Source organism: Falsiroseomonas sp., from assembly GCF_041690465.1.
GTDB lineage: Bacteria > Pseudomonadota > Alphaproteobacteria > Acetobacterales > Acetobacteraceae > Falsiroseomonas.
On sequence record NZ_JAWLHG010000003.1, the window covers coordinates 166640 to 274769 of the forward strand.

Consider the following 108130-nt stretch of genomic DNA (forward strand, 5'->3'; position numbering starts at 1 on the left):
CCGATGCGGGCGCAGAGGTGGATCGAGGCCGGGTCGCCGCCATGCTCGCCGCAGATGCCGAGCTTGAGGTCGGGCTTCACCTTTCGCCCCTTCTCGGCCGCGATCTCGACCAAGGCGCCGACGCCATCCACGTCGATCGAGACGAAGGGATCGCGCGGCAGGATGCCCTTCTCGACATAGAGCGGCAGGAACTTCCCGGCGTCATCGCGCGACAGGCCGAACACCGTCTGCGTCAGGTCGTTGGTGCCGAAAGAGAAGAAATCCGCGCTCTCCGCAATCGCGTCGGCGGTGAGTGCGGCGCGCGGCAGCTCGATCATCGAGCCGACCAGGTATTCGATGTGATAGCCGCTCTCGGCGAAGACCTCCTGCGCCACCTTGTCCACCATGGCGCGGGTGATCTCGAGCTCGCGGCGGGTCATCACCAGCGGGATCATGATCTCCGGCACCGGCGCCTTGTGGGTTTGCTTGCCGATGGCGACAGCGGCCTCGAAGATCGCGCGGGCCTGCATCTCGTAGATCTCGGGATAGGTGATGCCGAGCCGGCAGCCGCGATGGCCGAGCATCGGGTTGGCCTCCGACAGCTCCGCGACGCGGCGCTTCATCGCCGCGACATCGGCGCCGAGATCGGCGGCGACCTCGTCGATCTCGTCCTCCTTGTGGGGCAGGAATTCGTGCAGCGGCGGATCGAGCAGGCGGATGGTGACCGGCAGGCCCGCCATGATGCCGAACAGGTCGAGGAAATCCTGGCGCTGGAAGGGCAGCAGCCGCGCCAGCGCGGTGCGGCGGCCGGCTTCCGTCTCGGCCATGATCATCTGCCGCACGGCGCCGATGCGCGCAGGGTCGAAGAACATGTGCTCGGTGCGGCAGAGGCCGATGCCCTCGGCGCCGAACTTCCTCGCCGTCTCCGCATCGAGCGGCGTCTCGGCATTGGTGCGCACGCGCAGCTTGCGCACGCCGTCGGCCCATTCCATCAGCGTCGCGAAATCGCCGGAGAGCTTCGGCTCGATCATCGCGACGGCGCCCATGAAGATCTCGCCGGTGGCGCCGTCCAAGGTGATGGTCTCGCCGGCCTGCACCCGCTTGCCGCCGACCGAGAGGGTCTGCTGCGCATAGTCAACGGTGATGGAGCCGGCGCCGGCCACGCAGGGCCGTCCCATGCCGCGCGCGACCACCGCGGCGTGGCTGGTCATGCCGCCGCGGGTGGTGAGGATGCCGCGGGCGGCGTGCATGCCGTGGATGTCCTCGGGGCTGGTCTCGATGCGCACCAGGATCACCGTCTCGCCCTTCGCCGCGCGCAGTTCGGCCTCATCCGCCGAGAAGACGACGGCGCCGCAGGCGGCGCCCGGCGAGGCCGGCAGGCCCTTGGCCAGCGGCTTGCGCGGCGCCTTCGGGTCCAGTGTGGGGTGCAGCAGCTGGTCGAGCGCCTTGGGATCCACGCGCTTGACCGCTTCCGTGCGGTCAATCAGCCCCTCGCGCGCCATGTCCACGGCGATCTTCAGGCTGGCGGCGGCGGTGCGCTTGCCGTTGCGCGTCTGCAGCATGTAGAGCTTGTTCTGCTGCACCGTGAATTCGATGTCCTGCATGTCGCGGTAGTGCTTCTCGAGCTTTGCGCGGACCTCGACCAGCTCGGCATAGGCGGCCGGCATGGCTTCCTCCATGCTGCGCTCGCCGGGCTTGGCGCGCTCCTTCGCCATGGGCTGCGGCGTGCGGATGCCGGCGACCACGTCCTCGCCCTGCGCGTTGATCAGGTATTCGCCGTAGAAGACGTTTTCGCCGGTGGACGGGTCGCGGGTGAAGCAGACGCCGGTGGCGCAGTCATTGCCCATGTTGCCGAACACCATCGCCTGCACGTTCACCGCCGTGCCCCATTCGGCCGGGATGTCGTGCAGCCGGCGATAGGTGTTGGCGCGCGGGTTCATCCAGCTGCCGAACACCGCGCCGATGGCGGCCCAGAGCTGGGCGTGCGGGTCCTGCGGGAAGGGCTGGCCGGTGACTTCCTGCACCATGTCCTTGTAGCCATCCACCACGCGGTGCCAGTCCTGCGCGGAGAGATCGGTGTCCTCCACCGCGCCCTTGTCGAGCTTCACATGCTCGATGATCTCCTCGAAGCGGTGGTGGTCCACGCCGAGTACGACCGAGCCGAACATCTGGATGAAGCGGCGATAGCTGTCCCAGGCGAAGCGCGCGTCGCCGGATCCGGAGGCGAGGCCGGCGACCGTGGAATCGTTCAGCCCGAGGTTCAGCACCGTGTCCATCATCCCCGGCATGGAGACGCGCGCGCCGGAGCGGACGGAAACCAGCAGCGGCTTGTGGGTGTCGCCGAAGGTGGCGCCGACCGCGGCCTCGATGCGGGAGAGCGCTTCGCTGACCTGGCCGCGCAGGTCGGCGGGGTAGGTGTGCTTGTGGGCGTAGTAGTAGGTGCAGACTTCGGTGGTGACGGTGAAGCCGGGCGGCACGGGCAGGCCGATGCTGGCCATCTCCGCCAGGTTTGCGCCCTTCCCGCCGAGCAGGTTGCGCATGTCCGCGCGGCCTTCGTTGTGGCCGGCGCCGAAGCTGTACACCCACTGCGTCATCAAGCGATCTCCTGGCGAACGTCTCCCTCCCCCGCTGGCGGGGGAGGGCCGGGGTGGGGGGTCTGAGCTACCCCTCGATCTTCGAAAAATCTGCCACCGCATCCATGGCGGTGCGCAGCCGGCTGAGCAAGCGTAGCCGGTTGCGGCGCAGTTCCGCATCCGGGTCGTTCACGGTCACGCGCTCGAAGAAGGCGTCCAAGGGCGCCCGAAGGGCGGCGAGCGCCGCCATGGCGCCGGCGAAGTCCTCGGCCGCGAGGGCGGCGGTGGCGGCGGGCTCCGCGGCGTCGAGCGCGGCGGCCAGCGCCTGTTCCTCGGGCGCGGCGAGCAGGGCGGGGTCCACAGGGCCGGCGTGCGGGCCGTCCTTCTTCTCCTCGATGCGCAGGATGTTCGCGGCGCGCTTGTAGGCGGCGAGCAGGTTGGCGCCGGTGTCGGATTCCACCAACGCCTTCAGCGCATCGGCACGGGCGAGCAGGCGCACGAGATCGTCCTCGGCGCCCGCGCCGAAGGCGGCGGCGACCACATCGTGCCGCGCGCCCTCGGCGCGGAGTTGGACGCGGAGGCGTTCGGCGAGGAAGTCCACCAGCCCGGCGGCGAAGGCGGCGACCATTGGCGGATGCGCACTGCCGGCCGGCGCGCGCCAGCTGGCGTTGAGCTTCTCTTGCGCCACCGCCATGCCGAATTCCGGCGACGGAGAAACGCCGACCGCCTGCGGGAAGCCGAAGAAGGCTTCGGCGAAGGCGTCCGCGAGGCGCAGTCGCAGCCCGTTCTCACGTATGATGCGGATCACGCCGAGGGCGGCGCGGCGCAGCGCAAAGGGATCGCCGCTGCCGGTCGGGCGTTCGTCGGCGGCGAAGAAGCCGGTCAGCGTGTCGAGCTTGTCCGCCAGTGCGACGGCGACCGCCACCGGCTCGGCCGGCACGGCATCGCCGGGGCCGAGCGGGCGGTATTGCGTGCCGATCGCCTCGGCAACGCGCGAATCCTCGTCGCCGGCCTTGGCGTAGTAGCGGCCCATCACGCCCTGCAATTCGGGGAACTCGCCCACCATGCCGGAGGCAAGGTCGGCCTTCGCCAGCCGCGCGGCGCGCGCCGCAAGGTCCGCATCCGCACCGATCAGTGGCGCCAGCCAGCGCGCCAGCCGTTCCAGCCGCGCCACCCGCTGCCCCTGCGTCCCAAGCTTCGCGTGGAACACCACCTCGTCGAGCTTCGGCAGGAAGTCTTCCAGCGCCTGCTTGCGGTCCTGGTCCCAGAAGAAGCGCGCATCGCTCAGCCGCGCGCGCAGCACGCGCTCATTGCCGACGACCAGCGCCTTGCCGCCGTCACTGGCAGCAATGTTCGCCACCACGCCGAACACAGGCGCCGCGGACCCATCCGGCTTCACCATCGCGAAGTAGCGCTGGTTCACGCGCATCGTCGTGCGCATCAGCTCCGGCGGCAAATCCATGAAAGCGTCGTCGATGCGGCCGAGCAGCGGCACCGGCCATTCCACCAGCCCCGCCACCTCCTCCAGCAGCCCGCGATCCGGCACCACCGCGACGCCTTCCGCTGCGGCGAGTGCGTTCAGCCCATCCTCGATGATCTTCATTCGCTCCGCAGCGTCGAGGATCACGCGGCGCCGGCGCAGCTCCGCCTCGTAGCTGGCGAAGGACGGCGCGGAGAAGGCACCCGGCGCCATCACGCGATGGCCCTCGCTGAGGTCGCCGCTGGCCAGGCCATGCGCATCGTCCTCGCCGTTGCGCAGATCGAAGCGCACCACCTCGCCATCGAGCTGGCAGAGGATGCGCTGCAGCGGCCGCACCCAGGTGAAACCGCCGCCCGTGCCCCAGCGCATGCTCTTCGGCCAGGAGAAGCCGCGGATCACCTTCGGCATCTCGCGCGCGATCAACTCCCGCGCCGTGACGCTCTCGCCCGGCTTGTCCAGCACCCAGAAGCCGCCGCGCTCCACCAGCGCCTCGCGCGCGGCGCCATGCTTCTTGAGGAAGCCCGCCAGCGCCTGCTCAGGCGCACCGACGCGCGGCCCACGTTCCTCCTTAGCCGCGGTCGTCACCTCCGCACGCAGCGTCGCGACCAGCGCGACGCGCCGTGGTCCGTGGAAGGATCGTGGCGCATCCTCGATCACCGGCGCCAGCGCGGTGGAGACAACCCGGGCAAGATCCTCCGCCCCGCGCGCCTGCATGCGCGCCGGGATCTCTTCCGAGAAGAGTTCGAGCAGGAGTTCGGGCATGCGCTACAGCGCCCTCTTCACGTCGGTCCGGGCGAAGTCGTCGCCCTTGAACAGCAATGGTTCATTCCGCTCGATCGCGAGCGCGTAGGTGAAGCAGTCGCCGAGGTTCAGCGCGGCGCGGTGACGCCCCTTGCCGAAGCGGCGCCAGCCTTCCCGGGCGATCCGCGCCGTCTCCGCCGTGACCGGACAGACCTCGGCCCCGACCCTGGCGAGCAGCGCGTCCATCACGTCCGCCGTCTCGGGCCCGGCGCGCCCCTCGATCATCATGGTCGCCTCCACCAGCGTCGCGGCGGAAATGCGGACCTTGGGCTCGTCCACGAGAAGGCCGAGGAAGCGGTCTTCCTCCTCCTCGGCGAAGAGGATCGCGGCGATGGCCGAGGTATCCACGATCACCGCGGAAGGCCGTCTTCGTCGTAGAGGTCGGAATGATCGCTGGTGCGCAGGTGCGGCGGCGTGGCGGCGCGCACGCGCGCGCCAAGCGCCTTCAGGGCCTCGATCTTCGCTTGCCGCTCCGCCTGCATCCGCGCCAGCTTCTCCTCCAGCGCCGTGATGACGACCTGCGTCTTGCTCTCGCCCGTCAGGGCGGCGAGGCGGGAGGCGAGTTCCTCGGCGCGGTCGCTCTTGATGTTCAGCTGGCCCATGGCGCCCTCCTGGTAGAAAGCGCGCCAGATATGGTAGAAGGTGGAACGGCCGGCAAGCTCACGCCACCCTCTCCCCCGCCAGCCAGGCCTCGCAGCAGCGCTTCGCCAGGTTGCGCACGCGGCCGATATAGGACTGCCGCTCCGCCACGCTGATCGCACCGCGGGCGTCGAGCAGGTTGAAGCGGTGGGACGCCTTGATGCACTGGTCATAGGCCGGCAGCGCGAGGCCGCGATCCACCAGGGCGTTGCACTCCTTCTCGGCGTCGGCGAAGTGCTGGAACAGCATCGCGGTGTCGGCGAACTCGAAGTTGTGCGCGCTGTATTCGATCTCGGCGCGCTTGAAGACATCGCCGTATTTCACGCCGCGCCCATTGAAATCCAGGTCGTACACGTTCTCGACGCCCTGGATGTACATCGCCAGGCGCTCGAGCCCATAGGTCAGCTCGCAGGACGGCATCTCGCAGGGGATGCCGCCGACCTGCTGGAAATAGGTGAACTGCGTCACCTCCATTCCGTCGCACCACACCTCCCAGCCCAGGCCCCAGGCGCCGAGCGTCGGGCTTTCCCAGTCATCCTCGACGAAGCGGATGTCGTGCAGCGCGGGGTCGATGCCGAGTGCGCGGTAGCTCTCGATCAGCAGGCGCTGCGGGTCCGGCGGAGAGGGCTTCAGGATCACCTGGTACTGGTAGTAGTGCTGCAGCCGGTTCGGGTTCTCGCCATACCGCCCATCGGCTGGCCGGCGGCTGGGCTGGACATAGGCCGCGCTCCACGGCTTCGGGCCGAGCGCGCGCAGGGTCGTCGCCGGGTGGAAGGTGCCCGCGCCCACCTCCATGTCGTAGGGCTGGAGGATCAGGCAGCCCTGCTCGCCCCAGAAGCGATGCAGGCGCAGGATCATCTCCTGGAAGGACGGTGGCGTTTCGGGCATCTCGCATCTTGCCGGGGCGTTCTGCGCCAGCGAGATAGACCAGCCGGCGCCCCCGGCCAACTCCGACCCGGTTGAGGAACCAGATGGCCAGCCAAGCCGACCCCCGCCTCGCCGCCGAATCCCTGGTCCGCGCCTATTATGACGCCTTCAATGCCGGCGACCGCGCCGCGATGTGCGCCCTGCTGGCCGAGGACGTGGCGCATGACGTGAACCAGGGCCAGCGCCGGATCGGCCTCACCGCCTTCCGCGCCTTCATGGCCGAGATGGACGCCGCCTATGAGGAGCGGCTGGAGGAGATGGTGGTGATGGCGGATGCCACCGGCCGCCGCGCCGCGGCCGAATTCGTGGTGGCCGGCCGCTACCTGCGCAGCGAGCCGGGCCTGCCGGAGGCCCGCGGCCAGCCCTATCGCCTGCCCGCCGGCGCCTTCCTGGAGGTGGCGAATGGCCGGATCAGGCGGGTGACCACCTACTACAACCTGTCGGAATGGATCCGGCAGGTTTCGGCATGACGGAGGGACCAATGGACCGCGCCACCTGGGAGGCCGCGCTGGTGGCGGACGGCTATCAGGAGACGCTGACCCGCCGGATGGAGGCGGGGCAGGTGGTGCCGGAGCACACCCACCCCTTCGACGCCCGCTTGCTGATCCTGGAGGGCGAGTTCATCCTGACCTGCCAGGGTGAGACGCGGCGCTACGGTCCCGGGGAGGCCTTTGAACTCGCCGCCGGTATCCCGCATGCGGAGGCCTTCGGGTCGGAGGAAGCCACCTACCTGGTCGGCCGCCGCGCGAAGGGCTGAGGCTACAGCCCCAGCCTTGCCCAGGCTGCGCGTTCCTCGGCCGCCGACAGCAGCGCCTCCGCCGACATCCCCGGCAGCAGCCGCACCGGCCAGGGCGGGCGGCGGCCGCCGATGGGCACCACGCGCACCTGCTCCCCGAACCGCGCCTTGATCTCGGCCGAGGCCTCGCCCAGCCGATCCGCCAGGCCGAGCTCCACCGCCTGCTTCCCGGTCCAGAACCGGCCGGTGAAGAGGTCCTCCTCCGGAGCCCGCAGCTTCCCGTCGCGCCGGGCGCGCACCCAGGCCTTGAAGGTTTCGTGCAACTCGGCCAGCAGGCCCTGCAGGCGTTCCAGATCCGCCGGTCGCTCCGGGCGGAAGGGGTCGAGGAAGCTCTTCTCGGTGCCGGCGGTGTAGAGACGCCGCTCCACACCCCAGCGGGACAGCACGTCTGAAAGGCCGAAGCCCGCGCTGATCACGCCGATCGAGCCGAGGATGGAAGCCGGGTCGGCAACGATCTCGTCCGCCGCGCAGGCCAGCCAGTAGCCGCCGGAGGCCGCGGCATCCTCGACGCAGGCGATCACCGGCACCTTCTTCTCGTCGGCCAGGCGCCGGATCCGCTGCGCCACCAGGCTGGACTGCACCGGAGAGCCGCCGGGCGAATTCACCACCAGCACCACGCCGGCCAGACGCTTCAGGCCGAAGGCGCGATCGATCAGCGGCGCCATGCTGGCGGCCGAGATGCCGGTGGGGCTGAAGCCGCCGGTCCGGGCGGCGATCAGCCCGGACAGGCGCAGCACCGCCACCAGTGGGCGGCGGTCGAGGAAGGGGAGGCGCATGAACCATAGATGCGCCGCCGCAGCTTCCCGGCAAGCCAGGGTTTGCGAAGGCGGGGCGGCACGCCATTCTCCGTGCCACACCGGAGTGCGAAGATGGACAAGGCGCATCGCGTGGTCATCGCCGGCGCCGGGCCCGCGGGCCTGGTCGCCGGCGCCTACTTGGCCGGGGAGGACATCCCCGTCACCATTGTCGAGCAGGCGCGCGACCTGCCGGACGATTTGCGCGCCTCCACCTTCCACCCGCCGACGCTCGACATGCTCGGCCGCTTCCCGGGCGTGGTGCGCCGGATGATTGAGCAGGGGCTGATTTGCCCGACCTGGCAGTTCCGCGATCGCAAGGAAGGCGTGATCGCCACCTTCGACCTCGGGCGGCTGAAGGACGACACCAGCCACCCCTACCGCCTGCAATGCGAGCAGTGGCGGCTGACCCGGATGCTGCGCGACATCCTGGCGGAGAACCCCGCCGTCACCTTCGTCTACGATGCCAGGGCGACCGAGGTGGCGCAGGACGCCGATGGCATTACGCTGACGATCGAGCGGCCGGACGGCAGCACCGAGACGCTGCGCGGCAGCTTCCTGATCGGCGCTGATGGCGCGCGCAGCGCGGTGCGGCGCTCGCTCGGCATCGCCTTCGAGGGCATGACGATCCCGGAAACCTACCTGGCGCTGTCCACCACCTTCCGCTTCGAGCGGGAGATGCCGGAGCTGGCGAACATCGCCTACATCTCCGACCCTGAGGAATGGTACGTGCTGCTGCAGACGGCCGGCCTCTGGCGCGTGCTGCTGCCGACCGCGCCGGAGGAGGCGGCCGACGAGGCGCGCATGCTCGCACCGGACCGCATAGAGGAGCGGATGCAGGGCGTCTGGCCGAACCCCGCGGGCTACGAGGTGCGCCACCGCACCGCCTATCGCGTGCATGAGCGCGTGGCGGAAGCCTACGCGGTCGGGCGCGTCTTCCTGGCCGGCGATGCAGCGCATATCAACAATCCGCTGGGTGGCATGGGCATGAATGGCGGCGTGCACGACGCCTTCAACCTGGCCGGCAAGCTGTCACGGGTGTGGAAGGGGGAGGCGGACCTCGCGCTGATGGGGCGCTACGACCGGCAGCGGCGGAAAGTGGCGCTGGACGTCGTGCAGCAACAGGCGCTGCGCAACCGGCAGATCCTGAACCAGCGCGACCCGGCGGCGCGCCGCGCCTACCATGACGAACTGCGCGCGACGGTCGCGGACCCCGAGAGGCACCGCGCCTATCTGCTGCGCACCTCGATGATCCAGTCGCTGCGCGACCTGGAGGAGGTGGCGTGATGCGTCCGGTCGCTCAGGGGATTTCCTGATTGCTCACTTCGGCGACGCTCGGGAAGACGTTCGCCTTGGCACGTTCGGCTTGGCTGCTGTTCCTGCTGCTGGCTACTGCAGTATTGGCGGCGGCTTTCCTGCTGCACCCTCCGACCGATTGGATGGTCTTCAATGTCGCACCGGCACTGGCCGGTACTGTCGCTACGGGCTTTGCGGCGGCCTACGCTCGCGACGCCGCGCTGCGCCTCGGGTGTGCGGCCTTCACGGCGCTCTGCTTGCTTTGGATGGGCACGGTTGTCTGGCCGGCCGCGCGCGACCTGGGATACGTGCCCCCCGCCATAGAGGTCGAGGCTGTCTGGGCTACAGGGTCAGCGCGCGGCAAAGGCTATGGCTGGCGAGGGAGAGAAGGCCTCACCGAGTATGTCTGCTCGATGACCATCTTCGGGCTGTCGCCGGACATGCCTGCGAAGTGGAGCGCCACTGGCGTTGACGCTTTTCGTCACGCGCCGGAGGCTCGACTTCCCCGCTGGTGGTCAGGAAGTGGGCCGTTCAGCTCCTGGGCTTCTCGGCCGAATGCAACTGAGGGGCTGCCTCCGCAGCTTCGCAGCGTGCACAGCCGTTCCGACAATGGGGAGTGTGGCGTTGGCGGCGAAGACTGGGTTCACGCGCTGAACCACGCGTGGCGGTCCGGAAACACCCTCATCGGCGTGTCCCCGGACGCCGTGATGCTGTTGGTCCTGGACCCAAGGACTCCCCATGCGGTGCTGATCAGGTACCGCGAGTATTGCGTTCTCGACACGACCCCATCTCGCCGCCATCCTAGCAACTGCTGAATGCCCGCGTGGCAGGCAGTACGCATACGGCTGTTCGGATGGCTTGACGCGCGCCAAAGCTTCGTGGCGTTTGCCCGAGGCAATTAAGCGTGCAGAGAGAGCGGTCAAGATCGATGAGCGGGCATCCCGAAGCCGACATCTACCACCGCCAGGGCATGGGCCAGCGCGCCGGCATGGGCGAGCGGCCGGCGCTGGTGATCGTGGATTTCGTGGTCGGCTTCGCCGATCCGGCGCATTTCGGCGGCGGCAACATCGCGCCGGCCATCGCGCAGACGGTGCGGCTGCTCGCCTTCGCCCGGCATCATCGATGGCCGGTGGCGCATACCCGCGTCGTCTATGCCGATGACGGCGCCGACGCCGGCGTCTTCACCCGCAAGGCGCCCTCGCTGCTCAAGCTGACGGAGGCGAACCCACTGTCGCAGATCGTGCCGGAGCTCGCGCCGGCGAAGGGCGAGTACATCGTGCGCAAGCAGGGCGCCTCGGGCTTCTTCGGCACCGCGCTCGCAGCCTGGCTGACGCAGCAGCGCGCCGACACGGTGGTGGTGGCGGGCTGCACCACCTCGGGCTGCGTGCGCGCGACCGTGGTGGATTCGATGCAGCACAATTTCCGCACCATCGTCGCCACCGATTGCGTCGGCGACCGCGCGCTCGGCCCGCACGAGGCGAATCTGTTCGACATGGGCCAGAAATACGCGGACCTGATGACGCGCACCGAGATCGAGGTGGCTGTTTCCGGCTGAGCAGGAGGAGCGCATGACGACGGGAACGGAGCGGGTGCGGGTGATCTCGCCGGGCCGGACCTATGTCGGCCGGCAGGGCTTCACCTACGGCGCGGGCGCCTCGGCCGAGACGGTCGGCGCGGAGCGCCTCTGCATGAACGTGCTGCCGATGCCGCCCGGCGCGCGCGCCAAGGTCCACTATCACCAGGGCATCGAGACCATCGCCTACCTGCTCGAGGGGAACTGCGCGGTGTACTACGGCGACGGGCTGGAGCACCGCGCGGAGGTCGCGCGGGGCGAGCAGATCTACCTGCCGGCCGACGTGCCGCATGCGCCCTGCAACGAGAGCGCCGCCCCCTGCACCTGGATCGTCGTGCACGCCTCCGGCAGCGACCAGGACGGGATCGTCCTGCTGCCGGAGCTCGATGCGGAGCTGGCCGCGCGGTTCGGCGCGCGCCCGGCCTGAGCAGCCGAGCCGCACCGCGATCGGCGCCTCCATGAGCGCCAATCACGGCCCGAACCACCGCGGCGCCAGCACCCAGATACCATCGAACTGGTCGAGCAGGTCGCGCGCCGGGTCCATGCCCTGGTGCGCGGCGGCCAACGTCTCCTCCGAGCCCAGCGCGTAGAAGCTGCCCGGCTCGAGGCGGCCGGCGGCGAGGTCGGCGGCGATGCGCGCGTTCAGCGCCGCAGCCTTCGCCGGGTCGAGGCGGGCGAGATAAACCGCATCCGTGGTCAGGCCTGATGTCGCGGCATAGACCGCGATCTCCTCCCAATGCGTCGCCTGCATGCCGGTGGGCGTGAGACGCACGCGCTCATAGCGCTGCGCCGCCTCGGCCCAGAACGGGTCCTGCAGGCGCAGCGGCGCGACGGCGGGGCCGGCGGGGAAGTAGCGCTCGAGCCGGGCGAAGCCGGGCTGCATGTCGGCGAACTGCACCAGGGCGAGCACTGCCAGCAGCAGCCCGGCGCGGCGCGGGCCGAAGCCGCGGAGCATCGCGACGATCGCGGCCAGCAGCAGCGCATAGGCGAAGGGCCAGAGGAAGCGCTCGCTCGCGCGCAGCGCATCCGCGTAGGCGAGCACCGCGTCCGGCAGCGCGAACAGCTCGATCACCGCGCCGCCGACCGAGACGCGATGGCTGATCGCCACCGCCAGCATGAGGGAGAGGCCGAGCAGCAGCGGCCAGCGCCTGTGCAGCCAGGGCCATGGCCGGCGCAGATACGCGATCCCGCCCAGCAGCAACGCCAGCAGCACGCCGAGCCCGGCATAGGAATGCCCGGATTCCATATGCCCCGGCCCCGGCAGGTCCGGCAGGAAGGCGCCCCAGGGCGGCGGATCGAAGGGCGCCAGCAGATCGAGCTGCATCGCGCCATAGCCGCCCCAGGTGCCGCCGAACCCGCCCGACAGCACGAAGAAGCCGGAGAGATAGAGGCCGAGCAGCCCGGCGGCGGGCGCAGCCACCGCTTCCATCGCCAGCAGCCGGCGCCCGCCGTCGCGGAGGCGCGCCAGCCAGTCGCAGGCCCAGAGCCCCGCGACCATCGGCAGCAGGTAGGAGTGGATCAGCGCAGCGCAGAGGATCAGCGCCGCCCATTGCGCGAGCCGCCGCCAGGGCGCCGCGCGCGTCAGGCAGAGATACAGCCCCGCCAGCAGCAGGAAATGCGCCCCCAGCGCGAAATGCCCGCCGAGCCGGTTCAGCATGGTGGGCGACAGCGCAAAGAGCGCCGCCGCGGCCAGCCGCGGCACTGGCTGCGTCGTGAAAAGCCCGACCAGCCGCCAGGCCATCCAGGCCTGCAGCGCACCGCAGGCGAAGAGCCACAGGCCCCAGTATTGCGGCACCTCGACCAGCGGGTGCAGCGCCTTGAACAGGAAGGCCAGCAGCGGGATCGAGTCGGAATAGAAGACCGAGGAGCCGATCTCCAGCCCCCAATCCGGGTTGAGCCCGGGCGGCCAGTTCCAGGGCGCCTGCTTGAAGAAGGTGTAGCCGAGCCAGTACTGCACCGGGTCCGGCCCGATCGTGCCGGTCAGCATCCAGGCGGTGTGCCAGGGCGGCAGGATGTGCAGGCCGAAGGTGAAGCCGATGACGGCGAGACCGAACACCACCGCCAGCAGCCCACCGGCGACATCCGCCCGCTCGGCCGTGGTGCTCGCGGCGCGCCGCACGGCCGCCGGGGCGGGGAACCAGTCCGCCGCTGCCCTCTGGCGCAGCAGCCCGAATGCCCGCATCGCGGCCCGACCCTCCGTCCTCTGCAATGGCAAAGAACGGCGGATACCTGGCGGACCGCTGCCACGGCCCGGTCAGGAGGGCGCCGGCTTCGCCTTCGGGCGGGAACAGGCCATGGCGGCGGGGCCGCGGGGAAATGACGTTGGGGTGTGCCGCCGAAACGGCGGAATTGCTCCCTGCTTCACACCACCTGGTTGAACAGCGCCGCCTCGCCGCGGCGCAGCCGGCCGAGATTCTCCTCCATCAGGTCGAGGACATTGTCCTCGTAGCGCCGTGTCTCGCCGCCCGTGTGCGGCGTGATCAGCACGTTCGGCATGGACCAGAGCGGGCTGTCGGCCGGCAGCGGCTCCTCCGCGGTCACGTCGAGCGCCGCCTCGCCGATCCGGCCGGATTGCAGGGCCGCGATCAGCGCCGCCTCGTCGCAGACCTTGCCGCGCGCGACGTTCACCAGCATCGCGCCGGGCTTCATGGCGGCGAAGGCGGCCGCGTCCATCATCCCGCGCGTCTCCTCGGTCAGCGCGCAGGTCAGCGCGACGATGTCGGCGCGTGCCAGCTGGGCGTGCAGCGCCTCCATGCCGTGGATCTCGTCGGCCCCCTCGGCGCCCCGCGCGGGATCGCGGCGCAGGCCGACGACATGCATGCCGAAGGCCTTGGCCAGTCGCGCCAGCCGCCCGCCGATCCGCCCGATGCCCACCACCACCAGCGTCTTGCCGCCGAGCTCGTCCTCGCGCCGCGTCAGGTCGCCGATCATGCCGCGCCAATGGCGCTTCGCCTGGTTGTCGCGGCCTTCCGGGATGCGGCGGGCGAGGGCGAGGATCAGCGCGATGGCGTGCTCGGAGACGGCGTTGGCGTTGGCGCCCTGCGCCGAGGCCAGGCGAATGCCGGCGGCGCGCAGCGCGGCCGGGTCGTACTGGTCCACGCCGGCGCTGATGGACTGGATGAACTTCAGCCGCCCCCCGGGCTTCGCCAGGTGGTTGCGCCAGAAGCCCGAGACCAGCAGCACATCGGCCTCGCCGATGCGGGCCTCCAGCTCCTCCAGGCTGCGCGCCTCGATCACCGGCAGGGTGCCGCCGCGCGCGGCGTAGCGCTCGGCGAAACGGTAGGCGACATGGGCGAAGAGCAGGGTGGGGCGCTCGGGCAGCATCGGGTTCTCCTGGCGTCGGGCGACCAAAGCGCCCTGCGGCGCTTGACGCAAGCTATCCCCGCGCGAGCAGCGTCCGCGCCAGCCGGTCGAACTCGGCGATGGAGAGCGTCTCCGCCCGGCGCGAGCCCTCGATGCCGGCGGCGGCCAGCAGACCCTCCGCATCGCCAAGCGACTTCAGCGCCCCGCGCAGCATCTTGCGTCGCTGGCCGAAGGCGGCCGCGGTCAGCCGCTCCATGGTGGCGAACAGCGCCGGGCCGGGGTCCTCGGGGTGCGGCACCAGGCCGACCACGGCGGACCACACCTTGGGCGGCGGGCTGAAGGCACCGGGCGGCAGGGTCAGCAACAGCGTGCCGCGGCAGCGCCACTGCGCCAGCACGCCGAGCCGGCCATACGCCTCGGTGTCCGGCGCGGCGGTGATCCGCTCGGCAACTTCCTGCTGGAACATCAGGGTCATCGATTCCAGCGCCGCTGCGCCGCGCAGCCATTTCACCAGCAGCGGCGTCGCCACGTTGTAGGGCAGGTTGGCGACGATCTTCCGCGGCGCCGGCAGCGCCGTCGCGGGGTCCACCGTCAGCGCGTCGGCCTCGACCACCTCCAGCCGGCCGGGATGCCGCGCGGCCAGCTCGGCGAGGGCGGCGACGGCGCGACGGTCGAGTTCCACCGCCAGGACCTTCGCCGCCTCGGTCGCCAGCAGCGCCCGCGTCAGCCCGCCCGGGCCGGGGCCGACTTCCAGCACATGGCGGTCCGCCATCGGTCCGGCGGCAGTCGCGATGCGGGCGCAGAGGGCGGGGTCGAGCAGGAAATGCTGGCCGAGCGACTTGCGCGCATCCAGGCCATGCCGCGCGACGGTGTCACGGAGGGAGGGAAGGTCGGCCGGCATGGGTCAGGGCGATCGCCACATCGCAGCGGGTTCCCCCGCCCCGGCCTTGCCCCGCAAAGGCGGGGGAGGGCTCAGGAGTTGTTCCGCATCTCGATCTGCGCCCGCCGGCGCAGCTCCCGCTGGGTCTGGCGGGAGACCAGTTCCGCGCGGTCGCGCACGATCGCGGCGCGGGCGATCTGCGGCGTGACCTCGGCCTGGTTCACCCGCTCGCGCGAGCAGACCATCACCACCGCGATGCCGTCCGGCGCGACGATCGGCTGGCTGGCGCGGCCGGGCTGCAGCCCGCCGATCAGCTGGCGCAGCGGCGGCGGGCTGAGCCCTTCAAGCCGCACCGGGCCGGGATCGGCCGGGCGGTCGCTGCCGCTGGTGCGGGCCGCCGCCTCGATCGCCTCGCAGCTGCGGGCGGAGGCGGAGAGTGCACGGGCGCGTTGCAGCTGCTGCACCTGCTGCGGCGTCGGCGCATCCGGGTTCAGCGTGGCGGTGAAGGGGAAGAAGGCCTGGCGAAGGGTCAGCATGGTGGCCTCGTCACGGCCGACCTCGCGCTTCTGGCGCAGTGTGACGATCTGGAAGCCGCCGGGCACGCGGATCGCGTTGCTGACGGCGCCAGGCGGCATCTGGGTGACGATGCGCCCGACCTCGGCGTCCAGCGCCTCCGGCCCGACCCAGCCGAGGTCGCCGCCCTGCAGCGCGGTCTGCGCCTGGCTGAACTGGCTGGCGATGATCGGGAAGGGCACGCCGCGGCGCAGCTGGGCGATGATGTCGTCCACGAAGCCGCGCACCTCTGGCTCCTCGGCCGGGTCGTCAACCGGGATGAAGATCTCCGAGACGAGATATTCCGGCTGGCCGGTGCGCGCCTGCTGGCTGGCGATGTATTCGGCCACCTCCGCCTCGCCCGGGTTCGCCTGCGGGCCGAGCAGCGCGCGGATCAGGCGGGCCCAGCCGATCTGGGCGCGGATCTGGTCGTAGAGGACCCGCGGCTCCACCCCGGCGCGGCGCAGCTGTGCGACCAGGCCGCCGGCCGGCAGGCCGTTGCGGCGTTCCAGCTCGGCAATCGCGCCGGCGACGTCCTGGTCGGTGACCGGGATCCGGCGGCGCTGCACCTCCTGCATGCGCAGCCGCTCATCCACCAACAGGCGGGTCACCTGCGGGGTGAGCCGGTTCAGCACCTCCGGCGAAACCGGCAGGCCGGCGTTGAGCGCGAAGAGCCGGCGCCGGCCTTCGATGTCGGCGCTGGTGACGATGTCGCCGTTCACCACCGCAACGATGCGGTTGACCTCCTGCGCCGCGGCCGGATGCGGCGCGGCGAGAGGGGTGGCGAGCAGGGCCGTGGCGAGCAGCAGGGCGCGGGCTTGGGGGCGCATGGACGACTCCTAGGCGGCCCGGGCGCGCGAGGGAAGGGGCCACTCGTCGGCGTGCGCGGGGTGCCGAGTGTTCTGGTGGTCCGGCGGCGGCCGGCCCCGCCGGCTGAGCGGCCGCCCGGCGCCCGAGGGCACCCAATCAAAGCGCGCGGATGCCGAAATCGCCGACCGTCTTCAGGGTGATGCGGAACAGCAGCGTGCTGCCGGTGGGGTCGTCGCGCAGCGTCTCCGAATCCTCGGTCCAGCGGCGAATGAAACGCGTCTCGAAGATCAGGCACTCATCCTCGTAGGTCAGCGCCAACTGGGCGGCCACCGGCTCCTCCAGCACACGGTCGTAGCGGCCGAAGGCGCCGAGCCGCCAATTGTCGTCCAGCCGCACGAAGCCGCCCATGCTGATCTCCTCGCGCTTGCGGAAGGCGCTGTTCGGTGCCGGGTCGGTGCCGAGATAGCCGGCGCTCAGGGAGAAGCGGCCGGCGAAGACGGTGCCCGTCGCCTCCCACAGCCGCGCATCCAGCCCGTCGCCGTCCAGCCGCGTGCGGCCGAGCAGCTCGAGCCAGGGCACCGGTGCGAAGCGCGCCCGCGCGACCCAGTCCGAGGCGCGATCCTCCAGGCCGGAGCCGGGCAGGAACAGCGCCTCGTCGCTGGCGCGGAAGCTGCGGCCGACGAGGCCCTCGACCTGGCCGCCATTGGGGAACAGCCAGGCGCCGCGCAGCGCGGCATCCACCCGGCTGCCGCCCTCCTGGCGGTCGCGGCCGGTGAAGCGGTTCAGCTCGAACAGGTTGGCGTCGGTGAATTCGAATTCCAGGCTGTCCTCCGGCGGGATGTGCAGCTGCCGCCCGGTATTCGGCCCGGTGACGAACTGCACCCGCGGCTCCAGCAACTGGCTGCCCCATTCTCCGGCGGAGCGCACCAGCGGCCAGCGCAGGTCGATCGCGGCGCGGAGGTTGGCATTGGTCCAGCCGCCACCCTCGTCACGCGGACCGAAGAACGGCCCCTGGTCGAGCTGGTCCACCCAGCCGGCGAGCAGGTCGGCCCGCCCGCGCAGCGTCCAGACCTCGCCGTAGCCGCCGACCCAGGGCAGCTCGTAGCCGAGCCGCGTGCCGACCCGTCGCGAATCGGTGCCGCTCTCGCGGACCAGCGAGTAGCCCTGGGCATCCAGGCTGAGGAAGCCGCCGAACGCATCCGCCGGGAACACCCATTCGGCATAGCCATAGGGCAGCACGAAGGGGATCTGCGAGGTGCCGACGCGCTGCAGCAGGCTCTGGTAGACGCGGCCATCGGCACGGGCATACCCCTCGGTGCCCCAGAATCCTTCCAGGTAGGCGGTGGAGGTCAGCACCTGCGGTGCGCCGTAGCGGTAGGCGCGGAGATAGTCGCGCGAGGAGGCGCGGTTCACCCCGAAGCCGGTGCGCCAGTTCTCGTCCAGCGCGAAGAGGCCCTGCGAGAAGATGCTCCAGCCGAGGCCGCCCTGGTCGGTGTCGTCGGTGCCGAGATGGCCGATCGTGCCCTCCAGCGCGATCGTCCCGCTGTTGAAGCGGCGCCGGTAGGCGGCACCGATGTTGCCGGCCTGGCGGGTGGCGAGCTGGGTGGTGATGGTGACGTCCGAACTCTCGTCGATCGCCCAGTAGTAGGGCTGCGACCAGAACGCGCCGAGCAGGCGCGTGGCGCCGAAGGTCGGCGAGAGGAAACCCGAGGCGCGCGGCGCCCCGGGCGCGGCGTGGCTCAGATAGGGCGTGTAGAAGACCGGCACGCCGAACACGTCGAGCGCGGCGCCGCGGTAGCGCACCCGCTGCTCGTCCGAATGCAGGCTGGCGATGCGGGCGCGGAGCTGCCAGAGCGGCGGCCGGTCGGGATCGGTCGGGCAGAGGTCGCAGGGCGAATAGACCACGCGGGCGAGGTCGGTGATCCGCCCGTCCGTGCGCCGCCCCCCGGCGGCGGCGACCCGCGCATTGGCCGCAAGCAGCCCGCGCAGGCCTTCGAGCACCGCGTCGCGCATCCCGCCCGAGAGTTCCGCGCGCTCGGCGAACAGAACCTGCCCGTCCGGCTCGATCAGCACGACGTTGCCGGTGGCGGTCGCGATCCCGGTGGTGCGGTTGTAGGTGAAGGTGTCGGCGCGCAGCACGCGATCGCCCTGCCAGGCCTCCACCCGGCCGCGCGCGGTGACGGTGTCGGTGGTTTCGTCGAACTCCACCTCCTCGGCGGTGAAGGTGACCGGCTCGTCGGAGGTGGTGCGCTCGCCGAGGCCGAACAGACCCGGCTGGGCCTGGGCGGCGGCGGGCGCGAGCAGCGCCAGGAGCCCGGTGAGCACCGTAGCGGGCAGGCATAGCCTGGGCACGTGGGTCCTGCCCATCACCTTGCCTCCCGCATCGGCTTTCTCTCCCCCATCAGCCGTCTTCCAGGTGCAGCAGCAGCGACAGCGCCAGCAGCAGCCCGGCCACGGTCGGCACCCAGGCAGCGAGGATCACCGGCAGCGATCCCGCCTCCCCGAACTCGGCACTGATGCGATCCACCACGAAGAGCGCGAATCCTGCCGCGACTCCGCCTGCGATCATCTGCGCCACGCCGCCCCTGCGGTTGTGCCGCATCGAGAAGCCGGCCGCCAGCAGCGCCATGGCCAGCGCCAGGATGGGCGTGGCCAGCAGGGAATGGAACTGGATGCGGTGCCGCACCGCGGAGAAGCCGGCCTGCTCCAGAACCTCGATGAAACCGGGCAGCGACCAGAAGCCGAGCGTCTCGGGCGAGGCGAAGCTGTCCTCGATGCGGCCGGGGGTCAGCTCGGTGGGCAGCTCGATGCGCTGCGGCCGGGTGGGCATGCGGTCGGCGCCGAAGCTCACCGCCTCCTCCAGCACCCAGGTGCCGGGGGTGAGCTGGGCGCGCGGCGCCTCGATCCGCGCCAGCGGGCTGTCGCCGGCCGACAGCCGCCAGACGGTCACGTCCTTCAGCTCGAACCGGGCGAAGCCGTCCCGGGGATCGGCCGGGCGCGCCGCGGTGGGCCGGCCGGCGACGATGGCGACGCCGTTCTCATCCAGCTCGCGGTCTGCCTGCCGCAGCCAGAGCCGCCCGCCGGCCAGCGAGGACATGCCGCCGCCGGTGCGCAGGAAACTCTGGTCCATCCGCTCCGCCCGCGCCAGCATCGCCGAGGAGAGCGGCGAAACGCCGGTCACCGCGATCGCGCCGAGCAGCAGCGCTACCAGCCCCGGCCCGGTGAGGAACCCCCAGGCGGAGACGCCGGCCGCACGCGCCACGATCAGCTCCGAGGAGCGGGTCAGCCGCCAGAAGGCGGTGATGCCGCCGAGCAGGATGGCGAAGGGCAGGATCTGCATCGCGACGAAGGGCAGGCGCAGCGCGGCGATGGTTGCCGGGATGTCGAAGCCGACACTGGGCCGGCTTGCGGCGCGGCGCAGCAGCTCGATGAAGTCGAACAGCGCGACCAGACCGGTGAGAGCGCACAGCATCAGCAGCGTGGTGAGCAGGAAGCCGCGGGCCACGTAGAGGCTGAGGGTGGGCGTGAAGGTCATGTGGTTGGCTGCGCCGCCGCTGGTGCGGCGCCGCCCCTCATCGGCTCCCATCGAAGCAACGCTTCGATGGGTTCCCTTCGCCGGGCGGCGGCCATCCGGCCGCCTTGGCTTCGCGACGCGTGTCGCGGCCGCCGTTCGGCGGCTCGGCCAGCCGGAAGTGCAGCAGGCCGCCAGCGCGGCGGCGATGGAGGGGAGTGCATCACGCCGCCACCGTGCGTCGTCGGTGCCGTGGCAGGCCGGGGGCGCCGAGCAGCCACCAGAAGGCGAGGATGCCGGGGACCGTGGCATGGGCCCAGACCAGCCAGACGAAGCTGTTGTCCCGCGTGGCCAGGTTGCCGATGGTCAGCCCCACCGCCAGCAGCCCGACGGTGATGCCGGTGCCGGCCACCAGCCTGAGCCCGCCGCCATGCCGCCGGAACTGCCCGGTCAGCGCCACCGCCAGCCCGACCAGCGCGTAGGTCGCCGCGGTGAGCGGCGCCGAGAGGCGCTGGTGCGCCTCGGCGTAGAAGCGCGCGACCTCGCGCGGGCGAAGCTGCTCGGCCGGATCGGGGTGCAGCAGCTCGTCCACGCTGCGCTCCCGCGAATCGCGCGCGCGCACCTCCTCCTGCCGCGTGGCGCGGGCCAGGTCGAGACTGTTCTCGCGGAAGGAGAGCACGGAAAGGCGCGGCGGCTGGCCGGGCGAGGGGCGCTCCATCTGCTGGCGCACGCCGTTCAGCAGCACGACGCGCGGGCCGAGCGGCGTGGAGGTGATGCGGCCCCGCTCGGCGATGATGGTCACCGGCGCACCGGGCTCGCGCTGGTCGTGCACCAGGATGCCGCGCAGCGTGCCGTCGCGCTCGCGCGTCCGGGCATAGACGGTGAGGTCGTCGCCGACCGAGGCGAAGACGCCCTCCTGCAGCAGGATCGCCGCCATCTGGTTGCGGATCTCGAACTGCCAGACGCGGAAGGCGCCGTGCGAGAGCGGCACCAGCCACAGGTTCAGCACGAAGCCGATCCCCACCGAGACCAGCGCAATCAGCATCCCCGCCCGCGCCAGCCGCGCCTGCGAGAGGCCGGCGGCGCGCAGCACCACGATCTCGCGGTCGGTGCTCATCCGGACATAGACGAACAGCACCACGACGAAGGTGGTGATCGGCAGGATCACCGCGACGAAGCCCGGCAGCATGAGGCTGGTGAGCTCCAGGAACACGGCGAGTGAGAGGCCGCGGTCCAGCACCAGTTCGATGAAGCGCAGCGACTGCGTCAGCCACACCAGCGCGGCCAGCCCCGCCGTCACTGCCAGCAGCCCACCCGCGAGCTGGCGCAGGATGTAGCGATCGATCCGCTTCATCGCGCGCGCTGCTCTCTCCCCCGCATTGCGGGGGCCTGGACGCCGAAGGCGTTCAAGGCCGCAGGCCGGCGGGGTGAGGGAAAGCCCTGCGCAGGCGACCTGGTGCTCACGGCAGCACCTTGCCCGGATTCATGATCCCCTTCGGATCGAGTGCCGCCTTGATCGCCCGCATCGCGGCAAGCTCCGCCCCGCCGCGCCATTCCTCCATCATGTCTGTCTTGAGCCGCCCGATCCCGTGCTCGGCGCTGAAGCTGCCGTCCAGGTCGCGCACGATCGCGTTCACGCAATCCATGATGTCGTGGCTGCGCGCCAGGAACGCCTCCGGGTCCATGCTCTCCGGCTGTTCCAGGTTCATGTGGATGTTGCCGTCGCCGATATGCCCGAAGGGCACCGGCCGGCTGCCGGGGATCAGCGCCGCCAGCGCAGCGGAACAGCGGCGGATCATCTCCGGCACCTTCGAGACGGGCACCGAGACGTCGTTCTTCACGCTCGCGCCCTCGCGCTTCTGCGCCTCCGGGTGTTCCTCGCGGATGCGCCAGATCTTCTGGGCCTGCGCCTCGTTCGCGGCGATCGCGGCGTCGGTCACCTCATGGGCGCCCATCGCCTCGAACAGCACCGCCTCGGCCATCTCGCGCAGCCCGGCATCGGGGCGGGAGGAGGCGAGGTCCACCAGGACGTAGTGGTCCGCGCGGCTCTCCAGCGGCAGGCTCACGCCCTCGATGTGCTTCACGGCAAAGTCCACGCCGGTGCCGGACATGTATTCGAAGGCGCGCACCGCGGTCTCGTCGCGCTCGCGGAAGCGGCGGAACAGTGCCAGCGCGGCCTCCTCGTCCGCCACCGCGCAGAACGCGACCGCGGTGTCGCGCGGGCGGGGGAACAGGCGCAGCACGGCGGCGGTCACGATGCCGAGCGTGCCCTCGGCACCCACGAACAGATGTCGCAGCGCATAGCCGGTGTTGTCCTTGCGCAGACGGCGCAGCCCGTTCCAGATGCTGCCATTCGGCAGCACCACCTCGAGCCCCAGCATCAGCTCGCGTGCGTTGCCGTAGCGGACGGTGGTGTTGCCGCCGGCATTGGTCGAGAGCACGCCGCCGATGGTCGCGGTGCCCTCCGCGCCGAGGCTGAGCGGGAACAGGCAACCCGCGGCGGCGGCGGCGTCCTGTGCCGCCTTCAGCACCAGGCCGGCCTCGGCGGTCATCGTCATGTCGGCGACATCGAGGTCGCGCACGCGGTTCATGCGCGTGAGGGAGAGCACCAGATGGCTGCCGCTCTCATCCGGCACGGCGCCGCCGACCATGGAGGTGTTGCCGCCCTGCGGCACCAGACGCGTGCCGGTCTCGGCACACAGCTTCACCACGGCGGCGACTTCCTCCGTGGAGGCCGGGCGGGCGACGGCCGGGCTGGCGCCCTGGTAGAGGGCGCGCCAATCCGCCAGATGCGGGGCGATATCGGCCGGCTCGGTCAGCAGGCCGCGCGGGCCGAGGATGGCAGACAGCCGGTCGAGCAGGCCGGCGGGGACGGGGAGGTCGGGCATGACCTTCCCCTCTTATACCGGCTGGCCGGACTCTGCACCCGTGCGGGGCTACCCGCCCAGCGCCCGCTTCAGCTTGCGCACCGCGCTGCCCGGCGTGCTCACCACCGGCCGCCCGGTCGCCGCGGCGACCAGCGGCGCCGCGCGCGCCAGGCTGAACTGGCCGAGCAGCACCACATCGCAGCCCTTCAGTGCGGCGGAGGCCTCCGCCGCCAGCCGATCATGCGCCTCGACATCGCCGGAATCGAGCGCGGCGAGCGCGCCTTCGGCGAGGCACGGCACCACCTCCACGCCCGGCGGGAACTCGGGCGGCATCGAGGCCAGCGTGCCGGGGAAGGTCGCCAGCAGGCCGATGCGGCGGCCCATCCCGACCGCCTCCTCGATCGCCGCCTCGTTCGGCTTGAGCACGGGCAGCGGCGCCAGCTCGCGCGCGCAGCTCTCGATGCAGGGGCCGAAGGCGGAGCAGGAGAACAGAATCCCCTTCGCCCCCGTGCCGGCGGCGTAGCGCGCCAGGGTCAGGAAGCGCTGCGTCATCGCCGTTGTCAGTCTGCCGTCCTGCGCGAGGTCGGCGGAGAGGCTGTCATCCAGCAGGTTCATCAGCCGCGCCTCGGGCCAGTGCTCCCGGAAGGCGGCCTCGATCGGCGGCGGCGAATGGCGCAGCGCATGGATCAGCGCGATCCGCATGTTATCTGCCCTCAGAGGCCGGGCGCGGGCTCCGCCCGCTTGGCTTCGTCGTGCCGAGGGCACGCCTGCGGCGTGACGCACTCGCCGCGGCGGCCAGCCGGCGGCCGGACTCCCCGTTGTCTCGCACGCTCACGGCCCCACGCAGCGCTTCAGCGGGGAGGGGAACTCGTCGCAGTCGGGGAAGACGATCTCGTCCGGCCCGCGCCGTTCCACCCGCAGCGCGTTCGGCCCGCCCGGGCAGCCGAAGCCGATATCGGGCGGCAGCCGCGCGCCGAAGGGCGTGGCCTGCGGCGCCGCGGGCACGAAGCGGAATTCCAGCGCCTCCGGCCCGGCCGTGACCGTCTCGACCAGGCGCTGACGATAGACCACGTCGAGCGCGGAGGCGCGCAGCACCACGTCGCGGGTGAAGATCACCGTCGGCTGGCCGAGGCAGCGCGCCCCGGTGGTCTCGCCGGCCGGGAAGATGCCGCCCGTCCAGGAGCCGAACACCCAGGCATGCGGCGGCTCGGCGCGCTGCTGCGCCTCCAAGCTGCCGCCAAGCGCCAGCACCATCGCCACCGCCAGCATCCATCGTCGCATGCCGTGCCCCTCATGGTCCGGGGGGCATCCTAGCTGCCCCGGCCGGGATCGCCTATCGGCCGGGGGTCACGCCCGCGCGGGCGCCACGGCTGGCGGCGCGGGATCCTTCACCGGCATGTGGATCAACGCCGCGAAGGCGGCACCGAGGATCCCGATGGTCCACATCAGGTCATAGGAGCCGGTGCGGTCCAGGATCAGCCCGCCGAGCCAGGCGCCGGTGAAGCCACCGATCTGGTGGCCGAGGAAGACAAGGCCGAACAGCGTCGCCAGCCAGCGCGTGCCGAAGTTGCGCGCCACCAGCGCCACCGTCGGCGGCACGGTGGACAGCCAGAGCAACCCCATCAGCGCCGAGAAGACCAGCACCGTCTCGGTCGTCTTCGGCACCGCCATGAAGCCGGCCATCAGCACGCCGCGCGCGGCGTAGATGGCCACCAGCAACTCCCGGCGCCGCCAGCGCTGGGAGAGTTCGCCGGCGGCCAGCGAACCGGCCACGTTGAACAGCCCGATCAGGGAAATCGCCCCCGCGCCGACCGCCACCGGCAGCCCGCAGGAATGCACGAACCCCGGCAGGTGGACCGTCAGGAAGGAGACATGCAGGCCGCAGACGAAGAAGCCGAAGAACAGGAACCAGAAGGTCGGCGTGCGGAAGGCGCGCGAAAGCGCCTGCCCGGCGGTCTCCTCCGTGGCGGCAGCCGCCTTCGGCGCCGGCCGGTCCTTGAGCGGCAGGGCGAGCGGGATCATCAGCAGCGCCACCGCGGCCATCGCGATCAGCGTCCATTCCCAGCCCAGGCCCGCGATGCCGAAGCCGGCCAGCGGCACCACCAGGAACTGCCCGAAGGAGGAACCGGCCGTGCCCAGCCCGACCGCGCGCCCGCGGCTTTCCGCCGGCAGCAGGCGGGTCAACGAGGCGATGATCACCGGCATCCCGGCCGCCGAGACGGCGACCCCCATCACCACGCCGCCGAAGAAGGTGAACAGCGCCAGGTCGGGCGCCAGCGCCATCCCAAGGATGCCGACCGTATAGAGCGCGGCACCCCCCATCACCACGGCGCGCCCGCCGATCCGGTCCGCGATCTGCCCGCAGATCGGCTGGAACAGGCCGTTCAGAAGCACCGAAAGCGCGATGGCGAAGGCGAAGCCGGAAGCGCTCCAGGCATGCGCTTCGGTCATCGGCGCAAGGAACAGCCCGAAGGATTGGCGCAGCCCCGTGGCCAGCGCCGCGCCCAGCACCGCGCAGAAGATCAGCAGCCCCGCGGCAACCGGGGTGGACCGGTCGGTCATGGCAGGCTCCGAGTGTTTCGGTCGGAAACCTTGCACCGCAGCAATCACGGCTCAACCGCCGACATGCTCGTGCGGCGCATTGCTGCCCCGCGCCGATGCGCGCCCACTCAGCCCGCCTTGCGGATCGCCAGGCCGAAGGAGGTGGAGACCATGTTGCCGTTGCGCTGGCGCAGCCCGGGCACGCCGCCCGCCTCCCCCCGCACCTGCTCATCCGCCCGGTCGCTGCCCGGATGGGTGTTGAGCGGCAGCAGCCGGTGGCCGGACTGCATCAGGCGCTCGGCCAGTGCCTCGATGTCGCGCCGGCGCAGCAGCGTCGCCTGCTTCGTCTCCAGCGTCGGGCGGTCGGAGGCGAGATTGAACGCGAAGGTGTGCAGCGCCAGCCCGCCGGGCTTGAGCGGCGCCAGGCTCGCCTCGAAGAAGGCGAGCGTCGCCTCGATGGTGCGGAGCCGGGTGGTGACGCCGCTGGACCAGCAGAAGTCGAACTCGCCGGGGGGCAGGTTGGCCAGCTGGTCGAGCTCCAGCCCGGCAAAGCCTACCAGCCGGTCGAACTCCTCCATATGGACGACCTCGGGGTAGAACAGCCAGCTCCGGCGGGTCTCGGCGGCTTCCTGGTCGGCGACCTCGTCGCTGGTGGCCAGCACCTCCACCCCGCGGGATGCAACCAGCGCCGCCAGGCGCTCGCGCCCCACCTGCAGCCCGAGGCCGCGCCGGCCCGGGGCGATAAGCCCCTCCGTCGCCAGCACCGAGACGATCCAGGCCTGCTCCCATCGTGGCCGGCCGCGGCCTTCCGGGAAGCCCATGGCCTGCGTGATCTCGACATAGGCAGGATCGTCGAATTGCGAGGCGGTGCAGAGCTGGCAGACCGGCTGTTCCAGGTCGGGCGGCGCGAAGCGCCACTCCAGCCCCTCCACGGCCGGCGGGCGCAACAGGAACAGCGGCATGCGCCAGGCCGGGAAGCCGGTGAGCACGGAGTCGAAGAAGTCGTGGAACTCCGGGGTGCGGGTGAAGGCACGGCGCAGCGCGTTCAGGTCGGGCTGGCTGCGGTACTGGGCGAATTCCTGCGCGTCGCGCGGCTCGCGCCCGGCCAGCAGGCGGAAGGCCCAGGCCACCGCCTCGTCCGGCAGGCCGCGGCGCGCCGCCTCGGCAGCCGCGCGTGCCGGCCGTTCCTCCTCGTCTTGCCCGTCGTTCTGCATGCCGGGCGTTCCATCACAGCCGCGGAGGGGGGGCAAGCCCGGCTCAGCTCAGCACGCTCCGGCCCTGCGGCCAGGGCGGCAGCGCGAAATGCGCGGCGAGGCTGGCGGCGACATCGCAGAACCCCTCCCGCGTGCCGAGCGCATCGGCGCGGCCGCGATGCAGCACCAGCAGCGGCACCTCCTCGCGCGTATGGTCGGTGCCGGGGTGGGTGGGGTCGCAGCCATGGTCGGCGGTGAGGATCACCAGATCCTCCCGCGCGACCTGCGGCAGGAACCCGCCGAGCCAAGCATCGAAGGCGGCGAGTGCGGCGGCGAAGCCGGCGACGTCGCGCCGATGGCCGAAGACGGTGTCGAAATCCACCAGATTGGCGAAGACGAGGCCGTCGCGCAGCTCCTGCCAGGCCTCCGCGATGCGCAGCATGCCCTCCGCATTGTCGGCGGTCGGCCGGGACTCGGCGATGCCGCGCCCGGCGAAGAGGTCGGCGACCTTGCCGATGGAGATGACGGGCAGACCGGCCGCCACGATCGCCTCCAGCACGCTCGGCGGCGGCGCCATCGCGTAGTCGTGCCGTCGCGGCGTGCGGGCGAAAGCGCCTGGCCTGCCCGTGAAGGGGCGCGCGATGACGCGGCCGATGCGCCACGCATCCGCATGGCGTCGCGCCACCTCGCAGATCGCGTGCAGGCGCGGCAGCTCGATCACCGCCTCATGCGCCGCGATCTGCAGCACCGAATCGGCCGAGGTGTAGAGGATCGGCCGGCCGCTGCGCATGTGCTCGGCGCCCAGCTCCTCGATGATCGCGGTGCCGCTGGCGGCGACATTGCCGAGGAAGCGCGCGCCCGCCTCCGCCTCGACGACCCGCACCAGTGCATCCGGGAAGCTGGGGAAGACAGCGAAGGGCGTGTCGAGCACGATGCCGGCGAGCTCCCAATGCCCGGTGGTGCTGTCCTTGCCGGCCGAGCGCGGCCGCATGCGCCCATGCGCGGCACCTGGCACCGGCGCATCCGCCCGCCCGAGCAGCCGGTGCAGGCCGAGCGCGGCGAGGCAGGGCAGGGCGACGCCGGTGGCATCCAGCACATGCCCGAGCGTATCGGCCCCCGCATCACCGTAGCGCCCGGCATCGGGCGCGGCGCCGATCCCGGCACCATCCAGCACGATCAGCAGGGCGCGCGGCATGGCCTGGCTAGGCGCGCGCCGCGCCCTGCAGCGCGCGGAAGGGCAGCACGGACGCCTCGCCCTCCTCCGGCCCGTCGCCGAGCAGCGCCGCCGCCTCGCGCCAGCCATGCAGGGTGCCGACATCCACGTAGCGCGTGCCGTCGCGCAGGCCGAAGGCCTCGCCGCCGCCCGCGATCCAGGCATTGACCAGCGTGCCGATGTACTCGTCGCCACGCCCCGGCTGCCGCCAAAGCGCATGCAATTCATGCAGCACCCGGCCGGGCATGCGGAACGCGCCCCACACCCAGCGGGAGCGCGCGCCCTGCCGCTTCACCTCGATCTCCTCGATGCGTCCGGTGTCGTCGGTCACCACCGCATCGAACAGCTCCGGCCGCGCCACCGGAAAGAGCAGGAAGGAGAGGCGCCCTGGCGGCAGTCGCGCCAGCCCGTCGCGCGGGAACCAGATCGTATCCGGCAGGCCGATGACGACCTCCTCCTCGGGTGCGATGAAGGGCGCGGCGCAGAAGATCGCATCGCACAGCCCGGCCGGCTCCGCCTGCACCGCATAGGCAATGCGCGCATCGCCGATGCACGCGCCATAGTAGTTCACGATATCGCTCTTGCCTGGCGAGATGACGATGCACAGCCGGTCCACGCCGGCCGCCAGCATGCGCTCGATCAGGTGCTCGCTGACGGCGCGCGGGCGCTCCACGCCGCCGTCGAGCCGGCTGCCTACCGGCAGCAATTCCTTCGAGAAGGCAAGCGGCTGGATGCGGCTGCCGAGCCCGGCGGCCGGGATGATACCCCACATCGGCTCAGCTCCCCATCGCCGGCACGGCTACGCGCGCCGCTTCAAGTGCCGCGAGCAGCTGCGCGGCGCGATGCGCGCCGGTGTGCTCCGCCAGCGTGCGGTCACGCGCGCGGCGGGCGATGCGAAGCCGCTCCGCCTCCTCCATGTCGAGCGCGGCGAGCGCCTCCTCGGTATCGCGCGCGACGACGATCTCCTCGCCCGGCCGGTAGAAGGCGTCGAGCCCGTCCCAGGCGTCGGTCAGCACCGGCGTGCCGCAGGCAGCCGCCTCGAACAGCCGGCCGGAGGGGCACCAGCCGAGCGCGGCCATGTCGCGCCGCGTGACGTTCAGCGCGAGCCGCGCGGAGGAGAAGAAGGCGGGATGCTCCGCCGGCGGCATGTGGCGGACGAAGTGGATGTTCGCGGTCCATGGGAAGTCGCGCGGATACTGCGCACCGCCGATCACGAAACGCTGCGCGGGGCGGCGCCGTGCCGGCTCCACGAGCAGGCGGTCGAGCACCGCTTGGCGATCGGCGGCGAAGGTGCCGAGATAGGAGAGGTCGGCCGCATAGGTCGCGATGGGCGGCGCCGGGTGGTGCGCCTGCGGATCCACGCTGCCGTAGAGCGCCGCGACGCGCGTGGCACCCAGTTCCTGCCGCAGCCGGTCCAGCGCGGCGCCGCCGGTGTAGCTCAGCACAAGGTCGAACCCGGCGAGGCCCGAGGCGGGAAGATAGGCCGGCCGCTCGCCGGCCGCGAGGCGCGCCAGCGTCACCGGCGTGTCGAGATCGTAGAACACCCGGATCGGGCGCGCCGCCTGCATCATCAGCGCCGCCGCGGCGGGGCCATCGGCGCAATAGGACGTGACGATCGCCGCGTCCGCATCGCGCAGGTCGTGTGCGGCGCGCGTGCGCACCTCCGCCCAGTCGCCGTGCATCACGACCTCGAGGCCAGGAATGGAGAGCGGGTCGCGTGCCTCCGCGTACCAGGGCTGGTCGCGCTCATAGAACACAATGCGATGGCCGGCGCCGCCCAGCGCCTTGCACAGCGCACGCCACAGCGTCGCGTGCCCGTTCCCCCATGCGGAGGTGATGGACAGGCCGAAGACGACGAGCTTCATCCGTTCCCTCGCGGCGCGCTGCCCGCACGCAACGCGCAGCTACTCGCAATCGTTCGGCCGGCGCCCCGACGATTCCCCGGCTCGCAGCCGCGCGACCAGCAGCGCGAGTACCGCCGCCTCCTCCGCCGGCAGGCCGGCGAGCTCGTCGCGCAGTTCCGCCTCCGCCAGCTGCTCGATCTCCTCCAGCAGGGAGCCCTCGAGGTAGAGGTCCAGCACGGCCGGGTGGACGTAGCATTTGCGGCAGATCGTCGGTGTGTTCCCGAGCCGCGCCGCCACCCGCTCGATCGCCGCGCGGATGTTGCGCTTCGCCGCCGCCTGGCTGTCCACGCGCTCGAACTCGCGCAGCGCCAGCGCGGCCAGGACGGTGCCGGCCCAGGTGCGGAAATCCTTGGCGGTGATGTCGCGCCCGCCGATCTCGCGCAGGTAGTCGTTGACGTCGGCGGAGGTCACGTCGCGCGTCTGGTCGGCTTCGTCCACGTACTGGAACAGCTCCTGCCCCGGCAGATCCTGGCAGGCCCGTACGATGCGCGCGATCCTCCGGTCCCGGATGCCGAGCTGCCAGACACGGCCGCTCTTGCCCTTGAAGCGGAAGCGCAGGGCGTCGCCCGCGACCGCGACGTGGCGATCCTGCAGCGTGGTCAGGCCGTAGCTGCTGTTCTGCCGCGCGTAGTCGTCATTGCCGACGCGGATCAGCGTCGCCTCCAGCAGATGGACCACGGTGGCCAGCACTTTCTCGCGCGGCAGGCCCGGGCGGCGCATATCCTCGGCGATGCGCTCTCGGATGCCGGGCAGGGCGCGCGCGAACTCCACCAGGTGTCCGTATTTCGCGGCGTCGCGCATCTCGCGCCAACGCGGGTGATAGCGGTACTGCTTGCGCCCGCGCTCGTCGCGACCGGTGGCCTGGATGTGTCCCTCGCGATGCGGGCAGATCCACACCTCGGTCCAGGCCGGCGGGATGGCAAGCGAACGGATGCGCTTGAGCGTCGCCTGGTCCCGCACCGCCCGGCCGGCCGGCGCGCGATAGCTGAAGCCCTTGCCGGCGCGCCTACGCGTGATGCCGGGCTCTTCGTCGGAGACGTAGCGCAGCCCTGCCTCCGCCGCCGCGTCGCGCGGATCAACGACCGGCGTCGCGTCGTCGTCGAAGGGCATGTGGCGGGAACCCGGGTCGTGCGTTGCGGTTCCGTGGGCGCGAACCGGCATGGGCGCTGCGGGTTCTGTCCGATCAGCCGAAGGGAGACCGAAGATGGCCGAGACGACGACCAACCACGATACGATCCGCAAATGGGCCGAATCGAAGGGCGGCAAGCCCGCCGCCGTGGACCGCACGCACAAGGGCGGCGACACCGGCATCGTCCGGATCATGTTCCCCGACCGGAAGCAGTCGGAGCATGATGCGCTGGTCGAGATCTCCTGGGAGGAATTCTTCCGCCAGTTCGAGGAATCCAACCTGGCGCTGCTCTACGAGCCGGACAGCATGTTCAACAAGATCGTCGGCCGCGACACCGCCGATAAACGCGCCCATGGTGAGCACGGCGCGCATCGATAGGTGCCGCAGCGATTCACGACTCCGGTGCTCGCTACGTTGCTCCGGCGATCGCTGCGGTCGCCGATCACGCGTAGCGGCGCACCATCTCGCCGCAGAATTCGCCGAACTCCGCCGGATCGTCAGGCGGGCTGGTATGGTGCCGGCCCGGCCCCTTGTGTTCCGGCGTAAAGCAGAAGGTCACCGTCACCTCGAAGTCGCGAAGCGCCTCCATCTGCCGGTCGAACCAGGCGAGCGCATTCGGCCGGTAGCGGTCGGCCCAGGACAGGCCGGTGCGCAGGTGCCGTACGCCGAGCCGCTTCATCAGCGCCACGGATTGCTCCAGCCGGTGATCCTCGAAGTGGAACCACTGGCAGAGGCCAAGCGCCGGGGCATGCCGCTCGAACTCCGCGAAGGAGGGCTTGAGCCCGCCATCCTCCCGCACCAGGCCCATGTAGAAGTGGCGGTAGTAGGAGCTGCCCTCGGCCTCCCTGTGGCGGGTCGTCGCCTCCCAGTCGCGCGGCAGGTCGTGCAGGCTGTACCAGTGGATGCGCGGCGCGCGGTCCTTCAGTAGCTCCGCGGTGCGCGCGAGGCCCCATGCCTGCACCTCCTCCGCGCCGAAGGAAGAGACGCCGACCTCGCTCACCCAGATCGGCTTGTCCGTCACCGCGCGGATCTCATCGAGCTTCGCCGGCCATTCGTGGATCTGCCAGAGGTTCCAGTCGAGCGGGAAGCCATGCACGGCCACCGCCTCCACCTGCTCCAGCACGCCCTGCGTCTCCATGTTGCGGAGAAAGCCAGGGTCTATCGGCGACATGCCGCCGAGCACGCGCGGCAGCGTCGGATGCGCCGCGCGGATCGCCTGTCCGGCCGCGATCGCGGTGGCGGCGAAGCGGCTCCAGCCGGGATCGAGCTCCTGGTCCCAGTGGGACTTGTTGTTCGGCTCGTTCCAGATCATCGCCGCTTCGATCATGCGCGCATCCCCTTCGCCGGATAGACCGCGCCGGCACCTTCGGGCGTCTCCGCACGTCGGCAGACATAGACCTCGGCCTCCGGATGGTCGGTGATGGCGAAGCCAGCGGCGCGGAGCATCGCTTCCGCGCAGGCGCGGTTCGGCACCCACCAGTTGGTCTGGTCATGCGCGTAGCGGTGCTCGACGAAATGCAGCTTCGGCCAGCCGGGATCGTCGAAGGGCGCGGTATCCGAGAACTCGTAGTCCCCGCTGACCGGCGCCACCTCCGCCGCACCGCGCTGCATGGACTGGAACACCAGCATGTCCCCGACGACATGCTCACGGATGAGGTCGAGCGCCAGCAGAGGATGGCGCAGGTGGTACAGCACGCCCATGAACAGCACCACGTCGAAGCGCTCGCCGAGCGCGGCGATGTCGTACACGGACAGGTGGCGGAACTCGATCTCCTGCCCGCTGACCTCGGCTGCGAAGCGCGCCTGGGCGAGGTAGGCTTCGTCGCTGTCCACGCCCAGCACGCGCGCCGCGCCACGGCGCTTCATCTCGATGCTGTAGAAGCCGCCATTGCAACCGATGTCGAGCACGCTCTTTCCGCTGAGGTCGGCCGGCAGCGCATGCGCGAAGCCGCGCCACTTGATCGCGGGATAATCGCCGAGGAAGTGGTCGGGCGCGGTGCGCACGCCGCCGAGCTCGATGTTGTGGAACCACGGCCCGAGCGCCGCGACGCGGCGGCGGATCTCCTCGGGGTCGGGCATACCGTCCATACTCAGGAATCTCCCGCCGGCGTTTCGTTCACCAGGCGAACCCGCCCGCCGCCCGGCCAAAGCTCCACCGCGCTCAGCGAGGCGCCGCCGACCTCAACCCGCCAATGCGCGTCGAGTGTCGCGCCGAGATGCGCCAGCAGCACGGCCTTGATCACGTCGGCGTGGCTGACGGCGAGGATGACGGCATCGGGGTGGCGCGCGGGCAGGCCACCCGTCCAGCGCAGCACGCGCGACAGCGCCGCATGCATCGCCTCGCCCTCCGGCGGGGACGCGGTGGCGCGCTGCTCGTTCCAGCTCCGCCAGGCCGGGTCGTCCTCAAGCGTGGCGAAGGCGCGGCCGGTCCAGGCGCCGAACTCGATCTCGTCGAGCGCCGGCTCCGTAATCACCGGAAGGCCCAGCGCCTCGCCCAGCAGCTGGGCGGTCTCCAGAGCGCGCCGGCGCGGGCTCGCATGCAGTGCGACGGGCCGTTCCCGCCGCAGCCGTCGCGCAAGCCCTGCCGCCTGTGCGCGGCCTTCCGCGGAGAGGCCCGCGGCGTCGCTGCGGCCGCTCAGCACCTGGCCGAACTCCGCATGCGCCGCGTGCCGCGCGAGCAGCAGCGTGGTGGGCATCAGGCCGGGCCGGCGACGAAGCGCAGCGTTGCGGCCTGCGCCTCGTGGTCGTCCATCTGCTCCGGCGGCGACTTCATGAACCAGGCCGAGGGAGCAGCCAGCGCGCCGCCGATGCCGCGGTCGAGTGCCAGCTTCGCGCAGCGCACCGCATCGATCACGATGCCGGCGGAATTCGGGCTGTCCCAGACCTCAAGCTTCACCTCGATATTCAGCGGCACGTCGCCGAAGGTGGTCCCCTCCAGTCGGATGTACGCCCATTTGCGGTCCTCGAGCCACGGCACGAAGTCGCTCGGCCCGACATGCACATTCGCCTCCGCCGGCACCGTGTCCATCTGGCTGGTCACCGCGCGCGTCTTGGAGATCTTCTTCGAGGCGAGCCGGTCGCGCTCCAGCATGTTGAGAAAATCGGTGTTGCCGCCGAAGTTCAGCTGGTAGGTGCGGTCCAGCCGCACGCCGCGCTGGCGGAACAGCGTGGCCAGCGCGCGGTGCAGGATGGTGGCGCCAAGCTGGCTCTTGATGTCGTCGCCGATCACCGGCAGGCCGCGCTCGGCGAAGCGCGCGGCCCAGGCCGGGTCCGAGGCGATGAAGGCCGGGATACAGTTCACGAAGGCGCAGCCCGCGGCCAATGCGGCCTCGGCGTAGAATTCCGTCGCCCGCTGCGCGCCGACCGGCAACCAGGAGACCAGCACCTCCGTCCGCGACCGGCGCAGCGCCTCCGCGACATCGGCGACAGGCGCGTCTGCCTCCGCGACCTCGCCGACGAGGTAGCGGCCAAGCCCATCCAGCGTCGGTCCGCGCCGCACGGTAACGCCGATGTCCGGCACCTCAGCGAAGATTCGCGTGTTGTTCGGCGCGGCGAGGATCGCCCGCGCGACGTCCTCGCCCACCTTGCCCACGGCGACGTCGAAGGCCGAGGCTATCACGATGTCGGAGACCGCATAGCCGCCGAGTTCCGGATTGGGCAGTCCGGGCAGCGGCGTGCGCGCATCGCGGTAGCGCACCAACCCCTGTACGAAGGAGGAGGCGCAATTGCCGAGCCCGACGATGCCGACCCTTAGTGATCCACTGGCCAAGCGCATCCCTCCCGCTGCCGCAACGCCTTGTGCTGCCGCGGCGAAACCCGTTGCGCAGGCAAGCGTTCCGCCGCGAACGGGACGCGTCGCGAATGACACCCGATTGTGACACCCCGCCGGAACGCACCGCTGTCGCAGCGTTGCGTTCCGTCCCCGGTCGCGGAGGCGCCTGCCCCCGCACCGCCAAGCGCAGCGGAGAGAGATTTGGCCGACAGGATCCTGATCACCGGGGGCGCGGGCTTCATCGGACGGCACCTCGCGCGGCTGCTGTTGCGGCGCGGGAATCACGTGCGCGTGCTCGACAGCCTGATCCCGCAGGTGCACGGCGAATCCGACCGCCCGCGCGACCTGCCGGCGGAGGCGGAACTGCTGATCGGCGACGTGCGCGACGAGGCGATGATGCGGCGCGCGCTGGCCGGCGTGGACAAGGTGGTGCACCTCGCTGCCGAGGTTGGCGTCGGCCAGAGCATGTATGCGGTGGACCGCTACGTCTCGGTCAACGATCATGGCACCGCCGTGCTGTTCCAGGCGCTGATCGAGCAGCCGGTCGCGCGCGTGGTTGTCGCCTCCTCGATGAGCATCTATGGCGAGGGCCTCTACCGAGATGCCGCCGGCGCGCTGCATGAGGAGGTGGTTCGCAAGCCGCGCGGCCCAGGCGAGCCATGGGATCCGCTCGATGCGCAGAGCCGGCCGCTGATCCCGGTGCCGACGCCGGAGGGCAAGCGCCCGGCCCTCGCCTCGGTCTATGCGATCACGAAGTACACGCAGGAGCGGCTGACGCTGACGCTGGCGCCGGCCTATGGCATGCAGGGCGTCGCGCTCAGGCTGTGGAACGCCTACGGGCCGGGCCAGGCGCTCTCCAACCCCTATACCGGCGTGCTGGCGATCTTCGCCGCGCGCCTGCACAATGGCCAGCCGCCGGTCATCTTCGAGGATGGCCGGCAACTGCGCGACTTCGTCCACGTCGCGGACGTCGCCGAGGCCTTCGCGCTCGCCCTCGACCATCCCGCGGCAGCGGGAGGCGTGTTCAACATCGGCAGCGGCGAGCGGCGCAGCGTTGCCGAGGTCGCCGCGCTGCTCGCGCAGGCGATGGGCCGCCGCATCGCGCCGGAGATTGCCGGCAAGGCGCGCGCCGGCGACATCCGCCATTGCGTGCCGGACCTCACCCTGGCGCGGACGCGACTTGGCTACGCCGCGCGGCGTGACTTCCGCGAAGGGCTTGCGGAACTGGCCGAATGGGTCGCACGGCAGCAGGCGGAGGACCGCGTGGCCGAGGCGCGGCGCGAGCTCGAGGCTCGGGGGCTGGTGGCGTGACGGGGCGCGTTCTCGTCACCGGCGGCGCCGGCTTCATCGGCGCCAACCTCGCCGACCGGCTGGCCGCTTCGGGGCACGACGTGCTTGTCTACGACGCGCTGCGCCGCCCCGGGGTGGAGCGCAACCTCGCCTGGCTGCAGCGCCGGCATCCGCGCCGCATCGCATCCGTCACCGCCGACATCCGCGACGCCACCGCGCTGGAGGCGGCGGTGCAGGACACCGAGGCGGTGTTCCACCTCGCCGCGCAGGTCGCGGTGACGACGAGCATCGAGGACCCGGCCGAGGATTTCGGCGTCAATCTGCAGGGCACCTTCCTGCTGCTCGACCTGCTGCGCCGGCGCCGTGGCGGGCCCTGTCCGCTGCTCTTCGCCAGCACCAACAAGGTCTATGGCGACCTCGCCGACATCCCGCTGGAGGTCCGCAACGACGCCTGGCTGCCGCGCGAGACGGATCTGCGCGCGACAGGCATCGACGAGGACCGCGCTCTCGAATTCCATACGCCCTATGGCTGCTCCAAGGGCGCGGCCGACCAGTATGTGCTGGACTTCGCGCGCACCTACGGCCTGCCCGCCGCCGTGTTGCGCATGAGCTGCATCTATGGCCCACGCCAGATGGGCACCGAGGACCAGGGCTGGGTGGCGCATTTCCTGATCCGCGCACTCCAGGGCGAGCCGATCACGATCTACGGCGACGGCATGCAGGTGCGCGACATCCTGCACGTCGACGATGCGGTGGCCGCGTGGCTTGCGGCATGGCAGCGGATCCGAGCGGTCTCCGGGCGCGCCTTCAACCTCGGCGGTGGGCCGGCCAATGCGGTGAGCCTCATGCAGGTGCTGCATGCGATCGGCGACATCACCGGCCGGCGCGTGGCGGTGTCGCATGGCCCGGTGCGCGCCGGCGACCAGCGCTGGTTCGTCGCCGATGCGCGCCGCGCGCGCGCCTCGCTCGGCCTGGCCGACCCGGTTCCGTGGCGACTCGGCTTGCGCCAGCTCACCGACTGGCTCCGCGAGGAGCGGGGGCTCGGCGCACAGCCCAGCATGGCGATGGAGGTGCTGCGTTGAGGGTCGCGCTCGTCAATCCGCCCTGGGACTACGCCGGCAGCATCTATTTCGGCTGCCGCGAGCCGCATCTGCCGCTGGAACTCGGCTATGCGAAGGCGCTGCTGGAGCGCGCGGGGCACCAGGTGCTGATGCTCGACGCGCATCTCTGCGCGCTGTCGCAGCGGGAGACGGCGGAGCGTGTCGCCGCCTTCGCACCGGCGATGACGGTGGTGACCACCGCGCCGACCTACCTGTTCTGGCGCTGTGCGCCGCCCGAGCTGCGCGTGCCGCGCGCCTTCCTCGACGCGCTGGGCGGTCGCGGCGGCCGCACCGTCGCCGTCGGCCCGCATGGATCCGCCACGCCGGAGGCGGCGCTGCGCAAGCTCGGCTGCGACATCGTGGTGCGCGGCGAGTGCGAGGAGGTGGTGGCGGCGCTCGCCGGTGCCGGCGATCCTTCGCGCCTCCCCGGCCTCGCCGCCCGCGAGGGGGCCGCGATCCGCGTCACCGGTGCGCCCGCGGCGGCGCGCTTCATCGACCTGCCGGCGCTGCACTGGCCCGACGCCTGGATCGCGCGCCACACGCACCATCACCATCGCTTCGAGGCACCGCCCGATGGGCCGGGCGCCGAGGTGGAGGCGTCGCGCGGCTGCCCCTATCACTGCAGCTTCTGCGCCAAGATCGACTTCCGCGACGCTTATCGCCGGCGCGACCTGGCCCCGCTGCTGGAGGAGATCGACGCGCTGCGCGCCCAGGGCGTGACCTATCTCTACTTCATCGACGAGATATTCCTGCCCAACCGCGCGCTGCTGACGGCGATGGTCGGCCGCGGGCTGAAGTTCGGCGTGCAGACCCGCATAGACCTGTGGAAGCCGGAGATGCTGGAGCTGCTCGGCCGCGCCGGCTGCGTCTCCATCGAGGCGGGGGTGGAGAGCCTGACGCCCGAGGGCCGCGCCGCGCTCGACAAGGACTGCCGGCTGGACACCGATGCACTGGCCGAGCGCCTGGTGCATGCGCGCCGTTTCGTCCCCTTCGTGCAGGCCAACCTGATCCGCGTGGCAGGCGACGATGCCGGGATGGTCGCCGACTGGCGGCGGAAGCTGGAGCGTGGCGGCGTCTGGGCGAACGATCCGGTGCCGCTTTATCCCTATCCCTCCTCGCCGGACTACCGGCGCCTCTGGGGAGAGCCGGACGAGCAGGCGTGGGAGCGTGCGCATACCCACTACCTCGCGCAGTTCAATGCCTTCAGCGACATCCAGGAGGAACGCCCGCTGCCATTGCCGGTGCTGGAGGCTGCGTGCGCCGGGTAAGCGCCGCACCACGCCACCTGCTGATGACCGCGGATGCGGTGGGTGGTGTCTGGACGCATGCGCTTGAACTGGCCGCCGCGCTGGCGCCGCTCGGGGTGCGCACGACGCTCGCGGTGCTCGGGCCGGGGCTGGATGCGGCACGGCGCGCGCGGGCTGCGCAGGTGCCGGGTCTCGAACTGGTGGACACTGGCTTGCCGCTCGACTGGTTGGCGGGAACGGAAGCGGAGGTGATCCAGGCGGGAGAGGCGATCGCCTCGCTCGCGCGGTGCAGCGGCGCGGAGCTGCTGCAACTCAACAGCCCGGCGCTCGCCGCCGCAGCGGATTTCCCGGTGCCGCTGGTCGGTGTCTGCCATTCCTGCCTCGCGACGTGGTGGCAGACGATGCGCGGAGGGCCGATGCCATCGGACTTCGCATGGCGCGTCGGGCTGCTCGCGCGCGGCTATATGCGCTGCGACGCGCTCGTCGCGCCGAGCGCCGCCTTCGCGGCGGCGACCGCGCGTGCCTACCGCCTGCAACGCGCGCCGGAGGTGGTGTGGAACGGGCGCCGTCCCGGTCGCGTGGCCACGGCGGCCGGTCGCTTCGCCTTCACGGCCGGACGGCTATGGGATGACGGCAAGGATCTCGGCACGCTGAATCGCGCGGCAGCGCAGCTGGACCTGCCGGTCTTCGCCGCAGGCTCCACGCGTGGCCCCAACGGCGCGGCGGTGGACCTGCGGCACCTGCGCCTGCTCGGCAGCCTCGACGATGCGGCGCTGGAGGGCTGGCTGGCCCGCGGCCCGGTCTTCGTCTCCACCGCGCGCTACGAGCCCTTCGGCTTGGCGGTGCTGGAGGCTGCGCAGGCCGGTTGCGCGCTGGTGCTGTCGGACATCCCGAGCTTCCGTGAGCTGTGGGACGGCGCCGCCTGCTTCGTCGAGCCTGGCGATGTCGGCGGCTTCGCGAAGGCGATCGCGACGCTGTCGCGTGATCAGGAACAAAGAAGGTCGCTGCGCGTTGCCGCCCTGCGCCGGTCACGACGCTACACCGCCACGGCGATGGCGCAGGGCATGGCTAGGATCCACGCGCGGCTGCAGGCCGCGCCGCGAGGGAGGAGCGTCGCCGCGTGAGGTTCGTCTGGTTCACCCACTCGCTGCGCTCCTGCTGGAACCACGGCAACGCGCATTTCCTGCGCGGCGTGCTGCGCGAGCTGCAGGCGCGCGACCACGACGTCCTGGCCTGCGAGCCGCGTGAGGGCTGGAGCCTTGCCAACCTGCTGCGCGACCACGGCGAGGCGGCGCTCGATCCCTTTCGCCGCAGCTTCCCGATGCTGCCCTGGCGCACTCACGCCGGCCCCACCGACATTGCACCGCTGGTGCAGGATGCGGATGTCGTCGTCGTGCACGAATGGAACGAGCCGTGGCTCGTCGCTGCGCTCGGTGCCATGCGCCGGCGCGGCGCGCGCTTCACGCTGCTGTTCCACGACACGCATCATCGTGCCGTCAGCGATCCGCAGGCGATCCGCGCCTTCGACCTGGACGGCTATGACGGCGTGCTCGCCTTCGGCGAGGCGCTGTCCGAGGTCTATCGCCGCTGGGGCTGGGGATCGCGCGTGGTCACCTGGCACGAGGCTGCCGACACAGCGCTGTTCCACCCACCCGCCGAGGAGCGCACGCGCGCCGGCCTGGTCTGGATCGGCAATTGGGGCGATGGCGAGCGGGCGGAGGAGTTGGATCGATTCCTGCTCCGCCCGGCGCGCGATGCAGGTCTGCCGCTCGACATCCACGGTGTGCGCTACCCCGAGCCGGCGCTGCACGCCCTGGCGGCGCAAGGCGCGCGTTATCGCGGCTGGCTGCCGAACAGCGAGGTTCCCGCCGTCTTCGCACGTCACCTCGCAACCGTGCATGTGCCGCGCCGCTTCTACGTGGAGCGGCTGCCCGGCATACCGACCATCCGCGTCTTCGAGGCACTGGCCTGCGGCATCCCGCTGGTCTCGGCACCATGGCGCGACACCGAGGGCCTGTTCCGTCCCGGCGAGGACTTCCTGCTCGCGCGCAGCGGCGAGGAGATGACGCAACACCTGCGTGCGCTCGCGGCCGATGCCGGGCTACGGGCGCAGCTTGCGGCGCGCGGCCTGACCGCCATCCGCGCCCGGCACAGCTGCGCGCATCGCGTGGACCAGCTTCTTGGCGTGCTCGCGCGGCTTCGGCCTTCGGCGGAACCACGAAAGGGTGTTGCGGCGGAGCAGCCGGCATGAGGATCGCATTCTACGGATCGAGCCTGCTTTCCGCTTGGTGGAACGGCGCGGCGACCTATTATCGTGGCATCATCCGCGAGCTCGCCCGCCACGGGCACCGCATCACCTTCTACGAACCCGACGCCTTCGACCGCCAGCAGCATCGCGACATCGCGGTGCCGGACTGGGCGGAGGTGCGCGTCTGGCCCGCCGACGAGGCCGGGCTGCGCGCCGTCGTCGCAGAGGCCGCGCGCGCCGATGTGGTGGTGAAGGCCAGCGGCGTCGGCGTGTTCGACGACGAACTGCTGGCCGGTGTGATGCAGGCTGCGCAGCCCGACGCGATCCGCATCTTCTGGGACGTGGACGCGCCGGCGACGCTCGCGGCGATGCGTGCGGATGCCGCGCACCCGCTGCGGCGCGCATTGGCGGCGCTCGATGTCGTGCTGACCTATGGCGGCGGCCCGCCGGTGGTGGAGGCGTATCGCGGCTTCGGCGCGCGAAGCTGCGTGCCCGTCTACAACGCGCTCGACCCCGAGACGCACCATCCCGTGTTACCGGATCCGCGCTACGCGGCGGATCTCAACTTCCTCGCCAACCGGCTGCCGGACCGCGAGGCGCGGGTGGAGGAGTTCTTCCTTCGCCCGGCCGCGCTGCTGCCGGCGCGCCGCTTCCTGCTCGGCGGCAATGGCTGGGACGACAAGCCGATGCCGGCGAACGTCACGCGGCTCGGTCATCTTGGTACCGCCGCGCACAACGCATTCAATGCCTCCGCACTCGCCGTGCTGAACGTCGCGCGCGACAGCATGGCTGAGGTCGGCTTCTCGCCTGCAACGCGCGTCTTCGAAGCGGCCGGCGCGGGCGCCTGCCTGATCACCGATGCCTGGACCGGCCTCGATCTGTTCCTGAAGGAAGGGGAGGAGGTGCTGGCGGCACGCGATGCCGCCGATGTCGCGGCGCATCTCGCCGCGCTGACGCCGCAGCGCGCGCGCGCGATCGGCCAGGCGGCGCGCGCACGGATCCTGGCGGAGCACAGCTACGCGCGGCGCGGCGCGCAGGTGCATGCATTGCTGCGCGACCTCGCCACCGGCATGCGCGAGGCGCGGGTCGCATGAGGCTGGTGGTCCTCGGCCTCAGCCTCTCTTCCGCCTGGGGCAACGGCCATGCCACGACCTGGCGCGCACTGCTGCGCGCCTTCGCCGCGCGCGGCCACGACGTGCTTTTCCTCGAGCGCGACCTGCCCTGGTACGCCGCGCATCGGGACCTGCCGGAGCCGGGCTTCTGCCGCTTCGCGCTTTACAACGATGTGGACGATCTCGCCGACTGGCGCCACGCGATTGCCGCGGCGGATGCGGTGATCGTCGGTTCCTTCGTGCTGGATGGCGTGGCGGTCGGGCGGCTGGTGCAGCGCCTGGCCTCCGGCGTAACCGCTTTCTACGACATCGACACGCCGGTGACGCTGGCGCGGCTGGAGCAGGGCCAGCACGATTATCTCTCGCCGGATCTGATCCCCGGCTACGACCTCTATCTCTCCTTCACCGGCGGCCCCACGCTCGATGTCCTGGAGCAGCGCTACGGCGCGCCGATGGCGCGGGTGCTGCACTGCTCGGTGGACCCACAGGCCTATCCGCCGCTGGACTGCGCAACGCGGTGGGATCTCTCCTACCTCGGCACCTGGAGCGCCGATCGCCAGCCGGTGCTCGAACGCCTGCTGGTCGAACCGGCCCGCCGTGCGCCGCATCTGCGGTTCGTGGTTGCTGGCGCACAATATCCGCAGGACATCGCCTGGCCGGCGAATGTAGAGCGCATCGAGCATGTGCCGCCCTCGGCGCATCCGGCATTCTACGCCGCCAGCCGCTTCACGCTGAACGTCACGCGCGCCGACATGGTGCGCGCCGGCTGGAGCCCGAGCGTGCGGCTGTTCGAGGCGGCGTCCTGCGGCACGCCGGTGATCTCCGACCGCTGGCCGGGGCTCGCCGAATTGTTCGCGCCCGGGGAGGAGATCCTGCTCGCCGGGTCGCCCGAGGAGGTGCTCGTCGCGCTGCACGATCCCGGCGGCCAGCGGCGCCAGCGGATCGCCGCGGCGGCGCGCGCCCGGGTGCTCGGCGCGCACACCGCCGCCCATCGGGCGGCTGAGCTTGAGCGGCATCTCCTTGCCGCCACGCACCGCCATGCCGACCACCGCCGCGCAGCAGAGAAGATGCCCTTGTGAGAAACGGCAGCTACAGGACCGTGATCGTGGCCGGCGGGGCCGGTTTCCTGGGTTCCCATCTCTGCGATGCGTTGCTCGCCGACGGTGCGCAGGTGCTGTGCGTGGACAGTTTTCTCACCGGACGCCGGCGCAACATCGCCCACCTCGAAGGCAATCCGCGCTTCGAGCTTTTCGAATGCGATGTCTGCGATCCGATGCCGGTGGCGTTGCAGCGCCGGGCCGGGCGCATCGACGCCGTGCTGAACCTTGCCTGCGCCGCCTCGCCACCCCACTACCAGGCGGATCCGGAGCACACGCTGATGACCTGCGTGCTCGGCACGCGCAACCTGCTGCGCCTTGCCGAGATGGCCGGCGCGCGCTTCCTGCTGGCCTCCACCAGCGAGGTCTATGGCGATCCGCAGGTCCATCCGCAGACCGAGGAGTATCGCGGCTGCGTCAACCCGATCGGCCCGCGCGCCTGCTACGACGAGGGAAAGCGGGCGGCGGAGACGCTGGCCTTCGACTATCTGCGCGCCGGCCGCGTGGAGACGCGGGTTGCGCGCATCTTCAACACCTACGGCCCGCGGATGCGCGCCGATGACGGGCGCGTGGTGTCGAACGTGGTCACCCAGGCGCTGGCCGGGCAGGACATCACCATCTACGGGGATGGCAGCCAGACGCGCTCCTTCTGCTACGTGGACGATCTGGTCGCCGGGCTGCTGCGGCTGCTGGCGCTGGATCCGCGGCCGCCCGGGCCGGTCAATCTCGGTAATCCCGAGGAGCTGCGCGTCACCGAGCTGGTGGATCGCGTCGTGCTGCTGACGCGCTCGCGCTCGGCGGTGGTGAGGCGGCCCCTGCCGGTGGACGATCCGCAGCGCCGGCGGCCGGACATCACGCTGGCAAAGCGGCTGCTCGGCTGGCAGCCGCGCACCGGGCTCGCCGCCGGGCTGAAGGCGACCATCAGCTGGTTCGAGCAGGAAGCGCGCTGGGTGCCGCCGGTGCCGGCTGCGAACGATGATGGCCGGCATGCGGCGCTGCTTCTCGGCGCGGCGCGGCGCGGCCGGGCGTGACGCTCACGCGCCGGCGAGCTCCTTCAGCGCGAGCACCAGCCGCGCCACCGGCTCCTCCCACGCGTCGCTCCGCACCTGGCGGAACAGGCGCATGGTCGGATACCACGGGCTGTCGTCCCGGCCTTCCATCCAGCGCCAATCGGCCTTGCGCGCCAGCAGCAGCCAGGTGGGCGCGCCGAGCGCGCCGGCCAGATGCGCCGGCATCGAATCCACGCTCACCACCAGATCCAGGGCGCGCATGCGGATCGCCGTCTCCAGCGGATCATCGCTGCCTGAGACGATGCCGAAGCTCTCGGGCCGTTCGGCGAGGCCGGCGCCGCGTTGCAGGATGTGCAGCGTGACGCCCGGGATTTCCGCAAGCGGGCGCAGAAGCGGAAGCGGCACGGAGCGGCGCGGGTCCCACTCCCCTGCGCGCCAGGCCAACCCGACCGAGAACCCGCCTTCCGGCGCCAAGGGCCGCAGCGGCGGGTGCAGGTAGGGAACGCGGGCCGGCAGCGTCGCGGGCGTGATCCGCAGCGCATGTGCCAGCTCCATGATCTCGATGTCGGTGTCGTACTCGGCCTCCGGCGTCCCGTCGTGCAGCGGCAGCAGCCGCGGCGCCGGGCGCATGGTGGCGAGCAGCGGGATCAGCGCCGGCTGCGCCCAGACCATGACCTCGCGCGCGATCGCCTGCAGGGCGGGGACAAGGCGGATGAACTGGATGGTGTCGCCCAACCCGTGATAGCAGCGCACCAGCACGCGCCGCCCGGCGAGCGGCGTGCCGTCCCAGACCGGTTGCAGGTGGCGCGGCAGCGTCGCGTCGCGCGCGCCGCGACGGGCGGCGAGCGCGACATCGGATTGCGCCCAGGCCTCGGACCATTCGCCGCCCCGCATCAGCGCCATCCAGCGTGCGCCGGGGTCTTCGGGCAGCGCGCCGCTCACCGTTCCCCCGGTCGCAGCCGGTCATGCAGGCGCTTGGCGAGGCCGCCGACGGCGGTGGTGCGGCCGAGTTCCTCGGTCTCGCGGTCCAGCACCTCACGCTCCACGCCGATCGCAACGCTGATGCGCTCCAGCATCTGGATCACCTTCGTCACCTCCTGCTCCGCGAGCAGGCTGATCTGCAGGTCGAGATGCGCGCGTTCCTCGTCGCGTGCGCTCATCCGGTTCTGCTTGGCCAGCACGAAAGCCGCCAGCAGCACCCCCTCCAGCGAGAAGGCGGCGCCGAGCAGGCCGAAGGGGAAGGGGTCGAAGGGAGCAAGGCCCGGCACCAAGCCGGCATTCACGGCCGCCCAGCCGGCGATCAGAATCAAATGGAGCCCGACGAAGCCGGCGGAGCCGGCGAAGCGCGCGACGAAAGCCGCCAGGCGCGAGAAGGGCGGCCGGTGGCGCCCCTGCTCCTGCTCGAGCCGCAGCACATCCTCGATGTTGCGCAGCGCCTGCTGCGGCGCGCCATCCTCCGTCATGCGGGGGGCAACGCGCCGCTGCGGGATCTGTTCTGCCGTGCGGCTACTCGGCCAGAGACATGCCGAGCGCCGGCTTCGCATCGGCCGGCAGCGGGCTCTCATAGGGCCTGCCGCCGATGCGGGCCTGGTGGTCGGCCTTGGCCTTGGCGATCAGCCCAGGGTCGCGGATCGCGTCCAGCGCCACGCCCGCCATTGCCTTGGCCACATGCACCATGCCGGTATGCGCCATCGGCGACTTGCCCTGCGCCACCACCTGCCAGGAATGCGCCGGGGTGCCGACCGCCCAGGTGGCGCCGCGCGCCTGCACCGTCGGGACCTTCCAGGAGACATCGCCGACGTCGGTGGAGCCGACCATGCCCGCGCCCTTGGAGCTGACCGGCACGATGGCGTCGTGCAGCGGCTTGTCCTTCTCGACCGGCAGCCCGTGCCGGCGATAGGCGGCGGTGATGTCCTCCTCCCGCAGCGTCTTCTGGATCGCCGCGGCGAACTCCCGGTCCTCCGCGGTGAAGGGCGGCGGGCCGAGGCGCTCAAGGTTGGTGTGCAGCGCGGCTTCCAGCGGCTCGTTCGCCAGCAGGTTGGAGACGGCGGAGATCACCTGCGTCTCCACCGTGGTTTCCGTCATCAGCGCGGCGCCATCGGCGATCTTCCGCACGCGCTCCACCAGCGGCCGCAGTTCCTGCACGTCCCGCGCGCGGATGAGGTAGCGCACCTTGGCCCGGCCCTGCACCACGTTCGGCGCGATGCCGCCGGCATCGAGATAGGCGTAATGGATGCGCGCATCGGAGGGCATGTGCTCGCGCATGTAGTTCACGCCGACATTCATCAGCTCCACCGCATCCAACGCCGACCGCCCGAGATGCGGCGCCGCGGCGGCGTGGGAGGAACGGCCGTGGAAGGTGAAGTCGATCCGCGTGTTGGCGAGTGAAACCGGCTCGTTCACGCCGGCGAAGCAGGCCGGGTGCCAGGAGATGGCGATGTCCACGTCGTCGAAGGCGCCCGCGCGCACCATGAACCCCTTGGCGGCGCCGCCTTCCTCGGCCGGGCAGCCGTAGTAGCGCACGCGGCCGGGGATGCCGTTGGCCTTCAGCCAGTCCTTCACCGCGGCGGCCGCCAGCATGGCGCCGGCGCCGAGCAGGTTGTGGCCGCAGCCATGCCCGCTGGTCTCGCCCGGCACCGGCTTCGGCTCGGCGATGCCGGCTTCCTGGCTGAGGCCCGGCAGCGCGTCGTATTCGCCAAGGATGGCGATCACCGGCCCGCCCTCGCCGGCCTCGCCCATCACCGCGGTCGGGATGTCGGCGAGGTCGGTGGTGACGCGGAAGCCTTCGCGCTCCAGCATCTCGCGGTGCTGCTCGACGGAGCGCGCCTCGGCGTAGCAGAGCTCGGGCATGCCCCAGACGCGGTCCGCAAGGGCCTGGTATTCCGCCCGCTTCGCCTCGACCAGGCGCCAGATCTCGTCTTCGTTGCGCATCGTAAATATCCTGTCGTGTGGCGGCAATCTCGCATTCCGCGGCCGTTCCGTGAAGGCCGGCGGCTGCGCGGGGGCCTAGCGCGCGCTAGGTTGCTGCCATGCGCATCCTGCTGATCAATGCCAACACCACCGCCGCGATCACCGAAAAGCTGGCCACCATCGCGCAGGCCATGGCGCCGCCGGGCGTGATCTTCGCCGGCGCTACCGGCCGTTTCGGCGCCCGCTACATCGCCTCCCGCGCCGCCTCCGCCATCGCGGCGCATGCCGCCCTCGACGCCTATGCGGAGCACGGGGCGGGCGCGGATGCCGTGCTGCTCGGCTGCTTCGGCGATCCCGGGCTGGACGCGCTGCGCGAGATCGCACCGGTGCCGGTGGTCGGGCTGGCCGACGCCTCGGCCGAGGCGGCGATGCGCATCGCGCGGCGTTTCGGCGTGGTCACCGGCGGTGCCGCCTGGAAGCCGATGCTGGAGGAGTTCTTCGCCGCCCGCGGCCAAGCCGGGCGGCTGGCCGGGGTGCGCACCGTCGCCCCCTCAGGCGGCGAGATCGCCCGCGATCCGGAGGGCGCCCTCGCCCTGCTCGCCGAGGCCTGCGCCGCAAGTGCCGTGCAGGACGGGGCGGAGGCGGTGATCCTGGGCGGTGCCGGCCTGGCGGGGCTGGCGGCGAAGCTCGATGGCCGCGTTCCGGTGCCGGTGATCTGCTCGGTCGAGGCCGGGGTGCGCGCGGTCATCGCGGCGCTCGGCCAGCGGCCGACGAGGCCGCTGCCGCATGCGCCGGTGGAGACGGTCGGCCTTGGCCCGGCACTCGCCGCGCGGTTGGGCTGACCGCGGGCTACCCGGCGGCCTGGTAGCGGGCCATGAATCGGCGATCGATCCAGTCCTTCCACCACCACACCCAGCGGCCGCCGAACACCAGCCCGTTGCGCGTGCCGAGCGCATGCCCGTCGCCGAGCGAGAGCAGCACCAGCCAGTCCTGCTGCGGCGTGTAGGTTGCGAGCGGCCGGCCTTCCGCCGCTGCGCGCAAATTCTCCGCCAGCACCGGGCCCTGCCGCACCGCGAAGACGCCCGCCTTGGGGGCCGGCTCCGGCAGCAGGCTGGCGACGTCGCCCGCAGCAAAGATCGCGGGCTGGCCCACCGCCTGCAGCGTCGGCTCCACCAGCAGGAAGCCGCGCCCATCGCGTACCAGGCCGCTGCGCGCCAGCCATTCTGCCGGCGACGCACCGGTCGCCAGCAGCACCACATCGGCGGCCAGCGCCGGGCGCTCCTCGAAGCGCAGCGCGCCCTCCGTCACCTCCGACACATTCGCACCTTCATGCAGCGCAACACCCCGCGCGGCGAGCGCGGCGGCGGCGCGGCGGCGCAGCACCGCCGGCACCCCCGGCAGCAGGCCCGATTCGCCGGCCACCAGCACGATCCGCACCTTCCGCGGGCCGAGCCGCGCAGCCATCGCGAGCGACATCTCGAAGCCGGCCGCGCCGCCGCCGATCAGCGCCACCGCCTGGCCCGGGCGCACCTCGGCATCCAGGCCCTGCAATCGCGGCAGCAGCGCGTCGATCGGCTTGAGCGGCAGCGCATGCTCCGCCGCGCCCGGCAGGCGCGAGACATCCGGCGTCGCGCCGGTATCGATCGAGAGCAGGTCGTAGGCAATCGGGTCGCCACTGGCCCGATGCAGCCTCCGCGCACCAGGGTCGAGCCCCTCCACGCTGTCGATCACCAGCGCCGCGCCAGCTCGCGCGGCCAGCGCCCGCGTGTCGATCAGCGCCTGCTCCGGGTGGTAGAGGCCGGCCGCGACGCCGGGCAGCATGCCGGAATAGGGCGAGTGGCGCTCCCGCGTCAGCAGCGTGATGCGCCAGCCGGCAAGCGGCCGCGCCGCCAGGCGCCGCAGCACCTCGACATGGGCGTGGCCGCCGCCGGCCAGGAGCAGGTGCCGTTCCGCCATGCAATCCCCGATGCAGTCCGATCGCCCGACAGATGGCGCGGCGCGCGCCGATGCGCGAGAGTGGCGGCATGGAACCCTATCGCTTCGACCACATCCACTTCCGCAGCCCCGATCCCGAGGCCGCTGCCCGCCTCTGGATCGCTGCCTTCGGCGCCCAGCACAAGGCGAGCGTGCAGATCGCGGGCGCGCTCCGCGTCGTGCTGGAACTCGCCGGCAATACGCTGTTCATCGAGCAGGTGCCGGACGAGACCCCTGCGCCGCCGGCGCCACCCTTCCTCGGGCTCGAGCATATCGGGCTCGGCACGGACGACCTCGATGCCGCCATCGCCGATCTTGCCGCGAAGGGCGTGCCGTTGCTCTCCGGGCCGAAGCAGGCGCGGCCGGGCGTGCGGATCGCCTTCTTCGGCATGCCGGACGGCGTGCGGGTGGAGCTGATCGAGCGCAAGGGCTGAACGCCCAAGGACGGGGTCCAGCGTGACGCGCTGGCCCGCGATCCTGGCGATCGTCTTCGCTGGGATCGCCGCGGCCGCGCAAATCGGCAAGGTGCCGGCGGCGATGACGACGATCGCGGCGGAGTTCGGCCTGTCGCTGGCCGCCGCCGCGCTGCTCGTCTCGCTGGCGGCGCTGCTCGCCGGGCTGGGCGGGCTGGCGATCGGGCTGGCGGCGGCGCGCATCGGCGCGCGGCGCGGGCTGCTCGCCGGGCTGTCGCTCGCCGCGCTCGCCGCCGCCGTCGCACCCCTGGCGCCGAGCGCGCCGCCGCTCTTCGCCATACGCATTGCCGAGGGCGCGGGCTTCCTGCTGGTCGTGGTCTCCGCGCCCTCGCTCGTCGCGGCGCTCGCCGCGCCGGCCGACCGGCCTTCCGCCATGGGGCTGTGGGGCGGCTTCATGCCCGGCGGCATCGCACTCGGCCTGTTCACCGCGCCGGTGGTGGAGGCCGCCGGCTGGCGCCCGGCCTGGCTGCTCTGCGCCGCGCTGCTGCTGGCGGCGCTGGTGCTGTGCTGGCGGCTGATCCCCCGCATGCCGCCCGTGGCTGCCGGACCACGGCCGCGCCTGGCGGCGCAGCTGCGAGGGTTGATGGCGGCGCGGCGGCCGCTGCGCGTCGCCGGTGCCTTCGCCGCGTATAGCTGCCTGTATTTCGGCATTGCCGCCTTCCTGCCTGCCTATCTGGAATCGCTTGGCGTCGGCACCGGCTTGGCGGGCGGTGCGGCCGCGCTCGCCGCCATCGCCAACCTGGCCGGCAACCTCTCCGCGGCGGCGCTGATGCGGCGCGGCGTGGCGCCGGAGCGCCTGGTCACCGCCGGCGCGGCCGCGATGGCGCTGCTGGCCGCCGCGGTGTTCGCGCTGCCGCTGCCATCCGCTGCCATGGGCCTGGCGCTGCTGGCGTGCGGTGTCGGCGGGCTGGTGCCGGCATCCCTCTTCGCGCTGGTGCCTGCCAGCGTGCCGCGGCCCGACCTGGTGGCGCCGGCGATGGGCCTGACGATCCAGGGCAACAACCTGGTGCAGCTGCTCGCGCCACCGCTGCTCGGCCTGCTCGCGGGACTCGGCTGGGCGCTTCTTGCGCTGCCGCTGCTCGCCGCCGGGCTGTTCGCGGCCTGGATCGGTGCGATCCTGACCCGGGGCGGGTTGCCGTCCGCTCCACCCGCGACGTAGCCTTCCGCTCGAGCGGTGCGACAGACGCCGCCACGCAGGGGCACCGCGCCCGCCGCCACCGCCCGCCTTGGGAGACCTTCACCATGCCGATCTTCGACCGCCGCAACCTCTTCTCGCTCGCCGCTGGCGCGGCCGGCGCGGCGCTGCTGCCGGCCGCTTCCTCCGCCCGGCCGCTCGACCAGGTGCTGTCCACCAAGCGCCTGCGCGCCGGCATCAACCCGACGCTGCCGCCCTTCGGCACCTTCAACGAGCGGAACCAGATCGACGGCTTCGACGCCGACATCGCGCGCGAGATCGCGCGGCGCATGAATGTGGAACTCGAGATCGTGCAGGTCGGCAGCCCGGACCGCATCCCCTTCCTGCAGGCCGACCGCATCGACATCGTGCTCGGAGCCATGACCCGCACCATCGAGCGTGCGCTGGTGATCGATTACACCGTGCCGCTGCACACGCAATCCGTGGTGGTGCTGACCAAGCAGTCCGGCACGGCGGCGCCCATCAACACGCCTGCCGACCTGAACAACAGCGCGGTGCGGCTGGTGCAGGTGCGCGGCACCATCGGCGTGCCCTGGATCCAGGCCAATGCGCCACAGGCGCAGGTGACGCTGCTCGACAATTATCCCGACACCTTCCGCGCGATGGCGCAGGGCAGGGCGGATGCGATGGTGGACGTGTTGGAGAGCGTGGTGATCCCCATGCGCAACTTCCCGCAGGCGCAGTGGCGGGTGCTCGACCAGGTGCTCGGCAGCACCTGGGTCGGCATCGGCGTGCAGAAGGGCAACGACACGCTCAAGGACGTGCTGAACGTGGTGCTGTTCGAGCTGCATCGCGAAGGCTTCGTCAACCGCACCTGGGAGAAGTGGTTTGGCGTGCCGATGAAGACGCCGGTGCCGTTCAACCCGATGTTCTGAATCTTTCCTTCCTCCTCCCCCGCATGCGCGGGGGAGGGCTTCATGGAAGCCGCGCCGCGTGACACTCCAATACGGCCAGATCTGGCAGTACCTTCCCGACTTCCTCATGGGCGCGCTGGTGGCACTGTGGATCGCCGCCGTCGCCTTCGCCGGCGGCCTGGTGATCGGCCTGTTCGGCGCGGCGGTGCTCAGCTACGGACCCTGGCCGGCGCGTGCGGCGGTCGGCGCCTATGTCCGCTTCTTCACCTGGACGCCGCAGCTGGTGCAGATCTTCTTCCTGTTCTTCGCGCTGCCGGAAGTGGGCATCATCCTCTCGCCGGTCACCGCCGTGCTGATCGGCATGACGCTGAACGCCGGCGCCTATCTCACCGAGATCGAGCGCGCCGGCTTCGCCTCCGTGCCGCAGGCGGAGCTGGACGCGGCGGACTGCATGGGCTTCTCGCGCCTGCAGATCGTCTGGTACGTCATCGCGCCGCATGTGATCCGCGCGCTCTATCCCGCGCTCTCCAACCACTACATCATCATGACGCTCGGCACCTCCATGGCCGCGATCTTCGGCGTGGAGGAACTCACCGGGCGCGCGCTGAACGCCAATGCGATCTCCTTCCGCTCGGTCGAGATCTTCTCGGTGGTGGCGCTGATCTACATCGCGCTGACCATCATCGCCTCCACCCTGCTCTGGCTGGTCGGGCGCTGGATGTTCCGTATCAGGGCGAAGGTGTTCTGACGCGATGAGCGCCTGGGACATCATCGTCAGCGAAGCCCCGCGCTTCTTCACCTGGTGGAACCTGAAGTTCCTCGTCGAGGCGCTGGGCAACACGCTGATCGCCAGCGTGCTCGGCTGCGCGCTGGGCTATGCGCTCGGCTTCGCGCTCGCCGCCCTGCGCCTGCCGCAGCTGGTGCCCTTCGCGCCACTGCGCGCGCTCTGCGTGTTGTGGGTGGAGATTTTCCGCCGCATCCCCTTCCTGGTGCTGCTGCTGCTGGTCTTCTTCCTCAGCCAGTTCGCCGGGCTGGAGGCGCCGCTCTGGAGCGTCGCCGTCGCCGCGGTGGCGATCCGCATGTCCGCGCTGGCGGCGGAGAATGTCCGCGCCGGACTGGAATCCGTGCGCCCGACGCAGTGGGAAGCGGCGCTGACGATGAACCTGCGCCCCTGGACCGTGCTCGGGCGCATCGTGCTGCCGCAGGCCTGGCGGGTGATCCTGCCGCCCTCCATCGCACATGTGCTTTCGATGGTGAAGGAGACGTCGCTGGTCAGCCAGATCGGCTTCATCGAGATCACCTTCGCCGCGAAGATGCTGACCCAGCGCGGCTTCTCCGCGCTTCTCACCTACGGCACGGCGCTGGTGCTCTATTTCCTGGTCGGCTGGGCGCTGGCCTCGCTCGGTCGCTGGGCGGAGCGGCGGCTGACGACGCGCGCTACAGCCCCGTCTCCCGCAGCGCCGCGCGCAGCATCGCCGCTTCCGGCCCCGTGACAGGTGGCTGCGGCGGGCGTACCGCCGGGTCGGGGATCACGCCCGTCTCGGCAAGGCAGAATTTCAGCCGCGCTGTGGCGCGTCCGGCCGGCGGCGCGCCATAGATCGCCTCGGCGAGCGGCTCCAGCCGGTCATGCAGTGCGCGCGCGGTCGGCAGGTCTCCGGCGCGCACCGCCGCATCCAGTGCGACGATCTCATCCGGCAGGATATCGGCCAGCGACACCAGCGAGCCGTCCGAGCCATGCACCATGCAGGCCAGCAGATGCTCGTCGCCACTGGCGCAGAACGCCACGTCGGGCCGCTTCGCCTTGCAGATGCGGCGCAGCGCATCGTAGCGGTCCACTTCCCAGCCGCCTTCCTTCACGCCGACAACGTCCGGCAGATCGAGCAGCGCCTCGAAGGTCTCGGGCGTGAAGGCCATGCGGCCGGCGCCGTGATGCGCGGCGAAGAGGAACACCGGCATGCCCGGCACGGCGCGCATGATCGTCGTGTGGTGCAGCAGCGCCATCTCCGTGGTCTGCGCCAGGGCGAAGCCGTTGGGCAGGAAGATCATGATGGCGTCGGCACCGGCCTCGCGGGCCTCGCGCGCTTCCTCGGCCGCTTCCAGGCTGCCCTCGGCATTCACGCCCGCGACGACGATGCGGCTGGCGCCGACGGTCGCCACCGTCACCTCCACCGCGCGTCGCTTCTCCGCGCGCGACAGCACGAAGTTCTCGCCGGCATGGCCGTTCATCAGCACGCCGGCGATGCCGGGGCGCAGCACGCAATGCGCGGTGTGGCGCGCATAGGCCTCCCAGTCCGGCGCGAAGTTCCCCGAGCGCATTGGCAGCACGGTCGAGGGATAGATGCCATGGAAGCGGTTCGCGCCGTCCGGGATCATGCGAGTTCCTTCGCGAGCAGCCGGTCAATGGGGAAGAGCGGCAGCTCCGGCGCCTCGCCGAGTACCGCCTGTGCCAGCAGCTTCCCGAAATAGGGCCCGCTCGTATAGCCGGAATGCACGCTGCCGATGATCCAGGCATCCGGCACGCCGGGGATCGGGCCGATGGCGGGCAGCGCATCCGCCGTCTCCGCCTCCAGCCCCAGCCAGGCGCGCACCACCCGCGCGTCGCGCAGCGCCGGCACCGTGTGCGCCGCCAGCCTGATGTTGCCCTGCAGGTTCTCCGCCCGCACCGCCAAGCCGCCGCGCGCGCGGTCGCCGATGCCCTGCCAGCCGCCGCCGATCAGCACCGTGCCGTTCGCATACTGCTTCAGCGAGAGCAGGCCGGACGCGACGCCCAGCACCGTCCGCATCACCGGCCGGATGCGCTCGGTGACAACGAGTTGGTTGATCAGCACCTTGATCGGCAGATGCACGCCGAGCCAGCCCGCCATTTCCTCCAGCCACACGCCGCCCGCCAGCACGATCCGCCGCGCGCGCAGCGGCCCCGCGACGGTGTCGAGCGTGAACCCATCCGCCGCCTGCTCCACGCCGCGCACGCCGCGCCCCTCGAACAGCGCGACGCCGGCATTGAGCAGCGCAGGACGGAAGGCGCGGCCGGTGAGATAGGCGCTGGTGAAGCCGTCGATCGGGCAATGCCCGGCCAGCAGCACGCGGTCCGACAGCCCCGGCTCGATCTCCATCGCCCGCCCGCCGGAGACCAGCTCGATCGGCGCGCCGGCCTGGCGGCGGAAATGCGCCCGTTCCTCCAGCATGGCCGCCTCGTGCTCGGTGAAAGCCACGGAGAGGCCGGGGCAGGACACCGCCAGCACATCGCCGCCATCGCACCATTCTGGCATGCGCAGCCACATCTCATGCGCGCGCAGCGCATAGGGGATCAGCGCCGCGCGGGTCATCTGCATGGTGAGCGTGCCGGCGTTGACGCCGGATGCCTCGCGGCAGATCGCACCGCGATCGAGCAGCGCCACCTGCATCCCGCCGCGCGCCAGGTGCAGCGCGGTGCTGCACCCCATCACGCCCGCTCCGAAAATGGCCGCGTCGAAGATCATTTAGATCGGCGCCGGCTTCGGCACGGGGATGTCGGCGTAGTCGAACTCGCCCAGCAGCGCCTCCATCGGCACCGGCCGCAGCGGCATCCGCCCGGTCGCGAAACCCGCATGCTCCCGCCCGCCGACGCGGATCGCCACCAGCTCCGCCGCCGCCTCGCCACACAGCCGGCCCTGGCAAGGCCCCATGCCGCAGCGGGTGAACTGCTTGAGCTGGTTCATCTCAGCCGCTCCGTCATCCAGCGCCGCCTCGATCTCCGCCCGCGTCACCCCCTCGCAACGGCAGACCACCGTCTCCGGCGGAATGGCCGAGACCAGCGCCGGCCGCAGCGCCATCATCCGGGCCATCGCCGCGCCGGTGCGCGCGGCGCGCCAATGCTCCGCCCAGGGCCGCCAGCGTGCCCGCGCGTGCGCCCGGCCCGAGAGGATGCCGAGATCGGTCAGCGCCGCCAGCGCGGCGAGACGTCCCGCCGCCGGCGCCGCCGCCGCGCCGCGCACCCCGCCGCCATCGCCCGCGACATAGAGCAGCTTCACCGAGGTGCGCCGGTCCGCATCCAGCACCGGCACCCATCCGCCGGCGGCGCGGTCGTAGCGATGCGCGGCACGGAACAGTCGCGTCGCCTCGGTGGCCGGCACGAGGCCATGGCCGATGCAGAGGGCATCGCAGTCGAAGCTCTCCGTCTGGCCTGTCGCGGTGACGATCCGCACCCGCTCCAGCGCGCCGCCACCTTCCGCCGCGGCCACGCGCGCACCCGCCAGCACCGGCACGCTGCGCGACGCCAGCGCCGCGCGCCAGGCGGCGCCGCGCGCCAGCAGGTCCGGCCGCGCCGCCAGCGCCGGCAGTGCGCGTGCCCATTCGGCGCGGGTCGCGAGGTCTGCCATCGCGACCACCTCCGCACCCGCCTTGTGCAGCTTCGCCGCCACCGCGTAGAGCAGCGGCCCCGCGCCGGCCACCAGCACGCGGCGTCCCGGCAGCACGCCCTGCGCCTTCAGCAGGATCGTCGCCGCCGCCAGCCCGATCACGCCGGGCAGCGTCCAGCCGGGGAAGGGGATGATGCGCTCATGCGTGCCGGGGCAGAGCACCAGCGCGCGCGCCTCCAGCGTCACCGGTGCGCCTTCGGCCAGCGCATCCACGCGGAACGGCGCGGGCGGGCTACCCTGCGGCACCAGCGGCCCGCCGCCGAGCCCCCAGACGCGATGCCCGGTGCGGATCTCCGCGCCGCTCCCCGCCAGCGCCGCGCGCAGCGCATCGCCGGCGCGCTTGTCGGCATCCTCGGGCACCACGAAGCCGGGCGGTGCGGCGCGATACACCTGCCCGCCGGGCTGCGGGCTCTCCTCCAGCAGCACAACGCGCCCGCCACGCCGCGCGGCCTCCGTGGCCGCCGCCATGCCGGCGGGACCGGCGCCGAGCACCGCCACGTCGAACATCAGGCCGGCCCGACCCGCAGGCCGGCGCGCACCGGTGTCAGGCAGGCCTGCACCAGCCGTCCCTCCACCCGCACCAGGCATTGCTGGCAGGTGCCCATCATGCAGAAGGCGGCGCGCGGCGAGCCCGGCCCCTCGCCGAGTCGCCGTACGCCCGCGGCCATCAGCGCCGCCGCCAGGCTCTCGCCCACCGGCGCGCGCAGCGGGCGGCCGTCGAAGCTGAACTCGACCTCGGGCGGGCGCGCGATGCCGGGGATGCGCAGGGATTCGCTCACCCGCCGGAGGATAGTCCCGCCGGGCGCCGCGTCCATGCTTGACGGCGCGCCGCCACGCCCGAAGGATCGCCGGCGATGAGCTTCCTCGCCCTCGAAGGCCTCTCTGCCAGCCATGACGGCCGCACGGACGTGCTGCGCGACGTCACGCTCGGCATCCGCCAGGGGGAGGTGGTGGGGCTGATCGGCCCGTCCGGTTCCGGCAAATCCTCGCTGCTGCGCGCGCTGGTCGGCCTGCTGAAGCCGCGCGCCGGCCGCGTCACTGTCGCGGGCCAGACGGTGGATTACGCCAGCCGCGCCAGCCTGCGCGCCGCGCGCGACCGCTTCGCCATCGTCTTCCAGCAATACAACCTGTTCCAGAACATGACCGCGCTGCGCAACGTCGCCGTCGCGCCGACCCTGGTGAAGAAGCGCCCCGCGCGCGAGGTGGAGGCGGAGGCGCGCGCGCTGCTGGAACGCGTCGGCCTCGGCACCAAGCTGCATGCCTATCCGGATGAGCTCTCCGGCGGCCAGCAGCAGCGCGTCGCGATCGCCCGCGCGCTGGCGCTGAAACCCGACATCCTGCTGCTCGACGAGGTCACCAGCGCGCTCGACCCCGAGCTGGTGACCGAGGTGCTGGACAGCATCCGCGCGCTGCGCGACGAGGGCATGACGATGCTCGTGGTCAGCCACGAGATGGCCTTCATCCGCGAGGTCGCGAGCACCGTCGTCTTCATGGACCAGGGCCGCGTTGTCGAGACCGGCCCGCCCGCGCAGATCTTCGATGCGCCGGAAAGCCCGCGCCTGCGCGACTTCACGGCGAAGATTCTTCGCCACTAGATCAAGGAAACGCCGCGATGCCCTGGATCCCGCCCGGATCGCACATGCTGCGCGGCGCCATAGACTGCCACGTCCATTGCGCACCGCACCTCAACGCCCGCTCCGTCAATGTCTTCGAGGCGGTGCGCCAGGCCGCTGCGGCGGGCATGCGGGCCATCGGCATCATGTGCAACTTCCAGAACACCTCAGGCTTCGCGGCCCTGGCGAATGAGGAGCTCGGCCATCTCGGCTGCCAGGCCTTCGGCGGGGTCATCATGCAGCCCACCGCCGGCGGCGTGACGCTGGAGGTCGCGAAGGCCGCGATCGGCTACGGCTACGGCCCGGGCACAGGCGCGCGCTTCGTTTCACTGCCGACGCACCACACCCGCTACATCGCCGAGCGCGAAGGCCGCAGCCCCGCCTTCCTGGAGACCACGTTCCAGGTCCCTCCCAACGGCCGCGTGCCCGATCCCGTCCCCGCCATCATGGAGCTCTGCGCCGAGAAGGACGTGGTGTTCGATTGCGGCCACGTCTCCGGCCGTGAGGCGGTGGCGCTGGCGGAGGAGGCGCAGCGCCGCGGCGTGACGCGACTGCGCACCCATGGCTCCCGTTACGCCGAGGAGGAGATCCGCGCCATTGTCGCCCTCGGTGGCTATGTGGAACTGTCCTTCTTCATTCTCACCCACGCCACCCAGGTCGGGCTGACACATGTGGATGAGGAGAAACACCGCATTGCCGGCGGCGCCACCATCCATGATTTCGCCCCGCGCATCCTGGCGGCCGGCGAGCGCTGCATTCTCTCCTCCGATGCCGGCGTCTTCCTGCTGCCGCCGCCGGTCGAGGCGTTCCGCGAATACCTGCTGCTGGTCGAGAGCGCCGGCTTCTCAGAGACGGAGATCCGTCGCATGACGGTGGCCAACCCGGCGGCCTTGTTCGGCCTCCCCACCTGACCATCAGTGCTGCACGCATTGCGTGTAGAACACGATGCCGCGACAATCGCACACCACACGGATCCGTGTGCCTGCCCGGGGCGGCGTAGCTGGCCGATATGCGCTAGACAGACCAGCAATATTCGCGGAAAAGGCGATAGGAGCGAATGCCTTTCGCAACAGCAATGCCTGAGCTACCGATTGTTGCGCCCGGACTCTGCCTGCTGACTGATCCTGCCGTGGTCTGGCTGCACCTGCTCTCGGATGTGGCGATCGGGCTCGCCTACCTGTCCATCCCGCTGGTCCTGATCGTCGTGCTGCTGCGCCGGCGAGACCTCGCCTATCCCTGGCTGGTCGGCCTGTTCGCCACCTTCATCCTCTCCTGCGGCGCCACCCACCTGATGCACGCCTTCGCCTTGTTCCAGCCGGCGCCTATCGCCGAAGGCCTGCTGAAGGCGCTCACGGCCGGCATCTCGGTCGCCGTTGCCGCCACCCTGTGGCCGGTGCTGCCGCGGCTGCTCGCCCTGCGCTCACCGGCCGCATTGGCCCGCGAGGTGGAGGAGCGCCGTGCCGCCGAACTGCGCGCCCGGGACTCGGAGGCACGCGTGGCGACCCTCATCGCCAACCTCGCGGAGGCCATCTTCGTGGTGCGGGTCTCGCCCGAAGGCACGCTGGCGCTTGAGACGGTGAACCCGGCCTTCGAACGCATGCTCGGCCTGCAGGCCGATATCGTCCTCGGCGTGCCGGCGGAGCAGGCCCTGCCGCCCGTGCTGCGGGCCGCCGCGCTGCCTCACTGGCGCCGCGCCGCCGCGGAAGGCGAGACGCTGGAGTATGAGATTGCCGCCGATCTGCCGACCGGACGCCGTGCCTGGCAGACCGTGCTGGTGCCGATGCGCGGCGCCGATGGCCGCGTGGAACGACTGCTCGGCTCCGCGCGCGACGTCACGGCCACGCGCCGGCTGCAGGCGAACCTGATACAGAGCGCACGCTTGGCGACGGTCGGCACGATGTGCGCGGGCCTCGCGCATGAGGCCAGCCAGCCGCTCAACACCGCGCTGCTCTGGCTGCGCCGCATCCGCTCCGTTGCCGGGCCGCTGCCGCCGGGGCAGCAGGCCGGGCTGGAGCGAGCATCTGCCGTGATGGAGGAACAGCTGCGCCGCGCCGGCGAACTGGTCGCGCGGATGCGCGCGCTGGCCGGCGACGAAACCGCGCAGGCAGCGCAATTCGACGCCACGCAGCCGGTCGCCGCGGCACTGCGTGTCGCCGCCTCGCAATACGCGACCGAGGAGATCTCGGTCACATTGCGCGGCACGGGCGAGGAACTGCCGGCGAAGGGCAGCGCGGCGAGGCTGGAGCAGGCGGTGCTGCAGATGCTGGCGAATGCGCGCGACGCCGTGCTGGAGCGCCGCCGCGCGGAGCCCGCCGCCATCGCCAGCATCGAGGTCGCGCTCCGGCGGGAGGGCGGACGCATCGTCGTCGAGGTGTGCGACACCGGCACCGGGCTCGACGAGGCATTGCGCGAGTCGATCTTCGATCCGTTCTTCACCACCAAGGAGCCAGGGCGCGGCGCGGGGCTCGGGCTGCCCTTCGCGGCCGGCGTGGCACGCTCCATGGGGGGCGCGATGGAAGCATGGAACCTTCCCGGCGGCGGCGCCTGCTTCCGGATGGAGATTGCCGCAGCCGACCAGGCGCTGCCCTCCGCCGCTGCCATCGGCATCGCGGCCGCCTGAGCAGACGGCGGATGTCGAAGGTGAACCGCGTGACACGGCGCATCCTGGTTGCGGAGGACGAGGCGCTCGCAGCCATGGCCATCGAGGAGGAGTTGCTCGGCGCCGGCTACGAGGTGGAGCTTGCGCCTGATGGCCAGGCGGCGCTGGACGCCGCGCGCGTTGCGCTGCCGGACCTGCTGCTGACCGATCTGCGCATGCCGCGCCTCGACGGCGTCGGGCTGATCCGCGCCCTGCGTGCGCTCGCGCCCGAACTGCCGGTGGTGGTGATGACCGGCTATGCCCCGCTCGGCAGCACCGAGTCCTTCCGCCGCACGGGGGAAGGGCCCGTGGAGGTCTTCGCCAAGCCGCTCGACATGGATGCCGTGCTGGCGGCGCTGCGGCGCCTGCTGCCGGCGGAGGGATAGCCCCGGCGCCATTCGGTTGACCGGGCCCGCCGTGGGTGGAAGCCTGTGGCACATGACCGACGCCGTCTTCTCCCTGGCCGGGCGCGTGGCGCTGGTGACCGGCGCCTCCGGCGGGCTCGGCCGGCATTTCGCGCGCGTGCTGCATCGCGCCGGCGCCGCAGTGGCCCTTGCCGCGCGGCGGCCGGAGAGCGTGGCGGCGGATGCCGCCGAACTTGGCGAGCGCGCGCTGGCGGTGGCGCTGGACGTCACCGATCCGGCCTCGATCGAAGCGGCGCTGGACGCGGTGCAGGCGGCCTTCGGCACCTGCGACCTGCTGGTGAACAACGCCGGCATCGCCGCCACGAAGCCCTTCCTCGACCACGGCGCGGCGGATTGGGACCAGGTGATGGCCGTGGACCTGCGCGGCGCCTTCCTGATGGGCCAGGCGGCGGCGCGGCGGATGGTCGCGGCGGGCAGGCCGGGCGTGATCGTCAACATCGCGTCCATCCTCGGTGCGCGGGTGATCCCGGGGGTAGCCGGATATTCCGCGGCCAAGGCGGGCCTGCTGCATCTGACGCGGCAGATGGCGGTGGAGCTCGCGCGGCATCGGATCCGCGTGAACGCCTTGGCGCCGGGCTACATCGCCACCGACATCAACCGCGGCTTCTTCGAAACCGAGGCCGGCCAGGCCGTGGTGAAGCGCATCCCGCAGCGCCGACTCGGCCGCGTGGAGGATCTCACCGGCCCGCTGCTGCTCCTGGCCAGCGAGGCCGGTGCGCACATGACGGGCAGCGTCGTCACCGTGGATGGCGGGCATTCCGTCAACAGCCTGTAGGATCGCCGCCATGGACTTCGCGCTCCCCCCCGACATCGAGGATGTCCGCCGCCGCGTGCGCGCCTTCGTCGAGGATCGCCTGATCCCGCTCGAATCCGACCGCGCCAATTACGATGCGCATGAGAACATCCACCCCGATGTGCTGCGGCGCCTGCGCGCCGAGGCGAAGGCGGCAGGGCTCTGGGCGTTGCAGATGCCGAAAGCGCGTGGCGGCGGCGGGCTGCCCGTGGTCGGCATGGCCGCCTGCTACGAGGAGATGAACCGCTCCATCTTCGGCCCCGTGGTGTTCAACAGCGCCGCCCCCGACGACGGCAACATGATCGTGCTGGAGAAGGTGGCGACCGAGGCGCAGAAGGCGCGCTGGCTGCAGCCGATCGTGGATGGCGCCGTGCAATCCGCCTTCGCGATGACCGAGCCCGATGGCTGCGGCAGCGATCCCGGCCTGACCTACACGCGCGCCGAGCGCGTCGGCAACGATCGCTGGCGCGTCACCGGCCGCAAGCACTACATAACCGGGGCCGGCGAGGCGAAGCATTTCCTGCTGATCGCCCGCACCTCCGACGACGAGCGGAAGGGCCTCACCTGCTTCCTGTTCCACGCCGACCAGCCCGGTTGGGAGATCGTGCGCCGCATCCCGATCATGGGGCCGGAGGAACATGGCGGGCATTGCGAGCTCGTCTTCGACGGGCTGGAAATCCCGGACGAGAACGTTCTCATGGGCGTCGGCGATGGACTGAAGCTGACGCAGATCCGCCTCGGCACCGCGCGGCTGACGCATTGCATGCGCTGGCTTGGCATGGGCCGCCGCGCGCTCGAGATCGCGATGGCACGCATCAAGACGCGCGATTCCTTCGGCATGAAGCTGATCGACCGCGAGAGCGTGCAGGGCCTGATCGGCCAGGCGGCGATGGAGCTGGAGATCGGCCGGCTGCTGACCATGAAGGCGGCCTGGGTGCTCGATCAGGGCGGCTTCGCGCGCAAGGAGGTCTCGATGGCGAAGATCGTCGTGGCCGATGCGCTGCACAAGGCGGTGGACACCTCGCTGCAACTGCTCGGCGCGCGCGGCTATTCGAAGGATACGCCGGTGGAGTGGATGTACCGCTACGCCCGCCAGGCGCGGCTGGTGGATGGCGCGAGCGAGGTGCACCGCATGGTGATCGCCAACTTCCTGCGTCGCGAGGGCGAGGCGTTCTTCCAATGGGGCGGGCGTGACTGAGGAACAAGGCGCCAGGCTGCGCGACTGGCTCGCCGCCGCCACGGGCGATCCCGGCTTGCGCATCGCGGGAATGGAGAAGCTCTCCGGCGGCGCGATCCAGCAGAACTGGGCACTGGATGTCGAGAGCGGCGGCGCCACGCAACGCTGGGTGCTGCGCACCGACAGCGCGGCCGTGCTCGCCGTCAGCCTGCCGCGCACGGCGGAATATTCTCTTCTGTGCGCCGCCTGGGCGGCAGGCGTGACCGTGCCGGAGCCGTTGTTCCTCTGCGAGGATGCCAGCGTCATCGGCGCGCCCTTCTTCGTCATGCGGCGCGTCGCCGGCACGGCGCAGGGGCATCGCGTGGTGAAGGACGCGACGCTCGGCGGCGGGCGGGAGAAGCTCGCCCAGACGCTGGGACGCGAACTCGGGAAGATCCATCGCATCCGTCCGCCGCGCGACGACCTCGGTTTTCTCGGCGATCCGCCGGCGGACGCCGCGCGCGCGATGATCGCCGCCATGCGCGCGCGGCTCGATGCCGCCGGCACGCCCCGCCCGGTGTTGGAATGGGGACTGCGCGCGGCGGAGCGCAAGGCGCCGCCGCCGGTGCCGCCGGTGCTCACGCACAATGATTTTCGCGCCGGCAACCTGATGCTGGATGCGTCCGGCATCACCGCGGTGCTGGACTGGGAATTCGCCGCCTGGGGCGATCCCGCGGCCGATCTCGGCTGGCTCTGCGCGAAGTGCTGGCGCTTCGGCAATGTCGCGCAGGAGGCGGGAGGGCTGGGGCCACGCGCCGCGCTTTACGCCGGCTACGCGGCCGAGAGCGGCGTGCACGTGGAGGATGCGCGCGTGCGCTGGTGGGAGTTGCTGGCGCATATCCGGTGGGCGGTGATCGCTGCCGACCAGGCGCAGCGCCACATCTCCGGCGAGGAACGCAGCCTGGAACTCGCGCTGACGGGCCACATCGTGCCCGAGCTGGAGTGGGATATCCTGGCGATGAGCGAGGCGGCCTGATGCTGGAAAAGCCTGGCTCCGCCGATCTGCTCGCCACCGCGCGCGAGGTCGTTCTGAACGAGTTGCTGCCTGCGCTGCCACCGGAGAAGGCCTTCCAGGCCCGCATGGTTGCCGCCGCCATCGCCCTGGCGCTGCGCGAAGCGAAGGCGGATGCCTCCGTGCTGCCCGCGATCGACCTTGCGGTGCTGGCGCGCGAGATTCGGGCCGGCGCGCATGATCCCGGCACGCCGCGTCATGACGAGGTGCTGGCTTTCCTGCGCGCCTATGCCCGCCTGCGCGCCAGCGTCAGCGCGCCGAAGGCGCTGGGCTGACTGCCCCCCGGCACTCACCGAAGCCGATGCTTGCGAAGCCGTCCCGCCTTGCGCGGGCGGTCAGCATCACCTCGTCGCCATCCTCCAGGAAGCGTCGCGTCTCGCCGCTCGCCAGCTGCACCGGCTGCTTGCCGCCGCGCGTGATCTCGAGCAGCGAACCGAAGCCGCCCTCGGTGGAGATCGTCCCGGTCCCGAGCAGATCGCCCGGCCGCAGATTGCAGCCGCCGCTTGCGTGATGCGCGACGAGCTGCGCCGGCGTCCAGTACAGCGCACTCGCATGCCCCAGCGACAGGCGATGCGGCGCCATCCCCTTCTCGCGCAGGCCGGGCGTCAGCAGGAAGACTTCCAGCTCCAGTTCCAACGCGCCATGCGCCTGGTCGGCTTCGTTCCAGAGGTAATCCATCGGCCGCGGATCGCCCTCCGGCCGCTTCGCCTGCGCGCGGCGGAACGGCGCCATCGCTTCGGGCGTGATGATCCAAGGGCTGATCGTCGTGCAGAAGTTCTTCGCCAGGAACGGGCCGAGCGGCTGGTATTCCCAGCCCTGGATGTCGCGCGCGGACCAGTCGTTGAGCAGGCAGAAGCCCGCGATGTGATCGGCCGCCTTGCCGATCGGGATCGGCTCGCCCAGCGCATTGCCCGGCCCGATCCAGATGCCGAGTTCCAGCTCGTAGTCCAGGTTGCGCGAGGGCCCGAAGCTCGGCGTATCCTCGCTCGCCGGCTTGCGCTGGCCGTTCGGGCGCCGGACCGGATGGCCCGAGGACACCACGCTGCTCGCGCGGCCATGGTAGCCGATCGGAACATGCTTGTAGTTCGGCAGCAGCGGTGCGTCGGGCCGGAACAGCGCGCCGACATTCGTAGCGTGCTGGATGCCGGCATAGAAATCCGTGTAGTCGCCGATTCGCGCGGGCAGGCGCAGCGTGCAATTCTTCGCCGCATGCAGCATCCGCTCGATGCGCGGCCGCTCTGCGCTGCTTTCGGAGAGCAGGTCGAATAGCCGGTTGCGCAGCACGCGCCGCGGGCCGGCGCCGAGCGCCAGCATCTCGTTCAGGACGCCGCCTTCCGCCGCCGCGGCCGCCTCCTCCGCCGCGCCGTCGAGCAGCCCGGCTGCCAGCACCGCATCCAGATCAAGGATCATGTCGCCAACCGCAACACCCGCGCGCGGCGCCCCGTCGCGCGGGGCGAAGATGCCGAATGGCAGGTTCTGAAGCGGGAAATCGGCATGCCCGTTCGCGCTGGCGACGAAGCTCCGCCGCGAAGCCAGGTGCGTATGGTCGTGCATGGTCAGCGCCGCCCCGGATCGAACATCTTCTTCAGCCCCGACCAGCAGTCGCGGTAGCCCGCCTGCAGCTGCGGCAGCGCCGCCGCATAGGCCGTCACGCGTTGCGGCAGGCTGGTTTCGAGCATGAAGGCCATGGTGTTGGTCAGCTTGTGCGGCGCAAGTTCCACGGTGGACGCCTTCTCGAAGGCCTCGGCATCCGGCCCGTGCGGCAGCATGCAGTTGTGCAGCGAGAAGCCGCCGGGGACGAAGCCCTGCGGCTTGGCGTCGTACTGGCCGTAGATCAGGCCCATGAACTCGCTCATCAGGTTCATGTGGTACCAGGGCGGGCGGAAGGTGTTCTCCGCCACCATCCAGCGCTCGGGGAACAGTACGAAGTCGATATTCGCCGTGCCGGGCGTGGCGCTCGGCGCCGTCAGGCAGGTGAAGATCGAGGGATCCGCGTGGTCGAACAGCAGCGGCCCCACCGGCGAATAGCGCGTGAGGTCGTATTTGTAGGGCGCGTAGTTGCCGTGCCAGGCGACGACATCGAGCGGCGAGTGGCCGATCTCGCACGTCCAGAACACGCCGCCCCATTTCACCGTCACGCGATGCGGCGCCTCCACATCCTCGTACGCCGCAACGGGCGAGAGGAAGTCGCGCTGGTTGGCCATGCAGTTCGCGCCGATCGGCCCGCGCTCAGGCAGGGTGAAGGCGCCGCCGTAGTTCTCGCACACATAGGCGCGCGCGGGGCCGCTCACCTCCACGCGGAACTTGACGCCGCGCGGGATGACACAGATCTCGCCCGGGGCCGTGTCGATCACGCCGAACTCAGTGCGGAAGCGCAGCGCGCCGGATTGCGGTGCCACCAGCATCTCCGCATCGGCGTTCCAGAAGCTCTCATCCGTCATGGACTGCGTGATGAGCGCGATATGCGCCGCCATGCCGGTCTGCGACGCGACATCGCCGGCGGTGGTGATGGTGCGCATGCCGCTGAGAAAGGTCAGCGCCTCGCCGGGGACCGGGATCGGGTCCCAGCGCAGCGGCTGGATCGGCAATTCGTGCTGCGCCGTGTCCGGCGCGCTGACCCAGAGCGGCAAGGCGCGCTTCGCGAAGCGGCCGATATGCGCGACGGTCGGTCGGATCCGGTAGAGCCAGCTGCGCTGGTTGCTGGCGCGCGGCGCCGTGAAGGGCGATCCGCTCAACTGTTCGGCATAGAGCCCATAGGCGCAACGTTGCGGCGAGTTGCGCCCGACCGGCAGCGCGCCCGGCAGCGCCTCGGTCTCGAAGCCGTTGCCGAAGCCGGACATGTAGCCGGCCGCGTGGGTGCCGCTCACGGCCTGCGGGGGGGTGACGTCCATGGCTCGTCTCCTCGGTCCGCCCGAATATAGCGCAGGCGCCGCCGGCTTGCCCAACGCGCCGGTGCTTGCCAGTCTGCCCCTCGCCAGCACGGGAACCGCCATGAGCCTGAGAGGACGCGCCTGCATCGCCGGCGCCTTCGAACACCCGACCCGCAAGGCGCCGGAGAAATCCACCGCCCAACTCCATGCCGAGGTCGCCTGGGGCGCGCTGCAGGATGCCGGCCTGTCGAAGGACGATGTGGACGGCTATTTCTGCGCCGGCGACGCGCCCGGCATGGGGCCGCTCTCGATGGCGGAGTATCTGGGCCTGGATCGGCTGCGCCATGTGGACAGCACCGATATCGGCGGCAGCTCCTACATCGCGCATGTGGCGCATGCCGCCGCCGCCATCGCGCTCGGCCGCTGCAACGTTGCGCTGATCACGCTGGCCGGCCGCCCGCGCAGCGAGGGCCAGGCGACCGGCACCGCCACCCGCGCGCAGAACCCGGCCGTGCCCGACGACCAGTTCGAGATCCCGATGGGCCGCACCGTCGCCGCGGCCTATGCGATGTGCGCGATGCGCCACATGCACGAGTTCGGCACCACGGGCGAGCAGCTCGCCTGGATCAAGGTCGCCGCCAGCCACCATGCGCAGCACAACGAGCACGCGATGCTGCGCAAGGTCGTGACGGTGGAGGAGGTGGTGAGCTCGCCCATGGTGGCGGACCCGCTGCACCGCCTCGACTGCTGCGTGATCAGCGATGGCGGCGGCGCGCTGGTGGTGACCAGGCCGGAGATCGCCCGCGGCCTGAAGCGCCCCGTCGTCACCGTGCGCGGCACCGGCGAGGCGGTGAAGACCCACGCCGGCGGCTACAACGATCTCACCTTCTCCGGCGCGCGGTATTCCGGTGCGCGCGCCTTCGAGGAAGCGGGGCTGACGCCGGCGGATATCCGCTACGCCAGCATCTATGACAGCTTCACCATCACCGTGCTGATCCAGCTGGAAGACCTTGGCTTCTGCGCCAAGGGCGAGGGCGGAAAATTCGTGTCGGACGGCAACCTGATCAGCGGCGTCGGCAGGCTGCCCTTCAACACCGATGGCGGTGGGCTGTGCAACAACCATCCCGCCAATCGCGGCGGCATGACCAAGGTGATCGAGGCGGTGCGCCAGCTGCGCGGGGAGGCGCATCCGGCGGTGCAGGTGAAGGATTGCACGCTGGCGCTCGCGCACGGCACCGGCGGGCTGCTCGGCCATCGCCATGGCAGCGCGACCCTGATCCTGGAGCGCACGGCATGAGCTACTCCGAGCGGCCGATCCAGGCCCCGATCCCCGATCCGACCACCGAGCCCTTCTGGGAGGCCGCGACCGAGGGGCGCTTGATGGTGGGCCTCTGCCGGGACACCGGCCGTCATTTCTTCCCGCCGCGCGGCGTCTCGCCCTTCACCCTGTCGCCGAACGTGGACCTCGTGGCGGCCAGCGGCCGCGGCACGCTCTACAGCTACACGGTGATGCGGACGAAGCAGCCCTACATCCCGGCGATGGTCGAGCTGGCTGAAGGCCCTCGGATCTTCACCAACCTGGTGGATGTCGCGCCCGAGAAGGTGCGGATCGGGATGGAACTGCGGGTTGCCTTCCAGGCGACCGAAGGCGGCCCGCCGGTGCCGATGTTCGCGCCGGCCTGAGCCCGCCTCCCGGACACCTTCCCGGATCCGCTCGCAGGCGGTGCTCGTCGCGCGCATGTCGGATTCTTTGACAGCCCTCGATGATGCAAAATCGCAACATTCGATAAGTCATTGAGAATATGATTGCTGATTTCTTGGCCCAACTATTGCTTCTACGAGCTTGTTTTCGCAACCTTACAGAGGATTACAAAGTAAAATGCGCAAGCTTGGCATGGCAGTCGCACTCGGTATTGCTACAATCCTCGGATCGACCGAGGTGTCCGCGAACGTCATCTCCACCACCGGCCAGAATGCCAACATCGCCGACGCGGTCGGCGGCTGGAACGTGGATTTCTGGTACTTCTCGGAATCGCTGGGCGGAACGCTGAACATTTCCAACAACGGGTCGGGCGACCCGATGATCTGGCTGTTCCGCAATGACGGGGCCCTGACGTCGGACGACCTGATCGCGCAGAACGACGACTACTTCAGCCTGAACTCCTTCATGTCCGTTGCCGTCCTGGCCGGCAACTACATCCTGGCCGCGGGAATCTGCTGCGACGGGGCGGCCGGTATCCTGGACGGACGGCAGTACGAGGGCGATTTCAACAACTCGTACGTGAACAGCTACACCCTCACCATCGACAGCACCGGCAATGTGAGCGGCCTCACCGCCGCGACGGCGGTGCCGGAGCCCGTCTCGCTCGCGCTGCTCGGCGCCGGCCTGCTCGGCCTCGCGGCCGTGCGCCGTCGCAGGCCGGACTGACGGCACCCGGAACCGAACCGGCCGCATCGCTGCGATGCGGCCGGTCTGCACAAGACGGGTTCAGTTGAACAACGTGGAGACGCTGCTCTCCTCGCTGATGCGCTTCATCGCCTCGGCGATCAGCGCCGCGATGGTCAGCTGGCGGATGTTGCGGCTGACGCGCACCGCCTCGGTCGCCAGTATCGAATCGGTCACCACCATCGTCTCGATCGCCGCCGCGCCGACGCGCGCCACCGCGCCGCCCGAGAACACGCCGTGGGTGACATAGACGCTGGCGGACTTCGCGCCGTGCTTCAGCAGCGCCTCCGCCGCGTTGCACAGCGTGCCGCCGGAATCGACGATGTCATCCACCAGGATGCAGTGCCGGCCTTCCACCTCGCCGATCACGTTCATCACCTCGGAGACGCCGGCGCGCGGCCGGCGCTTGTCGATGATGGCGAGGTCGGCGCCGATGCGCGCCGCGATCGCCCGCGCGCGCACCACGCCGCCGACGTCGGGGGAGACCACCATCGTCTCGCGCCCGGCGAAGCGCTCCTGGATGTCCCGGGAGAACAGCGGCGCGGCGAAGAGGTTGTCCACCGGGATATCGAAGAAGCCCTGGATCTGCCCGGCATGCAAATCCATCGTCAGCACCCGGTGCGCGCCGGCTTCGACGATGAGGTTGGCGACGAGCTTGGCGCTGATCGGTGTGCGGCTGCCGCTTTTCCGGTCCTGCCGCGCATAGCCGAAATAGGGGATCACGGCGGTGATGCGCCGCGCGCTGGCGCGCCGCCGCGCATCCCGCCTGATCAGCAGTTCCATCAGGTTGTCGTTCGCCGGGTAGCTGGTGGACTGCACGACGAAGACGTCCTCGCCGCGGACGTTCTCGTGGATCTCCACGAAGATCTCCATGTCGGCGAAGCGGCGCACGCTGGCCTGGGTGAGCGGCATGCCGAGCGCCGAAGCCACCGCCTCGGCCAGCGGGCGGTTGCTGTTGCAGGCGATGATCTTCATGCGCGGCGACCCCGGGGAGGTGCGAACGGGTGGCCAGGCGGAGCCCCGCATGGCCGCGCGACCCGATAGCAACGTGACATTCGGGTGTCCATCACGCGACGATGATCCCCGCGCATGGCAACCCTGATCGCCTATCGCTGTGCTGTTGGCGCAGCGGGGGCGGGAGCAGGCGGCGGCGCGAAGCCGCCGGCATTGGCGATCACGTCGCGCACGCCGCCCGCGGCCTCGTCGGCAACCACGAAGGCGACATCGCCCCAGAATCCGTTCAGGCTGCCCGCCGGCACCTCGTTGAGCTGCAGCACGCGGCCGAGGTCGTGGCCATCGCGGCGGGAGACGGTCCAGACGATCTCCACCCGCTGCCGGCCCGCTGCGGCCGGGGCCATGGCGACGACGCCCTGCACGGCGAAGCCGGCGCCCTCCGCCCGGTCCTGCACCTGCATGCCGAGCCCGGCCAGGCGCTCGGTCATGCGGGCGGTCAGGCTGGTGTTGCCGTCGCCGGGCGCGCCGCGCACGGGGCGCAGCAGCACCACGATGGGGCCGCCGCCGCTGGCGCGCTCGTCGCCGGTGCGCCGCCGCGCATCCACCCGCGCCACCAGCGTGGCGAGCTCGGGCGCCGCGTCGGCGGCGGCCTGCCGCAGCACCGCCTCGCCGCCCTCCGCCCAGGTGGCCGCCGCGACCGGGCGGCCGGCGACCTCGCCGAGCAACGAGCCGTCGGCATCGCGCAGCGCGTAGCGCGGCAGCACCTGGCGGCCGTCCCGCGCGGCGGTGGCGACCACCTGCCAGTCCAGCGGGAAGCTGCTGCCGGACACCGCCGGGACATCCTGCGCCATCAGTGCCTCGGCCAGTTCGCGGGCGAAGCGCTCCGCCTCGGCGTCGGTGAGCAGCGCACCTTCCGATGGCAGCACGGCCAGGCGATAGGCCGGCGGGCGGGCCAGCCGGGTCGCGAGCGCGCCGGGCTGGCCGCGGAAGGGCTGCGGCAGGTCGCCGCAGCCGGGCAGCGCGGCCGCCAGGCCCAGCATCAGGAACCCTCGCCTAGATGAGGACACAGGACACCAGCATCGTCAGGAAGATCATGATGATGAACATGATGACGTAGGGCATTCCGTCAGCCTCCCGGCTCAGCCATTCGGCAGGGCGATGGCGGAGAGCTGATGGCCGATCGGGCCGCCGCCGGCCAGGGTGGATCGCCGATGGCTGAAGAAACGCGCCTCCTCCGCCAGGGTGTCGCGGCCGCACCAGGCGGCGGCGATCCCGGCCGATTGCAGCCGCGCCAGGGAATAGCCGGGCAGGTCGAACCACCAGCGATCCTCGCGCCGGCCCTCGGCGAAGAAGCGGGCATCGGCGGCATCGCGCGCCAGCACGGCGCCGCGCAGGTCGGGGCCGACCTCATAGCTCGGCTTGGCGATGCAGGGGCCGATGGCGGCCGCGATGCGCCTGCGATCGGCGCCGAGCGCCTCCATGGCCGCGATGGTCGCCTCCAGCACGCCGGCCACCGCGCCGCGCCAGCCGGCATGGGCGGCGCCGACCACCCCGGCCGCGGCATCGGCGAACAGCACCGGCGCGCAATCGCCGGTGACGATGCCCAGCAGCAGGCCGGGCCGGGCCGTCACCACCGCATCGGCCTCGGGCCGAGCCGTCTCGGGCCAGGGTTCGTCCAGCGTGGCGACGGCGGTGCCGTGCACCTGCGTCAGCCCGACCAGCGCGGCCGGGGGGAGGCCGAGTGCATCCGCGGCACGCTTCCGGTTCTCCCGCACCGCCTCGGCGTCGTCACGGCCGGAGAGGGAACAGTTCAGGCTGGCGAACCGCCCGGTCGAGACGCCGCCGGCGCGGGTGAAGAAGCCATGCGGGACGGGCAGCGCGGCAGTGAGGAAGGGCGGGGTCATGGGTCCTCGAATCCGGGCGGCGGGCCGAGCCCGGGGTCGCAGAGCGCAAGCGCCTTGAACAGCCTGCCCATGCCTTCCGGCGCGACCAGCCGCTCGGCACCGGACAGGATCTCCCGCGCCAGGCGGGCCTGCGCCTGCGCCAGCATGGCCGCGCGCGTGACCAGGCCGAGGCGTTGCAGCACCACCCCCTGCGGCAATGGGCCGAAGGTGGCGGCGCCGGCAGCGCTGGCGGCGGCGGCGATGGCGGGGAAGTCCACATGCGCCGTGAGGTCGCGCGTCCCCGGCTCGGCCAGCGGGTCGAGCCCGGTTTCGTGCGCGCGCACAGCCTGCAAGGTGTCGCCGAAGGCCGGCTCGGACGGGCCGTAGTCGAAGGTCAGCGCGGCGCCGCGCTGGGCGGCCAGGCGCGCGGCGAGGGCGGCGGCGAAGCCGAGCGCGGCCTCCGACACCTCCTTCACCGCGCCCTCCGGCGCCGATCCGGGCAGGGGAGGGGCGGCGTCCGCCGGCAACTCCAGCAAGGCGCCGTCCTGCACATGCCGCTCCATCCACGCAGCGCCCCGCCGCACGAATTGCCGCACCGGCAGGGCGTCGAGGAACTCGTTGGCCAGCAGCAGCATCGGGCCTTGCGGCAGGGTCGAGAGGTCGGCGTGCCACGCGCTCACCCCCCCGCCCAGCGCGCGCGCCTGCGCCGCCTGCAGGCTCGGCGAGGCCTCCACCAGATGCACCCGCAGCGCCGCCCGGAACCCTGGCGCCACCTGCGTCACGGCGCGCAGCGCATCGGCCATCAGAGTGCCCCGGCCCGGGCCGCATTCCACCAGCAGCACCGGATCCGGCCGGCCCATGCGCTCCCACATCACTGCGCACCAGGCGCCGAGCACCTCGCCGAAGGCCTGGGAGATCTCGGGCGCGGTGGTGAAGTCGCCGCCGGCGCCAAAGGGACTCTGCGCCCGGGCGTAATACGCCGCCGCGGCGCGCGCCATGAAGCGGTCCAGCCGCTCCATGCTCAGGCGACAGCGGGGCGCTGGCGCGCGCGCAGAATCAGCCACGCGCCGACGGCGACCATCGGCAGCGACAGCAACTGCCCCATCGTCACCCCGCCGATGAGGAAGCCGAGATGCGCATCCGGCTGGCGGAACAGCTCGCCGATCAGCCGCGCCACGCCGTAGCCGGCCAGGAAGACGCCGGAAAGCATGCCCGGCCGCGCGCGGACCGCGGGGATGCGCACCAGCACCTGCAGCAGCACGAACAGGCAGATGCCCTCCAGGAAGGCCTGGTAGAGCTGGCTCGGATGCCGCGGCTCCGGTCCACCGGTGGGGAACACCATTGCCCAGGGCACGTCGCTGACGCGGCCCCACAACTCGCCATTGGCGAAGTTCGCCAGCCGCCCGAGGAACAGCCCGATCGGCACCACCGTCACCGCCCGATCGCCGAGCAGGAGGGGATCGAGCCGCTGCCGCCGGCAGAACCACAGCAGTGCGATGATGACGCCCAGCATGCCGCCGTGGAAGGACATGCCACCCTGCCAGACGTAGAGCGCCTCCCACGGGGCGGTGACGTAGTAGCCGGGGCGGTAGAACAGCACATAGCCAAGCCGGCCGCCGAGGATGATGCCGAGCGTCACCCAGGTGACCGCATCGTCCAACTGCTCGCGGCTGGCAGCCACCGGCGGCAGCGCGACAAGGCGCCGCGCCAGCAGCCACCCCAGCACGATGCCGCCGATATAGGCCAGCGCATACCAGCGCAGCGCGAAGGGCCCGATCTCCAGCGCGACCGGGTCGATGGCGGGAAAGGCGATGACGGGGAGGATCACCGGTGCGGGTCGCTCTGCATCAGGAAGTCACGCACATAGCTCGTCACGCCTTCCTCCAGCCCGACCATCGGCAGGTCGCAGCCAGCGGCGCGCAGCCGGGCGAGCGGCGCCTCGGTGAAGTACTGATACTTGCCGCGGAGGTCGGCCGGCATGTCCACGAATTCGATGCGCTCGGGCTGGCCCATGGCCGCGAACATCGCCCGCACCAGGTCGAGGAAGCTGCGCGCCCGGCCGGAGCCGACATTGAACAGGCCGCTCACCCCGGGATTGTCCAGCAGCCACAGCATCACCGCCACGCAATCATCCACATGCACGAAGTCGCGCATCTGCGCGCCATCGGCGATCCCCGGCCGGTCGGAGCGGAACAGCCGCGCCGGGCCGCCGTGACGCGCCTCGTGGAACTTGTGGAACACCACGCTGGCCATGCGGCCCTTGTGGTACTCGTTCGGGCCATAGACGTTGAAGAAGCGCAGCCCCGCCCATTGCGGCGGGGCCGGCGTGCCGCGCGCCAGCATGTCCGCCACCCGGCGATCGAAGGCCAGCTTCGACCAGCCATAGAGGTTCAGTGGGCGCAGCGCCGTCAGCATCTCGGGCGCCATGTCATCCTCGAATCCCAGCGCGCCGTCGCCATAGGTGGCGGCCGAGGAGGCGTAGATGAACGGCACGTTGCGCTCGGCGCAGGCGGCCCAGAGCCAGAGCGGCAGGGTGATGTTGGTGGCGGCGACCAGGTCGCCATCGGTCGCGGTGGTGGCGCTGATCGCGCCCATGTGCAGCACCGCCTCCACTTCCGGGTCGGCGGCCCAGAAATCCTCGACTTCCTCGGGCGGCAGGATGCCGGCGATGGTGTGCCTGGCCAGGTTGCGCCACTTCTCGCGCCCCGGCTCGCCGGCGCGCAGCCGGTCCACCACCATCACCTCCGCGCCGCGGGCCGTGAGCGCGGCGACGAGATTCGATCCGATGAAACCGGCCCCGCCGGTAACCAGATACATCGGCGAGTGTGCTTTCCCTGGCCTGGCTGTCGTGGCGCCGGCGGCGGGGCTATGGGTCGGCACCCGCCGGAGGCGGGGTATAGTCAGAGGAGTCCCGCCCGCACAAGCGGCCGGCCGGGACCGCGAGGAGGTTATGATGGCGATGGACAGCGAAGGCGGCGAGGGGCGCGGCGGCAAGCGCGGGATCTTCGACGACCTCGCCGGCATGGCCGGCGGCGCCTTCTCGGTGATGGCCGCGGCGCGCGCCGAGGCCGAGGCGATGGGCAAGGCCCAGCTCGAGGCGATGGTGCAGCGCCTGGAACTGGTCCGCCGGGAGGAGCTGGACGCCGCGCTCGAAGTCGCCCGCCGCGCCCGCGAGCAGGCCGAGGCCCTGGCTGAGCGGGTGGAGGCGTTGGAACACAGGGTCGCCGCGCTGGAGACGCCCTCCGACAGGCTTGTCGGGCCGGATGACGAGACGCGCTGAGAAGTTCTCCACAAGCGATTGTGCGGCCTTACAAAAGCGGACCTTGCAGGCGCCTTTCGCAGCTGCGTAGTCTAGAGGTAGTGGCGATTCGGGGTGTTGAACCCCAACACCTCGGGGTCACGTGGGGGATACTCTCTCTCTGGGCCAGCGCGACCGGACCCGGCCGCGGGCCCAATCCGGGCGAAGGAGGTGCCACATGTCAGCCTATCTCGGCCATGACACTCAGGAGCGCCCGGGCAATCCGCTCGACATCGTCGAGCAGATCATCGGCTCCAACGAATGGGCGTTCGATCGCCGCAACGACAGCGAGATCGCCGCCGAGGCGCCGGGCAAATGGTGCGACTACGGCCTGTATTTTTCCTGGTCGCACGAGATCAGCGCCATGAGCTTCACCTGCGCCTTCGACCTGAAGGTGCCGCCAGGCAAGCGGGAGAAGCTCTTCGAGCTGCTCACCATGGCCAATGAGAAGCTCTGGATCGGCCATTTCGGTCTCGACACCGACGACGGCGTCCTGGTGTTCCGCCACTCCGTGCTGCTGCGCGGCGCCCCCGGCGCCTCCGCCGAGAGCCTGGAGGACATGGTGGACATCGCGCTGACGGAGTGCGAGCGCTTCTTCCCCGCCTTCCAGTTCGTCCTCTGGGGCGGCAAGCCGCCGGCCGAGGCGTTGCAGGCGGCGATGCTGGATTGCGTGGGCGAGGCCTGAATGGGCTGACAGGCTGTCGGGGGGCTTTACAGCACACGCCGCCGTGAGCGGCGGCTCGCCGGCAACTGTCTGATCCCAGCGGGCGCGGTGTGTTGGCATAGCGATTGCTCAGAGCGTTGGCCGGTGTTGTGTGCGGCATTCCACCCGGTCGCCGGGGCGGGGCGCCCTCAACACCATGGCCAACCAGGTGGGAGATCGCGTCATGCCACATGCCTCGACGATGCTGTCCCTGTTCGCCGCGGCGGGGATCACGCTGGCGACTGCCGGCGCACAGGCGGCGCCGGTCACCTTCACGGAGCTGGCGGGATTCACCGGCGGCACCGTGGCGGGAACCGCCGTGTTCCGGGCCGACCTGTCGGGCCTCGGCATCGGCCAGATCGCCTCGCTGACCATCCAGGACAGCAACAACGGTATCGGCGGCTCTGCCGGGCAGTTCTCCGGTTTCGACCTCGACGCGGTGGTGATCTCGACGACGCTGATCACCGATGCGGCCCAGGTGGGGCTGCTGGTCCCCGCCATCGGCCTTGATTTCGTCAATTCGGTGCTGATCCCCGGCACCCAGCGTGCGCCGGCCGACCCCGCACTGTTCGGCACTTCCGGCGGGCAGGTGAACAATGCCGTGGCCACGCTCGGCAGCTTCGACGGGGAGAACACCACCACCACGCCGGACGGCTTTGTGAGCCTCGGCGATGGCGGCCGCCTCTCGATCAACCTCGCCGCGCCGATCCCGGTCGGCAGCCCGCTCTATCTCTACATCGGCGAGGTCGGCAACCAGGGCGAGCTCGCGGCCGGCAGCGTGGAACTGTCCAGCACCACGGTGGCGGTACCGGCGCCGGCTTCGCTGGCGCTGTTCGGATTGGGGCTGGCAGGGCTCGGCCTCCTCGGCGGGCGACGCGCGCGCGCGGGGTAGCGGGACCGGTTGCCATCCGCGCCGCGGCCGGCGAGGCTGCGGCGCATGAGTGACGCACTCCCCCCCCTTCTCCTCGTCGGTTGCGGCAAGATGGGCGGCGCCCTGCTCGCCGGCTGGCGCGAACGCCGCCTGTCCGAGGCGGTGGTGGTGGACCCCCACCTCTCCGCATCCCCCGCCGGCGCCACTCTGGTGACGGCAGCGGAGGCCATCCCGCCCGGCTTCGCCCCCGCCGCGGTGGTGCTGGCAATCAAGCCGCAGGAAGCCGCGGCGACGCTGCCGCTCTACGCCCGCTTCGCCGGCAAGGCAGTGTTCGTCTCGATCATGGCCGGCAAGACCGTCGCCAGCATGCAGGCGCTGCTGGGCGAGGCGGCGGCGATCGTCCGCGCCATGCCCAACACCCCGGCCGCCGTCCGCCAGGGCTTCACCGTCGCCTTCGCCGGCCCCGGCGTTTCCCCCGCGCAGCGCGCCCTGGCCGACACCCTGCTCGCCGCCACCGGCGAGATCGCCTGGGTCGAGGCGGAGGGGCTGCTCGACCCCGTCACGGCGGTCTCCGGCGGCGGTCCCGCCTATGTGTTCCTGCTCGCCGAGCTGCTGGAGAAGGCGGCGGTGGAGCAGGGCATCCCTGCCGACCTTGCCCGCCGGATGGCGCGCGCCACCGTTGCCGGCTCCGGTGCGCTGCTCGCCGCCAGCAGCGAGGACGCCGCGGTGCTGCGGAAGAACGTCACCAGCCCGAAGGGCACCACCGAACGTGCCCTGGCCGTGCTGATGGAGGAAACCGCCTGGCCCGAGCACATCTCCCGCGCCATCACCGCCGCCACCGCCCGTTCGCGCGAACTGGCCGGGTGACGTCCCCATTGGCGAAACGCCCGCCAGTCCCCACCATCGGCGCATGGACATGCCCCCCCACCCCGATGCCCCCCTGATCGAGGCCCTGTTCCGCGTGATCGCCGCGCATGGCTGGCGCGGCGTCACCGTCACGCGGCTGGCCGCGGCCTCCGGCGTGCCCGCCGGGGAGCTGGTCGGCCGCTTCCCCTCGCGGCTCGGCCTGCTGCGGCTGTTCGGCGATGTGGTGACGGACGAGGTGGCGCGCGGCACCGTGCCGGGCCAGGGCGGCACCCCGCGCGACCGCCTGTTCGACGTGCTGATGCGCGGCCTGGACGCGCTGGCCCCCTACAAGGCCGGCCTCCGGCGGCTGATGACCGAGATGTACACCGACCCCGTCCTGTTCGGCGCCATGGCGCCGGTGTTCCAGCACAGCATGGAGCGGATGCTGGACGCGGCCGAGCTCGACAGCGCCGGGCCGAAGGGCAGGCTGCGGGCAGCCGGGCTCGCGGTGGTGTGGATCCGAGCTGTCAATGTCTGGTCGAAGGACGAGTCGGAGGAGCTCGGCCCCACCATGGCCGCGCTCGATCGTGCGCTGGAGCGGGCGGAACAGGCGGCGCGAAGCTTTGGCCTGGTCGGCGGCGACCTTGCCGCCGCGCCGCCGGACGAGGCGGCCACGCCCGCGTGAGGCGGGTTCCGCTTCTGTCCACGGCCGCACTCCGGTAGCATCGCCGCCGGAGCAAGGAGCCCCCCTATGTCAGACCGGTTCGGCATGAAGCCCGACGACGTGATGAAGATGTTCGCCGAGTTCCGCCTGCCGCATTTCGCGGACCTCGAAAGCCTGGCGCAGGCGCAGCGGCGCAACCTGGAGGCGCTCTCGGCGGCCAACCGCGTGGCGCTGGAAGGCGCGCAGGCGGTGGCCCGGCGGCACATGGAGATCGTGCAGTCGGCGATGACCGACATGACCGAGGCGATGCGCAGCATGAGCGGCACCGAAAACCCGCAGGAGCGCGCCACGCGCCAGGCGGAGCTGCTGAAATCCGGCTATGAGCGGGCGGTGGCGAACATGAAGGAGGTCGCCGACCTGATCCAGAAGTCGAATGGCGAGGCGCTCGCCCTGCTGAACAAGCGCTTCGCCGAGGCGATGGACGAGATCAAGCAGATCTCGGCGAAGCCGGGCGGCTGAGGGCCTCCCAGGCCGGGCATCACGGTGCCCAGAGGGCCGGGCGGCGCCAGGGCCTCGGCACGCGAAGCTTGCCCTGGCGCGGCCGCCCCGCCGCTCCGAGTGGCAGCGACTGCCACGCCCCCTCCCATTGCGGTGGGAGGGCGTAGGGCGGCCGGATACCGGTTTCCGCGGCGAAGCCGAGACGTCCGTAATAGGCCGGGTCGCCCAGCACGCAGGCCTGCTCCACGCCGGCCTCCTCCAGCCGACGCAACCCGGCGCGAAGCAGCGCGGTGCCGATGCCCCGCCGCTGCCAGGCGACGGCAACGGCGAGCGGTCCGACGAGCGCGATCCCGTCCGCCGCGGCGTCCAGCCCGCAGGCCGTGAACACCGCATGCCCGACGAGGGCCGATCCGGCGATCGCGGCAAGCGAGAGCACGCCGCAGGGCTCCTGCAGCAACTCGCCCACCAGCGGCATCAGCTCCTCGCCCGGGAAAGCCTCCGCGTAGAGAGTCGCGATCCCGGGCAGATCGGCCGGCGTGGTCTCGCGGATGTCGAGCCGGTCCGATGTCACACCGGCAGCCTGACGCGCGCGCGCAGCCCGCCGAGCGGGCTCTCCTGCAACACGATGTCGCCGCCATGCGCCCGCACGATGTCGCGCGCGATGGCCAGCCCCAGCCCGGTGCCGCCGGGGGAGAGCGTCGCGAAGGGGCGGAACGCCTCCTCCCGCTGCTCGGCCGGAATGCCAGGCCCGTCATCATCCACCGTCACCTGCACCCAGGCGGCCGCGGTCGCGGGGCCGACCGCCGAGGCCTCGCGCGGCAACTCGGCCACCGCCACCGCGATCTGTGCGGCATGCTTGCGCGCATTGTCGAGCAGGTTCGCCAGGCACCGCCGCAACGCATCCGGGCGCAGCGGCAGGACCAGGGAGCGCGGCGCCTCCACCACCACCTCCGCTCCGTCGCGCCGCGCCTTCTGCGCCACGTCGCGTACGATCTCGGCCAGGTCCGCCGGCCGCGGCTGCTCGCCGCCCTCGCCGCGCGCGAAGGCGAGATAGGCGGCGACCATCCGCTCCATCTCCTCGACATCCTGGGTCAGCTCGGCGATGTCCTGCTCCGCCGCCTCGCCGCGCGGCAGCACGGCGAGGCCAAGCCGCATGCGGGTGAGCGGCGTGCGCAGGTCGTGGCTGATGCCGGCCAGCATGTCGGTGCGCTGCGCGACGAAGCGGCGGATGCGCTCCTGCATGCGGTTGAAGGCGATCGCCGCCTGGCGAACCTCCGAGGCGCCCTCCGGCTTCATCGGGCCGATGTCGCGGCCGAGCCCGAAGGCCTCCGCCGCGCCGGCCAGCCGGCGGATCGCGCGCACCTGGTTCTTCATGAACAGCGCCGCCACCGCGAAGAGCAGCAGCGAGGAGCCGCCGAGCCAGACGACGAACAGATAGAGCGTGCCGCTGAACAGCCGCTTGCGCGGCGCCTCGGCGTGCAGCACGCCGTCCGGCAGCTGGATGCGGATGATCACGCTGCGCGGGTCGGAGACCCAGTCGGCGTCGAAGGGCAGGCGCACGCGCTCGTCCATCGCATGCGCGAGGTCGCCTTCGAGCGGCAGCAGCGGCTGCCAGGCCGCACGGTCCGGCGTCGGCCCGAGCGTCGCGCCCGGCTCGAAGGCCAGCGCCATGTCGAATCGCCAGGCGACCTCGCGGAAGACCCAGGCGCGATGCTCGGGCGAGGTGTCGCGCTGGATCAGCTCGGTGACGAAGCCGAGCTCGCCCGCCACCGCCGCCGCCAGCCGGCGCGAGATGACGTCGAGATGCGAGCCGTAGAAGATCTGCAGCGCGATCCCCTGCAGGATCAGCAGCGGCAACAGGATGATCAGCAGGCTGCGGCCGAGCAGCCCGCGCGGCATGAAGACGCGCAGGAACTTCTCGAGCGCGGTCATCACACCCCAGGCCGCAGCACGTAGCCGCGGTGGCGGACGGTCTGGATGAAGCGGGGCTCCCGCGGGTCGGGCTCCACCTTCCGGCGCAGCCGCGTCACCTGCACGTCGATCGCGCGCTCGCCGGCCTCCGGCGTGCCGAGCGCGGCGGCGATCTCGTCGCGGCTCAGCACCTCGTTCGGCCGCGCGGCGAGTGCGGCAAGCAGCGCGGTCTCGCCGCCGGTCAGGCGCAGCGTGCCCTCGGGGCCGCGCAGCTCGCCGCGTTGCGGGTCGAACCAGCGCAGGCCGAGCTGCACCGGCCCGGCCGCCGGTTCCGCCGCCGGCGGTGGCGCGGCGCGGCGCAGGATGGTGCGGATGCGCAGCGCCAGCTCGCGCGGGTCGAAGGGCTTGCCGAGGTAGTCGTCCACGCCGGCTTCCAGCCCGGCGATGCGGTCGTCCGGCGACCCGCGCGCGGTGAGCATCAGGATCGGCACCTCGCGTCCTTCCGCGCGCAGGCTCTCGACCAGCTCGACCCCGCTCTCGCCCGGCATCATCACATCGAGCACGAGGAGGTCGAAGGCGAAGCCGGCCAGCGCGTGACGCGCCGCGGCGGCATCGGCGGCCGCGGTGACGCGGAAGCCCTGCTCGCCGAGGAAGCGCTGCAGCAGGCCGCGCAGCCTGGCGTCATCGTCCACCACCAGCAGGTGCGGCGCCTCCGCCGCGACCTCCGCCGCGCTCATCCGCCCTCGCGCTCCGCCGCCGCTTCGAGCCGGGCGAGGGCGGCGCGCGCCTCGGCACCCATCAGCCCGCGCATCACCCGCCTGAAGCCTTCCACTGCCTGCGGCCCGGCCTCCCGATAGGCCTGCATCACCGTCTCCCGCTGGCGCTCGTAGAGCCGGCGCTCCAGCGCCGCGCCCTTCTCGGTCAGCGACAGCAGGCGCTGGCGACGGTCGGTGCGGCCCGGGGCCTGGGTAACATAGCCTTCGTCGATCAGCGGGGTCAGCACACGGCCGAGCGACTGCTTGGTGATGGCCAGGATCCCGAGCAGCTCGCCCACCGTGATGCCGGGCCGCCGGCCGACGAAATGCAGCACCCGGTGATGCGCCCGTCCCATGCCGAGATCGGCGAGGATGGCATCGGCGCCGGCGGTGAAGTCGCGATAGCCGAAGAACAGCAGGTCCTGCGCGAGCCGCAGCTCCTCCTCCCGCAGGAAGAGCAGGCTGCGCCCGGCCGGCGCCGCCGCGCCGCGCGGGCCCGCGCCCTCCGCCTCGGCGGCGGCGGCCAGCGGCCGGGACATCGCATCCTTCGGCATGACGGTCATGCGTTCCCGGCGAATCCGTATTTGGTCAGCATAGTTGACGCATTTCCTTCGCGCCGCCACACTCGGCCCATCGCATGGCGCCCCGGCGGCGGATATAGGACAACGGCGTGACCATGCGGTAGCACCGACGCAAGACTCGGCGACGCGACGGCTGCCCACAAGAGATCTGGAGGAATGCCCCGATGGCCCTGGTGCCCTTCGATGACCGCGACGGCTGGATCTGGCTGGACGGCGAATTCGTCGCCTGGCGCGAGGCGAAGCTGCACGTCCTCTCCCACGGGCTGCACTACGCCTCCGGCGTCTTCGAGGGCGAGCGCGCCTATGGCGGCCACATCTTCCGCCTGCGCGAGCATACCGAGCGGCTGATCGCCTCCGGCCGCATCCTCGGCTTCGAGATCCCCTTCAGCGCCGAGCAGATCGACGACGCCTGCAAGGCGGTGGTGGCGAAGAACGGCCTGACCGACGCCTATGTCCGCCCGATCGCCTGGCGTGGCGCCGAGCAGCTTTCGGTCTCCGCCCAGCAGACGAAGATCCATCTGGCGATCGCCACCTGGGCCTGGCCGAACCTGTTCGGCGACAACCGCATGAAGGGCGTGCGCCTTGGCTGGGCGAAGTGGAAGCGCCCGCATCCCGAGACCGCGCCGACCGCGTCGAAGGCCGCCGGCCTCTACATGATCGGCACGCTCTCGAAGCACGAGGCGGAGGCGGCGGGCTTCGACGACGCGCTGATGCTGGACTGGAAGGGCGACCTCAGCGAGGCGACCGGCGCCAACGTCTTCCTCGCGATCGACGGTGAGCTGCACACGCCCACGCCGGTCAACTTCCTCGACGGCATCACCCGCCGCACGGTGATGGCGCTGGCGAAGAAGCGCCAGATCAAGGTGGTGGAGCGCACCATCCCGCAATCCGATCTCTCCCGCGCCACCGAGGTGTTCCTCGCCGGTACCGCCGCCGAGGTGACGCCGGTGCGCCAGGTCGGCGAGCTGCACTTCACCCCCGCCCAGATCACCGAGACTCTGCTGAAGGACTACGAGGCGCTGGTCCGGATGCCGCCGGAGCAGGTGGCCGCCCAGCTCGGGGCCTGACCGGGCAGCGAGGCTTCGCGAGGAGGGGCGGGGCAGGTGGCATTGCGTGTCCGCAGCGCGCGACCGGCGGATGCCCCCGCCATCGCCGCGCTGCATCTGGCATCCTGGCGCGACGCCTATCGGGGCGTGCTGGATGATGGCTTCCTCGACGGCCCGCTCGCCGGGCTGTTGTCGCAGCGCTGGGCGGAGGCGCTGGCGGCGCCGCGGCGGGAAGGGCTGGTGGCCATCGCCGCCCTGGCCGGTGAGGTTGCCGGCTTCATCGCCATTCTCCGGCGCGGCACCGTTGCCTACGTGGACAACCTGCATGTGCGCCCGGGTCTGCGCGGCGCCGGCATTGGCCGGCTGCTGCTCGGCTTCGGTGCGTCGCGCATGCGCGAGCGCGGCTGCACGGCGGCGGAGCTCACGGTCTTCGCGCAGAACGATGGCGCCCTGCGCTTCTACGAGCGGCTGGGCGCCATGACCGGACCCGAGCAGGTGGGCGAGACCTTCGGCCAGAAGGTGATGGAGCGCCGCTGCGCCTGGCCTGACATCGGCGCGCTGGTCGAGGCCACGGCCACCGCCCCGGAACCGTCCTGACGCCGGTTCCGCAAGAGGCCGGCTTCGCGTCGGGGTAGCGCCGCCAGCATTGTCGCCAGCGGCAGCAGCCAGGCGATCCGCGCTTCGTAGCGCTGATGCGGCTTGGAGAGCCCGCCGGTCGCCGCCGCATTGGCCAGCAAGGCCAGCAGCGCGCCGGCCAGCAGCGCCCCCCGCGGCAGGTCCCGCCGCCGCGCCACGCGCCACAGCAGCAGCGGCGCGGCGAGCGCCGCGAGCAGCAGCACCGGGATGTGCGGCAGCAGGAAGGGCGCCGCGCGCGCCGGCAGCACGCCCCGCATCTGCGCGCCGGCATCGAAGGCGGCGAGTTCCCGGGCGGGGAAGGCGGCCGCGATCGGCCGTCGCGCGGAGACCGAGAGGTAGGTGTCCACCAGCGTGTCCCCCACACGCGGCATCAGCAGCTGCGCGAGGGTGTTGCGCAGCATCGCCGCGGCGACCTCGAGCGGCCGCTCGCGCAGCGTCGCGGCGACGATTTCGCGTGCCTCCGGGGCGCCGACCACGCCGCCCATCGGCCGGTGCGATCCGTCCGGGTAGCTGTTCAGCGGGCTGCTGCCGCGCCAGAGGAAGTCGTCGCTGTCGAGCGGCATCCGGTCCAGGAAGGCGCAGAGATGCCAGCCCGATTCGGGGCAGCGATCGCGCATCACCGCCACCGCCGGCCCGTCGGCCTGCAGCCGTGCCAGCAGGAACACGGCGCCATGCGGCGAGAGCGTCACGCGCCCGAAAGCGTAGGCGTTGGACCCGAGCAGGAAGGCCAGCGCCAGGACGACGGGCAGCGCCGCGCGCAGCACCGGCCCCGCCCGCCGCGCCAGCAGCGCGACCAGGCCCAGAATCGCCAATGCGGTCGGCAGGTGCGAGAGATGCACCGCCACCGCCAGCGCCCCCACCAGAGCCACCCAGGCAACCTCGCCGCGCGAGAGCCCGCCGAAGGCCAGCAGCAGCAGGCACAGCGGCGCCAGCGCGGTCAGAGCATCCGGCATCAGCGTCGCCAGGAACCATGGCGCCGAGGTCAGCGCCGCGGGCGCGGCGCAGACCAGCAGGTGTGCCGCCGCGGTCTGTTCCAGGCGCACCATCCGCTGCGCCAGCCAGACCAGGTGGGAGGCGATCAGCCCCTGCGCCGCCACCGCCGGCCACAGCGAGACCTGCCAGTGGAACAGGTGCAGGAACGGCCCGTAGGCGAGCGTCTTGTCCCAGGGCACTTCCGGCAGCGTCGTGTGATTGAGGTAGGAGACGGTATCGATGAAGACGAGCGGATAGCCGTTCAGCAAGGCCGGCCAGACCAGCAGTGCGGCGCCGGCGATCAGCGCCGCAATCGTCTTCATCGCCGCCGCGGCGCCAGCGCCAGCGCCGCGACCACCGGCATCAGCCACAGGATGCGCGCCTCGTAGCGCGGATTCGGCCTGGAGAGCGCGCCGGCGGCGACCGCATTGGCACTGATGCCCACCAGCACGCCGACCACCAACGCCAGGCGCCGCAGGTCCCGCCTGCGCGCCGCGCGCCACCAGGCGAGCAGCGCCAGCGCCGCGCCGGCCAGCAGCACCGGCCCATGCGGCCAGAGGAAGGGCGCGGCGGCGGCCGGCAGCGCGCCGCGCGGTTGCAGCGCCGCGTCGTAGGCAGCCAGCTCGCGCGCCGGGAAGGCCTCGGCGATGCGCGGCCGCACGGCCGCCGCCAGATGGTCCGGCACCAGCGTGTCGCCGACGCCGGCCATGACGAGCTGGCGCAGCGAATTGGCCAGCATCGCCTGCGCCACCTCCAGCGGCCGCGCCCGCAGCGTCTCGGCCACGATCGCGCCGGCCTCGGCCGAGAGCAGCGCACCGCCGAGGAAGCGGGGCGTGCCGTCCGGCGCGCGGTTCACCGGGCTGTCGGGCCGCCAGAGGAAGTCGTCGCTGTCCATCGGCAGGCGGTCGGCGAAGGCGCAGAGATACCAGCCCGCCTCCGGGCAGCGGTCGCGGATCACCGCGGCGGCCGGACCGTCGGCCTGCAGCCGTGCCAGCATGAAGGTCGCCCCGTGCGGCGACAGCGCGGCGCGCCCATGCCCCCAGAGATTGGTCCCGACCAGGATCGCCACCGCCGCAGCGACCGGCGCCGCCGCCCGCAGCGCCGGCGCGAGGCGGCGCGTCATCAGCAGCGCCAGTGCAATGATCGCCAGCGCCAGCGGCAGGTGGGAGAGATGCGCCGCGATGCCGAGCGCCGCCACCACGCCGAGCCCCAGCGCCTCGGCCCGCGACAGGCTCTCCCGTGCGAAGGCCAGCAGCAGCAGCGCCAGCAGCACGGCGGGCGCGAAGACATCGGGCATCAGCAGCGCGACGGTGAAGGGCGCGGTGGTGAGCAGCGCGGCGCCCAGGCAGGCTAGCAGGTGCAGCCCCGGCGTCGCCGCGCCACGCAAGGCGCGCTGCGTCAGCCAGAGCAGCCAGGAGATCATCAGCCCCTGTGCCAGCAGCGGCGCCCACAGCGTCACGCCCCAGTGGAAGGCGTGCAACAGCGGTCCATAGACATGCGGCTTGTCCCAGATGACGAGGGGGCCCGAGGTCTGGTGCAGGAAGGCGCCGGTGTCGCTGAACACCAGCGGGTAGCCGTTCAGGAAGGCCGGCCAGACCAGCAGCACCGCGCCGGCGATGAGCGCGAGAAGCCGCAGCACTTCAGCGCGCCCAGCGCGAAGCTGCCTGGTCGTCCTCCGCCTTCGCCTCCACCCAGCGGGCGCCGCCGCCGGCGAATTCCTCGCGCTTCCAGAAGGGCGCCTTGGTCTTGAGCCAGTCGATCAGGAAGGCGCAGGCCTCCAGCGCCGCCTGGCGATGCGCGCTGGCGGTCAGCACCAGCACGATCGGATCGCCCGGCACCAGCCGGCCGTGGCGATGGATCACCGTGCAGCCCGTCAGCGGCCAGCGGGCGCAGGCTTCCTCGGCGATGCGCGCCAGCGCGCGCTCGGTCATGCCGGGGTAGTGCTCCAGCACCATCGCGGTGAGCCCGCCATCGCCGCGGCAGATGCCGAGGAAGCTGGCCAAGCCGCCGACATCGTCACGTCCCGCATGAAGCGCCGCTGTCTCCGCCCCCGCGTCGAAGGGCGCCTCCTGCACCAGGATGCGCGGGATCACGGGCATGGCGTCAGCCGCCGGTTACCGGCGGGAAGAAGGCAACCTCGTCGCCGGCGCGCACGGGATGGTCGGGCGGCGCGAAATCCTGGTTCACGGCGGCGCGGATCTGGCGCGGATCGGCGAAGGCGGCGGCATGGCCCGGGCCGCGGCCGGCAAGCCAGGCCACAAGTCCGGCGACGTCGCGCACCTCCGGCGGCGGCGCCACCTCCTCCTCCGCGGTGCCGACCTTCTGCCGGACCCAGGCGAAATACAGGACCTTCAAGCGGTGCTCCGCCGGCTATTGCGGCACGACGCGCGAATGGGTGCGGCCGTCCGGCCCGATCCAGGTCTCGACGTTGCCGTCCCGCACCACCGCGCCGCCGCCGATGCCGGGCTGCTGCACGCCCCTGACGCGCCCCGCCTCGCCGGTCACCACCGCCGGCCGGCCCTGCGGGTCGATCAGCACCTGGCCCTCCGCCGGGCGTGGCGGCGCGGTGGGTGCTGCAAGCGGCGGATTGACCTGGAAGCGCTGCGGCTCGCGCAGCGCCGGCGGCGCGGTCAGCGCGGCGCCGGAACCCACGCGCGCGCCTGGCGCCGGCGTCGGCACCGGCGAGCGCGCGGGCGGCGCACCCTCGATCAGCTGCGGGCGGTATTCCGGGATGTTGCGGAACGCCTCCTCGGGGCTGCCGAGCAAGGTGGGGCGCGGTGCCTCCGGGGTCGGCCAGACATTGCCGGGCTCGGGCAGCAGCGGCGCCACCGTCGGCGCCTGGCCGCGCACGCGCTGCACGGTCAGCGCGTCCGAGGTCACGATGTCGCGCGGGCCCGCGAAGGGCGACCAGGCGCTCTCCACGAAGCCGATGTCGGGCGCCGAGCAGCCAGCAAGCAGCAGCAGCAGGCCGAACGCCGCCCCGCCCTGCCGGATAGGCCGTGCCGTCGCCTTGTAGGTGCCTGCGAGGTGCATGGAGCGGTCCCGCCGTTTGGATTGCCTGCCCGCAACATGCGCCGCGCGGGCGCAAGCCTCAAGACCGGACGGTGTCGCGGTTCTCGGCCGGCGTCTCGGAGCCGGCGTGGCGGAGCCCGGCCTGGAGATAGTCCCAGCCGGTGATCATGGTCAGCGCCGCCGCGGTCCAGAGCATCACCTCGCCGATCAGCGACACCGGCAGGAAGGAGAGGTAGAGCACGGCGGCGGCGGTGTCGCCGGCCAGCAGCGTGCCGAGCGCGCCCATCTGGAAGCCGGTCTTCCACTTGGCCAGCCGCGTCACCGGCAGCCCGACCGCAAGCCCCGCCAGGTATTCACGCAGGCCGGAGACCAGGATCTCCCGCAGCAGGATCACGATGGCGGGGAACAGGCCGAAATCCGTCAGGCGCCCCATCCCGGCCAGCAGCATCAGCGCCGCGCCGACCAGCAGCTTGTCCGCGATGGGGTCCAGCATGCGGCCGAAATTGCTGGTCTGCTGCCGCTCTCGCGCAAGCTTGCCGTCGTAGTAGTCGGTGATCGCCGCCGCCGAGAAGACGATGCAGGCGCCGAGGTCGCCCAGCGGGTGGCGCAGCGCCGCGAGCACGACCAGCACCGGGATCGCCGCGATGCGGGAGAGCGTCAGAAGGTTCGGCAGGTCCATCGGCATGCGGCGCCCGGTCTAGCAGAAGGGACCGCGCCGGGCGAGGCGGGAGCGGCGGGGCTACTCCACCTTGGCATCCACCGCGCGGGCAATCTCGGCCCATTTCGCCATCTCGGCCCGCTGGAAGGCTGCGAGCGCCTCCGGCCCGCCGCCGATCGGCTCCGCGCCGGAGGCGATCAGCCGGGCGCGGATGTCGGGCCGGGTCAGCGCGCCGCCGATCGCCGCGTGCAGCCGCGCCACGATTTCGGGTGGGGTGCGGGCGGGGGCGAAGACGCCGTGCCAGGCGGTGCCCTCCACGCCCGGCAGCGTCTCGTTGATGCGGGGCAGGTCGGGCATCAGGGCGGAGCGCTCGGTGCCCGCCACCGCCAGGCCGCGCAGCCGCCCCTGCCGCACATGCGGCTGCAGGCCGGCGACATCGGCGATCGCCATCGAAATGTTGCCCGCCAGCAGGTCGATCAGCAGCTGCCCGCCGCCGCGGAACGGCACGTGCTCGATCTGGATGCCGCCCGCGCCACGCTTCAGCATCTCGGTCAGCAGGTGCGGCAGACTGCCGGCGCCGGCGCTGCCATAGGTCAGCCGGCGCGGATCGGCCTTGGCCAGCGCCGCCAGCTCCGCGACGTTGTTCGCCGGCACCGAGGGGTGGACCGCGAGCATGAAGTCGATGCGCGCCGCCAGCGTCACCGGTGCGAAATCGGCCACCGGGTCGTATGGCATGCGCGTATAGACGGCGGCGTTGATCGCGTGCGTGGCGATGTTCCCCCACACCACCGTGCCGCCATCCGGCGCCGATTGCGCCACCGCGCCGGCGCCGATCATCCCGCCGGCGCCGCTGCGGTTCTCGATCACCACGGTGGCGCCGAGCAACTCCTGGATCACCGGCTGGGCGATGCGGCTGACGATGTCCACCGAGCCGCCGGGCGGGAAGGGGACCACCATACGCAGTGGTCTCGCCGCGCCCTGTGCGCGTGCCGGCGCAGCGAGCGCCGGGCCCGCGAGAAGCGTTGCGGCCAGCAGGCCGCGCCGGCGCAGATGGTGCGTATGCATCCTCGGCTTTCCTCCCCAACCTGTCGTTGGGAGGCAGCTTAGGCACTGGTCGAAGAGCTTGAACAGATGCGAGGCGGCCGGTGTCAGGGTCAGACCATCGGCCGGACCAGCCGCGCCGCCGCCTCGCGCGCCCGCCGTGCGAAGCCGCGCTTCCGCCAGCGTCCCAGCTCGATCGGCCGGCTGCGCGCCACATCCTCCGCCCAGTCCGCGGCCAGCACCCCGGCCAGTTCCGCATCGAGGCACACCAGGCATACCTCCTCGTCCTGCCAGGCGGAGCGGCGGTTGAAGTTGGCGCTGCCGAGAATCGAGATCGCCCCGTCCACCAGGATCAGCTTGGCGTGGAACATGGTGGGCTGAAACACGTGGATGGTGACGCCCGCCTCCAGCAGCGGCGCGATCTGATCCGACCCGGCCAGTTGGCTGACCCGCATGTCCATCTCCGGCCAGGGCATCAGGATCTCCACCGCCACGCCGCGGCGCGCGGCCCGCGCCAGCGCTTCGGTCGTCACTGCATCGGGCGTGAAATAGGCGGTCGCGATGCGCAGCGAGCGCGTCGCCAGACCGATCGCCAGCTCGACCATGGCCGCCACGTCCGACCAACCATAGCTCGCCGAGGACCGGACCACCTGCACCCGCGCCTCCCCCGGCCGGGCCGGCTCGTCGTCGCCGGCGGTGAGCAGATCGCCGATCGGGGTGGCGGAACGGTCCTCGGCGATCGCCTCCGCCCAGTTGCCGAGGAAGGCCGCCCGCAGGCCGCGCACCGCCGGCCCGGTGACCCTGAAATGGTCGTCGCGCCACTCCGTCCTGTCGCGCGCATCGCCGCACCACTCCTTCGCGATCCCGACGCCGCCGGTGAAGCCGACGCGTCCGTCCACCACCAGCACCTTGCGATGCGTGCGCCGGAGGTCCTGGCCGAGGCGGATCCGCGCCAGGGGCCGGAACCACCGCAGTTCCACGCCGCCCTCCTCCATGGTGCTGGTCAGCCCATCCGCCATCGGCGCCGCGCCCCATGCATCGAGCAGCACCTTGACCGGCACGCCCTCGCGCGCCTTGTCCGCGAGCGCCTTGGCGAACCGCTCCGCGATCTCGCCGGTCCAGTACACGTAGGTCAGAAGCTCCACGCTGCGCCGCGCGCCGGCGATGGCGTCGAGCATCGGCGGGAAGATCTGGTCGCCGTTGCGCAGCCGCTCGATGCGGTTGCCATCGGTGAAGCTGGTGCCGATCGCCTCCTCGAACAGCCGCACCACCCGCGCTTCGTCGAAGCCCGTTGCGCCCTGGTGCTGGCTCATCGTTCCGCCCTCCCGCTGCCGGCCGGTTGTCCTTGCCGCCGTAGCCGGGCGCGGCGCCTTTCCCGCCGAGCCGTGGCGGGAACCGTTGCAGAAAGACGAGGGAGCGGCGGTGGTTCCCCAGCGCTACCCTTCGGCCGGGTGGAAGTGCCCGTAGATCTTGCGCGCCACGGAGGGGCCGACGCCCGGTGCCTTTTCCAGGTCCTCGAGCGCCGCATTGCGCACGCCGCGCGCGGAGCCGAAATGGTTGAGAAGCTTCCGCTTGAGCGCGCTGCCCACGCCCGGGATCTCGTCCAGTTCGCTGCGGGTCATCGCCTTCGACCGGCCGGCGCGATGGCTGGCGATGGCGAAGCGATGCGCCTCGTCCCGCAGCCTCTGCAGGTAGTAGAGCACGGCGTCGCGCGGCGCCAGCTGGAAGGGTTCCTTCTGCGTCTGGTGGAACCACTCGCGGCCCGCATCGCGATCGGGGCCCTTGGCGATCGCCACCAGCGGGATGTCGTGCAGCCCCATCTCGTTCAGGATCTCCCGCGCCGCGGAAAGCTGGCCTGCGCCGCCGTCGATCAGCACCAGGTCGGGCCAGGTGCCACTCTCGCGTTCCGGATCCTCCTTCAGGGCGCGGCCGAAGCGACGCTCGAAGACCTCGCGCATCATGGCGAAATCGTCCCCGGGCTTCGCCTCGCGGATCGCGTATTTGCGGTAGTGCTGCTTGAGGAAGCCCGCCTGGCCAGCCACCACCATCACGCCATAGGCGTTGGTGCCCATGATGTGGCTGTTGTCGTACACCTCGATGCGCTCGGGCGCGTCCGGCAGGTCGAACAGCCGCGCGACGCCCTGCAGCAGGGCGGATTGCGCGGTGCCTTCGGCCATGCGGCGTTCGATCGACTCGCGGGCATTGGTGGCGGCGTGCTCCACGGCGGCGCGCTTGTCGCCGCGCTGCGGGCGATGGATCTCGACCTTGCGCCGGGCCTTGAGGGTCAGCGCCTCGGCCAGCACCGGCGCATCCTTCGGCTCGTGGCTGACGAGGACCAGCGGCGGCGGCGGCAGGTCGTCGTAGAGCTGGCCGAGGAAGGCGCCGAGCACCTGCTCCGGGGTCTGGTCGGATTTGGCATGCGTCAGGAAATACGGGCGGTTGCCGTTGTTGCGCCCGCCGCGGAAGAAGAACACCTGCACGCAGGATTGCCCGGCCATCTGGTGCAGCGCCACCACATCGGCATCGCCGATGCCTTCCATGTTGATGCGGTCGCGGCCCTGCACATGGGTGAGTCCGCGGATGCGGTCGCGCAGCGCCGCCGCGCGCTCGAATTCCAGCCGCTCCGCCGCCTGCTCCATCTCCGCGGCGAGGCGCCGCTGGATCGACGGCGTGCCGCCGGAGAGGAACTCCTTCGCCTCCTTCACCAGGCCCGCGTAGTCGGCCTCCGAGATGCGGCCGACGCAGGGGGCGGAACAGCGCTTGATCTGGAACAGCAGGCAGGGGCGGCTGCGACTGTCGAACACGGTGTCGCGGCAGGATCGCAGCAGGAACACGCGCTGCAAGGCGGTCAGCGTCTGGTTCACCGCCCAGGCCGAGGCGAAGGGGCCCCAGTAGCTCGCACCCTTGCGGCGCTCGCCACGGTGCTTGGCGATCTGCGGATAGGGGTGGTCCTCGGCCAGCACCAGCCAGGGGTACGATTTGTCGTCCCGCAGCACGATGTTGTAGCGCGGCCGCAGGCGCTTGATGAGGTTGGCTTCCAGCAGCAGCGCCTCGGCCTCGCTGGCGGTGGTAACGACCTCCATGCTGCGCGTCTCGTGCACCATGCGGCGGAGGCGTTCCGGCAGGCGGCCGATCTGGGTGTAGGCGGCAACGCGCCGGCGCAGGCTGCGCGCCTTGCCGACGTAGAGCGCGTCGCCCTTGGCATCCAGCATACGATAGACGCCGGGCGTCTGTGGCAGCGTGGCGAGGGCCGTCTCGATGGCCAGCAGGCCGGGCATGGCCGGGGGGAGAGTGGCCTGTTCGGCGGTTGGATCGGATTCGCGCGTCATGCGTGTAGGATATGGCCCGGCCAGGGCGCCGCGCGGAGTCAGGCGGGCGGCGAGGTTGTCCACGAAAACTGTGGACAACTCTGTGGACGCGGCGTGTCGGGAGGCCCGGAAATGGCCGTCATCCGCCAGTAACACGATTTTGCCCAACTTTTGGGCACATTTGCTAACTAATTGATTCGCAACGAAAATTCTCCGGCAAGTGTTGCAGAGCCGCAGTCAAGTGCATCCTGGAACTTTATGCCGAGATAATGCTCCTGCGTACGTGATCACCGTGGAAAAGTTTGGCGGCACCCGGCCAAGTGCTTCTAGGACCTGCGCCTTTCGACAACCACGCCCACACCCGAAACATCTTGGAAGGCGTCCGGCTTTTCAACCGTGACGCGAGCCCGCTCGACCCTGGCATCCGCCAATGCCGCCGCCGCGAGCCGCTCCGCCAGCGTTTCCACCAACAGCACGTGGCCGGCTGTCACAACCGAACGCGCGAGCTCGACCAGTCGCTGATAGTCCACCACGCGGCGGAAATCGTCCGGGCCGATGTCGGTCGGTGCCGCTTCGTCCTGGACCAGCAACTCGATGTCCACGCGGATGCGCTGCGGGGCGGCCTTCTCGTGCGGGTGGATGCCGAGCCGCGCCATCAGGTCGAGCCCGCGGACGAAGACCACGCGCCGTCCGCGTTCGGCATCCGGCGCATACATCATTCGACGGCGTCCATCGGATCGCGCACCGGTGCCCATTGCAGATGCTGCCCGCCATCCAGCGCGATCATCTGCCCGGTCATCGAGGGCAGCGACAGGATCGCCAGCAGCGCCGCCGCGACCTCCTCCGGCGAGGTGCCGCGGCGCAGCGGAACCGAGGTGTATTGCCGCTCGAACTGCTCCGGCGTCTGCCGCGGGGATGGCAGGGCGGGTCCAGGCCCGATGCCGTTGACGCGGATGCGCGGCGCCAGCGCCAGCGCCAGGCTCTGCGTCAGTGCCCAGAGGCCCGCCTTGGAGACGGTGTAGGAGACGAAGTGCGGCGTCAGCGACCAGACCCGCTGGTCCAGCAGGTTGACCACCACGCCCTCCGCGCCGTTCGGCAGCGCCCTGGCCATCGCCTGCGCCAGCACGAAGGGCGCGCGCAGGTTCGGCTCCATGTGCAGGTCCCAGCTCTCGCGCGTGGCGTCGTGCCATTCGTCGCGCTCGAAGGTGGAGGCGTTGTTGACCAGCACGCCGATCGGGCCGAGTGCCGCCTGCGCCGCGGGCAGCAGCGCGGCGACCTCGGCTTCCCGCGCCAGGTCGGCACGCAGCGGCGCGGCACGGCGGCCGAGTCTGCGGATCGCGGCGGCGGCCTCCTCGGCCTCGGCGGTGCTGGTCGCGTGGTGCAGCGCGATGTCGAAGCCGGCTCCGGCAAGCGCCAGCGCCATGGCGCGGCCGAGCCGCTTGGCGCCGCCGGTGACCAGCGCAGTACGTGGGATGGTCGCGGGAATCGACATGCAGCGGCGGAGATAGGGCTGTCCGCCCGGATTGACCACCGGTTGATCGGCCGCGGGCCGCCGCAGTTCAACTCCGCCGCCGCACCTCCTTGGGCGAGGCGGGGATCTGGGTGGCGGTTTCGCCATATTCGCGGCTGTCGCGCAGCGGTGCTTCGCCCGGATGCGATTGCGTGCCGCCGGAGACCAGCGGCACGCCTTCCCGCCGGTCCTCGCAGACTTGCCGCACCGCCGCCAGCGTGGCGCGCAGCGCCGCTTCCATGTCGAGGGCGGGATCGCCGGTCCAATGGGCCAACGCATCGGGCCGCTCGGCCCGCCCGCCCAGGCGCAGCGTCAGCCTTAGCGTCGCACCCGTCCCCTCGGGCTCCACATGCAGATCGCCGGCGCAGCCGACGCCGGTGGCAGTTGCCCAGGAGACACAGCGCGCGCCGGGATCGGCGGTGAAGCGGACGTGTTCGACGAATCCCTCGGAACCGAGGCCGCCGCCGATCACACGGACCCGGTCGGGCCCTTCGCGGAAGCTCTCGCGCAGCATCGGCAGCCACCGTGACAGGTTGTTGGGGTCGGCGAGGAAGGCGAAGACCTCCTGCGGTGGGCGCGCGATCTCGATGCGTGCGTGGTGCTCGGCCATGCCTTGCCCGTCCCTGCGGCTGGTTCCGGCAGGGCGAACGCGGGGCCGCGGCGGGTGTTCCGCGGCCCCCGGGTCTCAGCGGCCGGTTATCGCGCCCACCGCGGCGCCGCCGGCCCCCCCGATCAGCGCGCCGGTCACGGCCGAGCCACCGGTGATGGCGCCAAGCGCCGCGCCGCCGGCCGCGCCGATCGCCCCGCCCGACAGGGCGCGCTGCTGCTGACGGCTCATCCCCTCGCAGGCGGCAAGGGGGGCGATCAGCGCCACCGCCAGCGCAACGCGGGTGAAGCCGCGGCCGAGGTTCTTCTGCATGCGAATCTCCTTTGGCGCCATTCTGGACCAGCGGATTACACCGGCTGGTTGTGGCGAGCCAAGGGCACCTCTGTGGCACGCACGGCCACAGAACGTCACGCTTGCGTGCTTATTCCGCCCATCAACGCCGCCGGCCGCGGCCACCTTTGCCCTTCTTCGGATCGTAGCCACCACCACCGGGGCCGAGCGGCTTGGGCTTCCACTCGTCCTTCTTCTGGCCGGCCGCGCGCGGCGTGCTTGCCTGCAGGGAGCGGCCAGCCAGGTTCGGCTGGATGCCGAGCTCCAGCGATTCCAGCCGCTTGATCTCGTCGCGCAGCCGCGCCGCCTCCTCGAATTCGAGGTCGGCGGCAGCGGCGCGCATGCGCTTCTCCAGCTCGCCGATCGCCGCGCCGATGTCCTTGCCGACGAAGTTCGCCGTCTCGTCGCCCTCGACGGCCTCGACGGTCACGTAGTCCTGCTCATAGACGGATTGCAGCACGTCGGAGATGTCGCGCTTGATGCTCTGCGGCGTGATGCCGTGTTCCTCGTTCCAGGCCGTCTGCTTGGCGCGGCGGCGGGCCGTCTCCTCCAGCGCCCGGCGCAGGCTGTCGGTCATCACGTCGGCATAGAGCACCACGCGCCCCTCGGCGTTGCGCGCGGCGCGGCCGATGGTCTGGATCAGCGATGTCGTCGACCGCAGGAAGCCTTCCTTGTCGGCGTCGAGGATCGCCACCAGCGCGCATTCGGGAATGTCGAGACCCTCGCGCAGCAGGTTGATGCCCACCAGCACGTCGAACACGCCCTTGCGCAGGTCGCGGATGATCTCGATGCGCTCCAGCGTGTCCACGTCCGAATGCAGGTAGCGCACGCGGATGCCGGCCTCGGTCATGTATTCCGTCAGATCCTCGGCCATGCGCTTGGTGAGCGTCGTCACCAGCACGCGGCCGCCCTGCTGCGCAACCGTCCGGCATTCGGCGAGGAGGTCGTCCACCTGGCCTTCGACGGGACGGATCTCGGTGACCGGATCCACCAGACCCGTCGGGCGGATCACCTGCTCGGCGAAGGCGCCGCCGGTGCGCTCCATCTCCCAAGGGCCGGGCGTGGCGCTGACGAAGACGGTCAGCGGGCGATAGGCGTCCCACTCCTCGAACTTCAGCGGCCGGTTGTCGGTGCAGGAGGGCAGGCGGAAGCCGAAGTCGCGCAGGATCGTCTTGCGCGCGAAGTCGCCGCGATACATCCCGCCGATCTGCGGCACCGTGACGTGGCTTTCGTCCACCACCAGCAGCGCATTCTCCGGGAGGTATTCGAACAGCGTCGGCGGCGGCTCGCCCGGCTTCCGGCCGGTGAGGTAGCGGCTGTAGTTCTCGATGCCCTTGCAGCTGCCGGTGGTCTCCAGCATCTCGATGTCGAAGGTGGTGCGCTGTTCCAGCCGCTGCGCCTCCAGCAGCCGGCCTTCGGCGTGCAGCTCCTCCAGCCGCTGCTTCAGCTCCACCTTGATGTCGCGGATCGCCTGCTGCAGCGTCGGGCGCGGGGTGATGTAGTGGCTGTTGGCGTAGATGGAGACGCGGTCCAGCTCGCCCACCACCTCGCCGGTCAGCGGGTCGAATTCGCGCAGGCCGTCCACCTCGTCGCCGAACAGGCTGACGCGCCACGCGCGGTCCTCGAGGTGGGAGGGCCAGATGTCCACCGTCTCGCCGCGGATGCGGAAGGTGCCGCGCTGGAAGGCGGTGTCGTTGCGGCGGTACTGCTGCTCCACCAGGCCCTTGACCAGTACGTCGCGGTCGATCCGGCCGCCGCGCTCCAGCTTCACCACCATGCGGCTGTAGTTCTCGACCGAGCCGATGCCGTAGATGCAGGAGACGGAGGCGACGATGATCACGTCCGACCGTTCCAGCAGCGCCTGCGTCGCGCTGTGGCGCATGCGGTCGATCTGCTCGTTGATCTGCGCGTCCTTCTCGATGTACGTGTCGGTGCGCGGGACGTAGGCTTCGGGCTGGTAGTAGTCGTAGTAGCTGACGAAATACTCCACCGCGTTGTCGGGGAAGAAGCTCTTCATCTCGCCATAGAGCTGCGCCGCCAGCGTCTTGTTGGGCGCGAGCACCAGCGTCGGGCGCTGCACCGCCTCGATCACCTTGGCCATGGTGAAGGTCTTTCCGGAGCCGGTGACGCCGAGCAGCACCTGGTCGCGCTCGCCCTGCTCCAGGCCGCCGACGAGCTGGCGGATCGCGGCGGGCTGGTCGCCATTCGGCTCGAACGGCGAGACCACCCGCAGCGCCTGGCCGTTCGGCGCGACCGGGCGCTTCTGTGGGAAGAACAGCACGGGCGTGGGGGCGAGCACATTCATGGCCGGCAATGTGGGCGCGCCACCCCGCCGCGTCGAGCGCCTGCCGGCCTTGCCGGACGAGCGCCTGCCAGTGGAAGCTGCGACGCCGAGGGACTATAGCGGCGCCGATGGGCACCGAGATCGAGCGCAAATTCCTGGTGGCGTCCGATGGCTGGCGGGCGCAGGTGCGCGGGCCCGGGCTGGCGATGCGCCAGGGCTATCTCGCCGCCGGCGGCCCCGGCCTGCCGAGCGTGCGCATCCGCCTGGCCGGCGATGCCGCCTTCCTCACCGTCAAGGGACCGGGCGGCAAGGTGCGGGCCGAGTTCGAATACGCGATCCCCTGGGCGGACGGCGCCGCCATGCTGGCTCTCTCGCCCATGGCCGAGCTGGCCAAGACGCGCTGGGCGCTGGAGCATGAAGGCCATCTCTGGACGGTGGACGAGTTCCACGCCCCCGACCGGCTGAAGGGCCTGGTGCTGGCCGAGGTGGAACTCTCCTCCGAGGCGGTGGATCCGCCGCTGCCCGGCTGGCTCGGCGCCGAGGTCACCGAGGATCCGCGCTACAGCAACGCGGCCCTCGCCGCCGCGCTCGGCGCATCCGGATGAACAACCGGTAGGCCGTTCCGCTCGCGCGCCTGTCAGGTGCCATGCCGGCTGCGCGACGAACGCTCTTGGCCCCACCCCGTTGATGTTCCATCGGGACATCAGTCCCCGCAGGAAATCCCACGGGAGCGCATACGGCATGCCACTTCGCGAATTGACGATCATCGCCGCGGTTACTGCCGCCCTCGGCGCTGGCGGGGCGGCCCTGGCGCAGACCGCGCAGCAGGTGAACCCCAGCCCGATGCCGCCTGGCAGCCGCGCCAACGAGGCGCCCGGCATGGGCGGCGTCGGCCCCGGTGGGCAGGATGCCGGCGCACGGGCCCAGCAGGTGAACCCCACCAACATGGCGCCCGGCACCCCCGCCGGTGCGGCGCCCGGCATGAACCCCGGCGGGCCGGCCATCGTACAGAACCCGCGAGAGGGCGTGGCGACCGGCCTGGGCGTGCCGGGCGGCGTGGGGATCCGCGCCCCCGACGCGCAGCCGGACGTGGTTCCCGGCACGCTGCGCCCCGGCTCCCCGGTGCCGCCACCCGCCGGGCAGGCAGCCGTGCCTCCCCCGCCGCCCGCCACCGGCGGCGTGACAGGCGCCACCGGCGGCGTGCCCGCCACCACCGGCGGCGGCACGGGCATGACGCTGGAGCGCGAGCGCGCCCGCGCCACCACCGAAGGGGGCGCACTGGTCGTGGAGGGCGGCTTGCTCGAGGAGGGCGCCAATTCCTTCACCGCCGGCCAGGCTGCCGAGCGCATGGCGGAGGCCGGCTTCAACGACGTGCAGGACCTGCGCCTGGATGCGCGCGGGATCTGGCGCGGCCGCGCCATCCGCAACGGCCAGCCGACCGGCGTCGGCCTCGACTATCGCGGCAACGTGGCGGCGATCCGCTGAACCGCGCACCGAACCCGCACCGGAGGATAACAGCATGGCCACGCGCAGCATCGCCCGGCTCTACGACAGCGCCGAGCACGCCCGGAGGGCGGTGAACGATCTCGAAGCCGCCGGCTTCCGTCACGACGACATCAGCTATCTCGGTGGCCAGGGCGCCGCCGCCGCGAACGACACAGTGACCGCAGCGGAGAGCCGGCGCGGCGACACCGGCGCCGAGAGCGGTGCCGCCACCGGCGCCACGCTCGGCACGGTGTTGGGCGGCGGCGCCGGGCTGCTTGCCGGGCTCGGCGCCCTCGCCATCCCGGGGATCGGCCCGGTGGTGGCCGCCGGCTGGCTGGTCGCCACCCTCACCGGCGCCGGCGTCGGCGCCGCCGCCGGCGGGCTGCTCGGCGGCCTGCTCGGCGCCGGCCTCGGTGAGGAGGAAGCGGCGACCTATACCGAGGGCGTCCGCCGCGGCGGCCACCTGGTCGTGGTGCGCACGGAGGAGAGCCGCGTGGTCGAGGCCGAGCGGCTGCTCGATGCCCACGGCCCGGTGGACATGCACCACCGCACGACCGAGTGGCGCAATGACGGCTGGACCGGTCCCGCCGGCCCGCCCGCCACCGGCGGAGTCAGCAGCGGCACCGTCGCGGGATCGAGCCTTGGCAGCGGCATGGCCGGCCCGGGGCTGGCCGGCGGCGTGCGCGCCCCGGGCCTGGCGGACGACGTCACCCGCGCCAACGACCCGGCTCGCCGCAAGCCTGGCGATGTCGCCTGAAGGGGCGGTGAAGGCCGGCGCCTGAACCCGCTGCCCGCCGTGCCGGCAGCGGAACCGCCAACAGGGGCCGTGGGTTCTGCCCTCCATCAACAGGGGAGAACCCGTATGAGCCGCCCTTCCATGACAGCGCTGCTCGCGGTGCTGGCGATTGCCGGTTATCAGCATCGCGACAAGCTGGCCGAGTTGCTCGGCACGGCCGGCGGCAAACGGGGCGACCTGCCGCCGGAAGAGCGCGGGCGTGCCGGCGGCCAGGCCGCGGCCGCGGGCGGCCCGGCGGGGGCGGGCACCGCTGGCGGGATCGGCGGGCTGCTCGGTGGCGGCCTGCGCGAACTGGTGGACAGCTTCCGCCAGGCCGGCGAGGCCGAAACCGCCGACTCCTGGGTGCGTCACGGCCCGAACCGCGAACTGTCGCCGGATCGGCTGGAACGTGCGGTCGGCCCGGAGACCCTCGATCTGCTGTCGCGCCAGACCGGGATGCCGCGCCATGAGATCCTGGCGCGGCTGACGCGCGACCTGCCCGACGCGGTTGACCGCTACACGCCCGAAGGACGCCTGCCCCAGGGCTGAACGCGCCCTGGGCCATCTGCTATGGTGCTCGCAACCGGAGGGTGCGGAGCGCCATGGCAATGGCACGGAATGGTGAAATCGAAGCTGCAGCGGCGCATGTCGGCTGGCGGGCGGACACGGCGGCGCCGCGCTGATGTCGTCGTCCGAGCAACCCCCCGCGACGCCTGAAGGGACTACTCCATCCTCGGGCGCGCGCGCCTCCTCCCGCTCCGGGTCGGGATCTCGGCGCCGCCAGCGCAAGCGCGCCAGGCGGCGGCAGGTGATGTTCGCCGTCGCCGGAGGGTTCCTTCTGGCCGGGGCGATCGGCGCGAGCTGGTGGAACTGGGCACGTCCGGTCGCGACCGACGCCGCGACCTTCTGCCCGCAACCCCAGCCGATGGCGGTCCATGCCGTCCTGGTGGACCGGTCCGACCCGATCAGCGCTAACCAGCAGCGCCGCGTGCGGGAGGTGCTGGACCGCGCCGTCGCCGAGGCCCCGGTCGGCGCGCGGGTCGCGCTCTACGTGTCCGAGGCGGACGATGTGGAGGTGCTGAGCCCGCGCCTGGTGCTGTGCAATCCCGGCACCACCCGGAGCCCCTTCTATCCGGAGCCCGCGCCGCTGCGGGAGCGCTACGAGCAGGCCTTCCGCGCCGAGATCGACAAGGTGATGGAGGAAGTGCAGCAGCGGCCGGAGCGCAGCCTGGCGCCGGTGATGGAGGCGGTGCGCGCGGTCTGCATCGATGCCTTCGCCCGCTCGGCAACCGGCGGGCCGCTCAGCATGACCATCATCGGCGACATGGCGCAGTACAGCCGGCTGGCCAACCACCACGCCAACCGCGACTTCGAGACGATCCTGGGCAGCCCCCGCCTCGATGCGGTGCTGGCCGACTGCAAGAGCGCCGAGGTGGACATCGTCTACCTGGAGCGCCCCACGCCGGCCTTCATGCCCGGCCCGCAGGGCCTCGCGCATCGGCGCTTCTGGGAGTTGTTCCTGCAGAAGATGAAGGCGCGCCCGCGCAACATCGAGCCGGTTCCGACCGCCGCGCCGTGAGCGCGCGCCGCCGCGGCGCAAGTGGCGGCGGCGCGCTCTCAGGCGCTATCTCTGCTTCGCGAGGAAGTCTGCCATCACGCGCTGCGGCTCGCCGGCCTCGAAGGCCTGGCGGTGGAGCTGGCGTGCCGCCTCGAAGGTCTCGTCGAAGCCGGCCTGGGTGGCGGCGCAGAAGCGCTGCTTGTTCAGCCGGAAGGCCAGCGGCGGCTTCGCCGCCAGATCCGCCGCCACAGCCAGCGCCTTGGCCCGCACCTCGGCCGCCGGCACCAGATGGTGGATCAGGCCGAGCCGATGCGCCTCCTCCGCCGACGCCAGGCGACCGGTCAGCACCATCTCGATCGCGCGCGACAGGCCCAGCATCTCGCGCATGATCCAGAAGCCGGTGGCGCTGACCATGCCGGAATTGATCTCCGGCTGGCCCATCCTCGATCCCTCATGCCCGACGCGCACGTCGCCGAGCAGCGCGGCCTGGAAGGCGGATCCGGCGGCCAACCCGTTGAGCGCCACCACCAGCGGTTTCTCGAACCGGCGGATGGTGCCGTAGAGGCGCCGCCATTCCTCGATCCATTCCTCGGCACGGGCACCGTCGAAGGTCTTGCCCTCGTTGAGGTCCTGCCCGGCGCAGAAGGCACGCTCGCCGGCGCCGGTCAGCACCACCGCGCGGGTGGCGGGATCGGTGTTGGCGTGCAGCAGCAGCCCGACCAGGCGCGCGCGCATCGGCGCGTCCCAGGCGTTCAGCCGCTCGGGCCGGTTGAGCGTGATGAGCAGCGTCCCGTCGATCGCCTCCGCCAGCACATGCGCTTCCGCCTGCCGCATCGCAGCCGCGTCGATGTTCAGCATCGCCCTGCTTCCCTTTCCTGTCCGCCCCTCCGCATGCCAGCGCCACGCAGCGCGTGGAACCCCCGGTGACGGGGCACGGACCCTGGTGTCACCCGGCGAGGCACTGCGCGACCACGGGCATGAAATGCGCGACCGGCGGCGTTTCGCGTCCCGGCACCTTCGCCTGTTCGTCGAAGCGACGAAGCTGTACCGCCGCGCGGTGATGCGGCAGCGCCTCGAAGGCGGCGATCTCCTCGGCCGACATCGGGCCGCCCTGGAGCGCGAGGCTCGTGACGCTGTCCGGCGAGAGCCTGGCGAAGTAGTCGGGCTCGACCGCACAGAGATAACGCTTGGCAGCGACATGCAGCCGCACCGGCTCGGTCACCTCCGGCCCGAAGGCGGCGGCGAGCCAGGCATGGCCGAGTTCCTCGTGATGGTCGTCCACGCCCTCCGCGGCCGGGTTCTCGCCGAGGTCGTGCACCAGGTGGCCGATGTCGTGCAGCAGCGCCGCCGCCACCAGCGCCGGGTCGCAGCCGGCGCGCTCCGCCAGCCAGGCGGCCTGCAATGCGTGCTGCTTCTGCGTCACGTCATGCAGGCCATAGGCGCCGTCGGCGCGGGTTTCCAGCATGGAAGCGATACGGGCGACCAGCGCCTCGCGTTCGGCCTGTGTCATCATGGTGTCATCTGCCTGCCAGAGCTGCCTGCCGCCCTGAATAGCCCATCAGGGGAGGCGCCGCAGGCCTGCTGCGCCAGGTCCGGTGGCCCGCATTGACAGCGCCCCGCACCGCGCGACAGTCGCGTGATGGAGCCTGCCATGTCCGACGCGCAGCTGCCGCCCCCAGGTGGCTTCATCGAGCTGTTCCACGCCATCGCGCGGCAGGAGGGCGACCGGCTGTTCGCCGTCTGCGGCGGCGCGCCACTCACCTTCGCCGCGCTCGACCAGGAGAGCGCCGGCCTGGTCCGCGCGCTGCGCCATCACGGCGCGGCGCGCGGCGACCGGGTGGCGGCGATGCTGCCGAACGGGCGCGCCGCGCTCGCGCTGATCCTCGGCCTAGCGCGCGCCGGCCTGGTCTGGGTGCCGCTCAACCCGCAGCTGGTGGGCGAGGGGCTGCGCTACATCCTCGGCCATGCCCGGCCGCGCCTGGTGATCGCCGCGGCGGAGCATCTCGCCCGGCTGCGCGAGGCCGGCGCGGTGGCGATCACGCCGGAGGAGCTGGCGGCCGGCCCCCTCGCGCCCGCCATTGCGGACACGTTGCCGCAGCCGGCCGACGACGTGGCGCTCTGCTACACCTCCGGCACCACCGGCCCGCCGAAGGGCGTGCGCGTCTCCCACCGCATGCTGCGGCTGGCGGGCGAGGGCGTGATGCTGGTGGCGGATGCGCGCGACGGCGACGTGATGTTCATGTGGGAGCCGCTGTACCATATCGGCGGCGCGCAGATGGTGGTGGCGCCGCTGCTGCGCCGGCTGCACCTGCATCTCACGCCGCGCTTCAGCGCCAGGAGCTTCTGGGACGAGGTGATCGCGGCCGGCGCGACGCATATCCACTATCTCGGCGGCATCCTGCAGATCCTGCTGAAGCAGCCGCCCGCGCCGCAGGAGCGCGCGCATCGCGTGCGCATCGCCTGGGGCGGCGGCGCGCCGGCGGAGGTCTGGCAGGAAGTGCGGGACCGCTTCGGCCTGCCGCTCCGCGAATGCTACGGCATGACCGAAAGCTCCAGCTTCACCACCTTCAACGACAGCGGGGTGGTCGGCGCCGTCGGCCGCGCGATGCCCTGGTTCGAGGTGGCGCTGCACGATGCCGAAGGCCGCCCGGTGGCGCCGGGCGAGCGCGGCGAGATCGTGGTCCGCGCGCATGACCCGCTCGCCCTGACGCAAGGCTATCTCGACAACCCCGAAGCGAGCGCCCGCGCCCTGCGCGACGGCAGGCTGCACACAGGCGACCAGGGGAGCTTCGATACTGAAGAAAATCTGTTCTTCCACGGCCGGATGAGCGACAGCGCGCGGGTGCGCGGCGAGAATGTCGGCGCCTGGGAGGTGGAGGGCGTCGCCGCGCGCCATCCCGCCATTGCCGATTGCGCGATGATCGGCGTCGCCGCCGATCTGGGCGAGCAGGAGATCAAGCTCTTCGTCGAACTCCGCCCCGGCGCGGCGCTGAGCGAACGGGAGCTGTGCGACTGGCTCGCGCCGCGCCTCGCCCGCTACCAGTTGCCGCGCTATGTCGCGATGGTGCCGGCCTTCGAGCGCACGCCGAGCCAGCGCATCATGAAGCACCGCCTCTCGCCCCGCCGCGACGATTGCTGGGACCGGCTGGCGGCGCAGGATCCGCGCTGAAACAGCTGGCGCGCTTCGCCACGGCGAGCGCCGCGGCGACAAAGATAGTGGCGGCGCTCATCGGCCGGTGCGTGACAGTGGCATGATGTGGATGTTCTCCTTCAGGAGCGAGACGGTGCACGCCTCGCCGGGTGCCAGGCCGTTCCGTCGCGCCGCATGCAGCGGCAGGGAGAAGGCCAGCTTCCCGCCCTGCGCATCGGCGATATCGAGCGTGACCTCCGCATCCCGGCCCATCGGCAGCAGGTCGAGCACGCGGGCGGGCACCGGGTTCTCGCGTTCGCCGAGCGAGGGACGGCCGCGCCGGTGCAGCACGACGGCCGATGGCGGCACCATCCAGTCCACCGCCGCGCCCGGCACGAAGGCAGGTGCATGCGCCGCTTCCAGCACGGCATCGCCCCAGCGCAGGAAGGTCGTGCCGGCCGCGGCGTCGTGCCGTTCGACGGTGGCGCGGAACAGGTTGCGGAGGTCGAGCAGCCGCGCGACCTCCGCCGAGGCGGGGCGGGCGAGCATCTCGCTCGGCGTCGCCGTCTGCAGTCCTCGCCCGCGATGCATCAGGCACATGCGGTCGGCGAGCGCCACTGCCTCGTCCAGGTCGTGGGTGACCAGCAGGATGGGGATGGAGAGGCTGCGGCGCAGCCCGGCGAGCTCCGATTGCAGGCGCCGCCGCGTGGCGCGGTCCACGGCCGAGAACGGCTCGTCGAGCAGCAGCACCGCCGGGTCGCGCGCCAGGGCACGGGCAACGGCCACGCGCTGCTGCTGCCCGCCGGAGAGCTCGGCGGGTCGGCGATCCTCCAGGCCCGAGAGATGCACCAGCGCCAGCAGCTCGCGCGCCCGCTCTGCCCGCGCGGCGCGCGGGCGGTGGCCAAGCGCAGCGGCCACGTTGCCGAGCGCGGTCATGTGCGGGAACAGCGCGTAGTCCTGGAAGACCAGCCCGACCGCGCGGCGGTGCGGCGGCAGGTCGCATCGGGCCGCGGCGTCGAACCAGGTCTTGCCGCCGCAGCGCACCAGACCGCTCGTGGGCCGGTGCAGCCCGGCGACGCAGCGTAGCGCGGTGGATTTCCCGGCGCCCGAGGGACCGACCAGCGCCAGCAGCTCGCCCGGCGCGCAGCCCAAGGCGAGGTCGAGCGGGATCGGCGCCGCGGCGCCGAGGCGCAGCTCGAGCCCCTCCGCCGCGTCAGCCATCGCGCATCCGCCGGCCGACGCGGCGCGAGAGCGTGTTGGTCAGCCCGAGTGCCGCGACCGAGACGCCGAGCAGCACCGCCGACATGATGCCGGCGCCGCGTTCGTCGAAGGCCTGCACGCGATCGTAGATCGCGATGGCGATGGTCTGCGTCTCGCCGGGGATCGCGCCGCCCACCATCAGCACCACGCCGAACTCGCCGAGCGTGTGCGCGAAGGTCAGCACGGCGGCGGTGGCGATGCCGGGCCAGGCGAGCGGCAGCTCCACCGCGGTGAACACCTTCCACGGCGCCATGCCGGACACGGCGCCGGCCTCGCGCAGCCGCGGCGGGATGGCGGCAAAGGCGTTCTGCACCGGCTGCACGGCAAAGGGCAGGTTCACGATGACGCTTGCGAACAGCAGCCCCTGGAAGGAGAAGGCGAGGCCCTGTCCGAACACCCGCTCCCAGGCCTGGCCGAGCGGCGAGAGCGCGCCGAAGGCGGTCAGCAGGTAGAAGCCGACGACCGTCGGCGGCAGCACCAGCGGCAGCGCCACCGCCGCCTCGATGAAGCCGCGCCCCGGAAAGCGCCGATGCGCCAGCAGCCGGCCAAGCCAGATCGCAAGCGGCAGCAGCAGCGCCAACGTCCAGAGCGCGAGCTCGACCGAGAGGCGGAAGGCGGTCCAGTCCATCGTGTCGCGCGATCTACTCGCCGGGAAGCAGGAAGCCGTGGCGGCGCATGATCTCCCGCGCGGCCGGCGCCTGCAGGTAGGCGTAGAAACGCTCGGCGACCGGGCCTGCGCGCCGGGTGAGGGCCATGCGCTGGTGCAACGGCTCGTGCAGCGTTTCCGGCAGCAGCTCGAAGCTGCCGCGCCCGCGCAGCGCCGGGGCAAGGGCGAGGGAATAGGCGACGATGCCGCCCTGGCTGCCGCCGGCCAGTGCGAATTGCGCGGCCTGGGCGACATTCTCGCCGATCACCAGATGCGGCCGGATCCGCTCCCACAATCCGGCGGCGCGCAGCGCCTGCTCGGCCGCGTGGCCATAGGGCGCGTGCTCCGGGTTGGCGATGGCGAAGCGGCGGATCTGCCCCGCCTCGAGTGCGGCGCGTAGCCCGTCCAGCCCCGCCTCCGCGCGGACCGGCGATCCCGGCGGGGTGAGCAGCACGATGCGGCCGACAGCGTAAAGTTCACCGCGGTCGCGCGCATGGCCGCCCTCCGCGAGCCGGAACACGAAGGCCTCGTCGGCCGAGAGGAACAGTTCCACCGGGCTGCCCTGCTCGATCTGCCGCACCAGGTTGCCGGAGGAACCGAAGGCGAGCCGCACCGCATGCCCGGTTTCGGCGCGGAACCGCCCGGCGATCTCGACCAGGGCGAATCGCAGGGTTGCCGCAGCGGCGATCAGCGGCGCCGTCTCCTGGGCGCGCGCCCGGACGGCCGGCAGCAGCGCCGCAGCGAGCACCAGGCGACGGCTTACGGCGGGCAGCGGCATGGCGTGGATCCTGCGCTATCTTCGGTGGGAGATAACGCAGGGCGGCGCCGCATGTCCACCGCTCCGCTTGGCCCCGGCGCCGGCGCGTGGTCCCTTGCGGCGATGCCGCGCCCCTCCCAGGCCCCGTCGAGACACCCGCGCCGGGCCATCACGCTGCGCCTGACGCTGAGCGACCGCGTCGCGCTTGGCCCCGGCAAGGCCGACCTGCTGCAGGCGATCCGCGACACCGGCTCGATCGCTGCGGCGGGGCGCAGCATGGGCATGTCCTACCAGCGCGCGCACGACCTGGTCTCGGCGCTTAACGCAGATTTCCGCGCGCCGCTGGTGGAGGCGGCAGCCGGCGGCGCGCGTGGCGGCGGGGCCCGGCTCAGCGCGCTCGGCGAGCAGGTGCTGGCCGCCTATCGCGAGGTGGAACGCCAGGCGGAGGCGGCCACCGCCGAGCGCCTCGGCTGGCTGCGGGCGATGCTGGCCGGCTGACGCGCGTTCAGTTGGTCCGCGCGCCGGACGCCTCCACGGCCTGGCGCCACTTCGCCAGCTCCGCGCGGTGGATCTCCGCCGCGCGCGCCGGCGTGGTGCCGGTGACGGTGGCGCCGAGCTCCTGCAGCCGCGCGCGGATCGCCGGCTTGGCGAGCGAGGTGCGGATCTCCTCCGAGAGCTTCTCGATGATCGGCGCCGGCGTGCCGGTGGGCGCAAACATGATCACCCAGGCGCCGGCGTCGAAGCCCGGCACCGTCTCGGCGACGGTCGGCACATCCGGCATCAGCGGCGAGCGGTCGGGGCCGGTGACGGCGAGTGCGCGCAGCCTGCCATCGGCGATGAAGGGCGGCACGGTCAGGATGCCCTCGATGCACATCTGCACGTCGCCCGCGACGATCGCCTGCAGCGTCACCAGGCCGCCGCGGTACGGCACATGCGTCGCGGCGAGCCCGGTGGCGGCGCGGATCATCTCCATCGCCAGGTGGTTGGTCGCGCCGACGCCGGAGGAGGCGTAGTTGAGCTGCCCCGGATTGGCCTTCGAATACGCCACCAGCTCGGCCAGCGTGCGCACCGGCAGGCGCGGCGAGACCACCAGCACCTGCGGGAAGTTCACCATGTGGACGATGGCGGTGAAGTCGCGCGCCACGTCGTAGCTGAGGTCGCTGCGCATCGCCGGGCCGATCGCCATGTTGCCCGGCGAGCCGACCAGGAAGGTGTAGCCGTCCGGCCGCGCGCGGGCCGCCACCTCGGTGCCGATCGCGCCGCCGGCGCCGGTGCGGCTCTCGACGATGAATTGCTGGCCGAGGCGCTCCGAGAGGTCCTGCGCGACCAGCCGCGCCACCACGTCCACCGCCGAGCCGGGCGTGAAGGGGAAGACGAAGCGCACCGTGCCGGTCGGCCAGGCCGGCTGCGCCAGCGCCGCGCCGGCCGGCAGTCCGGCCGCGAGCGTCATGAGCGCACGTCGTCCGAGCGTGATCGTGGTCATCCGCTGTTTCCTCCCATCGGCCGCTGGATGCGGGCCGGACCTTGCCGGCGGATGATGGATTGGATCCAGGTCCAGGGGCAAGGCGCCCCGGCTTCAGCCGTTGCGGCGCGCCAGCGCGAGCCCGGCGACGTAGCCCCAGCTCATGTAGGGCCCGATCGTGGTGCCGGTGCCGACGCCGCGCGTGCCGATCGGGTTCGCGCTGGAGGCGCCGGCGG

Annotated in this window: 113 protein-coding genes and 1 pseudogene (2 of these 114 cut by a window edge); 47 read left to right on the forward strand and 67 right to left on the reverse strand. The window is 71.8% G+C overall.

Annotation, left to right across the window (positions count from 1 at the left end):
* From ppdK to ACESM1_RS04720, 5 genes are all read right to left on the reverse strand, one after another.
* Window positions 1-2573, reverse strand: partial view of a pyruvate, phosphate dikinase gene (ppdK, locus tag ACESM1_RS04700; protein ID WP_372618195.1) — the 5' portion only. 100 nt of this gene lie to the left of the window's left edge; the window shows 2573 of its 2673 coding nt (coding positions 1-2573); it begins with the start codon at window positions 2571-2573; its stop codon lies beyond the left edge, outside the window.
* A 67-nt stretch (window positions 2574-2640) separates the two neighbouring features.
* Window positions 2641-4794 (reverse strand): glycine--tRNA ligase subunit beta, encoded by a 2154-nt coding sequence (gene glyS / locus ACESM1_RS04705; RefSeq protein WP_372618196.1) that lies wholly within the window; start codon window positions 4792-4794, stop codon window positions 2641-2643.
* A gap of 3 nt (window positions 4795-4797) precedes the next feature.
* The gene (locus ACESM1_RS04710; protein ID WP_372618197.1) at window positions 4798-5187 is read right to left on the reverse strand and encodes a type II toxin-antitoxin system VapC family toxin; all 390 of its coding nucleotides are present in this window, start codon (window positions 5185-5187) and stop codon (window positions 4798-4800) included.
* A complete protein-coding gene (locus ACESM1_RS04715; RefSeq protein ID WP_372618199.1) occupies window positions 5184-5435 on the reverse strand; it encodes a type II toxin-antitoxin system VapB family antitoxin in 252 nt (83 codons plus the stop codon). Before ACESM1_RS04715 ends, ACESM1_RS04710 begins: the two co-directional genes overlap by 4 nt.
* Before the next feature lie 58 nt (window positions 5436-5493).
* Entirely contained in the window at window positions 5494-6360 is an 867-nt protein-coding gene (locus ACESM1_RS04720) for a glycine--tRNA ligase subunit alpha (protein WP_372618201.1), read from the reverse strand.
* 83 nt (window positions 6361-6443) lie between these two features.
* Between ACESM1_RS04720 and ACESM1_RS04725 the strand changes: the two genes are divergently transcribed.
* Together ACESM1_RS04725 and ACESM1_RS04730 are read left to right on the forward strand one after the other, a co-directional pair.
* Entirely contained in the window at window positions 6444-6869 is a 426-nt protein-coding gene (locus ACESM1_RS04725) for a ketosteroid isomerase-related protein (protein ID WP_372618202.1), read from the forward strand.
* A gap of 11 nt (window positions 6870-6880) precedes the next feature.
* Window positions 6881-7156, forward strand: coding sequence for a cupin domain-containing protein (locus ACESM1_RS04730; RefSeq protein WP_372618204.1), 276 nt, complete (start codon window positions 6881-6883; stop codon window positions 7154-7156).
* Between the two features lie 2 nt (window positions 7157-7158).
* On the opposite strand, the gene ACESM1_RS04735 is transcribed toward ACESM1_RS04730, so the two are convergent.
* Window positions 7159-7971, reverse strand: coding sequence for a S49 family peptidase (locus ACESM1_RS04735; RefSeq protein WP_372618206.1), 813 nt, complete (start codon window positions 7969-7971; stop codon window positions 7159-7161).
* A gap of 93 nt (window positions 7972-8064) precedes the next feature.
* On the opposite strand from ACESM1_RS04735, the gene ACESM1_RS04740 reads away from it, so the two are divergent.
* From ACESM1_RS04740 to ACESM1_RS04755, 4 genes are all read left to right on the forward strand, one after another.
* Window positions 8065-9276 carry an FAD-dependent oxidoreductase gene (locus tag ACESM1_RS04740; protein ID WP_372618208.1) on the forward strand — a complete coding sequence of 404 codons (1212 nt, stop codon included), beginning with the start codon at window positions 8065-8067 and terminating at the stop codon, window positions 9274-9276.
* Window positions 9277-9305: 29 nt separating this feature from the next.
* Window positions 9306-10100: a hypothetical protein gene (locus tag ACESM1_RS04745; protein WP_372618210.1), complete on the forward strand. Its 795-nt coding sequence runs from the start codon at window positions 9306-9308 to the stop codon at window positions 10098-10100.
* A 113-nt stretch (window positions 10101-10213) separates the two neighbouring features.
* The gene (locus ACESM1_RS04750; RefSeq protein WP_372618211.1) at window positions 10214-10840 is read left to right on the forward strand and encodes an isochorismatase family protein; all 627 of its coding nucleotides are present in this window, start codon (window positions 10214-10216) and stop codon (window positions 10838-10840) included.
* A 13-nt stretch (window positions 10841-10853) separates the two neighbouring features.
* Entirely contained in the window at window positions 10854-11285 is a 432-nt protein-coding gene (locus ACESM1_RS04755; protein WP_372618213.1) for a cupin domain-containing protein, read from the forward strand.
* 42 nt (window positions 11286-11327) lie between these two features.
* On the opposite strand, the gene ACESM1_RS04760 is transcribed toward ACESM1_RS04755, so the two are convergent.
* From ACESM1_RS04760 to ACESM1_RS04835, 16 genes are all read right to left on the reverse strand, one after another.
* Entirely contained in the window at window positions 11328-13040 is a 1713-nt protein-coding gene (locus tag ACESM1_RS04760; protein ID WP_372618215.1) for a DUF6311 domain-containing protein, read from the reverse strand.
* Between the two features lie 179 nt (window positions 13041-13219).
* Complete coding sequence (locus ACESM1_RS04765) at window positions 13220-14182, reverse strand: D-2-hydroxyacid dehydrogenase (RefSeq protein WP_372618217.1); 963 nt, start codon at window positions 14180-14182, stop codon at window positions 13220-13222.
* A gap of 52 nt (window positions 14183-14234) precedes the next feature.
* A complete protein-coding gene (gene rsmA / locus ACESM1_RS04770) occupies window positions 14235-15062 on the reverse strand; it encodes a 16S rRNA (adenine(1518)-N(6)/adenine(1519)-N(6))-dimethyltransferase RsmA (protein ID WP_372618219.1) in 828 nt (275 codons plus the stop codon).
* A gap of 71 nt (window positions 15063-15133) precedes the next feature.
* Complete coding sequence (locus ACESM1_RS04775) at window positions 15134-16423, reverse strand: peptidylprolyl isomerase (RefSeq protein WP_372618221.1); 1290 nt, start codon at window positions 16421-16423, stop codon at window positions 15134-15136.
* Window positions 16424-16559: 136 nt separating this feature from the next.
* Window positions 16560-18770 carry an LPS-assembly protein LptD gene (locus ACESM1_RS04780; RefSeq protein WP_372618223.1) on the reverse strand — a complete coding sequence of 737 codons (2211 nt, stop codon included), beginning with the start codon at window positions 18768-18770 and terminating at the stop codon, window positions 16560-16562.
* A gap of 34 nt (window positions 18771-18804) precedes the next feature.
* Window positions 18805-19938: an LPS export ABC transporter permease LptG gene (gene lptG / locus ACESM1_RS04785; protein WP_372618224.1), complete on the reverse strand. Its 1134-nt coding sequence runs from the start codon at window positions 19936-19938 to the stop codon at window positions 18805-18807.
* Window positions 19939-20137: 199 nt separating this feature from the next.
* Window positions 20138-21268, reverse strand: a complete 1131-nt coding sequence (lptF, locus tag ACESM1_RS04790; RefSeq protein ID WP_372618226.1) for an LPS export ABC transporter permease LptF — start codon at window positions 21266-21268, stop codon at window positions 20138-20140.
* Window positions 21269-21374: 106 nt separating this feature from the next.
* On the reverse strand, window positions 21375-22802 hold the full coding sequence (locus ACESM1_RS04795; protein ID WP_372618228.1) for an FAD-binding oxidoreductase: 1428 nt from the start codon (window positions 22800-22802) through the stop codon (window positions 21375-21377).
* A gap of 48 nt (window positions 22803-22850) precedes the next feature.
* Entirely contained in the window at window positions 22851-23483 is a 633-nt protein-coding gene (locus tag ACESM1_RS04800; protein ID WP_372618230.1) for an aspartate/glutamate racemase family protein, read from the reverse strand.
* Between the two features lie 129 nt (window positions 23484-23612).
* Window positions 23613-24062, reverse strand: coding sequence for a hypothetical protein (locus tag ACESM1_RS04805; protein WP_372618232.1), 450 nt, complete (start codon window positions 24060-24062; stop codon window positions 23613-23615).
* 66 nt (window positions 24063-24128) lie between these two features.
* A complete protein-coding gene (locus tag ACESM1_RS04810; RefSeq protein WP_372618234.1) occupies window positions 24129-25343 on the reverse strand; it encodes an MFS transporter in 1215 nt (404 codons plus the stop codon).
* 107 nt (window positions 25344-25450) lie between these two features.
* Window positions 25451-26536, reverse strand: coding sequence for a hypothetical protein (locus tag ACESM1_RS04815; RefSeq protein ID WP_372618235.1), 1086 nt, complete (start codon window positions 26534-26536; stop codon window positions 25451-25453).
* 43 nt (window positions 26537-26579) lie between these two features.
* Window positions 26580-27710: a phosphopentomutase gene (locus tag ACESM1_RS04820; RefSeq protein WP_372618237.1), complete on the reverse strand. Its 1131-nt coding sequence runs from the start codon at window positions 27708-27710 to the stop codon at window positions 26580-26582.
* A 7-nt stretch (window positions 27711-27717) separates the two neighbouring features.
* Window positions 27718-28500, reverse strand: coding sequence for a sugar phosphate nucleotidyltransferase (locus ACESM1_RS04825; RefSeq protein ID WP_372618239.1), 783 nt, complete (start codon window positions 28498-28500; stop codon window positions 27718-27720).
* Window positions 28501-28504: 4 nt separating this feature from the next.
* Window positions 28505-29593 (reverse strand): glycosyltransferase, encoded by a 1089-nt coding sequence (locus tag ACESM1_RS04830; RefSeq protein WP_372618241.1) that lies wholly within the window; start codon window positions 29591-29593, stop codon window positions 28505-28507.
* 39 nt (window positions 29594-29632) lie between these two features.
* Complete coding sequence (locus ACESM1_RS04835; RefSeq protein WP_372618242.1) at window positions 29633-30742, reverse strand: DNA topoisomerase IB; 1110 nt, start codon at window positions 30740-30742, stop codon at window positions 29633-29635.
* 94 nt (window positions 30743-30836) lie between these two features.
* Here ACESM1_RS04835 and ACESM1_RS04840 point away from each other — a divergent pair, with 94 nt between their 5' ends.
* Window positions 30837-31139 carry a hypothetical protein gene (locus ACESM1_RS04840; protein ID WP_372618243.1) on the forward strand — a complete coding sequence of 101 codons (303 nt, stop codon included), beginning with the start codon at window positions 30837-30839 and terminating at the stop codon, window positions 31137-31139.
* Between the two features lie 64 nt (window positions 31140-31203).
* On the opposite strand, the gene ACESM1_RS04845 is transcribed toward ACESM1_RS04840, so the two are convergent.
* Genes ACESM1_RS04845 through ACESM1_RS04860 form a run of 4 tightly spaced genes read right to left on the reverse strand, consistent with a single transcriptional unit; the run spans window position 31204 to window position 34536 of the window.
* Window positions 31204-32088 (reverse strand): beta-xylosidase, encoded by an 885-nt coding sequence (locus tag ACESM1_RS04845; RefSeq protein WP_372618245.1) that lies wholly within the window; start codon window positions 32086-32088, stop codon window positions 31204-31206.
* Entirely contained in the window at window positions 32085-32849 is a 765-nt protein-coding gene (locus tag ACESM1_RS04850; protein ID WP_372618246.1) for a TIGR04290 family methyltransferase, read from the reverse strand. The genes ACESM1_RS04845 and ACESM1_RS04850 overlap by 4 nt, the downstream gene beginning before the upstream one ends.
* Before the next feature lie 2 nt (window positions 32850-32851).
* Window positions 32852-33457: a histidine phosphatase family protein gene (locus ACESM1_RS04855; protein WP_372618248.1), complete on the reverse strand. Its 606-nt coding sequence runs from the start codon at window positions 33455-33457 to the stop codon at window positions 32852-32854.
* Window positions 33457-34536, reverse strand: coding sequence for an inositol-3-phosphate synthase (locus tag ACESM1_RS04860; RefSeq protein ID WP_408874594.1), 1080 nt, complete (start codon window positions 34534-34536; stop codon window positions 33457-33459). Before ACESM1_RS04860 ends, ACESM1_RS04855 begins: the two co-directional genes overlap by 1 nt.
* Before the next feature lie 198 nt (window positions 34537-34734).
* Here ACESM1_RS04860 and ACESM1_RS04865 point away from each other — a divergent pair, with 198 nt between their 5' ends.
* The 8 genes from ACESM1_RS04865 to ACESM1_RS04900 are packed head-to-tail and all read left to right on the forward strand — an operon-like array spanning window position 34735 to window position 43658.
* Entirely contained in the window at window positions 34735-35844 is a 1110-nt protein-coding gene (locus ACESM1_RS04865; RefSeq protein WP_372618251.1) for an SDR family NAD(P)-dependent oxidoreductase, read from the forward strand.
* Window positions 35841-36905 (forward strand): SDR family NAD(P)-dependent oxidoreductase, encoded by a 1065-nt coding sequence (locus ACESM1_RS04870; RefSeq protein WP_372618253.1) that lies wholly within the window; start codon window positions 35841-35843, stop codon window positions 36903-36905. Before ACESM1_RS04865 ends, ACESM1_RS04870 begins: the two co-directional genes overlap by 4 nt.
* Window positions 36902-38191, forward strand: a complete 1290-nt coding sequence (locus tag ACESM1_RS04875; RefSeq protein ID WP_372618255.1) for a TIGR04295 family B12-binding domain-containing radical SAM protein — start codon at window positions 36902-36904, stop codon at window positions 38189-38191. The genes ACESM1_RS04870 and ACESM1_RS04875 overlap by 4 nt, the downstream gene beginning before the upstream one ends.
* Window positions 38179-39294, forward strand: a complete 1116-nt coding sequence (locus ACESM1_RS04880) for a glycosyltransferase (RefSeq protein ID WP_372618257.1) — start codon at window positions 38179-38181, stop codon at window positions 39292-39294. The genes ACESM1_RS04875 and ACESM1_RS04880 overlap by 13 nt, the downstream gene beginning before the upstream one ends.
* Window positions 39291-40421, forward strand: a complete 1131-nt coding sequence (locus ACESM1_RS04885) for a glycosyltransferase (RefSeq protein ID WP_372618259.1) — start codon at window positions 39291-39293, stop codon at window positions 40419-40421. The genes ACESM1_RS04880 and ACESM1_RS04885 overlap by 4 nt, the downstream gene beginning before the upstream one ends.
* Window positions 40418-41512: a glycosyltransferase gene (locus ACESM1_RS04890; RefSeq protein WP_372618261.1), complete on the forward strand. Its 1095-nt coding sequence runs from the start codon at window positions 40418-40420 to the stop codon at window positions 41510-41512. The genes ACESM1_RS04885 and ACESM1_RS04890 overlap by 4 nt, the downstream gene beginning before the upstream one ends.
* Window positions 41509-42609 (forward strand): glycosyltransferase, encoded by a 1101-nt coding sequence (locus ACESM1_RS04895; RefSeq protein WP_372618263.1) that lies wholly within the window; start codon window positions 41509-41511, stop codon window positions 42607-42609. The genes ACESM1_RS04890 and ACESM1_RS04895 overlap by 4 nt, the downstream gene beginning before the upstream one ends.
* A gap of 26 nt (window positions 42610-42635) precedes the next feature.
* Window positions 42636-43658 carry a UDP-glucuronic acid decarboxylase family protein gene (locus ACESM1_RS04900; protein ID WP_372618265.1) on the forward strand — a complete coding sequence of 341 codons (1023 nt, stop codon included), beginning with the start codon at window positions 42636-42638 and terminating at the stop codon, window positions 43656-43658.
* A gap of 3 nt (window positions 43659-43661) precedes the next feature.
* Here ACESM1_RS04900 and ACESM1_RS04905 read toward each other — a convergent pair whose 3' ends face one another.
* Genes ACESM1_RS04905 through ACESM1_RS04915 form a run of 3 tightly spaced genes read right to left on the reverse strand, consistent with a single transcriptional unit; the run spans window position 43662 to window position 46568 of the window.
* A complete protein-coding gene (locus ACESM1_RS04905; RefSeq protein WP_372618267.1) occupies window positions 43662-44579 on the reverse strand; it encodes a hypothetical protein in 918 nt (305 codons plus the stop codon).
* Window positions 44576-45100 (reverse strand): DUF1003 domain-containing protein, encoded by a 525-nt coding sequence (locus ACESM1_RS04910; RefSeq protein WP_372618269.1) that lies wholly within the window; start codon window positions 45098-45100, stop codon window positions 44576-44578. The genes ACESM1_RS04905 and ACESM1_RS04910 overlap by 4 nt, the downstream gene beginning before the upstream one ends.
* Before the next feature lie 43 nt (window positions 45101-45143).
* A complete protein-coding gene (locus ACESM1_RS04915; RefSeq protein WP_372618271.1) occupies window positions 45144-46568 on the reverse strand; it encodes a M20 family metallopeptidase in 1425 nt (474 codons plus the stop codon).
* Between the two features lie 98 nt (window positions 46569-46666).
* Here ACESM1_RS04915 and ACESM1_RS04920 point away from each other — a divergent pair, with 98 nt between their 5' ends.
* Complete coding sequence (locus ACESM1_RS04920) at window positions 46667-47389, forward strand: aspartate/glutamate racemase family protein (RefSeq protein WP_372618273.1); 723 nt, start codon at window positions 46667-46669, stop codon at window positions 47387-47389.
* Window positions 47390-47396: 7 nt separating this feature from the next.
* On the opposite strand, the gene ACESM1_RS04925 is transcribed toward ACESM1_RS04920, so the two are convergent.
* Window positions 47397-48503: an FAD-dependent oxidoreductase gene (locus ACESM1_RS04925; protein ID WP_372618275.1), complete on the reverse strand. Its 1107-nt coding sequence runs from the start codon at window positions 48501-48503 to the stop codon at window positions 47397-47399.
* A gap of 68 nt (window positions 48504-48571) precedes the next feature.
* On the opposite strand from ACESM1_RS04925, the gene ACESM1_RS04930 reads away from it, so the two are divergent.
* From ACESM1_RS04930 to ACESM1_RS04950, 5 genes are all read left to right on the forward strand, one after another.
* Window positions 48572-48955 carry a VOC family protein gene (locus ACESM1_RS04930; RefSeq protein ID WP_372618277.1) on the forward strand — a complete coding sequence of 128 codons (384 nt, stop codon included), beginning with the start codon at window positions 48572-48574 and terminating at the stop codon, window positions 48953-48955.
* Between the two features lie 22 nt (window positions 48956-48977).
* Window positions 48978-50153, forward strand: coding sequence for an MFS transporter (locus tag ACESM1_RS04935; protein WP_372618278.1), 1176 nt, complete (start codon window positions 48978-48980; stop codon window positions 50151-50153).
* An 83-nt stretch (window positions 50154-50236) separates the two neighbouring features.
* Window positions 50237-51064, forward strand: a complete 828-nt coding sequence (locus ACESM1_RS04940) for a transporter substrate-binding domain-containing protein (protein ID WP_372618280.1) — start codon at window positions 50237-50239, stop codon at window positions 51062-51064.
* Between the two features lie 58 nt (window positions 51065-51122).
* Entirely contained in the window at window positions 51123-51791 is a 669-nt protein-coding gene (locus ACESM1_RS04945; protein WP_372618282.1) for an amino acid ABC transporter permease, read from the forward strand.
* 4 nt (window positions 51792-51795) lie between these two features.
* Window positions 51796-52536: an amino acid ABC transporter permease gene (locus tag ACESM1_RS04950; RefSeq protein WP_372618284.1), complete on the forward strand. Its 741-nt coding sequence runs from the start codon at window positions 51796-51798 to the stop codon at window positions 52534-52536.
* Here the strand turns inward: ACESM1_RS04950 and ACESM1_RS04955 are convergent.
* Genes ACESM1_RS04955 through ACESM1_RS04970 form a run of 4 tightly spaced genes read right to left on the reverse strand, consistent with a single transcriptional unit; the run spans window position 52481 to window position 56219 of the window.
* The gene (locus tag ACESM1_RS04955) at window positions 52481-53416 is read right to left on the reverse strand and encodes a dihydrodipicolinate synthase family protein (protein ID WP_372618285.1); all 936 of its coding nucleotides are present in this window, start codon (window positions 53414-53416) and stop codon (window positions 52481-52483) included. The two genes, ACESM1_RS04950 and ACESM1_RS04955, sit on opposite strands and share 56 nt — an antisense overlap.
* The gene (locus tag ACESM1_RS04960; protein WP_372618287.1) at window positions 53413-54522 is read right to left on the reverse strand and encodes an NAD(P)/FAD-dependent oxidoreductase; all 1110 of its coding nucleotides are present in this window, start codon (window positions 54520-54522) and stop codon (window positions 53413-53415) included. Before ACESM1_RS04960 ends, ACESM1_RS04955 begins: the two co-directional genes overlap by 4 nt.
* Window positions 54523-55947, reverse strand: coding sequence for an NAD(P)/FAD-dependent oxidoreductase (locus ACESM1_RS04965; RefSeq protein WP_372618289.1), 1425 nt, complete (start codon window positions 55945-55947; stop codon window positions 54523-54525). It abuts the gene before it with no gap.
* Entirely contained in the window at window positions 55947-56219 is a 273-nt protein-coding gene (locus tag ACESM1_RS04970; protein ID WP_372618290.1) for a (2Fe-2S)-binding protein, read from the reverse strand. Before ACESM1_RS04970 ends, ACESM1_RS04965 begins: the two co-directional genes overlap by 1 nt.
* 75 nt (window positions 56220-56294) lie before the next feature.
* On the opposite strand from ACESM1_RS04970, the gene ACESM1_RS04975 reads away from it, so the two are divergent.
* From ACESM1_RS04975 to ACESM1_RS05010, 8 genes are all read left to right on the forward strand, one after another.
* Window positions 56295-57035 (forward strand): amino acid ABC transporter ATP-binding protein, encoded by a 741-nt coding sequence (locus ACESM1_RS04975; protein ID WP_372618292.1) that lies wholly within the window; start codon window positions 56295-56297, stop codon window positions 57033-57035.
* 17 nt (window positions 57036-57052) lie between these two features.
* The gene (locus tag ACESM1_RS04980) at window positions 57053-57964 is read left to right on the forward strand and encodes a DUF6282 family protein (RefSeq protein WP_372618294.1); all 912 of its coding nucleotides are present in this window, start codon (window positions 57053-57055) and stop codon (window positions 57962-57964) included.
* A gap of 218 nt (window positions 57965-58182) precedes the next feature.
* Window positions 58183-59673: a sensor histidine kinase gene (locus tag ACESM1_RS04985; protein ID WP_372618296.1), complete on the forward strand. Its 1491-nt coding sequence runs from the start codon at window positions 58183-58185 to the stop codon at window positions 59671-59673.
* An 11-nt stretch (window positions 59674-59684) separates the two neighbouring features.
* Entirely contained in the window at window positions 59685-60077 is a 393-nt protein-coding gene (locus ACESM1_RS04990) for a response regulator (protein WP_372618298.1), read from the forward strand.
* Window positions 60078-60129: 52 nt separating this feature from the next.
* Window positions 60130-60891 (forward strand): SDR family NAD(P)-dependent oxidoreductase, encoded by a 762-nt coding sequence (locus ACESM1_RS04995; protein ID WP_372618300.1) that lies wholly within the window; start codon window positions 60130-60132, stop codon window positions 60889-60891.
* 10 nt (window positions 60892-60901) lie between these two features.
* A complete protein-coding gene (locus ACESM1_RS05000) occupies window positions 60902-62107 on the forward strand; it encodes an acyl-CoA dehydrogenase family protein (protein ID WP_372618302.1) in 1206 nt (401 codons plus the stop codon).
* Window positions 62100-63101: a phosphotransferase family protein gene (locus ACESM1_RS05005; RefSeq protein WP_372618304.1), complete on the forward strand. Its 1002-nt coding sequence runs from the start codon at window positions 62100-62102 to the stop codon at window positions 63099-63101. The genes ACESM1_RS05000 and ACESM1_RS05005 overlap by 8 nt, the downstream gene beginning before the upstream one ends.
* Window positions 63101-63412, forward strand: coding sequence for a DUF6285 domain-containing protein (locus ACESM1_RS05010; RefSeq protein ID WP_372618306.1), 312 nt, complete (start codon window positions 63101-63103; stop codon window positions 63410-63412). Before ACESM1_RS05005 ends, ACESM1_RS05010 begins: the two co-directional genes overlap by 1 nt.
* Here the strand turns inward: ACESM1_RS05010 and fahA are convergent.
* Window positions 63387-64691, reverse strand: coding sequence for a fumarylacetoacetase (gene fahA, locus ACESM1_RS05015; protein WP_372618308.1), 1305 nt, complete (start codon window positions 64689-64691; stop codon window positions 63387-63389). The two genes, ACESM1_RS05010 and fahA, sit on opposite strands and share 26 nt — an antisense overlap.
* A gap of 2 nt (window positions 64692-64693) precedes the next feature.
* Complete coding sequence (gene hmgA / locus ACESM1_RS05020; RefSeq protein ID WP_372618310.1) at window positions 64694-66028, reverse strand: homogentisate 1,2-dioxygenase; 1335 nt, start codon at window positions 66026-66028, stop codon at window positions 64694-64696.
* A gap of 100 nt (window positions 66029-66128) precedes the next feature.
* Here hmgA and ACESM1_RS05025 point away from each other — a divergent pair, with 100 nt between their 5' ends.
* From ACESM1_RS05025 to ACESM1_RS05035, 3 genes are all read left to right on the forward strand, one after another.
* The gene (locus ACESM1_RS05025; protein ID WP_372618312.1) at window positions 66129-67304 is read left to right on the forward strand and encodes a thiolase domain-containing protein; all 1176 of its coding nucleotides are present in this window, start codon (window positions 66129-66131) and stop codon (window positions 67302-67304) included.
* Window positions 67301-67690, forward strand: coding sequence for a Zn-ribbon domain-containing OB-fold protein (locus tag ACESM1_RS05030; RefSeq protein WP_372618314.1), 390 nt, complete (start codon window positions 67301-67303; stop codon window positions 67688-67690). The genes ACESM1_RS05025 and ACESM1_RS05030 overlap by 4 nt, the downstream gene beginning before the upstream one ends.
* Window positions 67691-67886: 196 nt before the next feature.
* Window positions 67887-68435 (forward strand): PEP-CTERM sorting domain-containing protein, encoded by a 549-nt coding sequence (locus tag ACESM1_RS05035; protein ID WP_372618316.1) that lies wholly within the window; start codon window positions 67887-67889, stop codon window positions 68433-68435.
* A gap of 60 nt (window positions 68436-68495) precedes the next feature.
* Here the strand turns inward: ACESM1_RS05035 and ACESM1_RS05040 are convergent, their stop codons facing one another.
* From ACESM1_RS05040 to rfaD, 6 genes are all read right to left on the reverse strand, one after another.
* Window positions 68496-69428: a ribose-phosphate pyrophosphokinase gene (locus ACESM1_RS05040; protein WP_372618318.1), complete on the reverse strand. Its 933-nt coding sequence runs from the start codon at window positions 69426-69428 to the stop codon at window positions 68496-68498.
* A 131-nt stretch (window positions 69429-69559) separates the two neighbouring features.
* Window positions 69560-70447, reverse strand: a complete 888-nt coding sequence (locus tag ACESM1_RS05045) for a hypothetical protein (RefSeq protein WP_372618320.1) — start codon at window positions 70445-70447, stop codon at window positions 69560-69562.
* 99 nt (window positions 70448-70546) lie between these two features.
* On the reverse strand, window positions 70547-71311 hold the full coding sequence (gene pgeF / locus ACESM1_RS05050; protein ID WP_372618322.1) for a peptidoglycan editing factor PgeF: 765 nt from the start codon (window positions 71309-71311) through the stop codon (window positions 70547-70549).
* A complete protein-coding gene (locus ACESM1_RS05055; protein WP_372618324.1) occupies window positions 71308-72309 on the reverse strand; it encodes a class I SAM-dependent methyltransferase in 1002 nt (333 codons plus the stop codon). Before ACESM1_RS05055 ends, pgeF begins: the two co-directional genes overlap by 4 nt.
* A gap of 2 nt (window positions 72310-72311) precedes the next feature.
* Complete coding sequence (gene lgt, locus ACESM1_RS05060; protein ID WP_372618563.1) at window positions 72312-73115, reverse strand: prolipoprotein diacylglyceryl transferase; 804 nt, start codon at window positions 73113-73115, stop codon at window positions 72312-72314.
* The gene (gene rfaD, locus ACESM1_RS05065; protein ID WP_372618326.1) at window positions 73115-74107 is read right to left on the reverse strand and encodes an ADP-glyceromanno-heptose 6-epimerase; all 993 of its coding nucleotides are present in this window, start codon (window positions 74105-74107) and stop codon (window positions 73115-73117) included. Before rfaD ends, lgt begins: the two co-directional genes overlap by 1 nt.
* Before the next feature lie 136 nt (window positions 74108-74243).
* Here rfaD and ACESM1_RS05070 point away from each other — a divergent pair, with 136 nt between their 5' ends.
* From ACESM1_RS05070 to ACESM1_RS05095, 6 genes are all read left to right on the forward strand, one after another.
* Complete coding sequence (locus ACESM1_RS05070; protein ID WP_372618328.1) at window positions 74244-74570, forward strand: accessory factor UbiK family protein; 327 nt, start codon at window positions 74244-74246, stop codon at window positions 74568-74570.
* Window positions 74571-74766: 196 nt separating this feature from the next.
* Window positions 74767-75273, forward strand: a complete 507-nt coding sequence (locus ACESM1_RS05075; protein ID WP_372618330.1) for a YbjN domain-containing protein — start codon at window positions 74767-74769, stop codon at window positions 75271-75273.
* Between the two features lie 202 nt (window positions 75274-75475).
* Window positions 75476-76183 carry a PEP-CTERM sorting domain-containing protein gene (locus ACESM1_RS05080; RefSeq protein WP_372618332.1) on the forward strand — a complete coding sequence of 236 codons (708 nt, stop codon included), beginning with the start codon at window positions 75476-75478 and terminating at the stop codon, window positions 76181-76183.
* A gap of 45 nt (window positions 76184-76228) precedes the next feature.
* Entirely contained in the window at window positions 76229-77029 is an 801-nt protein-coding gene (gene proC, locus ACESM1_RS05085; protein ID WP_372618334.1) for a pyrroline-5-carboxylate reductase, read from the forward strand.
* Between the two features lie 43 nt (window positions 77030-77072).
* The gene (locus ACESM1_RS05090) at window positions 77073-77693 is read left to right on the forward strand and encodes a TetR family transcriptional regulator (RefSeq protein ID WP_372618335.1); all 621 of its coding nucleotides are present in this window, start codon (window positions 77073-77075) and stop codon (window positions 77691-77693) included.
* Between the two features lie 66 nt (window positions 77694-77759).
* Window positions 77760-78191: a phasin family protein gene (locus ACESM1_RS05095; RefSeq protein ID WP_372618337.1), complete on the forward strand. Its 432-nt coding sequence runs from the start codon at window positions 77760-77762 to the stop codon at window positions 78189-78191.
* A gap of 19 nt (window positions 78192-78210) precedes the next feature.
* Here ACESM1_RS05095 and ACESM1_RS05100 read toward each other — a convergent pair whose 3' ends face one another.
* The 4 genes from ACESM1_RS05100 to ACESM1_RS05115 are packed head-to-tail and all read right to left on the reverse strand — an operon-like array spanning window position 78211 to window position 81390.
* Entirely contained in the window at window positions 78211-78741 is a 531-nt protein-coding gene (locus tag ACESM1_RS05100; RefSeq protein WP_372618339.1) for a GNAT family N-acetyltransferase, read from the reverse strand.
* Entirely contained in the window at window positions 78738-80102 is a 1365-nt protein-coding gene (locus tag ACESM1_RS05105; RefSeq protein ID WP_372618341.1) for an ATP-binding protein, read from the reverse strand. Before ACESM1_RS05105 ends, ACESM1_RS05100 begins: the two co-directional genes overlap by 4 nt.
* Window positions 80102-80818 carry a response regulator gene (locus tag ACESM1_RS05110; RefSeq protein WP_372618342.1) on the reverse strand — a complete coding sequence of 239 codons (717 nt, stop codon included), beginning with the start codon at window positions 80816-80818 and terminating at the stop codon, window positions 80102-80104. The genes ACESM1_RS05105 and ACESM1_RS05110 overlap by 1 nt, the downstream gene beginning before the upstream one ends.
* Window positions 80815-81390: a MarR family winged helix-turn-helix transcriptional regulator gene (locus ACESM1_RS05115; protein WP_372618565.1), complete on the reverse strand. Its 576-nt coding sequence runs from the start codon at window positions 81388-81390 to the stop codon at window positions 80815-80817. Before ACESM1_RS05115 ends, ACESM1_RS05110 begins: the two co-directional genes overlap by 4 nt.
* Before the next feature lie 191 nt (window positions 81391-81581).
* On the opposite strand from ACESM1_RS05115, the gene ACESM1_RS05120 reads away from it, so the two are divergent.
* Window positions 81582-82484 (forward strand): branched-chain amino acid aminotransferase, encoded by a 903-nt coding sequence (locus tag ACESM1_RS05120; protein ID WP_372618343.1) that lies wholly within the window; start codon window positions 81582-81584, stop codon window positions 82482-82484.
* 36 nt (window positions 82485-82520) lie between these two features.
* A pseudogene (locus ACESM1_RS05125) lies at window positions 82521-82898 on the forward strand (GNAT family N-acetyltransferase); the annotation flags it as partial.
* A 23-nt stretch (window positions 82899-82921) separates the two neighbouring features.
* Here the strand turns inward: ACESM1_RS05125 and ACESM1_RS05130 are convergent.
* The 14 genes from ACESM1_RS05130 to uvrB all read right to left on the reverse strand — a co-directional run bounded on the left by ACESM1_RS05130 (window position 82922) and on the right by uvrB (window position 96842).
* Entirely contained in the window at window positions 82922-84394 is a 1473-nt protein-coding gene (locus ACESM1_RS05130) for a hypothetical protein (protein ID WP_372618345.1), read from the reverse strand.
* Entirely contained in the window at window positions 84391-85710 is a 1320-nt protein-coding gene (locus ACESM1_RS05135) for a hypothetical protein (protein ID WP_372618347.1), read from the reverse strand. The genes ACESM1_RS05130 and ACESM1_RS05135 overlap by 4 nt, the downstream gene beginning before the upstream one ends.
* 1 nt (window position 85711) lies before the next feature.
* Window positions 85712-86170 (reverse strand): molybdenum cofactor biosynthesis protein MoaE, encoded by a 459-nt coding sequence (locus ACESM1_RS05140; protein WP_372618349.1) that lies wholly within the window; start codon window positions 86168-86170, stop codon window positions 85712-85714.
* Window positions 86171-86174: 4 nt separating this feature from the next.
* Window positions 86175-86426, reverse strand: a complete 252-nt coding sequence (gene moaD, locus ACESM1_RS05145) for a molybdopterin converting factor subunit 1 (RefSeq protein WP_372618351.1) — start codon at window positions 86424-86426, stop codon at window positions 86175-86177.
* Window positions 86427-86441: 15 nt separating this feature from the next.
* Complete coding sequence (locus ACESM1_RS05150; RefSeq protein WP_372618353.1) at window positions 86442-87104, reverse strand: hypothetical protein; 663 nt, start codon at window positions 87102-87104, stop codon at window positions 86442-86444.
* Between the two features lie 58 nt (window positions 87105-87162).
* Window positions 87163-87768 carry a CDP-diacylglycerol--glycerol-3-phosphate 3-phosphatidyltransferase gene (pgsA, locus tag ACESM1_RS05155; RefSeq protein ID WP_372618354.1) on the reverse strand — a complete coding sequence of 202 codons (606 nt, stop codon included), beginning with the start codon at window positions 87766-87768 and terminating at the stop codon, window positions 87163-87165.
* 54 nt (window positions 87769-87822) lie between these two features.
* Complete coding sequence (locus ACESM1_RS05160) at window positions 87823-88806, reverse strand: tripartite tricarboxylate transporter substrate-binding protein (protein ID WP_372618356.1); 984 nt, start codon at window positions 88804-88806, stop codon at window positions 87823-87825.
* A gap of 89 nt (window positions 88807-88895) precedes the next feature.
* Window positions 88896-90095, reverse strand: coding sequence for a phospholipase D-like domain-containing protein (locus ACESM1_RS05165; RefSeq protein ID WP_372618358.1), 1200 nt, complete (start codon window positions 90093-90095; stop codon window positions 88896-88898).
* 123 nt (window positions 90096-90218) lie between these two features.
* Window positions 90219-92060 carry an excinuclease ABC subunit UvrC gene (gene uvrC / locus ACESM1_RS05170; RefSeq protein WP_372618360.1) on the reverse strand — a complete coding sequence of 614 codons (1842 nt, stop codon included), beginning with the start codon at window positions 92058-92060 and terminating at the stop codon, window positions 90219-90221.
* Window positions 92061-92416: 356 nt separating this feature from the next.
* Window positions 92417-92809, reverse strand: a complete 393-nt coding sequence (gene folB / locus ACESM1_RS05175) for a dihydroneopterin aldolase (RefSeq protein WP_372618362.1) — start codon at window positions 92807-92809, stop codon at window positions 92417-92419.
* Window positions 92806-93582, reverse strand: coding sequence for an SDR family oxidoreductase (locus ACESM1_RS05180; protein ID WP_372618364.1), 777 nt, complete (start codon window positions 93580-93582; stop codon window positions 92806-92808). Before ACESM1_RS05180 ends, folB begins: the two co-directional genes overlap by 4 nt.
* 67 nt (window positions 93583-93649) lie before the next feature.
* Window positions 93650-94210 (reverse strand): SRPBCC family protein, encoded by a 561-nt coding sequence (locus tag ACESM1_RS05185; RefSeq protein ID WP_372618366.1) that lies wholly within the window; start codon window positions 94208-94210, stop codon window positions 93650-93652.
* 75 nt (window positions 94211-94285) lie between these two features.
* The gene (locus tag ACESM1_RS05190; RefSeq protein WP_372618368.1) at window positions 94286-94519 is read right to left on the reverse strand and encodes a hypothetical protein; all 234 of its coding nucleotides are present in this window, start codon (window positions 94517-94519) and stop codon (window positions 94286-94288) included.
* 121 nt (window positions 94520-94640) lie between these two features.
* On the reverse strand, window positions 94641-96842 hold the full coding sequence (uvrB, locus tag ACESM1_RS05195; RefSeq protein WP_372618370.1) for an excinuclease ABC subunit UvrB: 2202 nt from the start codon (window positions 96840-96842) through the stop codon (window positions 94641-94643).
* A 107-nt stretch (window positions 96843-96949) separates the two neighbouring features.
* Here uvrB and ACESM1_RS05200 point away from each other — a divergent pair, with 107 nt between their 5' ends.
* The 5 genes from ACESM1_RS05200 (at window position 96950) to ACESM1_RS05220 (ending at window position 100660) form a co-directional block, all read left to right on the forward strand.
* Window positions 96950-97426: a CYTH domain-containing protein gene (locus tag ACESM1_RS05200; RefSeq protein ID WP_372618372.1), complete on the forward strand. Its 477-nt coding sequence runs from the start codon at window positions 96950-96952 to the stop codon at window positions 97424-97426.
* Between the two features lie 136 nt (window positions 97427-97562).
* Entirely contained in the window at window positions 97563-98306 is a 744-nt protein-coding gene (locus ACESM1_RS05205; protein WP_372618374.1) for a hypothetical protein, read from the forward strand.
* 34 nt (window positions 98307-98340) lie between these two features.
* Window positions 98341-99063, forward strand: coding sequence for a hypothetical protein (locus ACESM1_RS05210; RefSeq protein ID WP_372618376.1), 723 nt, complete (start codon window positions 98341-98343; stop codon window positions 99061-99063).
* 120 nt (window positions 99064-99183) lie between these two features.
* Complete coding sequence (locus tag ACESM1_RS05215; protein ID WP_372618378.1) at window positions 99184-99630, forward strand: YidB family protein; 447 nt, start codon at window positions 99184-99186, stop codon at window positions 99628-99630.
* Window positions 99631-99889: 259 nt separating this feature from the next.
* Entirely contained in the window at window positions 99890-100660 is a 771-nt protein-coding gene (locus ACESM1_RS05220) for a hypothetical protein (protein WP_372618380.1), read from the forward strand.
* A 45-nt stretch (window positions 100661-100705) separates the two neighbouring features.
* Here ACESM1_RS05220 and ACESM1_RS05225 read toward each other — a convergent pair whose 3' ends face one another.
* Together ACESM1_RS05225 and ACESM1_RS05230 are read right to left on the reverse strand one after the other, a co-directional pair.
* Window positions 100706-101497, reverse strand: a complete 792-nt coding sequence (locus tag ACESM1_RS05225) for an enoyl-CoA hydratase/isomerase family protein (RefSeq protein WP_372618382.1) — start codon at window positions 101495-101497, stop codon at window positions 100706-100708.
* Between the two features lie 88 nt (window positions 101498-101585).
* Window positions 101586-102149, reverse strand: coding sequence for a phosphonate degradation HD-domain oxygenase (locus ACESM1_RS05230; protein WP_372618384.1), 564 nt, complete (start codon window positions 102147-102149; stop codon window positions 101586-101588).
* A 141-nt stretch (window positions 102150-102290) separates the two neighbouring features.
* Between ACESM1_RS05230 and ACESM1_RS05235 the strand changes: the two genes are divergently transcribed.
* On the forward strand, window positions 102291-103808 hold the full coding sequence (locus ACESM1_RS05235) for an AMP-binding protein (RefSeq protein WP_372618386.1): 1518 nt from the start codon (window positions 102291-102293) through the stop codon (window positions 103806-103808).
* 57 nt (window positions 103809-103865) lie between these two features.
* Here ACESM1_RS05235 and ACESM1_RS05240 read toward each other — a convergent pair whose 3' ends face one another.
* From ACESM1_RS05240 to modA, 3 genes are read right to left on the reverse strand one after another with little or no spacing between them, the layout of a single operon-like run.
* Window positions 103866-104990: an ABC transporter ATP-binding protein gene (locus ACESM1_RS05240; protein ID WP_372618388.1), complete on the reverse strand. Its 1125-nt coding sequence runs from the start codon at window positions 104988-104990 to the stop codon at window positions 103866-103868.
* The gene (modB, locus tag ACESM1_RS05245) at window positions 104983-105657 is read right to left on the reverse strand and encodes a molybdate ABC transporter permease subunit (protein WP_372618390.1); all 675 of its coding nucleotides are present in this window, start codon (window positions 105655-105657) and stop codon (window positions 104983-104985) included. Before modB ends, ACESM1_RS05240 begins: the two co-directional genes overlap by 8 nt.
* 13 nt (window positions 105658-105670) lie before the next feature.
* The gene (modA, locus tag ACESM1_RS05250; protein ID WP_372618392.1) at window positions 105671-106453 is read right to left on the reverse strand and encodes a molybdate ABC transporter substrate-binding protein; all 783 of its coding nucleotides are present in this window, start codon (window positions 106451-106453) and stop codon (window positions 105671-105673) included.
* A 51-nt stretch (window positions 106454-106504) separates the two neighbouring features.
* On the opposite strand from modA, the gene ACESM1_RS05255 reads away from it, so the two are divergent.
* Complete coding sequence (locus ACESM1_RS05255) at window positions 106505-106930, forward strand: winged helix-turn-helix domain-containing protein (RefSeq protein WP_372618394.1); 426 nt, start codon at window positions 106505-106507, stop codon at window positions 106928-106930.
* A gap of 7 nt (window positions 106931-106937) precedes the next feature.
* Here the strand turns inward: ACESM1_RS05255 and ACESM1_RS05260 are convergent, their stop codons facing one another.
* Both ACESM1_RS05260 and ACESM1_RS05265 read right to left on the reverse strand, forming a co-directional pair.
* On the reverse strand, window positions 106938-107915 hold the full coding sequence (locus ACESM1_RS05260) for a Bug family tripartite tricarboxylate transporter substrate binding protein (RefSeq protein WP_372618395.1): 978 nt from the start codon (window positions 107913-107915) through the stop codon (window positions 106938-106940).
* Window positions 107916-108008: 93 nt separating this feature from the next.
* A protein-coding gene (locus ACESM1_RS05265; RefSeq protein ID WP_372618397.1) for an FAD-dependent oxidoreductase crosses the window boundary here: on the reverse strand, window positions 108009-108130 show its 3' portion. 1489 nt of this gene lie beyond the right edge of the window; 122 of the gene's 1611 nt are visible here — the last part of the coding sequence; the start codon falls outside the window, past its right edge — the gene reads right to left on this strand; it ends in the stop codon at window positions 108009-108011.

What these genes read in the sequence shown, in the direction of transcription:
- folB (WP_372618362.1), bottom strand. Translation starts at nt 92,809, where the DNA reads ATGATGTATGCGCCGGATGCCGAACGCGGACGGCGCGTGGTCTTCGTC.
- rsmA (WP_372618219.1), bottom strand. Translation starts at nt 15,062, where the DNA reads ATGCCGGCCGACCTTCCCTCCCTCCGTGACACCGTCGCGCGGCATGGC.
- ACESM1_RS05205 (WP_372618374.1), top strand. Translation starts at nt 97,563, where the DNA reads ATGCCACTTCGCGAATTGACGATCATCGCCGCGGTTACTGCCGCCCTC.
- ACESM1_RS04980 (WP_372618294.1), top strand. Translation starts at nt 57,053, where the DNA reads ATGCCCTGGATCCCGCCCGGATCGCACATGCTGCGCGGCGCCATAGAC.
- ACESM1_RS04990 (WP_372618298.1), top strand. Translation starts at nt 59,685, where the DNA reads ATGTCGAAGGTGAACCGCGTGACACGGCGCATCCTGGTTGCGGAGGAC.
- ACESM1_RS05165 (WP_372618358.1), bottom strand. Translation starts at nt 90,095, where the DNA reads ATGAGCCAGCACCAGGGCGCAACGGGCTTCGACGAAGCGCGGGTGGTG.
- ACESM1_RS05110 (WP_372618342.1), bottom strand. Translation starts at nt 80,818, where the DNA reads ATGAGCGCGGCGGAGGTCGCGGCGGAGGCGCCGCACCTGCTGGTGGTG.
- rfaD (WP_372618326.1), bottom strand. Translation starts at nt 74,107, where the DNA reads ATGTATCTGGTTACCGGCGGGGCCGGTTTCATCGGATCGAATCTCGTC.
- ACESM1_RS04740 (WP_372618208.1), top strand. Translation starts at nt 8,065, where the DNA reads ATGGACAAGGCGCATCGCGTGGTCATCGCCGGCGCCGGGCCCGCGGGC.
- ACESM1_RS04725 (WP_372618202.1), top strand. Translation starts at nt 6,444, where the DNA reads ATGGCCAGCCAAGCCGACCCCCGCCTCGCCGCCGAATCCCTGGTCCGC.
- ACESM1_RS04895 (WP_372618263.1), top strand. Translation starts at nt 41,509, where the DNA reads ATGAGGCTGGTGGTCCTCGGCCTCAGCCTCTCTTCCGCCTGGGGCAAC.
- ACESM1_RS04830 (WP_372618241.1), bottom strand. Translation starts at nt 29,593, where the DNA reads ATGAAGCTCGTCGTCTTCGGCCTGTCCATCACCTCCGCATGGGGGAAC.
- ACESM1_RS05075 (WP_372618330.1), top strand. Translation starts at nt 74,767, where the DNA reads ATGTCAGCCTATCTCGGCCATGACACTCAGGAGCGCCCGGGCAATCCG.
- ACESM1_RS05000 (WP_372618302.1), top strand. Translation starts at nt 60,902, where the DNA reads ATGGACTTCGCGCTCCCCCCCGACATCGAGGATGTCCGCCGCCGCGTG.
- ACESM1_RS05210 (WP_372618376.1), top strand. Translation starts at nt 98,341, where the DNA reads ATGGCCACGCGCAGCATCGCCCGGCTCTACGACAGCGCCGAGCACGCC.
- ACESM1_RS04775 (WP_372618221.1), bottom strand. Translation starts at nt 16,423, where the DNA reads ATGCGCCCCCAAGCCCGCGCCCTGCTGCTCGCCACGGCCCTGCTCGCC.
- ACESM1_RS04835 (WP_372618242.1), bottom strand. Translation starts at nt 30,742, where the DNA reads ATGCCCTTCGACGACGACGCGACGCCGGTCGTTGATCCGCGCGACGCG.
- ACESM1_RS05200 (WP_372618372.1), top strand. Translation starts at nt 96,950, where the DNA reads ATGGGCACCGAGATCGAGCGCAAATTCCTGGTGGCGTCCGATGGCTGG.
- ACESM1_RS04955 (WP_372618285.1), bottom strand. Translation starts at nt 53,416, where the DNA reads ATGATCCCGGACGGCGCGAACCGCTTCCATGGCATCTATCCCTCGACC.
- ACESM1_RS04720 (WP_372618201.1), bottom strand. Translation starts at nt 6,360, where the DNA reads ATGCCCGAAACGCCACCGTCCTTCCAGGAGATGATCCTGCGCCTGCAT.
- ACESM1_RS05160 (WP_372618356.1), bottom strand. Translation starts at nt 88,806, where the DNA reads ATGCATACGCACCATCTGCGCCGGCGCGGCCTGCTGGCCGCAACGCTT.
- modA (WP_372618392.1), bottom strand. Translation starts at nt 106,453, where the DNA reads ATGCCGCTGCCCGCCGTAAGCCGTCGCCTGGTGCTCGCTGCGGCGCTG.
- ACESM1_RS05055 (WP_372618324.1), bottom strand. Translation starts at nt 72,309, where the DNA reads ATGGAGCGGCTGGACCGCTTCATGGCGCGCGCCGCGGCGGCGTATTAC.
- ACESM1_RS05255 (WP_372618394.1), top strand. Translation starts at nt 106,505, where the DNA reads ATGTCCACCGCTCCGCTTGGCCCCGGCGCCGGCGCGTGGTCCCTTGCG.
- ACESM1_RS05120 (WP_372618343.1), top strand. Translation starts at nt 81,582, where the DNA reads ATGGCCCTGGTGCCCTTCGATGACCGCGACGGCTGGATCTGGCTGGAC.
- ACESM1_RS04950 (WP_372618284.1), top strand. Translation starts at nt 51,796, where the DNA reads ATGAGCGCCTGGGACATCATCGTCAGCGAAGCCCCGCGCTTCTTCACC.
- uvrB (WP_372618370.1), bottom strand. Translation starts at nt 96,842, where the DNA reads ATGAATGTGCTCGCCCCCACGCCCGTGCTGTTCTTCCCACAGAAGCGC.
- proC (WP_372618334.1), top strand. Translation starts at nt 76,229, where the DNA reads ATGAGTGACGCACTCCCCCCCCTTCTCCTCGTCGGTTGCGGCAAGATG.
- uvrC (WP_372618360.1), bottom strand. Translation starts at nt 92,060, where the DNA reads ATGCCCGGCCTGCTGGCCATCGAGACGGCCCTCGCCACGCTGCCACAG.
- ACESM1_RS05150 (WP_372618353.1), bottom strand. Translation starts at nt 87,104, where the DNA reads ATGCACCTCGCAGGCACCTACAAGGCGACGGCACGGCCTATCCGGCAG.
- ACESM1_RS04920 (WP_372618273.1), top strand. Translation starts at nt 46,667, where the DNA reads ATGCGCATCCTGCTGATCAATGCCAACACCACCGCCGCGATCACCGAA.
- ACESM1_RS04910 (WP_372618269.1), bottom strand. Translation starts at nt 45,100, where the DNA reads ATGACGGAGGATGGCGCGCCGCAGCAGGCGCTGCGCAACATCGAGGAT.
- ACESM1_RS04760 (WP_372618215.1), bottom strand. Translation starts at nt 13,040, where the DNA reads ATGCGGGCATTCGGGCTGCTGCGCCAGAGGGCAGCGGCGGACTGGTTC.
- ACESM1_RS05185 (WP_372618366.1), bottom strand. Translation starts at nt 94,210, where the DNA reads ATGGCCGAGCACCACGCACGCATCGAGATCGCGCGCCCACCGCAGGAG.
- ACESM1_RS04795 (WP_372618228.1), bottom strand. Translation starts at nt 22,802, where the DNA reads ATGCCCGACCTCCCCGTCCCCGCCGGCCTGCTCGACCGGCTGTCTGCC.
- ACESM1_RS04820 (WP_372618237.1), bottom strand. Translation starts at nt 27,710, where the DNA reads ATGCCGCGCGCCCTGCTGATCGTGCTGGATGGTGCCGGGATCGGCGCC.
- ACESM1_RS05140 (WP_372618349.1), bottom strand. Translation starts at nt 86,170, where the DNA reads ATGCCCGTGATCCCGCGCATCCTGGTGCAGGAGGCGCCCTTCGACGCG.
- ACESM1_RS04930 (WP_372618277.1), top strand. Translation starts at nt 48,572, where the DNA reads ATGGAACCCTATCGCTTCGACCACATCCACTTCCGCAGCCCCGATCCC.
- ACESM1_RS05130 (WP_372618345.1), bottom strand. Translation starts at nt 84,394, where the DNA reads ATGAAGACGATTGCGGCGCTGATCGCCGGCGCCGCACTGCTGGTCTGG.
- ACESM1_RS04860 (WP_408874594.1), bottom strand. Translation starts at nt 34,536, where the DNA reads ATGCGCTTGGCCAGTGGATCACTAAGGGTCGGCATCGTCGGGCTCGGC.
- ACESM1_RS05070 (WP_372618328.1), top strand. Translation starts at nt 74,244, where the DNA reads ATGGCGATGGACAGCGAAGGCGGCGAGGGGCGCGGCGGCAAGCGCGGG.
- ACESM1_RS04995 (WP_372618300.1), top strand. Translation starts at nt 60,130, where the DNA reads ATGACCGACGCCGTCTTCTCCCTGGCCGGGCGCGTGGCGCTGGTGACC.
- ACESM1_RS04965 (WP_372618289.1), bottom strand. Translation starts at nt 55,947, where the DNA reads ATGTTCGACGTGGCGGTGCTCGGCGCCGGTCCCGCCGGCATGGCGGCG.
- pgeF (WP_372618322.1), bottom strand. Translation starts at nt 71,311, where the DNA reads ATGACCCCGCCCTTCCTCACTGCCGCGCTGCCCGTCCCGCATGGCTTC.
- lptG (WP_372618224.1), bottom strand. Translation starts at nt 19,938, where the DNA reads ATGACCTTCACGCCCACCCTCAGCCTCTACGTGGCCCGCGGCTTCCTG.
- ACESM1_RS05190 (WP_372618368.1), bottom strand. Translation starts at nt 94,519, where the DNA reads ATGCAGAAGAACCTCGGCCGCGGCTTCACCCGCGTTGCGCTGGCGGTG.
- ACESM1_RS04780 (WP_372618223.1), bottom strand. Translation starts at nt 18,770, where the DNA reads ATGGGCAGGACCCACGTGCCCAGGCTATGCCTGCCCGCTACGGTGCTC.
- ACESM1_RS04815 (WP_372618235.1), bottom strand. Translation starts at nt 26,536, where the DNA reads ATGCAGAACGACGGGCAAGACGAGGAGGAACGGCCGGCACGCGCGGCT.
- lptF (WP_372618226.1), bottom strand. Translation starts at nt 21,268, where the DNA reads ATGAAGCGGATCGATCGCTACATCCTGCGCCAGCTCGCGGGTGGGCTG.
- ACESM1_RS05230 (WP_372618384.1), bottom strand. Translation starts at nt 102,149, where the DNA reads ATGACACAGGCCGAACGCGAGGCGCTGGTCGCCCGTATCGCTTCCATG.
- ACESM1_RS05045 (WP_372618320.1), bottom strand. Translation starts at nt 70,447, where the DNA reads ATGCTGGGCCTGGCGGCCGCGCTGCCCGGCTGCGGCGACCTGCCGCAG.
- ACESM1_RS05260 (WP_372618395.1), bottom strand. Translation starts at nt 107,915, where the DNA reads ATGACCACGATCACGCTCGGACGACGTGCGCTCATGACGCTCGCGGCC.
- ACESM1_RS04925 (WP_372618275.1), bottom strand. Translation starts at nt 48,503, where the DNA reads ATGGCGGAACGGCACCTGCTCCTGGCCGGCGGCGGCCACGCCCATGTC.
- ACESM1_RS05235 (WP_372618386.1), top strand. Translation starts at nt 102,291, where the DNA reads ATGTCCGACGCGCAGCTGCCGCCCCCAGGTGGCTTCATCGAGCTGTTC.
- ACESM1_RS05115 (WP_372618565.1), bottom strand. Translation starts at nt 81,390, where the DNA reads ATGCCGAAGGATGCGATGTCCCGGCCGCTGGCCGCCGCCGCCGAGGCG.
- ACESM1_RS04810 (WP_372618234.1), bottom strand. Translation starts at nt 25,343, where the DNA reads ATGACCGACCGGTCCACCCCGGTTGCCGCGGGGCTGCTGATCTTCTGC.
- ACESM1_RS04845 (WP_372618245.1), bottom strand. Translation starts at nt 32,088, where the DNA reads ATGATCGAAGCGGCGATGATCTGGAACGAGCCGAACAACAAGTCCCAC.
- ACESM1_RS04715 (WP_372618199.1), bottom strand. Translation starts at nt 5,435, where the DNA reads ATGGGCCAGCTGAACATCAAGAGCGACCGCGCCGAGGAACTCGCCTCC.
- ACESM1_RS05095 (WP_372618337.1), top strand. Translation starts at nt 77,760, where the DNA reads ATGTCAGACCGGTTCGGCATGAAGCCCGACGACGTGATGAAGATGTTC.
- ACESM1_RS05225 (WP_372618382.1), bottom strand. Translation starts at nt 101,497, where the DNA reads ATGCTGAACATCGACGCGGCTGCGATGCGGCAGGCGGAAGCGCATGTG.
- fahA (WP_372618308.1), bottom strand. Translation starts at nt 64,691, where the DNA reads ATGCACGACCATACGCACCTGGCTTCGCGGCGGAGCTTCGTCGCCAGC.
- ACESM1_RS05035 (WP_372618316.1), top strand. Translation starts at nt 67,887, where the DNA reads ATGCGCAAGCTTGGCATGGCAGTCGCACTCGGTATTGCTACAATCCTC.
- ACESM1_RS04975 (WP_372618292.1), top strand. Translation starts at nt 56,295, where the DNA reads ATGAGCTTCCTCGCCCTCGAAGGCCTCTCTGCCAGCCATGACGGCCGC.
- modB (WP_372618390.1), bottom strand. Translation starts at nt 105,657, where the DNA reads ATGGACTGGACCGCCTTCCGCCTCTCGGTCGAGCTCGCGCTCTGGACG.
- ACESM1_RS04855 (WP_372618248.1), bottom strand. Translation starts at nt 33,457, where the DNA reads ATGCCCACCACGCTGCTGCTCGCGCGGCACGCGGCGCATGCGGAGTTC.
- ACESM1_RS05215 (WP_372618378.1), top strand. Translation starts at nt 99,184, where the DNA reads ATGACAGCGCTGCTCGCGGTGCTGGCGATTGCCGGTTATCAGCATCGC.
- ACESM1_RS04800 (WP_372618230.1), bottom strand. Translation starts at nt 23,483, where the DNA reads ATGCGGATCGCGCTGATCCATGCGCTGCGCCATTCGCCGCCGCCGATC.
- ACESM1_RS05240 (WP_372618388.1), bottom strand. Translation starts at nt 104,990, where the DNA reads ATGGCTGACGCGGCGGAGGGGCTCGAGCTGCGCCTCGGCGCCGCGGCG.
- ACESM1_RS05080 (WP_372618332.1), top strand. Translation starts at nt 75,476, where the DNA reads ATGCCACATGCCTCGACGATGCTGTCCCTGTTCGCCGCGGCGGGGATC.
- hmgA (WP_372618310.1), bottom strand. Translation starts at nt 66,028, where the DNA reads ATGGACGTCACCCCCCCGCAGGCCGTGAGCGGCACCCACGCGGCCGGC.
- ACESM1_RS04755 (WP_372618213.1), top strand. Translation starts at nt 10,854, where the DNA reads ATGACGACGGGAACGGAGCGGGTGCGGGTGATCTCGCCGGGCCGGACC.
- ACESM1_RS04840 (WP_372618243.1), top strand. Translation starts at nt 30,837, where the DNA reads ATGGCCGAGACGACGACCAACCACGATACGATCCGCAAATGGGCCGAA.
- ACESM1_RS05090 (WP_372618335.1), top strand. Translation starts at nt 77,073, where the DNA reads ATGGACATGCCCCCCCACCCCGATGCCCCCCTGATCGAGGCCCTGTTC.
- ACESM1_RS04805 (WP_372618232.1), bottom strand. Translation starts at nt 24,062, where the DNA reads ATGCGACGATGGATGCTGGCGGTGGCGATGGTGCTGGCGCTTGGCGGC.
- ACESM1_RS04915 (WP_372618271.1), bottom strand. Translation starts at nt 46,568, where the DNA reads ATGCGCAACGAAGACGAGATCTGGCGCCTGGTCGAGGCGAAGCGGGCG.
- ACESM1_RS04850 (WP_372618246.1), bottom strand. Translation starts at nt 32,849, where the DNA reads ATGGACGGTATGCCCGACCCCGAGGAGATCCGCCGCCGCGTCGCGGCG.
- ACESM1_RS04750 (WP_372618211.1), top strand. Translation starts at nt 10,214, where the DNA reads ATGAGCGGGCATCCCGAAGCCGACATCTACCACCGCCAGGGCATGGGC.
- ACESM1_RS05025 (WP_372618312.1), top strand. Translation starts at nt 66,129, where the DNA reads ATGAGCCTGAGAGGACGCGCCTGCATCGCCGGCGCCTTCGAACACCCG.
- ACESM1_RS04825 (WP_372618239.1), bottom strand. Translation starts at nt 28,500, where the DNA reads ATGTGGGGTATCATCCCGGCCGCCGGGCTCGGCAGCCGCATCCAGCCG.
- ACESM1_RS04890 (WP_372618261.1), top strand. Translation starts at nt 40,418, where the DNA reads ATGAGGATCGCATTCTACGGATCGAGCCTGCTTTCCGCTTGGTGGAAC.
- ACESM1_RS05010 (WP_372618306.1), top strand. Translation starts at nt 63,101, where the DNA reads ATGCTGGAAAAGCCTGGCTCCGCCGATCTGCTCGCCACCGCGCGCGAG.
- ACESM1_RS04940 (WP_372618280.1), top strand. Translation starts at nt 50,237, where the DNA reads ATGCCGATCTTCGACCGCCGCAACCTCTTCTCGCTCGCCGCTGGCGCG.
- ACESM1_RS04735 (WP_372618206.1), bottom strand. Translation starts at nt 7,971, where the DNA reads ATGCGCCTCCCCTTCCTCGACCGCCGCCCACTGGTGGCGGTGCTGCGC.
- ACESM1_RS05180 (WP_372618364.1), bottom strand. Translation starts at nt 93,582, where the DNA reads ATGTCGATTCCCGCGACCATCCCACGTACTGCGCTGGTCACCGGCGGC.
- ACESM1_RS04730 (WP_372618204.1), top strand. Translation starts at nt 6,881, where the DNA reads ATGGACCGCGCCACCTGGGAGGCCGCGCTGGTGGCGGACGGCTATCAG.
- ACESM1_RS05030 (WP_372618314.1), top strand. Translation starts at nt 67,301, where the DNA reads ATGAGCTACTCCGAGCGGCCGATCCAGGCCCCGATCCCCGATCCGACC.
- ACESM1_RS04960 (WP_372618287.1), bottom strand. Translation starts at nt 54,522, where the DNA reads ATGATCTTCGACGCGGCCATTTTCGGAGCGGGCGTGATGGGGTGCAGC.
- ACESM1_RS05105 (WP_372618341.1), bottom strand. Translation starts at nt 80,102, where the DNA reads ATGACCGCGCTCGAGAAGTTCCTGCGCGTCTTCATGCCGCGCGGGCTG.
- glyS (WP_372618196.1), bottom strand. Translation starts at nt 4,794, where the DNA reads ATGCCCGAACTCCTGCTCGAACTCTTCTCGGAAGAGATCCCGGCGCGC.
- ACESM1_RS05040 (WP_372618318.1), bottom strand. Translation starts at nt 69,428, where the DNA reads ATGAAGATCATCGCCTGCAACAGCAACCGCCCGCTGGCCGAGGCGGTG.
- ACESM1_RS04765 (WP_372618217.1), bottom strand. Translation starts at nt 14,182, where the DNA reads ATGCTGCCCGAGCGCCCCACCCTGCTCTTCGCCCATGTCGCCTACCGT.
- pgsA (WP_372618354.1), bottom strand. Translation starts at nt 87,768, where the DNA reads ATGCCGATGGACCTGCCGAACCTTCTGACGCTCTCCCGCATCGCGGCG.